Here is a 115,343-nt window from a genome sequence, read left to right on the forward strand (position 1 = left end):
TGGATATTCAGGTTTTCCTGATCGGCACTGGCAATCAACACCGCCGGTTGGCGAACGCTGTTCAGGCTCACGTTAGCCGGAGATTTCCAGACGCCGCGCGTGCTATCCGTACGGGCGTAGATCCCGGCAATCGAACTACTTGGAGCCAGGATCAGATTGATGCTGTCGATCAAACGGCGGATCGCGAAATAAGTAGCATTATCCTGGTGAAATAAGGATTTCGCCCTCAATTCAGCGGCTTTGGCATCCGCAGCCACCTGGGCCGCTACCGGATCGGCGATGCCTTCTTTTGCTTCCGCCATGGCGTCGGCGATCTCTATCTCGGTATAATTCAGCTGAATATCCGCGGCACCGCCCCCCAGGTCAATATTGACGACCACTTCACTTTCCCGGTATTCGTACCCCAGGGAAGTGATGAGATCGGGGAAATAGGCGGCTCCGTACTTGAGATTACCGGTACCGATATTGTCCCGGAAGGTTTTCGCCGCATCATTGATCGGATCGGTGCTGGCCGGGGCCGCCGGACGCACGTCACAGATGGTAAAGCGGTCCTGCAGATCGGCACATTGCTGCATAGCGTTCACGTACAGATTGTGGTATTGGGTAGCATCGGTCAGATTGTGGATGTCCGGGAAAAGAATAAGGGTTGGTTCGTCTTCCTTTCGCAGAACGGTGAGTCCGGCATTGAGCTCTTCAAAATCAACGCCCGGTGTCGCTTTGTACGCACCCGCAGATACGATGTAACAGGGGCCACCACCATTGGCGAAATACATGCGAAGTGCATAATACAGGCAGTAGACCGGCGTATTGGGAATGCTGATGGCCGTGGGCGGATTGGCGCCGTCCTTCATTTTAACGGTCGTCACCCCTCCGGATGTTTCGACCACAAAATCGGGCAGCGCTTTGGCCGGACCGCCAAAAATATCCTGGAACTCCACCAGGGATTTTATCCGGGTGGGACTGAGGGTTGGTCCCGATTGGGTATAACCGATAAATGCAGGAATAGCCGTTTCTACCTGGGCTACGGAAGGTGGTAATAAAGAGATCTCCTCTACATATACCCCTGGAGTCTTATAACTTGGCATAGGTGATGATTTTTATCCTGATGATGAATATTTAGGTTTTAATTTTTGACAAATAGATCTCCGAATAATACCGCCCCTCCTCATCCTCGTGCACCAGCAAACTACCTGGATTGGGTAACAGTACGGTTTCATCAATCTCGGTGGCCGGTTTATCGTGCTGGAAATATACCTGCGCGAGCGAGCGGCTCAACGGAACCGGTTCCTTCGTGATCAAGACCTTTTTACTGCCCGGATCCAGGAATTCGACATCGGCATTGCCGGCAGGATTCGGTGGATCCGATTGATTGAGTACATACTGCCAGTAGGTATGCCGGTTTTTGATCAATATTTTGAAAACCGGGAATTCGGTCTTATCGTCATTGTTGCGGCGCAGGCTTCCATTATTTTCCAGCAGGCGAAAATCTCCCATAGCTCCCTGCTGCCCGATCTGCAATACGCCAAACAGGGACGGATCGTAGAGCGTATCGTTCAGGTATACCTTAATCAGATCCTCGTAGCCGGAATCCGACTGTACCTCCAGAGTATAAAATCCCGTCGAAACGTCACGGAAATCCAGTAGCCACTGTTGGATCGCTTCTGCCTCATCAAAATTGATCGTTTTGACCGTGGTATTGTCCAGCTCTTTCAGCGTAAAACTTCCCTTTTTTATGGTCTTATTCTTCAGCGGACTGAATCGATAGGAAAAGCGCGATGGCAGCAATACCTGATCTTCCGTACTGCAGAACTGATGGGGCAGATTCTGGTTAAAAACGAACAGTCTCTGCCAGTGGATCCCGCCCACTCCCGTCGGATTGTTTTTGGTATCGATGGCCCTCTTGGCCATATAGATCGCCTGGTTGGTACGGGCAAGTTCGCCCATTTCGTAGGCGCGTTTATCGTTGTATCCCGGTAGCGGCCGGGCCAGAAAAGGTGCGGTCAGGTCGCCAAAAACATTCAGGTTGGAGAAAAAGTGAATACCCGGCACGTTCGGTCTCAATCGCTGATTGGAATAATTGAGCCAGTCCGGCTGGCGGGCCTTTAATCCGAATTCCAGCATGCTGCCCTCTTCTACCGGCACCTGCGGATGGTGTTCGAGGATGGCCCCGGCCGGCTGCTCCATTACCCGCTGCGCCACACTGATCCCGTAGGAATCTATCAGGAAGCGGGCTCTATGGCCCTTCAGCCAACGCCGGGTGGGCTCCGTGGGTAACACCTCCAACAGGTCTTCCAACTGGTAACCCGCAAAATTTGCGGGGTTAAAGTCCACCAGTCGGTCCGCCCGGTTAAGGAAGAAACCGTGCAGTAACTGTACCTGAAAAAGTCTTTTATAAGTTATCGCAAAACTCATGATCAGTTGATGCCGTTTAGGGATCCGCGAATATCTTCAATTGCCGTACCACTACCTTTAGTCTGCCGGTAGCGCACGGAGGCCAGTCTGGCTTTATACATGACAAAGGGTGCCTGTTTCCCGCCCAGAGAACCCCAGAGGTGATTGATCTGCTCAAAAGTCATGGTGTACAGGTCCAGAACCAGCCGCAAATTGCTGAGTTCTTCATCATCCGGATCTACCCCGTCGGCGAAATGGGTAGCATCCTTCAGGGTAAACTGATTGCGGTGTTGGAAAAAACTGACCACATGACCGAGACGCTTGATCGCATTGTCATAATTGGTTGGCCAACAGGCCGTAAAAAGCAGGTATAGATTGAGATTGACGGGTGGGTTTTCGTAGAGGATCTTATCGCCTTCCTGGTAGCGGGGAAGCTTGCGATTTTTCAGGGCACTCTCCTCTTCCACGTTGACCAGGGTAAGCACGACATTTCCGTGGAGTTTATCTCCATCTTCCGTATCCAATTGGGAAATGTTGCCGAGGATGACCTGATCATCGGTAGTATTATCATCCAGGGATTTAATGAATGCGTCCAGTTCTTCCCGCAACAGGGAAAGTGTAGCATGAATCATTAGGGCTGACTTTAGGTGCGCCGCAAGCATATTGTTACGGCTATAGTATTTTAGCCTCACCCGGCACCAAATTATCCGGATAAGTGGAAAATCAATTTTGTATGGCAGATACTTCAGGTATTTGCACCAAAGAGCATCAGAGATATCAGGAACGGCAAAGCCATGCCGGATAGGACACCTTTACTGTGCGTACAAGTACCAGAGGAAGCAACAAGAATTTTTTATAGGGCTACACGAAGTAGCAAAACGTAGGCTTAAATAACTTACTAAGCTAAGGCTGTTCGAAAAGGCAATTTAAATGGAGGATCGTTCTTCTATACGATAGTAACTAAAAAATGATGCGTAAAAAGGGTAGGAAGATTAAGTCTTCATGGTTTTAGGTTTTCGGGAGTTCGAGAATTTACTTTCAATAGGTATACGCTAAAATATAAATTTTATTTCATTTAAACGGAAAAAACTTTCAAAATATATCGGATTCCTCCCCTTCCGAAAATAACATTATTCTAACGCGCCCTAACCATTCCTTAACCAATAACTCTCCGTTTGTAAACGCTATATAAGTGCAAACAAAAAACATTCACACCATATATTCAGATACTATGCGCATTAGAAGCTTAGCATTATTTTTACTGGGTTTTTCTTTTATGTTCACGAGTTGTGAACTGGAAGATTTTCTGCCGGCCGATCAGGAAACTGCGGCCGAAGCGGAAGCGACTCCGGAGGGCATGTCCCAAATGCTTTCCCTGGTGAACGAATTGCGTAGCGAAGGCTGCCGTTGCGGCTCCAAATATATGCCGCCGGTAGCTCCGCTTAGCTGGGATGCCGATCTCGAACGGGCCGCGCTCCGTCACGCTTACGATATGAAAAGTAATGATTTCTTTGACCACACCGGCAGCGACGGTACGGATGTATCCGACCGGGTATCGGATGCCGGATATTCCTGGCAGGCCGTCGGTGAAAACATCGCCTGGGGTTACCGGGATATTCAATCGGTCTTCGCGGGCTGGCGGGACAGTCCCGGCCACTGCCGGAACATGATGAACGGCAATTTCCGCCAGATGGGCAGCGCCCGGGTCGGGAATTACTGGGTCCAGGCCTTCGCCCGCCCGCGGTCCAGTTGATGCGGCAATATGGAGATGCTGCCATACCGGATACTGTGAATTCTCATTAAAGTATCGTAGTATTGTAGCATCTAACTATTATCGTATCGATTCCGGATGGCAAAAGAACGGCAGAAAGCCTGGAAATACTGGTCAATTTTCATGAAGGGTGTCCTCCTTTTCGGAGTGGGTACCCTTATCGTTTTACTATTTCCCAACAATGTCAAGTTCAAGTACCAGTTCGAGCGGGGACAGCCCTGGCGCTACGAAGAACTGGTGGCGCCTTTCGACTTCCCCATTAAAAAAGCCGAGGAAGAGCTGGTAGCCGAACGGGACGAGCTTCTCCAGAATTTCTCGCCTTATTACGAACTGGATTACGGTATCGGAAAAACGGCCGTTCAGCAATTCAAAACGGAATTTCAGCAGCAGCTGCAACAATCGGAAACCCAGGAGCAGTTCCAGGATGTGACCCGTCGCCCGGATGCCTACCGGGAATTTGGCACCACACTGCTGAACAAACTTTTTAACGAAGGCATCGTCAAGATCCGGGAGGAAGATGAAGAGCGGGAGAAAGAGTTTGTCATTCAGATCGTAAAGGGAGGATTTACCGAGCGACAAACTCTGGAGCAGGTCATCCGGCCCGAAGATGCCCGGGATTTTCTGGGAGATACCCTCCCCTACAGCCAGTTATCCGAACCGGAATTTCTGTTTCCCATTCTGGAAAATACCATTCGACCGAATGTTTACTACAGCGATACGCTGACCCAGCGCTTCAAAGAAGATCTGCTGGCCGGCGTAGTTACTTCCCGCGGCCGCGTCAGTAAAGGAGAGCTGATCATCCCCAAAGGCGGGGTGGTTACCGATGAGATTTACCAAAAACTGCTTTCCTTCCGGGAACAATACGAAAAAGAGATCACCGAAAAGCAGTCCTCCCGCGGCGTGCTGATCGGTTACATTATTTTGACCTTTCTGCTGCTGAGCATTTTCGTGACCTATCTGCAAAACTTCGCACCGGAAGTGTTCAATAAGAACAAGCAACTGGTCTTCGTTGCTCTGTGGCTGGTCGCCTTTAGTTACCTGACCTTCCTGGTGGAAAAAAGCGGCGTACTGAGTCCTTATCTGATCCCATTCGGCATTGTGCCGATTGTGATCAAAGCCTTCTATACCGATCGGCTGGCGTTGTTTGTGCATCTGATCATCGTGCTCTTCGCCAGTTTCATCACATCCCAGGGGTACGAATTTACCTTCATTCAAATTTTGGTGGGGATCATTGTAGTATTGAGTAATATCGACACCCGCAACTGGTCGCGTTTCTTTTATTCCATGCTGTTCATTTTCCTGACGTATGCCCTTTCCTACGTCGGCCTGGAACTGATCCGGGACGGAAGCCTCCGGGACCTTAACCTTACTTTCTTCGCCTGGACCGGCCTGAACGTATTGTTGACTTTGCTGGCCTACCCGCTGATCCCGCTTTTCGAGCGCTTTTTCAGTTTCATTTCTCCGATCACCCTGATCGAGCTGTCCGATCTCAACCGGCCGCTTTTGCAAAAACTGGCAACCAAGGCCCCCGGTACCCTGCAACATTCTCTACAGGTAGCCAACCTGTCGGAAGCTGCCGCCCGGGAGATCGGAGCGGATCACCTGCTGGTTAAGGTGGCCGCGCTTTACCACGACATCGGTAAAACCCTTAAACCGGAATACTTCATTGAAAACCAATCGGGGCAGAACCCCCACGAAGATATTGACGATCTGACGAGTGCCAAAACCATCATTGAGCACGTTACCGAAGGTGTGAAGATCGCCCAGAAGGCGAAGTTGCCGGACATTCTGATCAATTTCATCAAGACCCACCACGGTACGACCAAGGTGGAATATTTCTACCGGAAACATCTGAAAGAACATCCGGATAGTACGGTAGACGAATCGGAATTCCGCTATCCGGGGCCCCTGCCGCGCACCAAGGAAGAAACCATCATGATGCTGGCCGATTCCATAGAAGCCGCCTGTAAAAGCCTGAAAGACCCGACAGAGAAGGAACTGATGGCTTTTATCGATAAGATCATCCAGCACAAGGCCACCCAGGGTCAACTGGATGATTCCGCTATGACCTTTAAGGAACTGGAGGCCTGCACCAAGGTTTTCAAAAAGATCATGCGCTCGGTCCACCATCTGCGCATCGAATATCCGGAAGAAGAAAAGCAGCAATAAGATGTTCTGGATTGTTCTCCAGGTAATGGTGATGCTGGGTTTTCCTTACCTCAGTTATCAATTGCAAAAATGGCCCGGCTGGCCGGAATGGCTGAGCCCAGTGGTGCTTTGCTACGCTATCGGAATCGCTATCAGCAATCTGAGCATTCTGCCCGTTCATACCGGGATCGCCGTGCAAACTTCGGAAGTCAGTATTCTACTGGCCCTGCCGCTTTTCCTTTTCTCCACTAATTTTAAAGCGGTGCGCCGACAGGCCAAAACCGTCCTGCTTTCCTTTATGCTCTGCGTGCTGAGCGGTATTTTACTCAATACGATAGCCTCCTTTTACTTCCGGTCCGAGATCCCGGAAAGCTGGAATATCGCCGGGATGCTTACCGGCATCTATACCGGTGGGACGCCGAATATGCAGGCCATCGGGCTGGCGCTGGGTGTGGATCAGAACACCATCATTCTCGTCAATGCGGCCGATGTGATCCTCGGTAGTGTGTTCCTGCTTTTTCTGATCACCGCTGGGGTACGGCTGACCGGCAAATGGTTGCGCCCTTATCCCCGGGAAAAGGAGGATGAGGCCGAGATCGTGGCCGATGACCTTCTGCGCAATCCGGTTTCGCCATTCGTTAAAGTAATGGGTGTACTGCTCTCCGTACTGGTGGTTGCCCTCTCGCTGGGGATCGTCTGGCTGATCAGCGGGCAACTGGATCAGGTAGCGCTGATCATTCTCGGTGTGACCAGCATCAGTCTGCTGTTTTCCTTTTCGGCGCAGGTCCGGCAGTTACCCGGCACTTACGCTTCCGGGGAATATTTGTTGCTCATTTTCTGTGTGGCGCTCGGATTACTGGCCGATTTCCGGGCCATCATGGACGGTGGACTGGAATTATTAAAGTTTTCTGCATTCACCTTGTTCGGTACGGCCCTGCTCCATGCTTTATCGGCTCGTTTTTTCCGCATTGACCGGGATACCTTTCTGTTCACACTCACTACAGCGCTCTACGGCCCGGCCTTCATCGGACAGATCGCAGCCGTGACGGGTAACCGCAGTCTGATCTTTGCGGGCATCAGCATGGGACTGCTCGGTTATGCCATCGGTAATTACCTCGGCATCAGTATGGCTTATCTTTTGGAATGGTGGATGGTTGGCTAGTGTTTTGGGAACCGACTACACCTCGATATCTTCTTCCGTGATGATCCGGCCGTTCAGGCAGCGAATGATCCGGGCGGGAAAATTCTCAATGATCCGGTAGTCGTGGGTAGCGAACAGGACGGCAGTATTATGCTTTTGGGCCAGTTGCCGGAGTAGCAGCAGAATATCATCGGAGGTTTCCGGGTCGAGGTTTCCGGTAGGCTCATCCGCCAGAATGATCTGCGGTTCGTTGAGCAGCGCCCGGGCGATCACTACGCGTTGCTGTTCCCCGCCGGAAAGTTTGTGCGGCATGGTGCGGTATTTTTCCTGCAGGCCTACCTGTTGCAACACCTCCCGGATCCGCTCTTTGATCTTACTTTCTTCTTTCCATCCCGTGGCTTCCAATACGAAGCGCAGGTTCTCCTGGACCGAACGGTCCGGTAAAAGATTGAAATCCTGGAAAACAATTCCCAGTTCCCGGCGTAATAATGGAATGGTCTTACGGTCTAAGCTACCGAGATCATACCCGGCGACTATACCCTTGCCTACTTTCAGGGGCAGGGCGCCGTACAGGGTTTTGAGCAGACTGGATTTGCCGCTGCCGGTCTTTCCGATAAGATAGGTAAATTCACCCCGGGAGATCTTGAGGTTCACCGCGTTTAACACCTGGTGCTTTTGCTGAAATATGCCTGCCTCGTTTAGCTGTACGATCAAATTACTCATTACCCAACAACATTTTACCGTTTTTTGACTATTGTCAAAGCCGCTCGACCGCTAAAGTAATTGTATTTTTGCAGCGTTTGCAACAATTTAGGCGTCTATTGTAGAGAAAGACCACTTAAAATAAAATAACATTATGAAAAAAGTCCATTTCATCGGTATCGCAATGATCGGTATTGCCATCTTCCTGCTCAGCCAGGTTGCGGGCGATATGAGTACCTACGCTACTTTCCACGATGCCGATCAGGCCGGAGAGAAAGTTAAGATCGCCGGGCAACTGGCCAAGGATAAGGAGATCGTCTACAATCCTGAAAAAGATCCCAACTATACCAGCTTCTACATGCGGGACTCCGAAGGAGAAGAGCGCAAGATCGTTCTGCTGGCGGCTAAACCGCAGGATTTCGAACTATCCGAACAACTCGTTCTGACCGGATCTATGGACGGCGATACTTTCGTCGCTACCGATATGCTGACCAAGTGCCCTTCCAAATATAAGGATGAGGAGATTTATATTAAGAGTGAGAAGAAGGGTTAGGGAGGTGCGAGGTGCGAGATGTCAGGTGCGAGGTGTCAGGTGTGAGGGGTCAGGTTGGTCTATCTACCTGAAACAAACATCAACACATTAACACTTCAGCACCTTAACACATAAATTGAGATTGGAATTGAGCCCAATTTGACAAAAAACAATAAATGGATACCATCCAATATGTAGGAGAGCATTTGTGGCCGGGAAGACTCGGGCATTTTGCCATTATTCTGAGTTTTGTAGCCGCTTTGCTGGCATCGCTGGCATATTTTTACGGCACCCAGCGTCGGGGCCTTCCGGAAGCGTCGCGCTGGAAAAATATTGGCCGGGCTGCTTTCGGCGTACACGGGATCAGTGTATTCGCCATCATCGGTCTGATCTTTTACGTAATGATCAACCGGTACTACGAATACCAGTACGCCCAGAGCCACGTTTCCGACGATCTTCCCTTTCGCTATATCTTTTCGGCTTTTTGGGAAGGCCAGGAAGGCAGTTTTCTGCTGTGGATGTTCTGGCATGTCGTATTGGGAGTCGTTTTGATCCTGACCTCCCGCAAGTGGGAGTCTCCGGTGCTATCGGTGCTATCGCTGGTTCAGGTATTCCTGATGTCCATGATCCTGGGGGTATACGTTGGCTTTGGAGATGAGGCCGCCCGGATCGGTAGCAACCCGATGATGTTGCTGCGGGATGTGATGGACGCCCCCATTTTTGCCAGTGCGGATTATACGGAACTGATCAGTGGTACGGGTCTGAACCCCTTGCTACAGAACTACTGGATGACCATCCACCCTCCTACCCTTTTCCTGGGGTTTGCCTCTACGGTGGTTCCTTTTTGCTTTGCCATAGCCGGACTTTGGACCAAAGACCACCGCGCCTGGTTAAAACCGGCAATGCACTGGTCGCTGTTCAGCGCCGCCATTTTGGGACTGGGTATCCTGATGGGAGCCGCCTGGGCTTACGAAGCCCTTACTTTCGGCGGTTACTGGGCCTGGGACCCCGTGGAAAACATGTCATTGGTACCCTGGCTGGTCATGGTTGCCGGTATCCACACCAATCTCATTGCCCGGTCTACGGGTTATTCTATTCGCAGTACTTATGCCTTTTACCTATTGTCCTTTGTACTGGTGCTCTATTCTTCCTTTATGACCCGTAGTGGCGTACTGGGAGAGACTTCCGCCCATGCATTTACGGAAATGGGACTGGAATGGCAACTCGTTGCACTCAATGTGGCATTCCTCGGCCTGGGAGCCGTGCTGCTGGCCATGCGCTACAAGAGTATCCCATCTCCGAAAAAAGAAGAAAGTACACCCTCCAAAGAGTTTTGGATCTTTATCGGTACGCTGGTACTGCTGTTCTCCGCTTTGCTGATCACCGGATCTACTTCGCTGCCGGTTTTCAATAAGATCTACCGCTTTTTCGATCCGTCGTTCAAAGGCTTTACGGTAACCGATCAACTGGAGCACCACAACAAATACCAATTGTGGATCGGGGTGTTCATCGGTATTCTTTCCGGTTTGGCGCAATACCTGCGATTTAAGGAATTCAACTGGGCTAAATACAAGAATAAGTACTGGAAACATCTGGGCATCGGCCTGGCCGCAGCGGTGGGAATTACCGCGCTGACCGCGCTTTGGGTTGAAGCCCGCGCCTGGCAGTATCTCCTGCTACTCTTTGCCGGCGTTTTTGCAGTAGTAACGAATGTAGACTACATCATTACCTTTCTGAAAGGCAATTTAAAGGCCGCAGGATCGGCCTTTTCCCACATCGGTTTCGGATTGCTGATCGTAGGGGTGCTGGCATCCGGATTGAACAAACAGTACATTTCGTCCAATCCCTACGTGATGACCGGCCTGATCGAAGGTGCCGAACAGGATGCCCACAAGCGCAATATCATCCTCTTCAAGGATATCCCGATGAGTATGTCCGGCTATAAGGTGGAATATACCAAGGATACCATCGACGGTTTTACCCGTACCTATACGGTAAACTTCCAGAAAATGGATGAATCCGGTGCCGTGAAAGAAAGCTTTCAGGTGCAGCCCAATGTATTGTACAATAATGAATTCACCAAGATAGCGGCGGTGAACCCCAGTACCCGTCGCTATTGGAACAAAGATATTTTCACCCACATCACGAGTCTGCCCGAATCCGAAATGGATGTAGAGGCGAGAAAAGCGATTGAAGACAACCTGAAGTACCAATCGGCAGATCTCACGCCCGGGCAGGTATACCAGTTCCAGGATACCGTAGCGGTGGAGGATCAGGATACTTTCAGCATTCGCTATTTCAACCTGTTGGTGGACGGGATTGACCGGAATCCAAGTCACCCGGATTATCATCCGGAGGAAGGAGATATGGCCATCGGTGCCCGGCTGCAGATCCAGCAACGCGGCGACGATACGGTATATACGGCTCTGCCCGTGATCGTACTGCGGGATCAGCTGCTCTATACGTATCCGGTGCAGATCAATGATCTGAGTACCAAGGTTAGATTAAGTGAATCCATCCTGGATGACCTCCTGATCCCCGAAGAATCTCTGGATTACCAGGAGTTTACCCTCAAACAGGGAGAAGTGGCTCAATTCGGAGATTACCGGATCACTTTTGCTCAGTTTAACCGGCAACCTTCCCATCCGAACTACGAACCGCAGTCGGAAGATATTGCGGTCGGCGCCACCGTACAGATACAGGATGCGGCCGGCAGTAATTATATCGCCCAGCCGATCTATCTGATCCGGGGCAACCGGCCGTTCAATGTCAAAGATCAGATCCCCGAAATTGGGTTCCACGTTCGTTTTGCATCTATCGATCCGGGAACCGAATCCATCAGTCTTTTGGTCGCCCAGAACCAGAATGCTACCAATACCGTGCCCGTGGAAATGGCTACTAATTCCGTACGTTCGGATTTCCTCGTACTGCAGGCCATTGAATTTCCAGGTATCAATCTCGTATGGTTTGGAAGTTTGCTGATGCTGGCGGGGATGGGCGTCAGTCTGTGGAATCGCAGAAAGGAATCCCGCAATACAGAGCCGGATGCTGCTTAAACAGGTCGTGCTCATCGGGGCCGGAAACGTTGCCTGGCGACTGGGATTGCGACTGCATGAACAAGGCATAAAAATAGCGCTGGTCTTTAGTCGTCGTATAGCAAACGCCCAGGCACTGGCCGGGGAGCTAAACTGCCCGGCCACTGACAGCCTGGATAAAATACCGGCACTGGATAACTGCCTTTATCTGCTGGCGATCAGCGATGATCATATTGCCACCGTAGCTGCCGGCTTAGGCCACCTGAACGGGCCCGGCCGGGTGCTGGCCCACACTTCGGGTGCGGTGAGTAGTCGGGTCATTGCCGGCGACTTCGATCAGACCGGTGTGTTTTATCCTTTGCAAACCCTGTCCCGGGATCGTCCGGTGAATTTTGAGCAGCTTCCGGTCTGCGTCTACTCTGCGGACCCAAAAGTGCAGGACGGCTTGCTCCAGCTAGCCTCCCGGATCACGCAACAGGCCCGGGTCATCGATGACGAGCAGAGGAAAAAACTGCACGTAGCCGCGGTATTCGTCAACAATTTCAGTAATCATTTATTCAGTGTCGGACAACAGATCGTCGAAGCGGAAGGACTGTCCTTCGACCTGCTTCGGCCGCTGATCGCCGAAACGGCCGCCAAGGTCATGGAGCAGGATCCGAAAGACATGCAGACCGGCCCGGCCCGGCGGGGAGATCAGCAGACCATTTTGGCCCACCTGCAGTATCTGCAAAAGTTTCCGGAATTACAGAACCTCTACCGGGTAATCAGTCATTCGCTGCAGCAGATGTACCATCTGAAGCCATAGGCCTAATTATGGGATCTAAAAACACTGAAACAGGACAAAAAGAAGATTTATGCGCATTATTGGCTATATCGAGCATCCGGAGCTGAAGATCACGATCTTTAAAATGGATACCCGGATATCGGTAAAATTTGAGAAGGGATATCTGGAACAGACTTTTAAGTTCAGGCAGGCGAACGGACTGGAGGGGGCAAAAGAAATACGTCAGCTGGTCGATGCTAAGTTTTTGGGCCAGGTTGAAGATCAATTTAGTCAGATGGAAGCGCTGCACGAAGCCGCGATAACCACCCATTTCCCACCGGAACCAGCTGACGAGTTTGATGATATTATCTAAGTCTCTGGTTGATTAGACGGCGATCGATCTGTTGCAGCTTATCGCGCCGGGCGTCCAGAATACTGGTCATATTTCGGATCTGTTCTTCTACGGTAGTGAGTTCACGATTCTTTTCGCGATTCTCTTTTTCGAGTTTAGTGATCTTATCCAGGTTATCGGAAATATCGTCGGACAGGTTCTTCCGACGGTCAATCAGATCTTCGAGTTCTTCTTCCGTTTCCTTAACCAAATTTTGGTAATGGTTAGGCAGGTAACTTCCGATGAACGCTTCTACGGTATTCTGTAAGCGCTGGAACTCTACGGGGTAATCATTTGCATTCAGGTAAATATCATGACCGAGTGATGCGAAGACGCACATTTCGGTCAGGTTTCCCTGTTCGACAACCCGGGTGTAGAGATTGATCCCCTTATCCGTAATCTCGGGAAAATTCACGCCTTCGGCTTTCAGCATATCTTTATTGGAAAGGAAGCCGATGCCTTTGAGGTCGATATCATAATTATCGTCCAGGTAATCGTGCCAGGCCTTTTTCACTTCCTTGGGAAGCGGGTCCATCTGTACCCGGATACAGGCCCGTGGCTCATCATTATGCATGAGCGTCCCCTCTTCGATCAGTAAGGTCTGGGCGGATAATTGGAAAGTGCTGAATACGATCAGGCAGATCGTAGTAAGTAGTAGATTTTGAATACGATATGGCATTTTTCTATTTACTTTTTAACAAGTAAATCCTCTGCCATGTTCGTTTTTGCGCCTACAGGTAATCCTCTCTTTTAATTCCCAGTTTACGCATTTTGGACATCAGCGTCCGGTCGTTGAGCTCCAGTAAACGGGCGGCACCTTTAGGACCGGTGACCCGCATATTGCACTTCTTGAGCGCTTCGAGAATATGTTCTTTCTGCATTTCCTCGAAACTGAGAAATCCTTTTTTGTCTTTGCCTTTACGGTGGCTTTCGCGCACCAGGTCGAAACTCGCTTTCAGGTTCAGCATACCATCCTTAGCGAGGATCATGGCCCGTTCTACCATGTTCTCCAGCTCCCGGATATTGCCCGGGAAATCGTATTTTTCCAGCTCGGCAATATCCGCCTGGGATATCTTATCGATCTTTTTCCCCATACGCTTACCGTATTTCTGGGTAAAGTGCTTGATCAGCAAAGGAATGTCTTCCTTTCTTTCCCGCAGCGGAGGATTGGCAATCGGGAAAACATTAAGTCGGTAGAACAGGTCTTCTCTGAACGTCCCTTTCTCCACCATTTCCTCCAGATTCCGGTTGGTGGCGGCCACGATGCGTACGTCAACGGTAAGCGTGTTCGTTCCGCCAAGGCGTTCGAACTCTCCCTCCTGCAATACCCGGAGCAGTTTAGCCTGGAGATCCAGCGGCAGTTCTCCGATCTCATCCAGGAAGATCGTTCCTTTGTCGGCCAGTTCAAAACGGCCCTTCTTTTGCTGGACCGCACCGGTAAATGCCCCTTTCTCGTGACCGAAGAGTTCGCTTTCGATAAGGTTTTCCGGAAGCGCCGCGCAATTCACTTTTATGAAGGGTCGATCCTCCCGGTCACTCAGGGAATAAATAGCCCGGGCCAGCAGTTCCTTTCCCGTACCGGTTTCTCCCTGGATCAGTACCGTGGCATTCGAATCAGCCACCTGAGCGATCTGCCCGAGTACATTCCGGTAATTTTTATTCTTGGTGATAATGTTATTGAAGTTGTAATTGGAATAGATCTCTTCCCGCAGCAGGACATTCTCATCCTTTAGCTTCAGGGACAATTCTTCGATCTTCCGCTTACGTTCAACTAGTTGCTGTTGGTTCTTTTTGCGTTCCTGAATATCGCGGACGATCATACAGGAATAGCGGTTCCCCTTAAAGTGCGCCGGGCTGATACTGATCTCCACGGGAATGGCTTTACCGCTCTTACTGCGGAATTCCGTCTCGAATTGCTCTGCACTTTCTTTAGCCAGTATCTTTTCCAGATTGATCCCGGGATAGATCTTGGTGATATCCTCTCCTTTCAATTCTCCTTTCCGATACCCCAGCTTGCTCCTGGCGGCTTCGTTCTTGTAGGCGATCTTCAGGTTTTCATCGATCCAGAAGATCATATCTCGGGCGGAATCGAGGGCATTCTGCGCGAGAAAGAGCTGTACATCCCGCTTTTTCTTTCGGCTCCAGTCCCGCATGTAGATGCAGATAAAGGCCTTGGTGCCGTACTGAATGTGATTGAAGGTGCAATAGATCGGCATGGGGCGATCATCTTTGGACCAGAGCTCCGCCTCCATTTCGAACTCTCGCAGTTCTTTGAGTCGCGCCCAGTTATCCACTTTTAATCCGCTCAGTTCATCATTTTCCAGGATGCTGAGGATGTTGAGCTGTGGAATATCCTCCTTGTCGTATTTCGTCTTTTTCCGAAAAGCTTCATTCGCATAGAAAACGGTGCCGTTGTATTGCACCCAGAGGATCATTTCGTGCGAATGTTCAATCGAGAACTGGGTGAGCTTTAACTGATCGTTTTCCTGTTCCTGGGCCGTAATGTCTTTGGAGAAAGCGCAATTGTACTCCACGCCCTCGTAGAGGAGATAATTATTCGAGGAAAGGACCGTAACAACCTCCCCGGACTTCGTGCGTAAGTTGAATTTTCCTTCAATATGTTTTTTAGCCCGTAATTTATCCCAGAAGATATCCCGGTTGCTGTTTTCCAAACCGGTAGTGATCTGGCTGGTCTTTAGTTCCAGCAGCTCCTTACGGGTGTATCCAAGGCGATCGCAGGTTGACTGATTAACGTAAGAGATGGTGCCGTCGTTTTTCACCCAAAAGACCAGATCACTGACGTGATCCAGGCTAAATTGAGAAAGGTAGCTTTCTTCTTCTGTATTGCTGTCCGCTTTGAAAGCCCGGCTGATGGTCCCGTACAGTTTGCTGGTAAAGTTATCCGTACGGAATGCCTTAGCGGAAATGTGCAGTCGTTCGAAACCATCATCAGCATGATTGAAGAGAACGATCGTTTCGAAACTTTCCCCCTCGCCAATGAGTTTACCCGCCAGTCCCTGTACTTTTTTAATGTCTTCAAAGGAGATGTGATCCGCAAAGGCTGCCTTCACTTCCTTAATGGGAAACGTATTTTGCTCGTAGGGCAGCCCCAGTAGATCTTTCAGCTCTCCGATCAGTAAAAGTTCCTGTCGGGTAAGGTCGAGTTCCCAGCTGCAGATATTCCCCGTCTCAGCGGTAGCGCGCAGCAGATGAAGGTACCGTTGGGAATCCAGCAGGAACTCAATATTGATCATGGCCCAGGTGCTCCCTCCGATTTCCTGATAGCGTGTAGTGGTTTTGACCGGTACCAAAGCACCTTCGGAGTGCATGTATTCAATATCTTCGACCAGCGATTCGCCGGACTGAATATTCTTCCAGAGTTTTTTCCAGCTGAGTAGAGTAAGGTGAGGATTAACGGTGAAGATGAGTGATTCTGACAAATCATCGGGCTGATAGCCAAGTTTCTGCAACAACGCATCGTTGGCCAGATGGATCTCACCGCTCTCATTTGCAAACAACACGCCATCCCTGAAGCCGTCGAAAGCGCCCTCAAGAACCTGCAATGCTGGATAAATTGCAAAAGAGATTGGCATCATGCCATCCACATTCAGTGATGATGAAAGATTCTTCAAATAAAATTATGATGTGGGACCCGGAACAAATCTAATTCTTTAGAATTAATTTTCCAACATTTCGCACAAGTACCACCGGTACGTATGGAGACTTAGATTAACTCGTCCATTTTAAGCTCATCAGAATCCTGTTCGTTCAGTAGAGTCGCGATCTCATCCGGACTCATATAGTACTTTTGAATCCGCTTCTTATAATGATCCGGAAGGGTAGATTGTTCAAGAATAAATGTTTTGGTGGCGAGCAGTGTATTTCCGAATCCGCGATCAATGGCGTAGATATCGGCCTGGCGTTCGGCACCGATCCGAAAGGTGGGCATGAGGAGGTATCCCAGGCCGAAACGGATCATCCCGAAAGCGCTGCGGTGCTGGTAATCGACGATGTGCCCCAGTTCGTGGGCAAACCAACCGACCAGGACCTCTTCGGGCAGATCGGGAATGGGTACGTGTTGTTCCAGTTCCGTGTGATTGCTGATATCGATCCGGTAGTGCCTTTTCTTACGGTTCCAGAAATCAAAATTGATCACCGGCTGGGCACGCATTGTTGTGTCGCTTACCGGCTTACGGCGGACAATGATGGGATGAGGGTCCAGTATCTTGTAGGGTGCATAGGCTTTTAAAAAAGCGTTTCGGACAAATTCCGACTTAATAGATTCAAATGTAATGTTGCTTGGGTGGGTCATATTATCTGTGTATAAAGAACAGTTCCCTTTTCGAACACGAGAAATTCAATTGGTGTTCTTAAGAAAAAAAAATCATGAAATCCAATCAACCCATATCGTCTGATACACTGCTCATTATGTTGTTAACGCTGATCTTTCCGATCATGCACCGGGCACAATCCTCCAGTGAAAGCGTATACAGTGACCAGGCTTTTGATCCGATACGGACAGAGGTGTGGTACGAAGATCCTTTTATTTGGGGAGCTGTTATTATTCTGGCGGGAATCGGCTTTTTCTGGCTGCGTCGCAGAAAGTAATGCAGCGCGAAACGCCCGATTAGATCTTAATGGTTCTGGAAGTGCTGAGCTGGTATTTATTATTGACCGGCTTGGTCTTATTCCGGGATACAAATTTATACATCACCTTAGCTCCCCGCTTACTCGATTTAGTGGGGAGCTTTTCTAATACCTTTTTGTATACTTTTCTTCTCTTTCGCATTTACGTTGCCGGACGCGTCCGGATATCATTGGGTGATGGATTATTTAGCTTTTTGCTGGCGGTAATTGTGGACAAAACTTTTCGGTGAGATCGGTTCTATCTCTTCCTTATCTTCCATTTCTTCTTCTGCCAGGTGTTCTTCGCTGGCGGCAGTTGCATTAGCTGATGGGTGTTCCGCAGCGGGATCTTCGGCTACGGTGTTTTCCTGATTGCTCTCCATGGCCTCTTCCGCTTTGTTTTGGGCCACAGCGGTCTGGTATATTTTAATGATGGATAGCAGGATACTGAAGTAACTCAGCCAGGTATTCTTTTCTACATTGTCCTTTACCTGTTCGGTTTCTTCTTTCTGATCTTTTCGGTCTTGTGCGGCTGTATCGTCCCGGTTTTTGTCAAAGAAAATGAATTTAATAGCCAGGGCCGCAACGGCACCAACTCCCAGCGGAAGTACTACCCGCTTAATAACATAACCGGTAGCATCATGACGCAGGGTACCAATGTGACTGGCGAACTCTCGTTTCGACAACTTTTTCTTGATCGCCAATTCCTTTTTGGCTATCCTTAAATCTTCCAAACTATGAATTCGTCTCATCTTCGTGTTGATCAAAAAATAAATGAATAACGGCTGTAACTATTTTGTCAGTAATCAGCGTTTTCCTAAAAAGATAAACAATAAAAAGCAGAGCTAAAAATATTCCGGAAACGATAAGAAAACCCAGGGCATTGGAGTTGAGGCGGGTGCCGATGTAGAATGCCAGGGCTATAGAAGCAAAAATGGCGACAAAGCCGCCAAGTGCAGTTAGTACCACACTGGTAATAACTGTTGAAGATGCTATGGAAATTTTTTCGGCTACCTCCAGTTTAACGGATTCTACTTCCTGGGAAATAAAGCCCTGGATATATCCAATGCTCTCCCCCACATCTTCCATTAAAACGTCGGTTTCCGTTTGTGGTTCCTGTCTATCCATTAGGTATTAGGTAAGATAATTGAAGTTGCTACGTAACGATACAGGAAAGACCTGCACTACAAAGGTAACAACTCGATCTAAAACAGTCTATGGATGCTGATCAAATATCAGCATCCATAGAAAGGGTTTTTTATAAAGGGTCATGATCAATTGGCGCGAGCCTCCAGGTTGTTAGCCTGCTTGTTTACTTTAGCTTTAGCCTTTTTCATACCTTTTTCGAGGCTGTTTTCTGCGCTTTCAATTGAAGCTTCGGCACTGTTGGCCGTGCTGGAAATGGCGTTTTTAGTGTAAGTTGTGAGTTCATTCAACAACTCCTGGCCTTTTTCGATAGCACTGGTCAATCCGCTTTGCGCCTGATTAATGGCACTATTTACACCGGTGGAAGCCTGATTGTACTTCTCTTTGGTGTAGGCGGTAGCCTGATTGGAATAAGTGTTGATTTGGTCGGTAGTATCGCGGCGTACTTTTTTACCTTGTTCGGTGTTCAACCAGTATCCCAAGGCTGCTCCGGCAATAATTCCCAAGCCAAATTTCCATCCGTTATTTGAACTGCGATCGCTCATAAAAAAAATGTTTTTTGATTAGTAAATATATCTAGGTGCGTGTTTTACTTTAACACCTTATCACCTATAAAACAGACAGGAAGGGGGTCGTGTTCGATCGCAGTTTGATTATTTAACAATGATCCTCATCACCCTATGGCTCCTGCTGAGCGAGCTTTTCCTTGGGCACAAAATCCATGGAAACGGAATTCATACAATAGCGCAAGCCGGTGGGCTGCGGCCCATCGTTGAATACGTGGCCGAGGTGGCCGTCACAGCGTGCGCACAATACCTCGGTTCGGCTCATCCCGTGACTGTTGTCCGTTTTTTCGGTAACATACTTGGCCTTTAGCGGTTGGTAAAAGCTCGGCCAGCCCGTACCGGATTTAAATTTGGTAGCTGAATCAAACAGCGGTAATCCACAACCGCGGCAGGTATAGATCCCGTCGGCCTTATTATCCCAGAGGTCTCCGGTAAAAGCCCGTTCCGTGCCGGCTTGCCGAAGCACCCGAAACTCAAGGTCGGAAAGTTCGGCCTGCCATTCGGATGCCGGTTTTTCGATTTTTTCAATGTCTCCTTCTGATGGTGGTGCGTACTGCTGATCCTCCATCGCTATTTTAGAGGAAGAGGAAGTTGTTTCTTCGCCAGAAGTCGTATTTTGTGCCCGGTTACAGGCCGCAAAGACAAACAAACAAAGACAAACAGAAAGCCAATATTTCATGTTTTGGATTTTAATGAGATAATGTGATTCCCCGGTAAAATACCATGGGGTTTCCATTCATTCTTATAAACAAGGAAGCGGATCATCTGTTTTGTCCGCCGGCCAAGCAATTTACATTTAGCGTGTATCTGGGAATGATCAATGCCGCTGCAAACGCCACTTTTTTGTTTTTCCCTGCAAAATGAGCCCTGGCTAAACGAAAATTGGCCGTTTTCATCGCAAGGAGAAGATCTCAAACACCTTTATACCTACGTTCACCCTAATAAACCACACATCATGAAAAAGTTAATTGTAATTCCGATTTTGCTGTTCTGCCTCTACGCGACTGCACAGGTGCGGTTCGGTCTCCGGCTCGGTCTGAGCACCTCACAGTTAGAAGCAGAGGACTTCAACATTCTTCAGAACGGTACCGAACGCTTCACCCTTGCACTGAAGGACGCGCAATACGGCATTCACGGTGGTGTTGTCATTCAGGCCGAAATGGGTAACTTTATTCTCCAGCCGGAGGTACTTTTCAATTCCAATTCCGCAAATTTCACACTGGATGATTTTCAGAATCCGGGAGAAGTAGCGCGGAAAGAAAAATACCAGTACCTGGATATTCCGGTGATGCTGGGTTACCGGCTAGGCTTCCTTCGACTGAACGCCGGACCGGTCGGACACATTTTCCTGAACAGTACCTCCAACATTACCGATGTGGACGGATTTGAAGAAGACTTTAAAAAACTCACACTCGGCTGGCAGGGCGGTCTCGGTCTGGACATCGGCCCCATTGCCGTGGATGTGCGCTACGAAGGCAATTTCAACAAATTCGGGGATCACATCAACTTCGGCGATCAGGAGTATTCCTTCAGCCAGTCGCCGGCACGTTTTATCGCCGCGGTGACTTATATGTTCGGTGACCGAAATTAAGCGGAATACAGACCGCCATCCGGGACCTTGGAAAGCAGCCGGGGAATAATTTCCGTTTTCTTTTCAAGGTCCCGTATCTTACCGTCCGGTTTTCAGGATCCCAATTTTTTATCAAACAACATTTTCCCATGCCCCGACCAACCCTTTTAAGCATCACTTACTCTTTAGTACAAAACAACGGCAAAGCGCGATGCCTTTAACCATCAGCATGACGGAAGCCGAACTGATTGACGGATGCCTGGCCCAGGATCGCCTCGCCCAAAAAACACTTTACGATCGCTACAGTCAAGCCATGTTTACGATTGCTTATCGTATTACCAATGATTACGAATTGGCTGCGGATGTATTGCAGGAGGGTTTTTTGAAGGTGTTTACGAATATGCACCAATTTAGGCGGGAATCGACTCTGGGAGCCTGGATCAAAACGATCGTGATCAGAACGGCCTTAAGTAAGATCAAGAAAAGGATCATTTTCGAACCTTTGGAGTCTTCTCATACCAGTGGCTGGGTAGACTGGGGAACCCGTCTGGATACGGAGTACCTCGAAAAAGCTATCCAGGGTTTACCGGAAGGCTATCGGGCCGTTTTTGTATTGATCGAAGTTGAAGGCTATTCACACAAGGAGGTGGCCAGTATGCTCAACATTTCCGTGGGCACTTCCAAGTCGCAATTGTTCTACGCCAAGAAGAAACTCCGTGAAGCATTAGCCAAATATTAAAAAGCGGAAGTGCTATGGAAGAGTATCTGGAAAAAAATAAAAGCATCCTGACCGAAGCGATTGCCCGGCTTCCCGTCCACCGGCCTCCTACCCTACTGTGGAAGGAGATCGAAGGGCAACTGGAACAACGGGATAATCAGCAGGCGGCACTGCGCAATTTGCCGCAGCACGCTGCACCGCCACAGGTTTGGGAGCAGATCGAACAACTACTGGACCAGCCGCAGGCACAGCCGGCGGTTTTCCGTGTATTGCGCGGGGCGCGTCCCTGGATCGCAGCCGCCACCCTATGCGGACTGGCATTGGGCACCTGGTGGTTCTTGGATACGGATGTACCGGCCAAAACGAGTATCGCTTACGCCGAGGAGCAACAGATCCGGGCGGAGTTTGCCGTCGACTGGGACGATGAAGCCGCCCAGATCGCCATGGTGCTGGAACAGGTGGAAACCTCTCCCGTTGCGGACCCACAGGCTGTGCAACGCCTGAAACTGGAATTTGACGAACTGACCGATGCCCGCACCGAAGTCGAGGATATGCTGAAACGCTACGGTGAAGATGAATCACTACTGAAAGAAGTAGCCCGTATTGAGAGAGAACGCTCCCAGGTGATCAAGGAACTGGCTACCTGGATATAAATTACGTAAGAAAAGATCAAAAAGGTTTTGTGAACCGTTTCAAACCCAACCGGAAAATGTCTTTAAAAATCGCTATGACCAAGTCGATGCTACTCATAGTGGGAATTTTATTTCAACTGCCCGTTTTTGCCCAGGTAACCGTACAGGTCATCACCAAAAAGATCGAGAAAACGTACAATTATCAGGACGGTTACGAGCTCAATATTGAAGGTGAAAAAGCCCAGGTCTCCATTGAATCCTGGGACCAGGATAAAATTTCCATTACGCTGGAGATCACGGCCAAACACCCGGATAAAGCCATTGCCGAACGGGATCTGGAAGCGATGCAGTATCTGACCCAAAAGGTTAAAAACAAAATATACCTCCGGAATTATCTGTCCCCAAAGGAAGGAGCTCCCGCACCGGAAGCCTCCTTTGAGGCCGTTTACTACGTGCGGGTACCACCGGCTTGTCCGGTCTACCTCAAGAATTACTTCGGAGTTGCCAATATCAGCAATCTGAACAATCGCTTTCGCTTTAACGGGGAGTTCAGCAAGATCGACCTGGAAAACATTAGCGGTAGTATTGATCTGCGCTCCCGTTTCGGAGATATCTTCGGAAACCATCTCGACGGGATCGTCAATATCTGGTCGCGGCGTTCAAATGTAACCCTGAACGATATCCGGGGTAGTTTCGATATTACGGCCCAGTACGGTACCCTGCGCATTTTTGCCGAGGACCGCCTGTTGAAACTCAATATCGATGCCGAAAAATCGGATGTGTACTTCTTTAATCCCAATCCGGAATTCTACGGCTACACCCTGACGGCTAATAACGGGAACGTCGTTTTCCCCGGAGAACTATCCTACGAAGAGGAGGATAACAAAGCCGACCAACGGAAGATCAAGTTTAAACCACCGAGAGAATATTTCGCTAATATTACCATTACCGTCACCATCGGGGATATTCACGTTGAGAAAGCTACCCAGCCGAAGATGTGATCCCGGCGAGGTGTTTCATCGGAAATTTTGTAGATGCGGGCTTTTGCTGTAAATTGGGTGGGACACCTTGTCAGTAAAAAAGCACCGGATGAAACACTTCGCTCTTCTCCTTTTTATTACCATTACTTCTTTCGTTTCCGTAAAGGCACAGGTTCCGAACTGGTCGGAAAACGTGGCCTGCATCATTTATAACAATTGCGCATCCTGCCATACCACTGGCGGAATTGCGCCCTTTCCCCTGCTTTCCTACGATGATGTCAAGTTGTACGCGGGGCTCATTAAGTCGGTCGTGTCCGAAGGGATCATGCCGCCCTGGCCACCCGATCCGGACTACCACCCGTTGGCCGACGAGCGGATCCTGACCGATGCCGAGATCCGGACTATCGTCGATTGGGTCGACGGCGGCACCCCGGCGGGAGATCTCCTGCTGGCCCCGGACCCTCCCGACAATCAGGGCGCAGAGGTCATCGCTGATCCGGATCTGGTCGTGCAGTTACCGGCCTATACTTCAAAAGCGGTAAATGGGGACGAATACCGGTGTTTCGTTTTCCCATCCGAACTGCTGGAAGATCGCTTCATTACTGGTTTTGAAGTAATCCCCGGCAACCGCAATATCGTTCACCACGTACTGGTATTCCAGGATCAAAGTGACCGGGCCCTACAGCTGGATGCCGGTGATCCGGCTCCGGGTTACCTCTGCTTCGGGGGAGTCGGCAGCAATTCTGCGGAAATGATCGGAGCCTGGGTACCCGGCCAGGGCGCCCAGTATCTGCCCCGGGATATGGGGATCCGGATCCCGGCCGGCAGCAATATCGTCGTGCAGCTCCATTACCCGGAAGGTAGCGCCGGCGAGGTGGATAACACCAAGATCAATTTTCAACTGAGTGATCGTTCCGATCTCCGGGAGGTCAATGTGGATTTTATCCTGAACCACTTTACTTCAATGGTGAACGGCCCCCTCTACATTCCGGCCAATACCGTAAAGACTTTCCGCCAGGAATTCAAAACGCCGGTGCCCGTCACGGTAATTGGCGTAGCGCCCCATATGCATCTGATCGGCCGGTCTATAAAGACCTGGGCGCAAAGGCCAGATGGCAGTATTATTCCTTTGATCGATATCCCGGAGTGGGATTTTGAATGGCAGGGATTTTATCGTTTCCAGGAACCGGTCACCATTCCTGCCGGCTCCTTCCTACGTTCCGAAGCAGTATACGACAATACCAGCGCCAATCCCCACAACCCCAATGATCCGCCACTGCCCGTTTCCGTCGGCGAAGCGACCACCGATGAAATGATGCTGGTGACCTTTACCTGGCTGTTTTATGATTTTGGGGATGAGCAACTGTCGCTGGAACCGGAGGTACCGGTAAATGGCTACAGCTGCAATGCGATCAGTACGGATACCAACGATCCCGCCGAGTGGCAATCGCTCACCTTATCCCCTAATCCAGCCCGGGAACAGATCCGTATCGAACTGGAAAATGAGTGGAACGGTTTGCTGGAATTATCCGTACGAAACACCTTCGGGCAGCTACTCAAAAGCCGGAGCCTGGAAAAATCCGGCACCCGTGCAAGCTGGAACCTGCAACTGGACGGACTGCCTCCGGGAGTTTACCTCCTTCAGCTCACCAATGGTAAAAAGAAAATAATAAAACGGATGGTGATTAATTAATTGGGAATGACCGGCCTTAGGAAGTGACCCGGCGGAAGTTCTCAAAGATCCATTCGATCAGTCGCTTGCGGTCCGTAACGATCTCTACCGTTCCGACCATTTCCTGACTGTTCTCGATCTGATATCCAGTATTGGTGATCAGCCCGTTGGGGAACTTTACTTCCAGCGGAATGCGATCGTCTACGGGGATCTTGCCCTTCCAGGCTACTTCTCCCGTCAGAGCACCGAATTCCTGGAAAGGATAGCTGTTCAGTTTAATGATCGCTTTCTGCCCCACTTCAACTTTTCCCGAACCGTAGGGGATCAGGCTCACACGGCCGATATTTTCCTTCGTGACCCGGGGCATGATCACCATGAGGTCTTCTTCCCGCTGCACGTAGGAATTATTCCGAACATTATCATTGGTGAGTAGAATCACTCCACTCGTAGGAGCTACGACCAGATTTTCGGCTTTCCAGGTATCGATGGCTTTCTGCAACTTGACGAATTCATCGATCAATCCCTTGGCCGCGGTATTTTCACTGGCACTGGTGCTGCGCTCCACGCCATTGATCTCTTTGCGGTACAGATCGATCATGTCCTGGTTGGTCTTGATCTCGGATTCGACGGCCTGGAGCTGGCGTTCTTTTTCCAGTTTATTTTCTTCGGCCTGTCTGACCTTATGGGAAGGCGTTAGATTTCGCTGGAGTAGGTTGTCCTGCCGCAGGTACTCCTGTTGGGCCAGGAGATACTGTCGTTCGAGCGTTTCCCGCTGTTTCTTGGCGTATTCGATATTTTTCTGGGCGATCCGGATCTTTTGCCGCAACTGACTGAGATCGAGTTGCTGTCCGTCTCTTGATTTTTCCAGGGTCAGTTCCTCCTGCTTTTTGAAGAACTGGTAAAGATTATCCCGCAAAGATCCCAGTAGCAGGTCTTTACCGAGATTAAACTGTAGCAGTTTTTCTTCCGTCGGTATCTCTATCGCATCTACAGCATTTTCCAATACCAGTACGTCGTCTACATTGGCGTTACTGTTGTAAACCAACAGGACCTTACCCGCAGCAACCGTATCTTCGTTCTGCACCAGCACCTGGGTGATCAGTGCGCCCTGGGGAGCTCGTAGCCTCCGGGCGGGATCGGAAGAAGTAACCCTTACTTCGGCGGTAACCACATCCGGGTATTTCACCCAGTATCCCATCCAGCCCATTAAGACGAAGAACACCAGCGCCATCAGGGTGCCCCAACGGGTGATCCACTTCGGCGGAGTGCCGAGTATTTCCTGTACTTCCTCGCTTCTAATTTCGATATCTTCCGCGTGCATGGCTGTTATTGATTAAATACTGATGAGGAAAAGGATAACCGAATTGATCGGAGATATAAGGTCAAAAAGATCAGGCGCCCAACTCCAGCTGGTTTCTCACCAACTGGTAATAAGCACCGCGTACATACGTGAGTTCTTCGTGCGTTCCCTGTTCTACGATCTCTCCTCCCTCGATCACGATGATATTATCGGCCTGCATGACCGTGTTCAGGCGGTGCGCTACGATCACGACGGTTTTCCCGTAGAAGTGTTCTTCCAAGTTTTCCATGATGATCATTTCGTTGTAGGCATCCAGGGTATTGGTGGATTCATCGAGGAACAGATAATCCGGATTCTTGTAGACCGCCCGGGCGATCAGGATACGCTGGCGCTGTCCCTGACTCAGCCCCAGACCTTCTTTGCCGATCTTGGTGTTGTAACCCAGTGGAAGCGATTCCACAAAGTTCTGTATATTGGCTACTTTCACGGCCTCCAGCAATTTCACTTTGTCTATAATGTCGTCGCCCAGAGCGATGTTTCGGGCAATGGAATCATTGAAGATGTAACCATCCTGGATCACCACGCCGCACTTATCCCGCCAGAGCCGGTTGTGAATGTTGCTCAGGTTGACATCTCCCAGGCGGACCGAACCTTCGCTGGGTTTGTAGTAATTGAGCAGTAATTTTACGAGCGTACTTTTACCACTACCACTCGTACCGACGATAGCCGTAGTCTTTCCTTTTGGGATCTCTACATTGATCTTGCGGAGTACGGTCGGAGAATTGGGACCGTCGTAGCGGAAATACACGTTCTCCATGATGAGATCCCCAAATTCGGGCAGGAGGGTGATCTTGTTCTCTACCTCCTCTTCATCATCCTTGGTATGGATCTCGTTCATCCGTTCGAGACTGATCCGGGCCTCCTGCAGGTTACTGATGAACTCCACGAACTGATTCAGTGGAGCATTCATCTGCCCGACCATGTACTGGATCGCCACCAGCATACCGATCGTCATTTGTCCATCCAGCACCGCCTTGGCGATCACAAAAATGATGAGCAGGTTTTTGGAATCGTTGATCAGTACAGCGCCGGAACGCTGAAGTTGTTCAATGCGCAGGGACTGCATCCCCGTACGGAACAGGCGCGCCTGAATGCGTTCCCAGGCCCAGCGCTTCTGCTTCTCTGCATTGTGCAGTTTGATATCCTGCATGCCGTTGATCAGCTCCATAAGGTTGCCCTGGTTCTCTACGGACTGGTCAAAGCGTTTGTAATCCAGATCTCTCCGGCGTTGTTGCAGGATCACTACCCAGGCCAGATGCAATAAAGTAGCCGCCCAGAATATAAAAAATACCGTCTTGCTCCAGAACAATAATACAATGGAGAAAGCGATAAAATTGACAAAGGAAAATACCGACACCAGCGTGGTGGAGGTCAGGAACCGCTGTATCCGCTCGTGGTCGGCGATGCGCTGCAGCAGGTCTCCCGTGAGCCGGGTATCGAAAAAGCGGATCGGCAGCTTGGTCAGTTTCACCAGAAAATCCGAGATCAGGCTGATATTGACCCGCACGCCGACGTGCAGCAATATATACGACCGAAACAGTTCTATGGCTGCCTGCGTAACAAACAGGATCAGCAAGGCCGTAACGATCAATCCTAAGAAAGTGACGTCCACATTACCAATACCGACATCCACCACGGACTTGAAAAAGAAGGGAAGAATGATCTGGATCACACTGCCCAGAAACAACCCGAGAAACAACTGACCGATCAGACCGCGATACCGCTTAAAATAACTGAGTACGTATTTCCAGCTGGACTTATTGATCTTTTCACCGTCACGCTCGAAAAACTCGGGCGTGGTTTCCAGCAAAAGCAATACGCCCATACCCTCTCCGTCCTCGGAGTGGCTGAGCCAGTTGGATAAAAATTCTTCGCGGGTCAGTTTGAATTTGCCGGCGGCAGGATCGGCGATCCATACGTGGGTGTTACTTACCCGGTAGATCACCACAAAATGTTCCTGGCTCCAGAAGGCGATAGCAGGCAAAGGGATATCGGACTTCAGGCGGTCGAAAGTAGTTTTCACCGCCAGCGACTGCAGACCGATCTGCTCGGCTGCATCACTAATTCCCAAAAGATCTACCCCCTGTTTGCCAATATGAGTCAGCTCCCGCAGATACTCCAGCGAGTAAAAGCGACCGTAATGCCGGGCAACCATCCTAAGACAGGTGGCTCCACAATCCATGGCATCCAACTGCTGGTAGAAGGGAAAGCTTTTGCGCATAAATGTCCCTGCTGTCTGCAAAAAAAGAAAATTTGGTGAAAGTCAGTTTAAATAAAACGACTGGTAATCACTTTATTGTATATGCAAATTTATACTTCTGACTGAAAATTAGGGAATTCTGAGCGAAAATTTCGCCCCTGACTGGGGTAAATGTATAATTTTGGGCGAATAGTTTCAACACATTCTTTACAATTAGACGTCAATTCCGTCTCAAAGTAACGTAGTTGTCAAGAAAACGAGTATGTTCAACACCTTTTTATCCCTGATCAATGTCGTTAACAGTCCGGATGAATCCGCTTTGTTACCGGCTTATCTGGAAGGGGTTTATCCAGTGCTGAAAGAACATTTCACCGATTATGAGATCATTCTCGTCAACAATCTGCCGGGACGACAACTGAACAAGGACCTGGAAAACCTGCCTCCCGCGATCAAGCAACATCTCTTTATTCTAAATCTTTCTTCTAAAACCAATAAGAATCACGCCTTCGTTGCGGGCCTGGACCGGGCGAACGGAGACTACACCATCATCTTCGAATTTGATTTTTATCAGCAGCCCGGGCTCATTCTCGACTTGTTCCGGAAGACCCAGGAACATTACGACATCGTTTACCTGCAGGCCGGCCGGCGGGTTACCAGGCCACAGTTCCGTTGGCTATACGGCATTTTCTACAGTATTCTGCGGCGCTATTCCAACCTCCGGATTGACGACAAAGCCCATAACACGCGGATCATTTCCCGCCGGGCCCTCAATTCGCTGCTGCGACTGCGGGAGAATTTGCGCTACATGAAGGCGATCTATTCCATCGTGGGCTACAATACTACTTCCATCCCCACCGACCAGCCGATCCAGGATGAAGACACCGGGTTCCGCGAGCGCTTCGGCGCTTCCCTGGTTGCCATCAGTTCCTTTACCACGTTTCTGAGTTCGGTGCTACTCTGGATCTTCATCATATCCCTGCTGTTCCTGATCGTAGTGATCATCAATGCGCTTAAGGTCAAGTTCGCCGGATTCGATCTGCTGGGTAATCCGCAGGAAGCCGTCACGGGTTGGACATTCCTGGTGGTACTGATGTCGATCTTTTTCGCCATCACCTGCCTCAATCTCTACATCATGTCCATTTATCTGGCCAATATTTACCACGAGATCAAAAAACGGCCGTTGTATATCATCGAATCGGTCCAGCGACTCTGACCGCTTATATTTCCCGCTGCACCAGGGTGTTGCCCAGTTGTTTGACAAACTCCTGCATGAAAGGCGGTTGATCCGCATGCTTCATCCGGGTGGAATACCAGGTCCGTTTTACTTTCCGGGCCAGCGGTAAGGCGATCAATTCGCCCCGCTCTACGTAGGGCCGTATCGCCCACTCCGCCAGGATCGCCGCTCCCATCTGGGCCTTGGTCATTTCGATCACCGCTTCCGTCAGTTTCAGACGGAGGATGTTAGACGGCCAGGTGCCGGACGCCTTAAAGAATTCGTTGAGGATGATACTATCCTGATCCGGCACATCGTACATGATGAGCGTTTCTTTTTCGAAATCCCGGGCCCGGATCTGTTTCCTTTCTATCCAGGGATGATCGGGTGCAACTACCGCCATCAATTCATCATCGAAAAGAGATTGGAACTCGAGGTGGGCATTGTCCGGCCGGTCGCTGACAAACACCAGGTCCACCTTGCCGTCCAGCAGATAATCGAAAGCATTATAGGTAGCTTCCGGAATAACCTCTATTCTAACGTTGGGGAATTTATCTTTAAAGGTCCTTAATACCGGCGACAACCAGTGGTAGCAGGTGTAACAGCCCGTGGTGAGGCGCAGCGTGCCGGCGTCCTCCCGGCTCATGTGTTCGATATCACATTTTACTTTGACCAGTTCGGTCAGTACATTTTCAGCGGTTTCCAGAAAACGTTCTCCGGCCTGGGTCAGCACCATTTTCTTCTTGGCGCGAATGAATAGCTGAGCGCCGAGTTCTTCTTCCAGTTCCTTCAGCTGATGACTGAGGGCGGACTGCGAAAGAAAAAGCTGCTCGGCCGCTCTGGTCAGACTGCCCGTAGCCGCCACGCTTTCCACCAGCCTTAGATGACGAACTTCCATCTATTAATTTTATTCATGAACCTGGCAAAATCATTTCATTTTACTCATACAAATATTTGCTTTATTTTTGGATCATGCAAGGGTTAACCGGGGAAATACCCGCAACCCATTCCAAAACCAATACGCAGCTGAAAGTCAGCAGACTTTCTATTTCGATTAAACACCAAAAACATGGTTGAAGAACAATTGGATCAACTGAAGTACCCGATCGGCCACTTTAAGTTCCCCGGCGGATACGACGAAGCTACCCGCAGCAAATTGAAAAAGAGCATCGGCGAACTACCCGCCAAACTCCGGGCGGCGACCGAAAACCTGAGCGAAGAACAACTCAACCTCCACTATCGTCCCGGTGGCTGGACGATCCGGCAGGTTGTACATCATGTAGCGGATAGTCACCTGAACAGCATCATCCGTTTTAAACTGGCGCTGACGGAAGATACTCCGTCCATTAAGCCCTACGACGAGGCAGCCTGGGCCGAATTGCGGGACACGGCGGTTACGCCGATCGAAGTCTCGCTGAAATTACTGGAAGCGCTCCACACCCGGTGGATCAACTTGCTGGATGGATTTTCTGAAAAGGAATGGCAAAAAAAGGCCTATCATCCGGAAAGGAAAGCAGAAATGGCTCTGGAGGAATTTTTAGGTTTGTACGCCTGGCACGGAGAGCACCATCTGGCCCATGTAAATCAGGCCCTAAAGTAACAGCGATGACTATCGCATTGATCTACATATGAAGAATTAAGATCTCTCTTTTTTAATTATCACCCGACTGTTAGGGGCGAATCGTACCGGATTCGCCCTTTTTGTTTTTTCTATACCCTCAAAATTATCAGGCGGCAATTTTCATCGCCACTTCGCGGCATTCCTCGGCACATTTCCGGCAGGATTCGGCACATTTCTGACAGTGCTCGTGGTCGTGGGCAGCACATTGCTCGGCACACCATTCGCAGATCTCTGCGCACAGTTCGCAATATTGAGCGGAGTATTTACTTCCCCGCGCCAGGGCCTTGGCGCAAAGGTCACAGATATCAAGACATTCGCGGCAGCAGTGCGGACAATCATTATGGCTGTTTTTACCGATCATTTTTTCCAGGCAATATTCGCAATCGGTCATACATTTCAGACAGGCGTCAATACATTCTTGGTAGTTCATAGTGGATGTTTTTTTGTCATTTGAACCGGCTGAAAAGGATACGTGTTCGTCGGGCCGGAATAATCCCGCCAAAATTGTCTGGTGATTAAATGAATTTGGGCGAACATGCATCTAACAAAGTGGTTTAATTGTTAGATTTACTGTAGGCGATCACCCTCTATCACACATGTTAACTTGAACGTAAAAAAAATTTTAAGAAGGATTGTCCGAATAGTCCTTTGGCTATTCCTTACCATCGGAGCCATCATTCTCCTTCTGGCTGGATTGTTGCAGTTACCGGCTGTACAGGATCGCCTGACCGATCAATTGGAAAAATCCTTATCCTCCCAACTCAACACTGAATTAAGCATCGGTCGTGTAGGTCTGGACTTTCCCAAGTTTTTCACCATTGAAGAAGTTTATCTGGAGACTCCGGCGGGAGATTCCCTTTTTACCCTCGGCAAACTGGGGGTAGACATTGATATGATCCAGCTTTTTCGCAAGCAGGTAGTGATCCAGAAGGTAAAAGTGGAAGATGTTTTTGCTAAAATCATGATCACCGACAGCACCTCCAATATTCAGTTCCTGCTCGATGCCTTTGTAACCACCGATACCTCTACCGGCCCGGCCACGCCGACCGACCCCGTTGACACCACCGCTACCAACTGGGCGATCAATTTTCCCAATACCTCACTTAGCCTCCAACGCGCTGACATTTATTACCAGGATGATCCCACCGGCATACTGCTGGACGGGCAACTGGAAACATTTGAGTTATCCACGGATAATGTAAATCTCGAAGATCAGATCTTTGACATCGATAAAGCCCGCTTGATCGGCGGGAATATTCTACTCGAAATGAAAACCAGGGAGAGCACCGTGGACAGTACTGCCACTCCGCCCCCTACCCTGCCGATACAACTGACCAGTCGATCCCTTACCGTGGAAAATACTGTTTTTCGCATGCGATCGGAACCAATCGATCTACTGGTGCAGCTTCCCGAGACCCAATTGGAAATGGCCCAACTGCTGATCCAGGATTCGATCCGCTTCGAAGCGGCCGGTTTTTCCGTAGTCAACGGAAGGTACGCCATGGATCTGCCGGCTCCCGAACTGGCCCGTGGCTTTGATCCCAACCACATGGATCTGCAGCAGATCAATATCGAGGCCAATGCCATTCAGTATACCCTGGATTCGGTACTGGCTCAGATCGATCTGGCCCAGGCGGTCGATAAAAGTGGCCTGACCCTCGAAAAACTGAGCGGGCACGTCCGCTACCAACCCGACCTGTTGAACATCCAGGATCTGGAATTGGCTACCCAACGATCGACCATCGATATTCCCTCTTTTCAAATTCTGTATAATTTTCAGGAAGCTTTCGATCCGACATCACCTCTGGTGGTTAACAGCCTGGCCGAAGCCAATCTCGCCGTAGGTGATCTGCTGTTCTTCCTGCCTCAGTTGGATACGGTGGACCTGCTACGGCAAAACGCCGGTCAACACATAAAATTGCAACTCCACGCGGAGGGCGATCAGCAATTGCTGCGGGTGGACCGGATCCTGCTCGATGGTCCGGGCCTTCGCCTGCGGGGTGCCGCAACTGTGCGCCAGATACTCGATGTGGATGCCCTTACCGGCAATTTTCAAATTGAAGAACTGTCCGCCATTCCCGAAGGCATAATTCCGCTTTTACCAGATAGTTTATTACCCGCCTATATCGACTGGCCGCAGTATCTGCGCATCAGCGGTAATCTGCGCTACGCCTCGGACGATGCTAATTTCAATCTGCGGGCTCTGGAACAAAGGGACAGCAGCCCGATAAACAGTGTACTGGCCATTAGTGGTCAGGTACAGAATATCCAGCAATATCCGTCCAGCAGTGTGGATGTAACCATCGACACGCTGCGGGCCACGCGTTATTCCGCTTTAGCCTATTTACCCGAAAACAGCATTCCCGCGGGCTATAATTTGCCGAACTTCCTCAAGGGGACCGGCACCATTAAAGGTCCGATCAATGATCTCGTAGTTGATCTGGTGTTGCTTACGGAATCAGAGAGGACGCAGGTCAACGTAAACGGCCAGGTCCGGCAGGTTCTGAATGCAGACAGCCTATACCTTGATCTGAATATTCCGCTGATCCTGGTGGATATTCCCGAGTTACGGGAAATATTGCCGGATAGCACCCTGCCATCCGACCTGAATTTCCCGGATTTCCGGATCACGAATGGTGCGCTGGACGGTACGTTGGAGGATCTGAATTTTAATCTGCCGATCAGCACGATCAACGGTGAGGGAATCATTGCCGGGCACTACGCTCCGGAAGACTACAATATCGGCGCGGAGGTCAATGGATTCCGGCCGGAGAAGCTCTACCAGGGTGCCCGGGCGGACAGCCTGGCCCTGCTCGATCTCGATCCCTTACGCATGGAATTGAAAAGTTCGGGACAGCTCGAGCCCGAGTTGGTGGCTGACCTCAATCTCACGATCTACGAAGGCAGCAAAGGTGCCCTGCTCAATCTGGAAGGAACTGCCAGGAGGGATACTTTTTCCGGAGAGATGACTTTTAGCCACGCCGACCTGCAGGGATCCGCCACCACCACTTATATTCAAAAAGATTCCCTACAGGAAATAGAAGGCTCCCTGCGCATCAAGCGGGCCGATCTGGAGCGCTGGCGACTGAGTGATCGTCCGCTGTATCTGTCGGGAAGTAGCAAGTTCAGCACCAAAGGACTGCAACTGGATAACCTCTCGGCGCGACTGTCCATGAACGATATCTTATTGCGCTCGGATACTTCCTCCGCTTTTGTGGATACGCTTTCCGCCTACGCGGAAATGCACGACGGCAATAACGAAATTGAAGTGTTTTCCGATCTGCTGAATTTTTCCCTGGAAGGGAGTTTCCGCCCGGCGCTGGTGTTCGGCGAGATCACCCGCTTTATTCAGGCGTACTGGCAGGAAGAAATAGTTCAGCCCGATCCGGTGGTTTACGGAAATTACATGAATGCCTATCTGGAAATACGGAACCCCCGGCCGCTGACCTCCGGAGTGATCCCCGGATTGCGCCGCCTCTCCCCCATGTCCGCCAATTTTATATACCGCGAAAGAGCGCCGGAACTGTTATTTACCGCCAGTTTGCCGTTATTGAACTATGCCGGTATTAAAATGGATAGCCTGGAGATTGATACCCGGGGAAGTCAGGGAGAGATCCAATACCGGGCCGACTGGAAAAATATCAACCTGTTCAATCAGGTGATCCTGGGCAGGACGCAGATTAAAGGGCAGAATACGGCAGAAGCCATGGAGGCTAATTTCCTGGTCTACAACGAAGCGGGCACGCCCCGTCACCATATTCAGCTGGAAATTGATCCGGAAGAAGATTCACTCCTCGTTCGGCTGGGGCCGGAACAACTCATCGACAATACCACCTGGACGATCCCCGGCAATAACCTGTTGCTCCTATCCGGGAGGAATATCCGCGCCAACAACTGGACGCTCAGTCACAACGGTCAGAGTATATCCCTGAAGACACCCAATTCACGGGAATTACTAGCGGAATTGAACGCTATCAACCTGGCTCCTTTCAGTAGGCTTATTCGTTCGGAGGAAGAAATTATTGTCGGAGTAATGGATGGTACTGTTGAAGTAAAAGACCCACTGGGGGAATTGCGATTTGATGCACAACTGGATGTCAAAGACTTATCTGTATACAGCAAACTGTGGGGAGATCTTTCCGTTGATGTCGCCAATCAAAACGCGCAGACCTACCGGGTCAATGTTCAGCTTGCAGAAGCTACCAATGAAGTCTCCATTGCCGGTACCATAGTGCCCGACGGGGCTGTGGACCTGCAGATTGATATCGGCAAACTCCAACTGGAAGCGGTCGAACCCCTGTCTCTCGGATATCTCAGCAACGCTCAGGGGCATTTGGCCGGAAATGTAACTATCGGAGGAACTTTTTCCCAACCCAGTTATCAGGGAGAATTGCGTTTTGTGGATGCTGCCATTGATGTGGCCTTATTACAGACCCGTTTCCAGATCGAGAACGAAGCCATCCGCTTTAGCGGACAGACGATCACCATCGACAACCTGACATTTTATGATCCGCAGAACAATGAAGCTACCCTGAGCGGTTCGGTATACGCCGAATCCCTGGCCAATTACCGGTTTAACCTTTCGGCCCGGGCGCGGGACTTTCTGGTGATGAACACCAACAAAGAAGACAATGAATTGTACTACGGTTACCTGAAAGCGGATGCCGACATAGAGATCAACGGCGATATTTACCAACCCCGGCTCGAGGTCACCGCATCGCCCAAAGAGGGATCGAACCTGACCTACAATCTGATCCAGAATACAGTGCCCCAGGCAGAATCTCGCCGAGGGGTAGTTCGCTTCGTGGAACAATACGAATGGCAACAGACCATCGTGGCCGACAGCCTGGAACAACTGGGATCCGGCGAATCCCGCGGATTCGATCTGATCACCAACCTGAATGTCAATCCCGGCCTTAACTTCACGGTAGTCATTGACCCAGTCACCGGTGACCAATTTACCGGCAGGGGCGCCGGAGATATCGTTTTCCATCAGTATCCGGACGGAAGAATGGAAATGACCGGGCGTATCGAGATGGTAGAAGGTCTTTATGATTTCACCTACCAGGGCCTGATCAGTCGCCAGTTTTCCGTTGAAACGGGAAGTTCCATCACCTGGCAGGGCGATCCGATGAATCCCAGTCTGGATCTGACGATTTCGAGTTTCATCCAGGCTTCCCCTTACCCGTTGGTGAATGAGTTTGGCACTGCGACTGCCTCCAATCTGCGGCGCCAGCAGACTTTTGCCGTGCGGATGTATCTGGACGGTACGCTGGAAGAGATGCAGGTGAATACCGACATCATCTATCCGGAGGATATTTCCGGAAATTCCGGGCTGCCGGCCATCGAACAGTCCCTGACCCGACTGCGGACGGACCAGAGCCAGCTGAATACCCAGGCCTTCGGCTTGCTGCTCTTCAAAGGATTTGTCAATTTCGGCGACAGTGGTGCCGCGCCGGGTGGCGGGATCGATAACAGTGTCCAATCCGGGCTCGATAACGTTCTGAGTCAGCAGCTCAACAACCTGGCCAATCGCTACATCAACTTTGTTGAACTGGATTTTGGGCTCGAAAGCTTCAACACCGCCCAGGGCGGACGGCAGCGTGACCTGCGGCTGAGTCTGAGAAAACGACTGTTCAACGATCGACTGATCATCAGCATTGACGGTGTGACCCAAACGGGCGAAACCGATGAGAATAATACCCTACCCCAAACTTATCTGGATAACCTAACCGCTGAATTTCTGCTTTCCAAGAATGGGGGCCTGCGGCTGAAGGTGTTCAGCGACCGTGAACTCGACCAATTCACCACGGGCGATGTGGTCCGCATCGGGGGACGGCTGGCCTTTAGTAAGGATTTTGATCGCTTTTTCTGGTCCAGCGACAAGAAACCGGCTAAAGATCCTCCCAATGATAAGTCGGCTCCGGAAGACGGATCCCGGGACGGGGAACAAAAAATCCAGATCGAAAAAGAGTGAATTTGAAAATCCTACCCTACATATTATGCGGTCTGTTCACATTAATGCTACTGCAAGCCTGCTCGGTCAGTAAGCATCTACCCGATGGACAAAAGCTCTACACCGGGGCCAAGCTTACGATCGAGAAGCCCGATACGCTGGTCGCTACCGATCTGCAGGCCGAATTGGATGCAGCCATCATTCCCGAGCCGAATGCCCGGCTATTCCGCTTTCCCTGGAAGGTCTGGTTTTACCTGAAATTTAAGACCGATAAACAAAAAGGATTCAAACACTGGTTGAGCACCACCATCGGAGAGCCTCCCGTACTGTACGATCCGGCGCAGGTGGACCAGGTGATCCGACTGTTGGAAAACCGGGCGCAGAATATGGGCCATTTCCGGGCCCGGGCGGACGCCAATGTAAAAGAGGGACCGAAAAAAGTGAGCATTGATTACGGTATCCGGGTCGGTCGCGCCTACCGGATCGACAGCATGCAAACTCAGATCCGGGATACGGCGCTGGCCCATCACATTGCTACCCTGCAACCGGAATCACTGATCCAGTCCGGGGCCATTTTCTCGCTGGACGACCTGAAAGCAGAGCGCCAAAGGATCGAAAATGCCCTGAGGCAAGCCGGATATTACTATTTCACGGCCGGCAACCTGGAATACTTTGCAGATACGGTCGGTTTCCGCAATGAAAAAAGCGTCAATCTGCTGCTTAAACTCAAAAATGATCTTCCCCCCGAAAATCTGAAACCGCAGCTGATACAAGAGATCAACATGTACCCCAATTACCAACTGAGTGGCAGCCGTAGCAGGCAGATCGATTCTACTCAAATCGAGGGACTTACGATCTATTGCAATGATTGTCCGCTGCGGCTGAGTTCTCTCACCGAAGCGATGGTCGTAGAACCGGGAACCTTCTACGAGCCTTCCCGGCACCGCAAAACCCTCGAACGCCTGAGTAACCTGAATACGTTCAAATACATCAACCTAAACTACGAACCGGTACCGGGATCGGACAGTCTGCTGATCCTCAACGCCTATCTGAGCCCACGGGCCCGGAGGACCATAAAAGGAGAGGTTGGTGTTTCTTACAATACGGGCCAGTATTTCGGTCCGGAACTGAGCGTACAGTACATCAACCGAAACTTATTTAAAGGAGCAGAGTATCTGACGCTCGACGGCCGCTATTCGTACAACACGTTTCTGGGTGCAGAGGAAGATGCGATCATTCCGGACTGGACCAAGATCAGTTTCGGCGCTACCGTATCCATTCCCCGTTTCTGGCTCCCCAACCGGGAAAGGCTCAGTAAAAATCTACAATACGCCAATACGAGGATCCGACTCAGTCTGGACAACGAAAGCCTTGGATTTCGCCTGGCCAATCTCGCCACGCAGATCGATGATCTGGGACTGACCTCGCTACAGGAAAAGCTGGAAGTCGACTCGAGTTTTACGCCTCCCGTACAACTCTCCAATTACCAGCTGAAATACGGTTACAACTGGCAACGGATACCGACCATCCAGCACGAGATCAATCCTTTGGTCTTCCGTCTCCAAACGGTGGGCGTCGATGATTCCGAATTGCTGAGATTATTCCGCGCATTCAGCGTAGGTGAGCAATCGAGCCTGGTGCGCCTGGAAAGGATGCAATTGTTCAGCCCGGATTATACCTTCCTTTACGATTCCCGCAAGGGAGAACTCAAAGAGCGAAACCTTTTCTATCGACAAAGACTGGCCTTCAATATAAACCGGGTTACGCCTCTGAATAACGACGGGGGGGCTGAATCCGAAACGAGTTCCTTCCTGCAGTGGGAAACTGATCTGCATTATTACTTCAACCTGGGAAATCGCCGGCAGCTGGCCAGCCGACTTCGACTCTACACCGGTTACCCGATCACCAAAACGGCTACAATCCCCTATTTTGACCTGTATACGGTAGGGGGAGCCAATTCTCTGCGCGGCTTTCCACCCCGGGGAGTAGGGCCCGGGACCATAGCTCCCGACCGGAGGGAAGATTTCACGATCTTCACCGGTTACGGCAACGTGTTACTGGAGGTCAATCTGGAGTTTCGCCAACGCTTTGGCCCCTATCTCGAGCTGGCTCCGTTTATAGACGCCGGCAACGTCTGGCAATACCGTACCCAGTCCGATGTAGAGAAGGCCGAGTTCAGCCTGAAAACTTTCGCCAGCGAACTTGCGGTGGATGCCGGATTAGGCTTCCGGTACGATCTTGAATTTCTGATTATTCGAACGGATTTCGCCTGGCCGGTTACCAAACCGTGGCTGGAACCGGGAGAACGGCTGGTCATTGATCAATTCTTTAGCGGCGGCGGCTGGTGGTGGGACAACCTCAATTTCGTGCTGGCTTTCGGTTATCCATTTTAGGAAATGTTCTTAAAGGTTAAAAATTCCTACCGCTTGGCTTTTAATCTTAATTTTGCGGCAATTCCAAAATATAAATCGAAGTTGAATGGAAAGTCCGAAGGCTCCGGAAAACGAGGGAGAAAGACGAAAGGCTCTGGAGGAATACGATATAATGGACAGCTTACCGGAGGAGGATTACGACAATATTACCCGCATAGCTTCCCAGATCTGTAACACCCCGATTTCGCTGATCACGCTGATCGATGAAAACCGGCAGTGGTTTAAATCCAAGTACGGTCTGGATGTAAACCAGACTCCGCGGGAATTTTCTTTCTGTGCCCACGGTATGCTCAATCCCAAACAGCCTTTTATCGTTCGTAATTCTCTGGAAGATCCCCGGTTTAAGGACAATCCTCTGGTAACTTCCGATCCCCATGTAGAGTTCTATGCCGGCATCTCTCTGGTCACTCCGGAAGGCTTTGCGCTGGGATCTTTATGTGTGATCGATGACCACCCCCGCGACATTTCCGAGCAGCAGGTGGAAGCGCTGAGAGCGCTGGCCAGTCAGGTGGTCAAGCTCCTGGAATTGCGCAAGCTCAATTTCAAACTCAAACGGACCGAAGCCCAGCTGAAAGCGTCGAACGAGAACCTGAATGAATTTGCCAATCTGGTTGCCCACGACATTAAAACACCGCTCAACAATATGAAAATGCTGTCGGACATCCTCCTAGCGGATCCCAGCCTGCAGGTGGGTGAGGATGGACAGCTGTGCCTGAACATGTTGGGACGCTCCGCCCAGCAGGCGGTCGATTTTGTAAACGGCGTACTCAGCTATTCCAAATCCACGAATTTCCTGCTGGAAAATAAAGAGAAGATCGATCTCCAGATCTTTTTAGGAGAGATCATTCAGCGGGCCGGCGGGCCGAGCCATATCAGCTTCCAACTGCCCGATGTATCCATTTCCGTTTTCACTTCTAAGATCGCCCTGTATCAGATCCTCTCCAACCTGATCGGGAACGCCATTAAATACAACGATAAATCGCACGGTGTGATCCGGATCGAAGCCCGGCAGGAACAGGACATCTATTACTTTCAGGTCCAGGACAACGGCCGGGGTATTCCGACCGACCGGGTGAAAGGGGTATTCAATCTCTTTTACCGGGTAGATCCGCAGGATGAGCAGAGTAGCAATAGTTCGGGCATCGGATTAGCGATCGTTAAAAAACTAATTGAACAGCTCGGCGGTAAGATTACCGTCAGTTCCGTTCCGGGAGAAGGCACCAGCTTTAATTTCCATCTGAAAAAATAAGGATGGTCACCGCGATCATTCCGGCGGATCTTCCGTCATAGCGATCACGGTTAACACTGCGTACATATTGAACGATTCGGTAAAGGCCCGGGAGTTCTCCAGGCCGATATACTGGGTGCCGCGGCAGAGACTGGGGTCGTCAATGATCATACCCGAGGCCGGGACATTTCTCCGGGAATATTCTCCGTAAAAGAAGTAGGCTCCTCCCGCCACCATGAATTTTTCCGTATCCGATTTATTCTTCAAGAGATAAACCGAGCAGACACCGTCTCCCGGATATACCGGCTGCGGATCTTTCTTTCGGAATTTTCGCTTGGTAAGGAGGTCCGGAAAGACCTGATATATGGAGGGATTCCTCCTCACCGATGCTGCTTTTTGCGGGCTTTTGGTAGCCGTCACGGTATAAAACCAACGCACGGTATTTTCCGGCAACTCGATCTCTAAAGTGGTACTTGGGGTACAGCTGATCACACCCAGGCAGTAGGTCTGGTTTAAAACTTCGACGGTTTTGCTTTGAGCATGCCCGTTTACCGTAAAAAACACCAGGGATAGTAAAATGGAAAGCGCCTTCATGTCACGTATTTAGTACCTGCCTAAATTAGGTAAAGTGGGTCAGAGTGCAAATTCCCTGGATCTTTTAAGACCATTTTAACCCTTAAGCACCACTTTTTTAAGTACTTAGCTCGGCTTCGTACCGGAAGTCCGGTGATCCCCAAAAAAATAGATAATGTGAACCCAACACGACCAACGGAAAATCGACTCATCTCAAACCTGAATTACCGGTCAGTTCATTTACCCCCCAAAATCTACAGCTCATAATTCGGCCGCAGCATCTCGGCGTGCTCTCCGTACCAGTCGCTGATGATCTTGATCACATCCGCGGGATCGTCCACGATCGGCAAGAGGTCGAGATCCTGGGGACTGATGTTGCTTTCCTGTTCCAGCATGACTTCCGTGATCCATTCTTTCATGCCGTTCCAGAAGGAGGATCCGACCAGAATGATGGGCACTTTGGTGATCTTTCCGGTCTGCACCAGGGTGAGTACTTCGAATAATTCGTCCATCGTACCGAATCCGCCCGGCAGGGCAACAAAAGCCTGAGCGTACTTGACGAACATTACTTTACGAACGAAGAAGTAGCGGAAATTCAGATTGTTGTCCGGGTCGATAAAAGCATTATGACTTTGTTCGAAGGGCAGATTAATGTTGAGGCCTACCGACTTGCCACCGGTCAGAAAAGCGCCTTTATTGCCGGCTTCCATGATACCGGGGCCGCCACCGGTGATAACGCCGTATCCTTCTACGGTGAGTAAACGGGCAATCTCAACGGCGGTTTTATAGTAAGGATGATCCGGCTTGGTTCGGGCCGAACCGAAGATAGAAACACAGGGTCCCTGGGAATTGAGGGTTTCAAAACCCTCCACAAATTCGGAGATCACTTTAAACATGGTCCAGGAATTCTCTCCCTTAAGGGCTTTCCCCCAGGTCTTCATGGGGTACTTTCCCCCTACATTTACACCATTATCTTTTTTCATAGTCCATCAGTTTATTCCGGCCGGAGCCGGAAGATCGTCGGTAGTTTGCTGGTTCTTATTGGTAATTTTTGGTCAAAACTTATTCGGGCAAAGGCTTTTACTACCGTCTACAGCAGCGAAAAGCCCGCCGATGGTAACGACGGGCTTTCCCCTTTTGTTTGTCCGCAATGGGCTATTTAGGTCTTTTTTAGCTAAAAATCAAATAATTCGTCCATTTAAAGGGCCTCAGGATACCAAATTGGTGTATTCCCGATAGGCCTTCTCCACGTAGGCTTTCAGCTCCTCCACGTTCTCAAATCGCCTGAACAACTCCTGCAGTTCCGCGCCGCGTTTGGCCGATGCCGGCAGCACGTATTGCTCCACATCTTCCTGCTCTACCGTTTCTCCACTCAGGATGATGAGGCGTTCTACCACATTGCGCAGTTCGCGGATATTTCCGGTCCAGTTGACCTGTTGCAGGCCCTGCAGCGCCGTTTCGGAAAATTTGCGGGCCGGCAGACCGTATTCCTCACATATCTGCTGATTGAAATGGTCGATAAGCAGGGGGATGTCATCGCGGCGGTCGTTGAGCGCCGGCACTTTGATGATGATCACCGCCAGTCGGTGGTAAAGGTCTTCCCGAAACCGACCGGCGGTGATTTCCTGGCGCAGATCCTTGTTGGTGGCCGCGATCACCCGTACATCCACGTTGATCTCTTTGTCCCCACCAACGCGGGTGATCCGGCTTTCCTGGAGCGCCCGCAGCACCTTGGCCTGCGCCGAGAGGCTCATATCGCCGATCTCATCCAGAAACAGGGTACCTCCGTTGGCCTGTTCAAATTTGCCGATCCGTTGTTTGACGGCAGAAGTAAAAGAGCCCTTTTCGTGACCGAACAGTTCACTTTCGATCAATTCGCTCGGGATGGCGGCACAGTTGACCTCCACGAGGGTTTGTTCCCGCCGTGGGCTGTTCTCATGGATCCAGCGGGCTACGAGTTCCTTACCGGTCCCGTTGGCGCCGTTTACCAGCACGCGGGCGTCTGTCGGTCCTACCCTTTCGATCGTTTCCTTGATCTTTTGGATGCCTTCGGATTCGCCGATGATCTCCTGGACCTTCGAACGGGCAACCTTGCGTTTGAGGACTTTCGCTTCGGTGATCAGGTTGGATTTATCCAGTGCATTCCGGATCGTGATGAGCAGGCGGTTCAGATCGGGCGGCTTCGAAATGAAATCAAAAGCGCCTTTTTTCACCGCCTCTACCGCCGTATCGATATTGGCGTGACCGGAGATCATGACTACGGGAGTTTCCGGAGCAATTTCCTGTATCCGTTCCAGGGTATCCATACCGTCCATCTTCGGCATTTTGATGTCCAGCAGCAGCACATCGTATTTGTTTTGCTTTAGCTTAACCAGACAGTCCATACCGTTGACGGCCTCTTCCACTTCATACTTTTCAAACTCGAGTATGTCCCTTAAAATTCTACGGATGCTTTGCTCATCGTCGACTATGAGTACTTTTGACATTCCTACGGTTTTTGTTCTAATGCCCCGCCGTGGCGGGTCAGTAGTTTGTAAATTTGTTAGTCATCAGGAAGCGCCTAACTTTTCTATATACGGAAGAAGAAAATAGATTGTTACACTGGTCGGGCAACGGATATCACCACTTTACGCTATCAGGTCCAGCTGCCGGATATTAGACCATCAACTCCCGCAGAGCCATCCAGGCCATCAGGCCCGTACTTACCTCCAGGCAATCTTCATCCACATTGAAGGTATTCGTATGAATGGGGGAAGTAATACCTTTGGCGGCATTTCCGGTGCCCAGCCGGTAAAAACAGGCCGGCATTTCCTGCGAGTAATAAGCAAAATCCTCTCCGGTCATCCGGATCGGCAGATCCACCACGTTTTCGGCCCCCAGATATTCTTCGGCGTACTGCCGGGCCGATGCCGTCAATTTCTCATCATTTACAAGATACGGATAACCGCCGAGAATTTCCAATTCTGCCCGGGCGCCCATGCTTTCGGCAATACCCTCCGCCATTTTCTTCATCCGCTGGTGAGCGTCGGCCCGCCAGGGCTCGTCCATCGTACGGAAAGTACCCTTTAGGGAAACGGAATTGGGAATGACATTATTAGTCCCTCCTTCCGAAGCGATGTACCCAAAAGTAAGTACAGAAGGGATGGTCGGATCCCCCTGACGGCTCACCAGTTGCTGGAGTGCGGTCAGGATCTGGGCGGTAATGGTGATCGGATCGATACATTCCTGCGGAATGGCTCCGTGCCCTCCTTTACCGTACACCGTTAGGAATAACTCATCTGTGGAGGCCATGTATTTGCCGGGACGCATCCCGATCTTGCCCACCTGCAGCGGCGGATGAACGTGCTGGCCAAAAATTCCCGTTGGGCGGGGATTTTCCAGAGCGCCCTCTTTGATCATGATGGAAGCTCCGCCCGGCGCTTTTTCCTCAGCCGGCTGGAACAGTAATTTGACCGTTCCTTCGAACTCTCCCCGGAGGCTTTGCAAAATGCGGGCCGACCCCAGCAGAGAGGAGGTGTGCACATCGTGCCCACAGGCGTGCATGACGCCGTCGTTCTGGGACCGGTACGATACCTCATTGGCTTCCAGAATGGGCAAAGCGTCGATATCTCCGCGTAAGGCCACCACTTTTTTGTCGGGATTTTTTCCTTTTATCAAACCAACGACTCCATTTTCGGCAATGCCGTGTTGGTGTTCAATCTGATATTCTTTGAGTTTGGCGGCGATATAGCGCCCGGTCTCCACTTCCTGGTAGGAAAGTTCCGGATGTTGGTGCAGGTGACGACGGATCGCGATGGTATCCTGATGGTAGGTTTTGGCTAGTTGTTTGATCTTGTCTTTAAGCATGGTATGGTATTCGATACGCAGTACCGGATATCGATGGCCGGCACCGTAAAAACGCAAATATACATGCTTTCCCGGATCGGACCGGCTGCCAAATGATCAAATTCCGGTCATTTATTCGGGTAGAGAACAGCACACCAAAATCCTCTGACAACAGGGGATCAGACACAACGTATTTTACAAGAAAAATAAAAAAAAATAGCTTTCATGACATTTTCCGAATTTCAGGACAGCCTGCAAAACGATCAGCCGCCCGCTGGCTTATCCGACGCTCTACGCGCCCTTTGGTACGCGGGTAAGGACGATTGGGATCGCTCCCACGATGTTGCCCAGGATATCCACACACCCGACGGTTCCTGGATACATGCCTATCTGCACCGTTGGGAAGGTGACGACTGGAATGCCAATTACTGGTACCGGCGCGCCGGGCGCACCATGCCCAAAACCAGCCTGAAAGAGGAATGGAAGCAAATTACCGAAACGATCTTATCCATCTGAACAAAGGCCTTCGGGGAGATATGGAAATACGGCGGGCATCCGGTCCTAAATGATCGGATGCCCGCCCGTAGATCTCGGGGGGCTACTCGTCCTTAATCGTACGCGCCGGGTTCAGGATAGCCACCCGGTACGTCTGATAGCCCACCGTCAGGAAGGCAAAACTAAAGAGCAATACCGCAGCCAGGATCAGGCTCAGCCAGGGGAAGCTGATGCGGTAGTGATAATTATTCAGCCATTCGTTCATGCCCACGAAGATCAGCGGCATGCCGATCACCACCGCCAGCAGGATCAGCCAGAGGTAATCTTTGAAGAACAGTACGATAATACTGCTGACCGAAGCACCGAGTACCTTGCGAACACCAACTTCTTTGGTCCGCTGGTTAGACAAAAAAGCTGCCAGTCCAAACAGCCCTAAGGTAGCCACGATAATGGCCAGGATAGAGAAGTTAGCAAATAGCTGGCCAAAACGTTTTTCTTCAATGTACAACTGTTCAAAACGCTGGTCCAGGAATTCGTAGCTGAGGGGTGCGTTCGGGAAGAAACGGTCCCAGGTGCCTTCCAGTTGAGCCAGCGTGGAGCCGATAGTTTCGTCCGATAGTTTCAATACCATGCTCCGGGTAAGCGGACTGTAAAAGAACACCGTCGGTTCTACCTGATTTTTTAGGGTGGTCCGGTTGAAGTTATTGATCACCCCGACGATCGGGAACTGGGTATTGTCTTCGTTCCGGCCAAACTGCAGCTTTTGGTTGATCACCGACTCCGGATCGCTTATTCCCAGCAGGCCGAGGAGGGCCTCATTAACGATGATGCCGTTGGTATCGGCAGCGATTTCCCGGTCAAAATTGCGTCCGGCTTCCAGCTCGATCGACAGGGCGTCGAGCAGTCGGTCGTCCATCCGGTTGATATATACGGTGGCTTCTACCCGATCCGTATTACCCACGATCCGCACGCCGCCGCTGCTGGAACTGATATTGGAACTTCCCCCACCGGGCAGGCTGGAAATACCGGCCAGGCTTTCCACCCCATCCAATCGCAACAGTTCATTGGAAAAGGCTTCGTACTTGCTCGCGAACTCCGCCTCCCGATCCGAATCGAAAGATGGATTTTTGATCCCGATGGTCTGATCGATCTGCATGCCCAGGTCTTTACCGGTCATGTAATTGATCTGCTGGTAGATGATCATGGTACCGGCGATCAGGATCAGCGAGGCTGTAAATTGCATCACCACCAGCGCTTTCCGCAAAAACACCCCTCGTTTGGAATGGCTAAACCGACCGCGCAGAATACCGATGGGTTTAAAAGAGGACAGCAAAACCGCCGGATAAGCTCCCGCCAGAAAAGTGCCAAGCAGGAAAAAACCGCCCAGCTTCAGCAGGAAATCCTGATTCCCCCAGATGGTAGCCAGAATCTCCTTGCCGACCAGATCATTGAAATAGGGCAGCAGGATCTTGGCCAGTAAAACGGCTGCTATGGCACCCAGAAAGTTGATCAACAGGGATTCGGTCAAAAACTGGCCGATCAGTTGTTTTTTGCGGGCGCCGACTACCTTTCGTAATCCCACTTCCTTAGCCCGTTCCAAAGCCCGGGCAGTGGAGAGATTAGTATAGTTTACCCAGGCAATGATGAGAATGAATAAAGAAATGATACTCAAAAAACCTACGGCCTTCGCACTACCGTGCACTTCCGGCTCAAAGGTAAAGTCCGAATGGAGGTGAATGCTTTCTACCGGCTGCAGGTTGAAAACCAGTTTGGATTCCTCTCCCAGGTATTTCCGGCTGAGCGCGGGTAGACGTTCGTTCAGAGCCGCCAGATCGGCCTGCTTATCCAAGAGCAGATAAGTGTAATAATTGTAGCCGTTCCAGCCGTCCTGCTGGATCTGTTCCTGTACGCTCTTCAGCGAAAAAAGCATATCGAACTTGTAGTGCGTATTCTCCGGCGTATCTTCCAGGAGGCCTACCACTTCAAGTTCGGTATTGGAGCCGGTCAGCATTTCCATACTCTGGCCAATGGGATCCTCCGAACCGAAGTATTTTTCGGCCATGCTTTGGGTCAGGACAATAGTGTTCGGCTTGCTGAGCAGGTCTTCGGCATTCCCGGAAACCAACGGATAGTGGAAGAGCCGCAGGAAACTGGAATCAACGGCCAGCAGTCCTTTTTCCTCCACCACTTCCGCTCCCTTGCGAAAAACCACCGAATTGGTTTTCAGCGTGGTCGTATAACTGAGTACTTCCGGAAGGTCATTCATTAGGGCGGCACCGGAAGGCGCAAAGGACATCGCGTCCCTTACCTGAATTTTTCCGTCAACAATATTGTCCGTGGTTAAGCGATAGATCTGATCGGAATTGGTGTGGAATTTATCGTAACTTTTTTCAAAGCCGATATACTGATCGATCAGCAGAAAAGCGGCGAGGCCGATGGCCAGGCCCAACACATGGATGAGGGTATACCATTTGTGTTTGAGTAGGTTGCGTACGCCTACTTTCAGATAGTTTTTTAACATGTCGGGTGATTTCGGTTGAAATAATTCCTAAAGTAAAAATTATTCAGGAAGATAAAAAGGCATCAAAGCGAAACCACCCGATTCAATGCTGAAAATAGAAGAAACGCAGGGGGAACCTATTCGGAACTGAAGGTACCGACCATGATCCCGGTGAACTTACTGAAGGTCCGGCGTTCTTCCGGATCCAGGCTTTTGGGCGTGCCCACACCGACCACGACTTTGTTGCCTTTGTCGCGGGTGTAGTAAAAGATCAGCGGCTCATTGATCACTCTGCCATTGTTGTAGGATTCCACCACGTGGTGCTGACCGCCGAATGCCGCATGAAAACTGATCCGGGTAATTTCGCCCTGACGGTTGTATTCCACTTTGGTGCCGTCCAGGTCGACCCCGGTTTTCTCCAGTCGTAAAAAAATGGTATTCACGTCCTTTTCGGAAAGTTCACCGGAAATTTTCATGTAGATGCTCTGTCCCGGCTCGAGGTCGAGTACCATATCCGAATCGGAAACGTTGACCTGTACTTCCTGTCCGCTGACAGTCGACTGAAAGGCCAGCAGGAGCAATAAAGTGAGTGGAAGGAAAGAAAAATAGTTAAGTAAAAACAGTCGGGAAGATCTCTTGCGATTCATCATTACAATACGGGTTTTTATATGTGAATAATTAAAGTGATTAACCGACCGGACCATTGCGTCCGGTACACTTATTTTTAGCAGATCCAGCTGGTAATTTTTCCGATCGTTGCCGGCGCTGAGCACCGCACGATCGGCGATAAATTCCAGATTCAGTTTTACCTGCCTTTTCAGTTGCCAGGCTAATGGATGGAACCAGAGCACTGCCGTAAAAACCTCCATAAACAGGATATCCAGGGTGTGCCACTCCCGCACGTGCACCTGCTCGTGCTGCAGGATGTGGTGGAGTTCCTGATCCGAATGCCCGCCAGGGTGCACCACCACATACCGGAAAAAGGCCAGTGGTGGGATCGATAAGGGCACCCGGATCAACGTGAACGGACCGAAGCGCTCGGGGGTTCCGCTTTTGATCAACCGGCGCAGGTTATTCAATTCCAGGCCGGTGCGGAACAGATACCAGAGCAATCCCAGGCAATAAATACCGGCGAGGAGCAGGCCCACTCTCCCTCTGGCCTTCCCAGCCGGCTTTTCCACAACGATCGCCTCTTCCGCAGCTTGTGCAGTAGTGGTTGCCGCAACGTCCTGCGGGAGACCGATCTCGGACCATCCGGAGCTGAATTCGACCGGAAATTTCACGTCCCAGTTAGCGGGAAATTCTATTAGCGGAAGCGTCAACGATACAAACGCGATCGCCAGCAATACGCCCCGGTTGATCTGGTAGAAAGTCGATTTCCGGAGCAAAAGCCAGAAAAAACCGTAGAGCAAAGCCAGGCAAAGGCTGATCTTTAACAGTAGGGTGATCATTATTTATTCTGATTTTCTTCTCCTTTTTCGATCATATCAATGATCTCCTGGAGTTCGTCCTTGGTGATCTTATCTTCTTTGGCAAAGAAGGCAACCACATTTTTGAAGGAATTGCCGAATAGCCGGGCCATTTTCGGACTGAGCTGGCTTTTGGTGTATGCCTCTTTGGAGATTATGGGATAAAAGCGGAAAACCGATCCGAAATCTTCGTGATCCAGATATCCTTTGTTCTCCAGCTTTCGGATCACGGTTGCGATGGTATTAATGTGCGGTTTGGGATCCGGGAACTGCGCCCTCACCTCTTTTACAAAGGCCTGCTTGAGTTCCCAGATGATCATCATGATCTCTTCTTCCCGGTCAGTAAGTTTTTCCATGGTTTCAGATTGTGGTACAAGTATAAAACTATTTTTATAGTTCTGCCAACTATTTTTATAGTTTAAAATATTTTTTCTGCTCTAGCCAACAAATTATATATCTTTGCGGCCTCAAAAATTACGCTATGGCTTTACAGTGTGGAATTGTCGGCTTGCCCAATGTTGGAAAATCAACCCTTTTCAATGCCTTGACCTCGGCCAAGGCCCTGGCCGCTAATTATCCTTTTGCAACGAAAGACCCCAATGTGGGCGTCATCACGGTACCGGATCCCCGACTGAATAAACTGGAAGAACTGGTCAATCCCCAGCGGGTGGTACCTACCACCATTGAGATCGTGGACATTGCCGGTCTGATCAAGGGAGCCAGCCAGGGCGAAGGTCTCGGAAACCAGTTCCTAGCCAACATCCGCGAGGTAGATGCCATCATTCACGTTGTTCGCTGCTTTGTGGATGACAATGTCGTGCACGTGGACGGTAGCGTCGACCCGGTACGCGATAAGGAGATCATCGATACCGAACTCATCCTGAAGGATCTGGATACGGTTGAAAAGCGACTGGAAAAGCTCAAGAAGCAGGCCAAAAGCGCCGATAAGGAAGCACTGCGGAACGTCGAAACCGCACAGAAAATAAAAGCCCACCTGGAAAGCGGCGCGCCCGCCCGTAGCGCTCAGCTCGAAGAGGACGAAATTGCCCTCTACAAGGATATGTTGCTGCTGACGGCTAAACCGATCCTCTACGTTTGCAATGTGGACGAAGACTCAGTACACGAAGGCAACGAACTGACCGAAGCTTTTAAATCGGCTGTGGCCGACGAAAACGCGGAAGTGATCTACATCAGTGCCGGTATCGAAGCGGATATCGCCGAACTGGAGACCATGGAAGAACGCCTGGAATTCCTGCAGGATATGGGCCTCGAAGAACCGGGTGTGAACCGCCTGATCCGCGCCGCTTATTCCCTGCTCAACCTGATCACCTATTTCACCGCCGGTGAAAAAGAGGTCCGCGCCTGGACGATCCGTCGGGGTTTCAAAGCGCCCCAGGCCGCCGGTGTGATCCACTCCGATTTTGAAAAAGGCTTTATCCGCGCCGAGACCATCAGATACAACGACTTTGTTTCGCTGGGCTCCGAACAGGCGGTAAAAGAAGCGGGAAAAATGAGTGTGGAAGGTAAAGAATACGTCGTGCAGGACGGAGACGTAATGCACTTCCGCTTCAACGTGTAAGCGATTTGCGTTTCATTTGATCTTTTAAGTTGGGTGTTGTTGTCAAGTCGGTTGGAGGCCGGATCTTCCCGGTCTGGTTATTGGCAAATTTTGTATATTTGACAGGCAAGCGGATAAACTCCGATGCACTAATTTACCGACTGTTTATTTTACGACTTAAAACACACCCGACATGTTAAACTTGACTATTCCCATTCCCAATCTTCCCGGAAAACAGGACATCGAAATTGAAATGAAAATGAACGGCCACCGGCAAAAACTCCGGTACCGGGTAGAGGTCATCGACTGGACCGAATGCCTGGTCTCCGAGGACGGTGACCGGGTTGACTGCATCCGGGAGCTCATCAATGAATACGATCAGGACTGGATGATCTACCACATCGGTGCCCCCGGCGAGGACTATGTGCCGCTGACGTTCATTCACAAAGAAGACTGGGCTGCGCAACACCGCTGGCTCTGGGGCGAAATGACCGTGTGATTAAGCCGGTCATTGAACTGGCTCCTGATCCACGAAAAATTACGGTATCAGGGGCTGTATTTGTTCAGCGCAATAAGTAATCTAGAATTCACCGCAAAGACGCCAAGTCGCTAAGTTTTTATGATTTTTGCCTCCGGCAAAATCACAAATCTTTGCGCCCTCTACTGCGAAGGCTGCTCTCGGTATGGGCCCATTTGGGATTGACTTTGAAAAATTTGCGAATGCAAAGTTTTTCAAAGAAAGTTGCCATAAATCTTTGCGGCTTAGCGTCTTTGCGGTGATAAATACGCTGAACAAATACTGCAAACGCTGCCTCGCTTCTTTGAGCTCATTAACTATCCGCACGATAAGTCAGACCAATCTTCTCCCGCATACTATCCAGCAGCTGGATCAGATCCAGACTAAAGGACAGCGGCAGGGCCTCGCTTTCTTTTTTCCCTTCCGCCAAACAACTCATCACTTCTTCCGCCTCGTAGGCATAACCGATACAGGGATAATCAAAAAATACATCCTGTGGTCTTTCCCCCGGCAGCAGTAAGCTCATGCTCGTCGGTTCGTGCCAGCGCGAATGGATATGGATCACGCCTTCGCTACCGTAGATAAAGGCTTCCGTTTTGGTATCCGCGCGAATGGTGGAATGTATCTGGGCCATCTTCCCACCTTCGTAGGTAAATATTGCCGCCATCTCTTCATCGATACCGGTAGGACCGATCACGCCGTGCGCCAGTATCTCCTGCGGTTTTCCCAATAACAGCAGGGACAGGAAGGTGGGATAGATCCCGATATCCAGCAGAGAGCCGCCCCCCAGTTCTTTGTTGTAGAGCCGGCCTTCCAGATTTCGTTCGGCCTTGAATCCGAAATCGGCTTTAACCGACTGGACTTCGCCGATCTTTCCTTCAGCGATCCATTTCAGCGCCTGCCGGGTGGTGGGTAAGAACCGGGTCCAGATGGCTTCCATCAAAAAGGTGTTGGAGCGACGGGCGGCCGCGATCATCTGTTCCACCTCTCCCGTATTCATGGCGAAAGGTTTTTCACAGAGTACGGGAATGCCTTTATCCAGGCACAAGATGGAAGCAGCGGCGTGGCCGGGGTGCCGCGTGGCTATGTAGACGGCATCCAGTTCCGGGCAATCCAGGATTTCTTCGTAGGTGCCGTAGGCGTACGGAGCACTATATTCATCCGCAAAAGTCTGGGCCCGGCCCTGATCGCGGGAGGCCACGGCAGACAAGCGGGCATTTTTGATGGTCTTGAGATCGGAGGCAAATTTGCGGGCAATTCTCCCCGCACCAATTATTCCCCAGTTGAAGGTTTCGGACATGATCGAAATTTTAAATTCTGATCGTAAACTTAATCGTCCCGTTCGGGAATTTCAAATATATCCGTCAATTCACCGCATTTTACCGGGGCTTTCCGGCCATCCACAGCAATTTAGGGGCAGTTCACAGCAATCAAAATGGGGACGGAGCAAATTGCTTGTATAAACAACAATTAACCTTTATTTTGCCCGGATTACATCATAAACTTTAAACATGACAAGAAATGAACAAAAAGCTTAGCATCATTTTATCTCTTGCGCTGGTCTTTTTCTTGTTTCAAAGTTCTGTAAGCAGTGCCAAAGATCCGATGCCTGCTAAATTCAAGTACACCAAGAAGGTAGATGAGCTGATCCACAGCAAATGCTACGGCTGCCACAGCGCCGAAGGTCGCTCTGACAAAGCTAAAAAAGCACTGATGTGGGATGATATCCCCAAAATGACGGGTGCCGACCAGGCTCACATCTTGGAAGAGATCCTGGATGTAACGGAAGAGCGCTCCATGCCGCCCAAGGGAATGGTGGAACGCAAGCCGGAATTAAAACTAACCGACAAAGAAGTAGCCACTTTCCAAAAGTGGGCAAAAAAAATGTCCAAGCGAGTGAGCAAGTAATTGCTAAGCCGCTGCTGGTCAAACTTAGAGTGAATTTGGGATTTTTTCTTTACGGCGAAAACAGTCAATTTTATTGTTAATACTTTAGTTATTTTGAAGTGCATACCTGAGAGGTACGGACTGAAAAATAGCTAAAGTATTAACAATAAAGTGGCGTTTGCAGCCCGATTAATAATTCCCAACCTCACTCTTTAAGCCTTTTGGAGTTTTGTACGAAACCCAAAAGGCTTTTTTATTATATTACATTTTAGGCTAACTTTGTACACCAATATCGGGATTCCTTTCGTTGTCTGATATATTAGATGAATTCCCTTATTTTTTTGATACAAGTCGCTAAGTTATTTCCATGAAAACCAACTTATCCTTCCTTATTTTACTGATATCTACCATATGCCTTTTTCTTAACCAGGATGTGCAGGCACAACGCATCGGCAAATACAAAGACCGGATCGATGAATATCGCCGGGAAAACTGGCCGCCGGAGCGCAACTACTCCCGGATCTCCCTGGGATACGCCCTGCAGCGGATCTTTAAGAAACATACGGACTATTGTGGGTTTACCATTTCGGACAATAAGCGCGACTATGTGCCCGGCGACCTGAGCAAATTTCTCGGCCGGCGGGACCTCCGTACGAAAGTAGAAACGGCCAACATCCGCGGCGGCGGGATGTTGTACTATATCTTCAATCCGGACGACATCGAAAAACCTTTCGATGAGATCAATTTCATGTCCACCCGGGTCTTCCAATCCAGCTCGGTCAGTGATCCCTTTGAAATGAATCCGGATGAAAATTTCGACTCTTTTATTCTGACCAAGAACTGTTCGGGTTACCTAAAGGCATTTCTGGATGCGGGTATCGAGCCGCCCTATTTCGCCTTTAAGAAAGCGCTGGAAACGGACGGCAAACGGGAATCGACCGTTGTGGCTCTTTCCGGCTCCTTTATTTCTCCGATGAAAACCCTGCTGGAGGCCAATGACTGGCGCACCACCGAGGCTATGATGAATCTCTGGCAGTTCTACCGGAATAATGCTGGTATGATCAACCAGGCCTATTATCTCCGCGAATTTGAAGGCGTCATGGTGAAACATCTGTCTACTGCCGAAGACAACTTCAAGATCGAAGCCGAAGTAGGGATGAATGTCAACCTGCCCCTGGCCGCCAAGATCAAAGGCAATGTGGGCGTAGGCCGGACCAATTCCACGGCTTTTTCCGGAACGGACTGGGAAACCATCATCTACGCTGACTTTGCCGGACGTTATACCAAGCAAAGCCTGTTTAGCCGCCTCCCCTCTCCTACCGACATCAAACATTATTTCCAGGCCATCAAGCCGACCTTCCAGCAGGCAAGGGATTTTCCGTTGATGACCGAAGGAGCCGAACACACCCACTATCTGACGGTGGAAGGCGTTCCGCCCAATATGACCAACAATTTCTGGGTACTGGATGACGTCCTGTCGGGAGTATACGATGGGCAACCGACCCTTACCGCCGAACCATTCCAGGATGAAGACGGTACCTTTGGCTGCCGCTTTATTGTTCGCGGCCGTCCCCTGTCCAGCAACTTTTCCGGTCCGCTGGCCTACCGCCCCGGTAAGCTCGGGGTTGCATATACCATCCGAAGCCGTTATCCCGTAGGCGGCGAATACATCAGCATCAAGGTCAACGAAGAGATCCAGACCAGCGCGCACCCCATTGCGATTCTCTCCCAGGGTGAATTCGACCTGAAAAAGCGGGAAGACCGTCGTTTCGCCTTCCAGTGGAAATTCGTTATCAATCTGGAAGATGAAGCCAATCCGGTTGACCTGAACCTAAAGCCGTTCATCAATAACCTCGTTGCCCGCCGGAGTGATTCCAAAGTGGACATTCTGCTGACCGGAGTCGAGCCGGACCCACAGCGCCGACGGTATTACGTAACCGTAGAAAGTCTGGATACCTATCCGCTGGAAAAAATTGACGATACCAACATGGTCAATTACAACCTGTCGATGGACGTCCATTTACAGAGCAAGCGATCGGCGGCAAGGTCCATCCGACCGGTAAAAGGTATACTTTCCTTCCCGTCCATCAAACCGGATCCGGCCCCGAAACAGGAAGCCAAAGCCGGAGAACCGATCAGCATTCCACTGGCTCCGACCATTGAATCCGGTAAAACCCTGGATCCGAATCATCCGATCCTGATCCCCAATCCGAACGGCAAGCAGGAAGGCGGAAATTAATTCTCAATTCTAACTGGCCTTTAAGGGGTAAAGCGTGCTCAGTTTATCGGCAATTATGCTTATAATTGGCCCCGGTTAACTATTGTATTAACCCACATCATCGACTACTTTCTAGGCTTATGAAATGTACCATTATCGGCGGTGGGATCATCGGACTGAGTTCCGCTCATTATCTCCGTCAATCCGGTTGGGAGGTTACCGTTATTGACCGTTCCGATTTCCAAAACAACTGTTCTTACGGCAATGCGGGCTATGTGTGTCCCAGCCATTTTATCCCGCTGGCCTCTCCGGGCATCATCAGCCAGGGATTGCGCTGGATGCTGGACAAAAACAGTCCTTTTTACATCCAGCCCCGGATCGACTGGGGACTGATCAACTGGGGGCTCAAATTCATGGCCAAGGCCAATTCCGAACACGTTGCCTACGCCGCCGAACCCCTCCGGGATATTGCGCTGCTCAGTCAACAGCTTTACGAAGACCTGGCCCGGTCGCCCCGTTTTGAATTTGGGTACGACCACCGGGGACTGATGGAATACACCCAGACGCCGGAAGGCCTCGATCACGCCAAACACACCGTAGAAAAAGCGTTGGAACTGGGACTAGAGGCCGAATTCATGGACGAGGCGGAAGCCCAGAGCCTGGAACCTCATCTCAGGATGAACGTCAACGGCGGTATTAAATTCAAATGCGATGCCCACCTCTATCCCAATCAGCTGATGCATAGTCTGTTAGCCAATCTGGAAGAAGATGGAGTGAATTTACGTCCCAACGAGAATTTCAAAAGCATCGAAAAACAAGGCGATCAGATCCGATCCGTCCGGACGGATAAAGCAAGTTACGATACCGACCTGGTGGTACTGGCCACCGGTTCCTGGAGCCGGGAAGTGGGTAAACTCATGGGCCTGAATATACCGCTGGTCGGCGGTCGGGGCTATTCCATCACCCTGGAAGACAGCCCTTACCGAATGAACTTCCCCAGCATCCTATCCGAAGGGAAAGTTGCGATCACTCCTCTGGACCAGCGCCATATTCGTTTTGGCGGCACCATGGAGATCACGGGTACCGGCGCTCCGCCGCAACCCTCCCGGGTACAGGGTATTCTCAATTCCGTACGGAAATTCATCCCGGATTGGGAGATCCCCATGCCGAAAATGGAAGAGGTCTGGTACGGGTACCGGCCCTGTTCTGCCGACGGACTGCCCTATATCGACCGGGTGCCGCAGTGGCAAAACTGTATTGTCGCCACCGGTCATTCCATGCTGGGTATCAGTCTGGGAGCAGGTACGGGCAAGCTGGTCAGCGAACTGGCCAACGAACAGGCAACCAGCATTCCGGTAGAGGCTTACCGCCTGGCTCGATTCTAATCGATCCTTCCCGTGCACGGATAATGAATATTTAGGTCTAAATTTACAGCATGCTCATCCCGGTAAATTTAGGTAGGTCTTTCTGGGCCGTCTTTCTGCTCTGGCTTGGTGTATTGCTCCGTCCGGAAGGAATTGCCGCCCAGGAGGTCCGTGAATTCATGGATCTCCAGATCCATACGACCATGCACATCCCCTACTGGTTTTTTGGAGATGGGCTGGAATATTTTGACCCCGAAGATCCACCCAAGCTAAAGAATAAGCATCGCTTCAAAAATGTCAATTACGCCAATTTCCTGGAGGATAATCCCGGCGCCCGTATCTTTGTAAACGGCACGATCCTGCCAGAACTTATCGCTTCCAAAAAACGCGCCCGGCGACTCACCCTGGAACAGATCCGGTACGTCAACGATTTTGCGGATGCCCATCCCGATAAATTCGTCGTGGCGCGCACCCCGGAAAAAGTCAGGCGTTACGTTCACGAAACAGACAAAACCATTTTCATTCACTCCATCGAGGGCGCCAAGCGATTGATCAACAGTGCAGAGGATGCCCGCTTTTGGGCGGATCAGGGAGTTGCATTTGTCACTTTGCTCCATCTGGTAGATACGGAACACGGAGCCTCCGGCATCAAGCCGGGCTTTCTCGGCGGTGTGATCAACTTTAAGGGCACCTTTAAAAAACTGTTCGGAGCAGCAAAAAAGCGCGGGCTAAAGGAAAAGGGCAAACAAGCTATCCGCTGGCTCGCCGATGCGGGTATCATGATCGACATTACCCACATGTCCGAGCTGACCCGCCGGGATGCCCTGGATTTTATGGAAGCGGAAAATATACCACCCATCGCTACCCACGATCTTTTTCGGCCCATTCAGCAGCACGCCCGCGGACTGAGCCGGGAGGATATCCGTCGCATTTACCAGCAGGGCGGTTTCATTGCGTTGCCACTCAGCGGGGAAGTGTTGGAGCCCTACCGCCCCGAAGCACCCTATCAACAAATGCTCGAGCAATTGGACAGGCACTGTACCGGCTCCATTGATGAATTTAAATTTACTTACCAGGCGGTCAAATCCTTCCTGGAGAACGAGCTGGTTCTATCGAATTACCAGGAGCCTTTTTCGGATCTGCCGGAGGCCCAAAAAGTTGATTGGGCCATCGGATTTCAGAGCGATTTTAACGGCTGGCTGAGTCATAGTCGGCCCCGTTACGGGGAACGCGGTTGTTACGAAGGGCGCCCCTACCCCTTGCAACAGTTGGAGGTTCAGGGGCTGGTCCATCCCGGATTGCTGGGAGAACACTGGGAGGTCCTGCGGGCAGAAGAAGTCGATCTGGAGCCTATACGCAGGGCGTCCGAAAAATTCCTGCAATTGTGGCAGCATTTTATGGATCATAGACAGCAAAATTGATCCGACTGAATGGATACCGGATCTCCGACGGTATCACCTTTTTCTGATCTCCTGAATCTTAATGAGGTTCCCAAAATCCTGACAGGGTCCGGTTAAGGGTTCGTATCGAAGGTCCACCGCCAGCGGGAAATTGGGTTCCGGATCAATTTCAAAGGTGTCGGGTAACTGAAATGCGCGAACGGTATCCTGATCCACTTTTATAAACCACCCACCGCAACAGGCACAAAGGGTATAATCTCTTCCGATCAGGCTCGCTTCCTGCCATTCTTCATCAGCAGTAGCACTTTTCTCTTTCTGACAACCTATAATCATTACGGCGGCAGCGAACCCCAGATAAAGCAGTAGTCTGTTCATAAGCATTTTTCAAAGGAAGACTGCCAGGAGCAGGATATGGGTTGGGTACCAGACTAGCGCAATAAGGTAACCGATCCCTGGATAATAGAGACATTCCCCTGTAGATCGACCACTTCCGTAAAATAGAGGTAGATCCCGGAAGCTGCCGGACGTCCTCCGGGCCAATTGCCGTCCCAGCCTGTATCATTCCGCCCCTCAAATACCTGACTCCCCCAGCGGTCAAAGATTCGTACCGAAAGTACTTCCGAGATCTCCGGCCCCGGGAATAGGGAAAAATGATCATTGACACCGTCGCTGTTCGGGCTGAATATGGAAGGAATAAAGATGAGCTCTTCGCTGGCCACGGTGATGAGGATACTGTCGCTCACCGTACATCCATTAACGTCCGTAGCGGTAGCCACATACCGGGTGGTGCGATCCGGCCGGATGGTCGTAGCAAAAGCGGTCGGATCAGCGACGGCCGTCTCGGGAGACCACACGACCGTGACCGGATTAAAATTGGTGATCGGATCGATGCGGACGCCCTGCCCCGGCTGCACCTGAATATCGAAGCCAAGATCCAGCATGAGATCATTGCCGTTACTGCCTACCGGAACCACCATCTCCACGGTTGTCTGACAGTTTTCCTGATCTTCAAATACCAGATTGTAATTTCCCGGTACCAGATCGGTCAGCAGGTAGGGGAAGTTATCCAGAACGCGGGGATCACCGGAGGGATCCAGTCGGACCGAATACGGTGGGGTTCCTCCGCTCACATCATTAATCTGAATACCCCAGTTCGAATCGCAGCTCAGGGATTCCATCAATTCGAGATCAACTTCCAGCGATCCGGGTTCCGGTAACTCGAGGGATGAAGTAGCGGTACATCCGGCTTCATCGGTCACCGTAAGTTGGTAGAGACCGGCGGATAAATCAAATAATTCATTTCCACTCAGGCCGGCAGGATCCCAGACATAACTGACCATCCCCTGCTGACCGTTTACCGACGCAATAATCGATCCCGATCCCGGATCACTGCACACCGGGGCTACGCCTTCCAGTTCTACATTTATGCCACAATCCGGCCCCATGATCTCAAAAGTGCAATCCTGGGTACATCCCGCGGCATCTGTGAGCTGTGCCCGGTAGGTCCCGGCAACATTCAGGCCACTTATGGTGATCGGTGCGGAGCCATCACCGGAAACACTGCCGCTGATGCCGCTTTCGCTCGTCCAGGTAATGGTATAGGGTGGAGCACCGCCGGTGGCAGTAAAAACCACGCTTCCGTCGGGTGCATCGGCACCGGGTTCGCAGGTCAGTGTCGGCGGAGCCGATGACACCACCAGATCCGCTCCTGATTCAAAATTGGAGTATACCGGGCAGGAATCAATGTCTTCCACCCGTATTAGGTGGTAAGACACACTCGTGTCCACCGGCACCGGCACCTGAGCTCCGGAATTTACCGCCGTCAGTCGAAAAGTATCCATACCGTCCGTATAGTCCAGCGTAAAGGGGCCGCCGGAAACCGGCAGAAAAAAGGTAAGCGTGTCGGTGTAAGCGCCACAGGACTGGCAGATGGTACATTCCAGATACATTCCACTCGGACCGATGGCCAGCGTGGCCGGTGGGTCCTGATAAGCCGGGCAATCATCGTAGGCCGTCCAGTTAAGCGGATCGGATATGCGCGCGATCCACTCCATCTGGGTAGCCTGGGTCTCCGGTCCGGTATAACTGGTGAAACTGGTCACACCACTGGTAGGTGCCATATTAAAACACGACATTACTTCCGGATGCAGGGCCGAATTCTGGGAATCGCCCAAAAAGCCGTTCCAGGTACTTTTGGAATTAAACCCGAAGAGGACGTTCCCTCCGGTATAGGTGGCATCCTGGTCGCCGTTGCAGCACCCGAATACGGTACCGTTGTCCCAGGTACCGCCCTGCATGAAGTAGATCTGATCACCGCTGTCGTTAAAATTCAGGGCGTTGGTCCCCAGCACCAGGAAATCCCATTCGCCATCCGGGCTGACCGCCTGATAATCCGCCTGGGTGGGCGGAAACTCAAAGGTGATCACCGTACCCGCCGGGATGGTGCCTCCCCCGCGTACGGCCCGGACAAAGCCTTCGGTATTGCCCCACAGTCCGGGCTTTTCCCGTTCCCAGCCGTTATCCGTGATATCGATGACCGTACCGTTGGTAATATCCTTGAAACACACAAAGCTGACCCGGTCCCGACCCAGGAACTGCCCACTGCCGTCGGGCGTACAGTTTCCCAGATCACCGCCGGTGTTTGAGGCCAGGCCTACTACCGCCAGATCACCGGGTTGCAAGATAGTCTGGGCGGAAAGCATGGATGCAATTGCCAGGAAAAGAATAAGGGAGGGTAAACGTTTGATCATTGCCTTGGGCTTAGGATTTCCATTTCAACGGTAAAAGAAATAATTCTAGTTTATTTCCGGGCTTATCTCTGTATTAAATTTAATTTAAGAACGGCTGATACCGGACCGGATGTCGGGGTATTTCGGGCTCCTTTTTCGCTATTAGTCAATCAATTACCAGGAGTCCGGCCAGCTGGAAGGTTTATGATCTTTCATTTCCCTAAAAAGAAGCGCTCCAATAAGACAAAATATTGATCCCCTTTGGTATTTTGACGACCGGCCGGCGACGGAACGGCCGCTTGTTACAAGCCCTTAAAGTATCCAGATGAAGAACCATTTTCAGCAACTGTTATCAAACATCTCCAGCTTTTTTATCCGGCGTTTCGGACTTGCGGAAAAAGGCAGTTCCAGGCAGGACGTCCATGACCTGGAAGTAGAGCTCCGCCACGAACTGCTGGATTTCTTCTATCTGCTCATCGGTATTCTTTCCGCCTCCTTCGGCCTGGAAGCGTTCCTGATTCCCAGCTCTTTTATAGACGGTGGCGTAACGGGCATTTCCCTGATGGTACAGGAGCTGACGGGCATTTCCCTCTCTATTTTACTGGTGATCATCAATCTGCCGTTCCTGATCCTGGCTTTTTCGGCCATCAGCCGTCGTTTTGCCATTAAGAGTATCCTGGGAATTGCCCTGCTGGCATTGGCCGTGCATTTCATTCCCTTTCCGGTGGTCACTACCGATAAGATCCTCGTGGCCGCTTTCGGCGGTCTGTTTCTGGGGCTGGGAATCGGCATGGCGATCCGGGGTGGCGCCATCATTGACGGTACGGAGGTACTGGCTATTTACATCAGCCGGAAAACCAGTATGACCGTTGGGAATGTCATTTTAATTTTCAATATTATCATATTCCTGACTGCGGCCTATGTTTTTTCTACGGAGATCGCCCTGTATGCTATTCTCACTTATTACGCTGCCTCCAAAACCGTGGATTTTGTGATCGACGGCGTAGAAGAATATACCGGTGTGACCATCATTTCCGGCGAAAGTGAAGCCATCCGCGAAGCGATCCTGGAAAATCTCGGGCGGGGTTGTACGATCTTCAAGGGACAAAAGGGGTTTTCCCAGAAGGGAGATGCGAGCGGGGAAACCAATATCGTTTATACGGTGATCACCCGTCTGGAGATATCCAAACTCAAAACCGAAATTGACAAGATCGATCCGGAAGCTTTCCTGATCATGACTTCGGTGAAGGATACGCGGGGCGGAATGATCAAAAAGAAACCGATCAGTAAGATTAAATAAGTATAGAAATTATGTTTGACAAACAGGCGCTCCGACTTAAAATGGAAACACTGCGGGAACAACTCAATCCAGGACAAAAGGCTCGACTGGATGCCCTCATCTGCCGGGAATTGCAGCAGCTGGTAGAGGAAAGAAAATTCACGTCCGTGCATACCTTTTTACCCATGGGTACGGAAGTGGACCTTTACCCCTTTATCTCCTACTTACTGGCTATGGAAATCCCGGTATTCTGTCCAAAAACCTTACCCAAACGCCAGTTGGAGCACTTACGGCTACACTCGCTGGAACGCCTGGAGGCCGGCCTTTTCGGTACCCGGCATCCGGAAGCCAGTCCGGATAAATTGGATGCCTATGATCTGATCATCGTGCCGGGTCTGGCTTTCGACCAGCACAATCACCGGCTTGGCTACGGAGGCGGCTATTACGATATCTTTCTTGGTGAACAGCCCGGAGCGTATAAGGTAGGTGTAGGTTATCCGTTCCAGCTCATTCAGGATCTGCCGCTCGAAGCCCACGACATTCCGTTGGATAAGGTCATTTGCTGACCAGACTTGCCCGGAAAACGCCCTATTCTTCAATCAGATCGTTCAGAAGGACGAATTCCCATTCCAGACGAAGCTGCTCCGGATAGTGCCGGAAGATCAATACCTGATCCGGATCAAAATTGGTGACGTACTCCGGTGCGTTCTCCCGTTTGAGGCTATTATTGATCCCGGATCCCAGCAGCCAGATGCCGTCGTCCGTGCGGTATTCAAACGACTTGACCCGCATGCCGACATCGCCACCCACCAGAATTACCTTTACACCCCGCTGCTGGGCGGCCACCAGTTTTGGATAGATCAACGTAGAGAACTGGTCCTCCAGATCGCAGGAAACCGCCATCATGCCCGGATCGATATTGAAAGCCTCCTGTAAACTATCCGGCTTTTTATCCTTCAGCAGACTGTGGTGGTGCAGGATCAACAGATGCGAGGACTGTTCAATGGTATCCAGCACGGATAGCATCATTTGCATCTGCTCACTTTTGAGATCGCAATCTTCGGGAGGCGGTTCGGAAGGCCAAAACCAGAAGAGATTGGTGTTTAAGACCATCAGGGTAATATCGCTGCCCAGGGGTTCGGTATAAAATGTGGGTTTACCGGTCCGGTCGGTGATCTGCTCAACATTGCCGTACATGACATCGTGGTTACCCAGCGTCCATTGTACGTGATCATTGGAAAAGTCGAATACACTGTCCAGATAGCTGACCGTTCCCGGCTTTTCGGTCAGCCGGCTACAAACGTCACCGCCCAACCAAACCTGCGTGTATTCGGTATAATCGATGCGTTCCAGTCGCGGGTCCAGGCGGTAACCGTCGTTCCAGTCGTAAGGATGCCCCAAAAACAAATAACGATAGCTTAACGCTACCTCTTCCTTGCCACAGGATGCGAGCAATATGATCAGGGTGATCAATAATGACCCTCTGGAGCCGTATTTCAGCATTTTATGGTCTATCTTCATCATCCCTGCAGATCAATCCAGCGACCACCCTCGGCAACGGACTGACGGATCGCTTCCACGATCCGGATATCCCTCAGGCCTTCTTCCCCGGGCACCATCAGGTCCTGTCCGTTGATGATGGCCAGGCAGTCATCATCCATTTGTCGGGCCTGCTGATTCCCGGCTTCGAAAGCGATGGGGCCGTTACTGCTTTCCCCGCTAATGCCATTGTAGGCGGAAAAGGGATCCACCCGATACCAGCCATTGTCCGCATTTACCTGCAGGTAGTTCATACCGACGCCCAGACTTGTATGGAGGTTGGCCAGTGCACCACCTGGGAACTGTAGTTGAAAAGAAGTGAATTCGTCCACCTCGCTAAAGACATCGGGCCGGCGGGTATATTGTTGGGCGGCAACTGCGACCGGCTCCTCCCCCATGGCGTAGCGAGCCGCCTGCAGGGAATAAACGCCCATATCCATCATGGCTCCGCCGCCGTAAGACTTTTTGTTTTTCCAGTGATCTCCCGGATTATCCCAGCGCCAACCCGCTCCGGCGGTGATCATCCGGATCGGGCCGAAAGTATTTTCTTCCGCAAAACGCATCAGTTGCTGCGTGTGGGGCTCGTGTTGCATCCGGTATCCGATGGCCAGTTTAACGCCATTGTTTTTACAGGCGTCGATCATTTCCCGGCAATCCGCTGCCGTAACGGCCATTGGTTTTTCGCAGAACACGTGTTTCCCGGCTTTCGCTCCCCGGATCGTGTACTCCTTATGCATGGAATTGGGCAATACGATGTAAACCACATCGATGTCCGGATTATCCTTGATCTGGTCAAATGTCTCGTAGCTGTAGACATTTTTCTCCGGGATCTGGTACTGTTCCTGCCACTTCCGGGCCTTGTCCGGCGATCCCGTCACGATCCCGGCCAGGTAGGCATGTTGGGTTTCCTGCAGGGCCGGGGCCAGAAGATCCGTACTGTAGTATCCGAGGCCGACCAGGGCAATTCCCAATTTGTCTTTCTTTTGGGTATTCCGGCAGGCGCTGGTTACGGGCAGGCTCAGGGCCAGGGCCCCGGCTGCCATTCCGGAAGTATATAGGAAGGTTCTGCGGTCCGTTGTTCGTTTGGAGTCCATAATGGTAATAAATGGTTTTGGATAGTATACCAATTGACTTGCTGGCTAAACCGGTCAGCTCACGTGTTTGATCTGATCATCTTCCAGGATCGGTTTCCGTTGGTAGCGCAGGAAAAGCTGGGCCGTAGCCAGTACATCTTTTTCGCAATACAGCGCGATGCGCTCCAGATCATCTTCCTCCCAGAATACCCGGCCCACTTCGCTGCCGTCGATATCGTCTTTAGGAGAAGGGAAACCCAGTACCGCCGCCAGGAGTTTCAGGGAAGTATAGCTTTTGTAATCACCGAATTTCCAGAGTTCCATGGTATCCAGGAGATGTTTCGTTTCCCAGGGCTTTTTGCCGTACAGGTCCAGGGTAAACGGCAGGGCCAACTGATTGACGACCATCCGGCGGCAGATATAGGGAATATCGAACTCCTTAATATTATGGCCGCACAGGAAATAGACGTTGGGGTTGCCGTAGTATTCATCTACTACTTTGGCAAACTCCTCCAGGAGTAGTTTTTCATTACGATCCGCAAAGGATTTCAGCCGAATGGCCAGTCGTTTGTCAGCTTTATCCCGTCGGACGATCCCGACGCTGATACATACGATCTTACCGAATTCAGCATATATGCCGGCTTTCTCCGGGAAGAGCGCCGCGGCCGTTTCGGCATCGATCTCTTCGTCGTACTGGCGCAGAATAGATCGGCATTTCAGACGCCATAACGCCTGCATGGGTTCCGAAAGTTCTTCGTAAGTAGCTACACCGGAAACGGTTTCAATATCCAGAAAAAGCACCTTGCCTACATCAATTTGTTCTATCATAATAGCTGGTGGAATTTGGCTAAAAATACTATTGGAAAAATATAAGGAGGTCGTTCTATACAATTTTTTTTAAAAGTATGACGTTTTTAGGTCATCATTTGCAAACACGCTTATTTGTTAACCAACTTTTTTTTATTATGGCAACCACAAGTTCAAGTCCAAGCCCGAATCCTTCATACCAATCTTCAGGTGGCGACTCCAACAACAAAGTACCTTACATTGTTGCGATCGTTCTCCTGGCTTTGGCTACCGTTGGATTAGGGATATTCTCCTTCTCAAAAAGTAGCGAGAATGAACAGGTTTCTGCTATGTACGATGAGTCAGAGCAGTTGAAAGCGGAACTTGAAAAGCAGTACTACGAAGCACTTTCCGAACTGGAAGAGCTGCGGGGTAGTAATGACGAAATGAATGCTTTGATCGAACAACAGAAAGTTGAACTGAAAGATCAAAAAGACAAGATTACCGGTCTGTTGAAAGACAGCCGTAACCTGGGTGCTGCCCGTAAGGAGCTGAACGCTCTGAGAGCACAAGCTGAAGGTTACATCGCTGAGATCAACCAGTTGCGCGAGCAAAACGAGGTGTTGACTTCCGAGAACACTCAATTGTCTGAAAACAATCAGCAATTGAACATGAGCCTGGAAGAGCAACAAATGGCTAATGCTGAACTATCTTCAGAAAGAGCCGTACTCGTTAGCGAAAAAGAACAACTGGAAGAAGTTCGCCAACAACTGTCCCGCAAAGTTAACATCGCTTCCGTGATCAAAGTCGACGGAATCGAAGTTACCGGTCTGAAGACCAAAAAAAGCGGTAGAGATGTGAAGCGTTCTAATGCTGACAACATCGACAAGCTGCAGGTGTGCTTCAACACCACTTCCAACGACGTTGCTGAAGATGGTACCGAAGTATTCTTTGTACGCATTATCAATCCATTAGGTGAAACGCTGGCCATCGAAGAAATGGGTTCAGGTGTAATGACCAACAATGCCAATCAGGAGCAGGTATTGTACACCCAGGCTAAAGAGATGGACTATTCCGGCGAAGCTGGTAATCTTTGCACACTGTGGACTCCTAACCAACCGCTGCAGGAAGGTAGCTACGAGTTGGAGATCTACAACAAAGGTTATCTGGCTGGAACGACCAGTTTCCGCCTTAAGTAATTGTCAGGTGATTTTAAAGGAAGGAACTTTCAGATTTTCTGTTAGTTAAAAAAACACAGCCGGAGATGCGCTCGCATCTCCGGCTTTTTTTTGCCAGTCTGCTCTGGTTTTAGAGAAGTGTTTTGAACTTTAATTATCGTTTCCAGTTATTGAAGTTGTTTACCTTTGTGTTATAATTTCCAACATGGCCGAAGAGAAAAAAGATCAAAAGCACGAATCGTTTATCAATCCGATCGATCCCGATAAGATCACGGAAAATCCGCATTCCCTCCCTTACGCGCATACGGTAGGCGGAGCGGTCATCAAACCCGAAGATCGCGGTAAGATCAAGGGCCGTGCCATGGCCGCCATGTACGAGCAGACCGACATGCACCTCGGGCAGATCCGGGAGCAGATAGAGTTGCTGGCGCGGCAGGCTAAAAATATTCAACACCGGGTCCAGATTTCGGAGGAGATCTACCGGGCCGAGTTGAATTTTGAGCCCATCATTGCCAAGGTCTATTACCTGTACCGCCGTTCCAATGGCAAATCCGTCGTTTCCATGGTGAGCCCACCGGAATGGGGGAAGAATCCGCCCTTCCAGTTCATTGCCACCGTCCAGCTTCTGTCCGATCATACCTGGGAAGTGCTGGAGATCGTGGACGACATTTACACACCGGAATAGATATTTGCCCGATCCGCATCGGATCTTTCACTTTTGCAATTCTGCTACATGAAGTCAATACAAGTTTTTTGCGGTTCCAGTACCGGATTAAATCCGATCTACGCCCAGATTGCCGGGCAAACCGGGACTATGCTGGCCGAACGCGGTATTCGTCTGGTTTACGGAGCCGGCAGTGTAGGCTTGATGGGGATCATGGCCGATGCCGCGCTGGCCGCGGGTGGCCAGGTGACGGGAGTGATCCCGCATTTTTTACGGGATATGGAAGTTTGCCACGAAGGACTTACGGAACTGGTGCTGACGGATTCCATGCATGACCGCAAGGTGGAGATGCTCCGCCTGAGCGATGCCGCCATTGCGCTGCCGGGCGGATTCGGAACGCTGGATGAGATCTTTGAAGTGATCACCCTGGTGCAGTTGCAGCAGACCTTCCAACCGATCGGGTTTCTGAATGTGAACGGGTTCTACGACCCGATGATCGCCCATTGCCACAAAATGCACGAAGAGGGTTTTGTGCGAAAGATGCACCTGGATATGATCCATTTTGCGGCGGATCTGGAAGAATTACTGGAAAAAATGAGCGTATCGGCGCCCATTACCGCCAAAAAATGGTGGAAATAAACCAGGGTGATTTCCCGCTCAAAAGCATAATTAATCAGGCGTTGATAAACCCAGCGGGAATACCTATCTTTGCAGCCAAATTAGACCATTCAAATTTGCAAATAATTATAACTGATGTCAAATACTGTAACCGAAAAGAATTATAAGGTAAAAGATATTGCCTTAGCTGATTGGGGACGCAAGGAGATCGAACTTGCTGAAGCTGAAATGCCGGGTCTGATGGCCCTGCGGGAAACCTACGGTCCCCAGCAACCGCTGAAAGGTGCCCGGATCGCCGGTTGTTTGCACATGACCATCCAGACGGCCGTTCTGATCGAGACCCTGCAGGCGCTGGGAGCCGAAGTGAGCTGGTCTTCCTGCAATATTTTCTCTACCCAGGACCACGCCGCTGCCGCCATCGCTGCTGCCGGTGTTCCCGTTTACGCCTGGAAAGGTATGAACGAAGAGGAATTCTGGTGGGCGATCGAACAGACCCTCTACGCATTCGAAGGCGGTAAACCGCTGAATATGATCCTGGATGATGGCGGTGACCTCACCAATATCGTACTGGATAAACACCCCGAACTGGTAGATGGTATTCGGGGCCTGAGTGAAGAAACCACTACCGGCGTTCACCGCCTGTACGAGCGGATGAAAAAAGGCACCCTGCCGATGCCCGCTATCAACGTTAACGATTCGGTCACCAAGTCTAAGTTTGACAACAAATACGGTTGCCGGGAAAGCTGTGTGGATGCTATCCGCCGGGCTACGGATGTGATGCTGGCCGGTAAAGTGGCCGTTGTCGCCGGATACGGTGATGTAGGTAAAGGTTCAGCTGCTTCCCTGCGTGGTGCCGGATGCCGCGTGATCGTTACGGAGATCGACCCGATCTGCGCCCTGCAGGCAGCCATGGACGGATTCCAGGTACTGAAAATGTCGAATGCCGCACCGCAGGCCGATATCGTGGTAACTGCTACCGGTAATAAGGACATTATTTCCGAAGAGCATTTCCGCCGGATGAAGGATAAAGCCATTGTCTGCAACATCGGCCACTTCGATAATGAGATCGATATGGCCTGGTTGAACGGCACTTACGGTGACAGCAAAGTAGTTGTGAAACCGCAGGTGGATAAATATACCATCGACGGTAAAGATGTGATCATTCTGGCCGAAGGCCGTTTGGTTAACCTCGGCTGTGCTACCGGTCATCCTTCTTTCGTGATGTCCAACTCCTTCACTAATCAGGTGTTGGCCCAGATCGAACTCTGGAAAAATCACGATCAGTACGAAAACAAAGTATACATGCTGCCGAAGCACCTGGATGAGCAGGTGGCCCGCTTCCATCTCGAAAAAGTGGGAGCCGAACTGGAAGAACTTTCCGAAGACCAGGCGGAATACATCGGTGTTGAACAGCAAGGTCCGTTCAAGCCGGATTACTACCGCTACTAAGGAATATAAAGGAACGGGCCATTGGGCCTTCCTCCAAAAAAGAAACCCGAAGCCTTGCGGCTTCGGGTTATTGTTTTTTAGCCGGCCTGCTCGCGCAAGCCGTCTTCTCGTATTTGGTTTATACGCCGGCTGATACCGTTAATTTGCCAGATCCGCTCCGGGTTGATCCGGTAACTACTGCCCATAGCGGCAGATTCGTGTACCACACATCCCGTTTCACAGAGTGAATCCAGTTGCATTTCCAGTTTAGCCGGTGATACACCGGTTTGTAAGTAAAGTTCTGCTAGAGAAGTTGTTTCCTTTTTCCGAATGTGCTCCAGAATGGGAATATTTTCCTCGTTGCAAAGGGTTTCGAGCACCTTTAGTGCTCTGGTGAGCCGCGTCCGACTCGTACGTGTAATAGTGTTCCATGTGTCCATAGGAAATGGATTTAAAAAGTAGTTAATGAATATGCATCTTATACAAGTGTTGGGACAGATAAATATCGCCATTACCCGTACGGGGCAATGCCATAGTGCTCATTTCCTATTTTGTAAATAAGTCAAAATTGCCTTAGACCAGGTATTAGTGGTCAAGGACTTTCCAGATTTGTAATGTAGGAACCTCTAATTTTGATAGCCTCTCAAAAGGGATTACGAATAGGGAGGGATGAGTGGGAGGAGATTCAATTGATTTTGTGGGAATACTATATTTGTTACGGCTTTTCATTTTTTAGGTTACACATAGCATAAGTTTTTTTCATCTGTTTGAAAGGGCTACTTGAAGTATTAATACGTATGACGTTAGATATCAGAAAGATAAAAGGCTAATTTTTTTCAACTTTTTTTAGAAAAAAAATTAAAAAAAATGCAGAAATCTACCCCAAAACTTACTTTTTAAGCACGATCGGCGGCTCTGGATAGCACAAAATCAAACAAAAAACGCCCTCCCTGGCGGGAAGGCGTTATACGTAACAATCGTCTGTATAGGGGGAACAATTGTCAACACATTTACACTGTATCTTAGAACTTAACCCCCAAACTCAGGGTCAGCATATTGTTTTTTCCGTCCACTCCTTTAAAGAAATTAGCCTGTCCGATCTCATAATTCAGGTCGGCGGTCAGGAACAGTACATCCACTCCGACGCCCAGGTTATAGCCCCAGGTGAGGCGGTTCAGGTCTTCTATACTCAGGCTGTAAGATTCGGTTTCCTTGACCCCCGTTACAAAGGTCGGCACAAAACCACCTTCCGCGCGGATACCCAGAAACTTATTGTTACCGGTAAGATTGAAGCCGATATTAATCGGTGTTTTCACACTCTGGATCGTCGTTTCATCCTTCCACATGTCGAGATCCGGATTTTCAAAATCACGCATCAGACGGGCCGTATTGCTGTAGTAGTGAGCACCCGGGTTCAGATAAATAAAGCCTTCACCGATCCGAAAGTCGACACCGGCATTCCAACCGGCTTTGGCCTCCGTTCTCAGGTCGCCGATCTTGGCGTCAAGGGCCGATACGTTTACCCCGACTTGCGGGTTCACCTTCAACTGAGCCTGCGCTTGCCAGCTCACCAAAAATATCATACAGGTAGTTAATACAACTGTTAAGCGTTTCATCTTCCTAATTTTTTATCCGGCATGCGATGCATCCGGCGGTTTGTAAAATCGAGTGATCTTTGTGATGTAATACAAGCCTAAAACGTCCGCTATCCAGGAAATATGTGTGAAGAAAATATGAAACTGTGTTAAGGAAAGAATAAAGACCTACCCTACACGGTATGAGCGGTAGCCTACGGTACACTTACTAACTTCTAACGCTGTAGATAATAGAAAAGGAATTGGTGGAGCGATCGGCGGCAAAGCACCAATCCTTCAGGGTGACGTCCTTATTATAGTCCATGGTTTTACGGCTCAGGAGCCTTTAAAAGCTTCCTGCATCAATCACCATCCAACAATCGCGCTCTTTCCCTTATGCCACGTCCGGTTCTTCCTCATCAACCGGAGTCTGATCCAGAAACCAGACGATCAGAAACCCGATAATGACCAGAACGATCACGCCCAGCACCATCGGCTCGCCGTCGTAAGCAGCCGGTAAAACACTCTTCTCCAGAAAAGGCACCTCTTCACCGTGACTATCGATCCGGTATTCGATCACATTGCGCCAGGGCCAGATCTTATTCAGAGAGCCCACCATAAAACCGGTAAGAATAGCCATGGTCAGACTACGGTGGTGCTTAAACGCCCACGAAAGGAAGCGGGAAAATGTAGCCAGACCGATCAGAGCTCCCACGGCGAATACCCCCAGGATCTTCAGGCTGGCGCTATCAAAGGTTGTCAAAGCCGTCTTCACCGCGGGAATGATCACCGTGTACATGCCCATCAACAGGAGGATGAAGCTACCGGAAATACCGGGCAGGATGAGGGCGGATATCGCGATCATACCACAGATTAGGATGAACCAGAGAGAATCGATCCCCTGGGCGGGAGCAGCTACGGTAATGTAGTACGCCAGGGCTGCGGCTGCAACCAGACCGGATATCTCTACTACCGTCCATCGGCCCACCCGCTTGCCGATGTACCAGACCGAGGCCAGGATCAATCCGAAGAAAAAGGCCCACAGCAGTTGCGGATGACTTTCGAGTAATCTGGTGACGATAAAAACCCCGGTAACCAGACCGAAGGCCATTCCGGGTAATAATACGGCCAGGAACGGACCATTTGCCTTTTCCCAGACGGCGCTGAGACCTCCCTGGCGGAACGCTTTGAAGAGATCCGGTCCGAGAATGCTTTTGATGGTATCCAGTAATTCTTCGTAAATACCGGTGATGAATGCCAGGGTTCCACCCGATACGCCGGGGATCACTTCAGCCAGGCCCATGGCGGCACCTTTCAAAAAAAGTAAAAGTCTGTTCCTCATGGGCGCTAAAATAGTTTTTTTCGGTAAAGAAGCTATTGGGTAGTCTAATTTAAAATAAATGCGATCGGGGAACTGCTGACAGTAGACAATGTCCCGGAGATAAAAGCCCAGCCCTCACCGGGAGACTACAAAAATTATTACTCGTGAACCCGGCTTTTGACCCTGGGGTCCGGGGGCGGGATGATCTCATCGAGGGGAATTTCCGATCCAAGTTTACTGAGGTCCGGTTGCCCGGCATTTACCCAGGCGGTAAACCAGGAGCTGCCGATCGCGCGGATAGAGGCGCGCATCCGTTCTTCCACCATACCGTCCATCGCCTCGTGGTAGGCTCTGGAGTAGGCTTCGCATTGCGTACGGATGGTGGCGTCAAGCCGGTCCTCATAACAGAACTGCTGATCGCGGGGGAATTGTTCGCTCAGACGTCTTTCAATTTGCAGCACACTGTCTACCAGCACGTGGCTGGCCAGTACGGTTTCCCAGAATACTTCGTCCGGGCGTTCCCAGTATTCGGCCGGGCCCACGAAAAAATCGTAGTTCTTATCGGCAAACAATTCCGGCAGCCGGCTTTCCCAAAATGCATGGATACCGGGCTGTCCGGTCAACTGGCCGTTGTAGTTTTCGGTAGTATGCAGCGGCACGTGGGCGTCTCCGATATAATGTCCCATTTCCGCCGAGAGCCGCAAGATACGCCGGAGGTCTTTCTGTTGGAAAGCCCGGGTCAGGTCAAACTGCATTTTCTCCAGATGGTACGGCAGGATACCGTACTCCGAGAAGTGTTCTTCGGCAAAGGCCGACTGACAATCGATCTCCCGCCCGAACAGCGTGCTTAGGTCAGCACAGGTGACCGTCCATTCGTCCGCGTAAAACTGAGGAAGGATCTTTTCCAGGAAAAATTGCCGGTATTGTTTGGTGGGAACCGCGTAGGTATTGCTCTCCGAATGATCCCGAAAGGTCAGATATTCGAGATCCCGGGAAAAGGTGTCCAGCCCAAAAGATAAAGTATCGCCCCCGCCATTGAGTACATATATAGTTGTATGGCGGATCAGGGCATCCGTCCAGTTTCGCGGGACCTTTTCAAACGGATAGACATCCCAGTGATCGATATCAATATAGTGGCGGACCGCCTCGTGTTTGGTCGCGTAGCGGCGTTTATCGGGATCGACCGCGTGCTCGGTGATGTATTCCAGGTGCTTTTTGTAAAAGCGACTCATTTCCGGCGGCAGGGTAAATACCGCCATCCGGTTGATCCGGCGGTGGCCGAAAAAACCCCACCGGGGTGCAGTGGCCGAAACAGAAATGCAGATAAGCAGAAAGAAAAGCAGCCTGCGGTATGTAAATAGATGGTTCAGACCAGATAGTATTTAAACGTTGAGATTCGGAGATGCCGGTCAGACCCGAGCGACCTCCTCATCTCAACGTCCGGAAGGATCATTTATTTTTCAGGGCCAGCACCGGTGTATCGGCGTGATAGGCCATCTGTTTGGTCTTGCTGTAGTGAAACAACTCCTGCAGGAAATTCCTCTGGTGGGTCACCATCGCCAGCAGGTCAACATGGTTGGCCTCCATGTATTTGGTGAGTTCTTCGTTGATATCGGTGCCGTCCAGTACGTGAAACTCCATGTTGTCGTATTCACTGAATATCCCGGCAAAGGTTTCCATCTTTCGGGTATACGCTTCGGTATGGGCCAGATCCACATTCAGACAGTGAATATGGGGTTTGAAGGGGGCAAACATTTTATTCAGTAAGTGCAGCGTCAACTGTTCTTCCTCCGAAAAAGTAGTGGTGAAAGCGATCTGATCGATCTTGCCGTCGAAAGTACTCTTTTCCGGAATAGTCAGTACCGGGCAGGGAGCATTTTCCATCACCTCACCGGCGGTACTGCCCATAAAGATCTCTTTCAATCCGCGGGCACCGGTCGTACCCATTACGATCAGGTCGATGGCATCATTCACGGCCACTTCCAGGATGGCCGACTCGGGGTCTCCCTGTTTGAGCACGTGTTGCATGATGATATGGTCGAATCCGTGCGCCCGGGCGGTATCCACCAGTGGAGGAATGGCATCGCGGTAACTCTCGAATTCGTAGAGGTCCATATTATCGTAAAAATTGCGAAGCGACGGCGTCAGTTCCATATCGCTCACCTGCGGCATTTCGTAGGCGTGCAGGGTGGTGATCTCCGCGCCAAATTTATCCGCCAGATGCAGGGCATAGATGAATGCCTGTTGGGCAGCATCGGAAAAATCGGTAGGAAAGAGTATTTTATTCATTGATCTGCTATTTGACTCGAAAAGGTAAGGATAAATTTAAGTTTCTCCGCCCATTTCGGCTACGGCTTGTACCAAACTTAAATTTCAGTTTACATCTTCCTGGTTAATAAATTCGGTTTTCTTGCAGCAGGTCCGGATGACACAGATCACCATCCGCTGTGATTCGGATCAGTGCATGCCGTCCGTTACCGGCCTATCTTAGTGCCATTATTAAACAACAGTAGTAAACAACAGTTTGGTTATATATCATAGTCTATTGGGTGTTCAATTGTTTGCAGGTGGTTGAATTAGGTTGAACCAAGATAAAAAACCACCTAGCGGCCGCTCCGAGTCATCGGGGCGGCCTTTTTTTTGGTCTGCTGAGATTCTCCATTCGTAGAAAATTAATTTCAATACGGGCCTGAACGCGCCAAGTTCCGTAATTTTATAAGGAAATCATTCGGACTTTCGGCACTGCACGTCCAGCCGGCGGCCCGAGGATTTAATGATAGCGAGAGAAAATCTACCAACACCAAATATTCTTAACCAAAAAATGCACTTATGAGGCAGAGTTTCACCTTATTGTTATTGACTCTTTTTCTAATGTCCGGTACAAACCTGGATGCCCAGAAAGCATCTTACTTCAGTCCGGACGACATCGAAATCCCCTATCAGAAATTTGTACTGAACAACGGTTTGACCCTTATCGTCCACGAAGACCACAAAGCGCCGATTGCGGCGGTCAACGTCTGGTACCACGTGGGATCGAAAAATGAAAAACCCGGGAAAAGTGGTTTTGCCCACCTGTTTGAACACCTGATGTTCAACGGTAGTGAAAATTACGATGATGATTATTTCCAGGCACTGGAACGGATCGGCGGTACGGACCTGAACGGTACCACCAACAACGACCGGACCAATTATTTCCAAAACGTTCCGCTGGCCGCACTGGACCAGGTGCTCTTCCTGGAAAGCGACCGGATGGGCCACCTGTTGGGCGCTATCGACCAGGAAGTACTGGACGAACAGCGTGGAGTGGTACAAAATGAGAAACGCCAGGGAGAGAACAATCCCTACGGCAAACAGTGGGATCTGATCACGAAGGCCATGTTCCCCGCCGGTCACCCCTATTCCTGGACGGTGATCGGAGAAATGGAGGATCTGAACGCGGCTTCGCTCGAAGATGTACACGAATGGTTTAAGACCTACTACGGACCGGCCAACGCCGTCATTGCGATCGCCGGTGATGTGGATGCGGAAGATATTTACAAAAGAGCGGTCAAATACTTTGGTGATATTCCGGCCGGACCGGCTCTGGTTCGCCCGGAAGTAAATATCCCTATCCGCACCCAGGAGACCCGACAAAGCTACCAGGATCGCGTTCCGGAAGCCCGGATCAATTTTGTCTGGAATACGCCGGAATGGGGATCCAAAGAGGCCGTACTGCTCAATCTTGCGTCGAGTGTCCTGTCCAGCGGTAAAAACTCCCGTTTTTACAAGCGACTCGTTTACGACGATCAGATCGCCAGCTCCGCTAATGCTTTTACCTGGGAAAAGGAGATCGCGAGTAATTTCATCGTACAGGCCAACGTGAAACCCGGGAAGACCGTAGAAGAAGTAGAAGCTGCCCTGAACGAAGAACTGGATAAGTTCCTGAAAGATGGTCCGACCCAACAGGAACTGGACCGGGTAAAATCACAGTATTTTGCCGGTTTCATTAAAGGCATCGAGCGGATCGGTGGCTTTGGTGGTAAATCCGACATCCTCGCTCAACACGAAGTGTACGGCGGTAGTGCAGACTACTACAAGGACATCCTCCAAATGGTAGCGGATGCCAAACCGGCCGATGTGCAAATGGCCGCCAAAAAATGGCTGAGCGCCGGACGCCATACTCTGATCTGTACGCCTTTCCCCGAATTCAGCACCATCGCATCGGATATCGATCGCAGCAAGGGACTGCCGGAAATGGGAGCTCCCGCGACGGTTAAATTCCCAGACCTGGAACGCACTACCCTGAGTAACGGCATGGAAGTGGTGCTGGCCAAACGCCCGGGCATTCCGACGGTAGTGATGCGCATGATGTTCGATGCGGGTTATGCATCCGATCAGTTTTCCAAAGCAGGCACGGCTTCGCTTGCGATGGATATGATGGATGAAGGCACTAAAAATAAGAGCGCTCTGGAGATCAACGAAGAACTTCAGACCCTCGGCGCCGGTCTGGCCGCCTATTCGGACCTCGACGCTTCCTACGTCAATCTGAACACCCTCAAACCTACACTGGAACCCAGTCTGGATATGATGGCCGATGTGATCCTGCGCCCCTCTTTCCCACAAGAAGATTTCGACCGGCTGAAAAATCAGACGATGGTCCAGATCCAGCGGGAAAAATCCCAGCCGGTGCAGATGGCCATCCGGGTAATGCCTAAGTTCCTTTACGGTGAAGGACACGCCTACAGCCAGCCGTTGACCGGATCGGGTTACGAAAGCACTGTACAATCCATGACGCGGGACGATATGGTTAAGTTCCACGATACCTGGATCCGCCCGAACAACGCCACGCTGATGGTGGTGGGCGACCTGGATATGGCCGAACTCAAGCCCATGCTGGAAAAACGGTTCGGAGACTGGAAGAAAGGCAAAACGCCTAAGAAAAACATCGCTGAGGTAAAAGAAAGCAATAAGGGTAAACTGTACCTGATGGATCGTCCCGAAAGTCAGCAATCCGTGATCATCGGCGGTTACCTGATCGATCCGTACGGCAAGGTGGATGAAATTGCCCGGGAAACGGCAGTTAATGTGCTGGGTGGTGAGTTCACGGCCCGGGTAAACATGAACCTGCGGGAAGACAAGCACTGGGCCTACGGTGCCTATACTTTCGTCCAACAGGCAAAAGGGCAACGCCCGATGCTGGCCTACGCTCCGGTACAGACAGATAAGACCAAGGAATCCGTGCAGGAGATCATCAAAGAATTTGAGATGTTCGTGGGAGACAAACCGGTTACGGAGGAGGAATTCACCAAGACTACCGGCAACGCCATTCTCGCACTGCCCGGTCAGTGGGAAACCAATAATGCCGTGATGAGTTCCCTGAATAATCAGCTCAAATACGACCTGAATGATGATTATTACCAGACCTACGGAGACAAGGTCCGCAACCTGGAGCTTTCCGACGTTCGTTCGCTGAGTAAAAAGATCGTTCGGCCCGATGATATGGCCTACTTCGTGGTAGGCGATAAAGAAAAGATCCTGCCCGCGCTGAAAGAGCTCGGTCTGGAGATCGTACTGGTTGATGCCGACGGAAATCCGATCCCGGAATCCAAAGCAAAACCATAAGGATTTAGCATTGTTGAGCGACCGGAGTTTTCCGGTCGCTCAGCAAATTTTGCTTCTACCCTTCCTCCGTATCCGTCAGGATAAATCCACTTCCGTATACATTATTGATCTTGATCAGGGGATCTTTGGCCAGGTATTTTCGCAGGCGGGAAATGAACACATCCATACTGCGCCGGGTAAAATAATCATTGGTATTCCAAAGGGTATTCAGTACCTGCCGCCGCGACAGTAACTTGCCTTTATTTTCACAAAGGAGTCGCAACAACTGGGCCTCTCTTTCCGTCAGGATCTGCTCCTCCTCATCCAGCACCAGTTTCTGATTGCTGAAATCGAAATGGTAGGCGCCTACTTCGTACGATTGTTTCTGCGGACTGGTATTGCCCTTGCTTCTCCGCAGGATCGCTTTGATGCGGGCCAGCAATTCTTCCTCGTCTACCGGCTTGACAATGTAATCATCCGCCCCGAGATTAAAACCTTTCAATTTGTCGACTTTCAGCGCCTTGGCGGTGAGGAAAATGATCGGCACCCCCGCTTCGATCGCGCGCAGTTCGCCAGCCAGGGTAAATCCATCCATTTCGGGCATCATCACATCCAGAATACAGAGATCGTAGGCTCTTTTTTTAAAAGCCTTCAGCCCGGCTTTACCGTCCCGGGCCAGTTCCACCCCAAAATCCTTCATTTCAAGGTATTCCTTAAGAATGTATCCGAGGGTTTCATTGTCTTCTACGAGCAGAATGTTATTCATGACAGATCAATATGGGTGAAGAGAGATGTGGCGCTGGCCGTTTATTTGCAATGGAATATTTGGTACTGTAAACCAGGATATTGTCGTTTAATTGTAGAGAGTAGATGGTAAAGCGTAGAGAGACTGTAACCGTTAAAATCAGGGATCTTGCTCCATTTTAACGATAGGTAATCCCTATGCCCTTTACTTTATACCCGCTACCTAAGTTGCAACTTAGGTTATTTATAATCACCGGGAATGGGCAGAGACACTTCAAACCGGCTTCCTTCTCCGGCTTTACTAAAGACTTTGATTTGTCCCCGGTGCGCCTTTACGATCTGACGCACATAGTTCAGCCCCAGACCAAAGCCTTTCACCTGATGTAAATTGCCGGAAGGCACCCGGTAAAACTTCTCAAAGATCTTTTGCTGCTGGTCGGTCGCAATCCCAATGCCCCGGTCCAAAACACTCACCACCAGCCAGTCTTCCTCATCGCGGGTACTGATCTCTATGAACGGTTCGTCGGTCTGGTATTTTAGCGCATTGTCCAAGAGGTTCTGGATCACATTGCGAAAATGGACCGGGTCCACTTCCACCCAATCGTTAATAGCCTTAAGCTCGGGTTGCAGCTTTCCGCCCCGGGCCTGTACCTGGGGACCAAAGGAACTTAAAAGCTCCCCGATCAGATTATGCAGGGACAGGCGCTGCTTTTCCATCTGGTAATTTCGTCCTTCCAGTGAGGCCAGTTCCAGCACCCGTTCTACGTGGCCTTTGATCACTTCGTTTTCCTTTTCGATCAAAGTAGCGTATTCCTCAACCTTTTCGTTCTGCCCCTTGCCAACCGCAGTTTTCAGCATCCGGCTCAGCATTCCGATGGAAAATACCGGTGTCTTCAACTCGTGGGTCAGGTTATTGATAAAATCATTCTTTATAATGTCCAGTTTCCGCTGATGATCGAGGTAGTAGATCAATAGCCCCAGGCAGATCGCGAGGAACAGGATAAAAATGACCGTAGGGATAATCAGATAAGCCAGACGGCCCACCAGATAATTTAGCGTATTTTGAATGTGCAGCCGGAAGTAGGGCCGGCAATTACAGGCCCGCATCGCCAGTCCACCGATCGGACGCTGGTAACTTACCTGCGTATCGTTTTCGGACAGAAAATCCTCAGTAGCTACAAATACATGTTTTTCATCCTCATCCGTCAGCGCAAAAGCATAATCCATCCGCAGGCTGTCCGCTCCCAGGAATTCCCGGATCAGGAAATGCAGCGAATCCCGTAAACGATCCGGCAGGATCAACTCGGGACTGGCCAACGGATTTCTTTCGGTCACCAGCATACGAATGGTCATTTCCCGCACATTGTTCTCCCGCACCAGTTTGAGATACATTTCATCCAACAGGTGCTCCATTCGCTGATCCAGCCGTGCCCGCTCCAACAACAGTCCCGCCCGGAGGTAACTGTATTGCACAAATACCAAACCGAGCAACGAAATGATCACGATACCGACTATAATCCAGTTCCTCACCGCTTGAAATTAGCTATTTTCTATTCTCCCGACCAAAGCTTAACCTTCGTTTACGGGTATTAACTTTTTGTTGGGATATCGATACCCCGGTATTTTAGGAAGTTGGGATCTTGGGTGTAATGACAAGAAATAGACTGATCCTCCTGATGCCCCATCTGCCAAACATCCTAATGGTTTATGCCGCCACCATCCAACTTCCGGAAATCCTCGAAATTCCCCATGCGCAAGGATAATTCCGGATGGTAGTACGGATCGCCCGCCTGGATAAAGTTCCGCCATTTTTTCCGAAAAAACCGGATTTCTCTTTTGGCGCGTTTCCTTTTTTCCCCGGTATCCTCGGCCCCGCGACTGATAGATTCGTAATGATAAAGCTTAACGAAAGGGGTGTAGACGATCCGGTACCCGGCCTCATGGATCTTCAGGCACAGGTCTACATCGTTAAAAGCGACCGGTAGCTGCTGCTCATCAAAGCCCCCCACGGATTCAAAAACGGAAGTTCTAAGCATCAGGCAGGCAGCCGTACAGGCGCTTACATTCTGTACTTTATTCGCCCGGCCGTTGTATCCGCCAAAATGGTCGGGATAGTGTTTGTGCGTATGTCCGGCGATCCCTCCGATACCCGTAACGATACCGGCGTGCTGTACGGTATGATCCGGATAGAGTAATTTGGCACCGACGGCCCCCACCCTTTCGTCCGCGAAGTAACTTAACATCCGGGTGATCCATCCACTGGTGATCACTTTGACATCATTGTTCAGCAATAGCAGGAATTCCCCTTTGGCCTGTTGGGCTGCCCAGTTATTAAGCTGGGAGAAGTTGAAAGGATGATCCCGGCGAAACCATCGCACCTGGGGAGAAGTTTGTTGCAGTGTTTCCAGAAATTGATAGGTTTTCGCTTCCCGGCTGTTATTACTGATCAGCAGCAATTCGTATTCCGGATATCTGGTGCGGGAGAAAATACTTTGAATACATTGCTCCAACAAATCCAGTTGATCCTTAAAAGGAATAATGATACTTACTTTGGGAGTTCCCTGCACCGGCTGCAGCACCTCGCTGCTGCCCGGAACCAGTCCGGGATTCAACTGAATACCCCGTTTGGCAAAGTGCTCCGTCCGCACCTGGATCTCCGCTGCCTCTTTCCGGGTATAATGAACCAGCCCTTGCTCCGTACGGTGCAAACGAATCCCCGGCAGACGGGCAAAACGGTCGGTGATCTCCATTGTCCGTAGTAGAAAGTGGTAACCTCCCGAACGCAGATCCAGCGCTGAGAACCAATTGAGTTGTTTTGCGAGCCGGAAGCTAACGCAAAAATTGGGACCGATGTAATTATCAGCGGCAAGGTATTCCGGGCTGAAGGCCGGTTTGAAACTTGGGCTATGGAAGTTGCCATCCGGATCCAATAAATCTTCGTCGAAGTAGATAATATCGGTCTCCGGGTGCTTGCTTAAAAAGTGTTGCAGCGCCAATAACAGCTTAGGTGGCAATACCGTATCCTGGGCGTGCAGTAGCAGATATGCTGCTCCATCTGCCTTAAATTGCTCTGGGTTAAATATGCTTGCACCACTTCCCGAAGATGCCCATTGGTGCGTAAATAACCGAATATTGCTGCTATCGGGAGAATTGGCAGCCAACTCAGGTTCCGCTTCATCGTAGGCAAAGAAACGGCCGATTGGTAGCTCCACCTGGTGCCCTTTACGATCGGTGAGCCCCAGTTGCAGATCACTAAAGATCCCATTGAAGGGCAATTGGAAAAGAAACCCCTGCTGCTCGAAATCAGAAAATTCCGAAAAAAAGGCCGATAATTCCGGTTTGAAAAAAGTATCTGCTTTTGCAGTCAATAGAAGATCGCCGACAGATAATTCCGGTAGCTCAATCTCGTTTCGAGCCAAAACCCATACGATCACTTTCAGGATACCAGCCTCTTTACGGCAGTCCAGTAAATAGACTTTCAGGTCTTCATCGTGCTGTAGGAACTTATCGGTGTAGGCGGATTGCCCACGTCCACGCCGAAGCATTTTGAGAAAGTTTTCCCAAATGAGGCCGGGCGGTTCCTTCCTGATCGCTTTGAAAAGGATCCTGAAGTTGTGAAGTTTGAATAGCTGCCGAATATTCATATGGTCCGGGATCAGAGCATAAAGTCGTCTTCTGGTGTAAAATCGTCTTCTACCACCCGGGTATTTGTCAGGCTGTCGTGCCACCCGGTCGGGGCGCCGAACAGGAAAGAAAAAGGATCAAAGGGGATCAGTCGGGCCAGGGTGCGCTTCACTACGGTCAGCAGGTCCGGCTTCGATCCATCCATCATGACCACTTTTGTTTTAGTAATGGATTTTCCCGGTGTTTTTCCGAAAAGATATTCCGTCCCCGTCCAGTAGAGGAATACCAACAGAAAAGATAGCGGCACGATGACCCGCCGGGAGTTCATCATGTTCTCGTCGAGGATTCCGATGCCCTCCAGTAAAGCCAGCACGGCCCCCTGGAATAAAAATGCAAACAGGAGATCCAGCATCAGATTGGAAAAGCGCTGATTTTTACTGGCCATGTAGTCTGCGAGGTAGGTGGCCTCATTCGTCTTGTAGTTATCGGTAGGTTGTTGCTTCATCTTTTGGATTTAATTCAGCCGGAAAGTAATTATTTTTTTGCAGTAATCAATTGGTGGGCGGTATATCCGACACCGCTTTTATTAGTCAGCGCGAAGTTGGCAGATTTTTCAATCAGCCTTTCGGGCAGGTACTCCTTTAGCATAACCTTTTGTAACACCAGGGAATTTATAACGTCTAGGGGCCTGATCTACCAGGAAATGTATCCATCGTTTGTATACCAAATTGCACAAATCATTATTCAGGCAAAGGTGCAGCGCACCGTCCTGGCTCCAACATAGAACGGGAGGGATTTTTCCAGGTGCAGCGCACCGTCCTGATCATTTCCCATATCTATCGATCAGGTCGCTACGCTATAGCTCTAGGTGTGTTCAGATCAAGGGGAAGAAAATAATAGGGTGCGCTGCACCTGTAATTTGAAATGTTTTACAATTTGGATTAATTGGGGTTTTAACGCTTCACCCCATCTTTATTGATGATCGGCGGATCCAGATACCGTTGGAAGAATGTGTACATCCGGATCAGTTCGGGGCCGGTTTGGGGAAGCGAATGACCTGTGCCGTAATCCACCATCGTGGAAACGGGTACGCCCAGAGATTCCAGTTGCGCCTGAAAATGCAAAACCTGATCCCGGTAATAGGGCTGATCATCCGTATTGTAGAAAAACAAAACGGGCGCAGTTGCTGCCGATTCGACCAGATAAGCCGCTCCCATGCGCTCCCAAATCTCGGGGTGCTCCTCCAGCGATCCCCACACCCACGGACAGCGGGTTTCCAAATTAGAATCGCCATCCCCGGTAACGGCATAAATGCGGGTAAAGTCAAACACGCCCGGACCGAGCGCAGCGGCCTGTACCTCATCCGACACCTTCTGGTAAAAACCGGCATTTTCAAACTCAGGCACTTCCCGGTCACCGATCGCCATGGAACCGGCATCCGAACCCCGGGAGAATCCATAGATCCCGATTTTACCGGAAAGTCCCAGGGAAGTCCCGAGCGAACGCAGGGTACGTACAGCCGACTTTACCTTTTGCGCAGCATCCGGATTGGTCTGATAGGATTTGTAAGCATCATTGGGCCCATCGATTGGTTTGCCCTTGCCCCAGGGACAATACTTCGGGTGGTCGGCAATCGCCCAGGCCATGCCGGCGGCGGGCGCCCCCTCCAGAAACGAATCGTTGAATCCAGCGAGGGTATACCCCAGGTTCAGTCGCTGGTTCCGGTTAGCATCGGTAAACTGCTTGCTGGCGGCATCGTAGGTAGCGTAACTGTTGCTGTAAGAAAAGGATAAAATGGTCGGGACCGGCTGTACCGGATTGGCCGGATAAATGATATCCATGCGCAAAGAATCACCGATTAGGTATTCGGCGGGAGTATTGTAGACGGTTGGATCATCCTGAAAATAGGGCACGTTGCGGGCAATCCGATAACCTTCGAAAAGCACGTAAGTCTGATAATGCGAGCTGTTTTGCAAACCGCAAAAGTCACCCGCAGCAACCGCATCATTGATCGCTATGATGTCCCGATTGATATTGGGAGTAATCGCGGCCGGATGGTGCGCATAATCCAGCTCGATTACCCGGTATCCCTGAGCAATGAGCCAGGCAACATCCGTGGCATTGCTATTGCCGCCGATCTTTTTAAAACCCAGATGCTTGAGGTAAACGACGGTCAGGTACTTGCCGGCAACATCGCGGAGCGGTTCCGGGGATTCGGTAACGATAAATTCTAGCGGCCGGCCGATCGCCTGACTGGGCCAGGTCCCGTTCTTTGCCCCAGCGGTCGCAGAGGTAACAAGCGTAAAGAATGTCCAAACCGTCACTATTTTTCTCAGCATCATAGAATCTATACCATTAATAATGCGTGTGATTGGCTACCCTCGCTTGCAGATAGTCCGGCGTCTTTGGCCGCTGCCCATTCGGGGCAGGCGCATTTTTATAGCCGTAAACCCGCAGCAAATCCCGTTGCAGGGTGATCACCTCTTCTGCCGGCCCTCCCATAAAATCGAACATGTGATAAACCGGCTCGCCAAAGTACAATTTTCCAGTACCGTTTTCGAGTAAGCGAAACTTAAACCAAAATAAAGCCTCCTTACCGTCGCCACGCCAATCCCCTTTGATAAAAACCGGGTTTCCATTCAGTGGATTGGCCGGCCATTTTCGGATCAGTTTGCCTTTCGGATCGAACCAGTGCACCTGCGACCAGAGGTAAGGAATGCCAAAGCGGCGATTTCCGTAAGTCCGGGCACCCACCGCAATCTGGGGCCCGGGGACATCCTGCAGGAAATTTCCGATCTCCAGTTGCTGGGCGTGTTCGGAAACATTTTGCCACTTTAATTTTCCACTCATCGCCCCGTAGGCAAATACACCGATCTCACTGTGGGCGGAGACCATATCTAATTTTCCGTCCTGATCAAGATCGGCAAATCGATAACTATCGGCATGATCATGGTGATCGAAAAACAGATCAAAGGCGTTCCAGATCTCGGTACCGTCACCATCCAGCACCAGCGTGCCCACCACGACTTCATCCGTGCCATCCTGATCCAGGTCTATCGGGTACAAGTAATGGCCCAAATGGTCTTTCTTTTTATTTTCTACATGTTGCCAGACTTCCCGTAATTCCGGATCGTAGGCCGTCACGGAGATCTTTCCACCCATATCCGTGAACGCGAGAATATGCCGAGGATAGCCGGGCGTCAGCCGGCCGATGGCCAGGCGAAAATTATTGTATTCGTGGGGGTAAGCTTCCGTCGGCCACGGACATCGTCGGATGATCGCTCCCGTACGGCCGTCGGCTACGGTTAGCCATTCTCCTTCGTCATCCTGTCGCCAGTGGATCACTTCCGAGTCGCCGTCCTGGTCCAGATCCCATACTAATCCCGGGGCCTCGAAGGAACGGCGCTTTTCCTCTCCTTTTTCCGGAGCCGTATAGGACCAAAGGGCCTGACCGCTAAAATCAAAGGCCTGGGCCGAATAATCCCGACTGAGTACCAGCAGATCCGTTTGTCCATCTCCGGTAAGATCCCCAAATTTCACACAGCTGGAAGGCGGGATCCGGTATTCACGTAAGAGGGTGACTTCCTCGTCCAGTTCCCGGGCTTTCAGATCATCCAGGGTGAATTCCGGGTCCTGACTGAGCACCAATACATCCAAAATGGGGTTATTCTCGATGCGCATCACTCTCAGGTTGACCGTCCCGGCCGCCAGCTCAAAAGTGCCGGCCTGCACGTACCGAAGGGAGTCATTTCCGAGATCATCCGGGATCACCTGCTCTCCGATGGCTACCCGAATGGTACTGCCCGGACGGCCGTGACTGCGTGCGTACAGATAATAGGTGCCCGTTACGGGTATCTCCACCCGTTTCAGATAATTGGATCGGGTGGTCATCAGCAGTCCGGTATTATTGAATAACCAGGGGACTTCCAGTTGGGAAGCATCGATAATGCGGTGTCCACTGGGGATCTCATCCAGCAGATCGGAGGCATCGATTACGATAGTGACTGCGTCGGACTGGGCGGTACTTTGACCAGGAATAATAATTCCTAGTAGCAGTAGGAACAGGTATAACGGAAATAAAGGGTGTTGCAGGTTTTTCATGATATTTTGCTAAAGGTTTGACCAGGATGAAGCAGGTGTACTAAAATTAGGACTATCCGCTGAATCCATTCCACCGGTCTTTACGCTACCGGGAGGTCTTGGATTGGAGGACTAAATTGTTATTTTTAAGAACTTTTCATTTTCCAGTATGATAGCCGCTTCCGAGCGGCAGTTTTTCTAAATCTTCCAGTATTCGAAACATGCATCATTATTCTCTTTCTTATTACGTAAGCGGCCTGCTCCTTCCCTTAATGTTGCTTTCCAGCGGCATGATGTTTACCGCCTGTGATAATTCCGAAGATCAGGAGGAACGGGCGGCAGAGCTGGCCGAATTGCGGTCCGTTTATCAATCGTATCAGGAAGAACTCGCCGGCAAAGAAGCCGAACTGGAGACGACCGAATCGGAAGAGCAAAGAGCAGCCTTGGAGTCAGAGATACTGGTGCTGAAAGATCGGATGCGCCTGGTCCGTTCGAGAATGGATGAATTAGGTGGAACTCCGGAAACGCCTACTGCAGCTCCACCTCCGGATGTCGGCCACTTTTACTTCGACAGTTTACAAAATGATCTGAAGCAGTTGCCCACCTGGGCGCAGAGCAGCGCGCACGGCGGCATCGGTGCGACCTCTTTTATTGTGGAGGTGAAAGTCCGGTTTCGGCAGTCCCAAGAGGCTAACTGCCCGTGGGAAGCAACGCTGACCACCTTCAATGTCCACGTATTCGCCAGCAGCAATATGAAAACCAGTTCGGTACTGGGTCTTTCTACCGGTATCCACGAACTGGTCCACGTCCGGCAGATCAAAGAAGCCTGGGAAGCGGCAAAAGATGACTTTATCGGAAAATTCAGGATCTGTGGGAAAAATGAAGCAGAACTTCGTCAAAAGGTGAAAGGCCTCCTGACGGAATGGTTTGCACAGTTTAACGCCAATTACACCGGGAAACATTTTACGGCAGCTAATAAAGCGCGCTACGAACAGATCCTTGGTCCGGGTTACGAAAGCGAGCGCTCTCCCCGGGAATGGGAGGCCAGAGCTGAGCAAAAGGTTTTCCGCGACCGTTACGGGCAACAGTTAGCTCCCGCCGTTCAGGCCATTGAAGGGCTGGAAAAAAGCCTCCAATCCCCCGCCGCCAATAGAAAACTTTCTCCCAATTACCGGGAAACTCCGGGAGACCGGATCCACCTGTACATGGTTTTTGAAAACTAGAATGGGTAGAGTATAGATGAGCCCTGTTTGCCAATACGCAATTCGGTTACTTCATGGAAACAGCGCTCATCCCTTACTATTCTCTTATTCCTCCGGTCGTATTTGATCCCGGAACCAGGCGATGAGTTCCTCTACGCTACCAGACCGCTTCGGTTCGTGGATCCGTCCGGTCCGGCAGTCCACCATCAGCGGGAAAAGGCCGTGCAGTGGAAGCCGTTTGGTGCCTACCGTAGTCTGGAATTTGAAATAAAAACCTTCCGTAAATGCAACGGTCGCATCCCGGTTAACTGCTACCTCGACGGGCATCATTCCGTTCAGATAATTTGAAACAATGTTTTCGGCCTGGACTAAAGTTACCATAGCGGAGGAATTTTGAATTTGGCTTATTCTTCAATCGTGATGTTCAGGATCTCATCTCCCATACGAATGTCATTGACCACATCCTGGTCACTTTCATCCACGACTTTTCCGAAAACAGTGTGTTTTCCGTCTAGCCAGGGAGTGGGCTCGTGGGTAATGAAGAACTGACTGCCGTTCGTGCCGGGGCCGGCATTGGCCATGGAAAGAATACCGGCCGAATCGTGGCGCAGCGAAGGATCGAACTCGTCTTCAAAAGTGTAGCCGGGGCCTCCCCGGCCACTACCGTGGGGGCATCCGCCCTGCACCATGAAGTTGGGAATTACCCGGTGAAAGGTCAGGCCGTCGTAATAGCCCTTTCTGGCTAACTCCAGAAAATTGGTTACGGTTTTGGGCGTTTTCGGCCCGAATAAGGTTAAGTTGATATCCCCTTTGTTGGTGTGTATGCAGATCTTTACGTCATCATCGTAAGTGGTTTCCTGCATGACCATCTGGATCTCAGCGGGATCGATTTTGTCTAGTGCGGACATATTTATTTAGATTTGAGGGGTAAATATAAATTAATTTTTAGTAGTGCCGACTTCCACTCGGTGAAGTATGCCGACTGAAAGTCGGCATTACGAGGGGGAGTTCTGGGAAATTGGAAATGAGATCGTCGTTATGACTGATGACCAGCGGTGTCGATGAGTATTTGGGTCATGATAAGGGTAGCGGACACATATATATCGCCGAAGGTACAAACTTCGGCAAGCGGTGTAATTTTCAGTATCGCCGACTTCCAGTCGGCGAGGTTTAACGACTGAATGTCGGCGTAACATGTCAGAATCCTGCTAAAATTGGATAAGGGATCGTCGTTATAAACAATGACCAACGGGCATTATTAAAGGAGCATATTATAACAATCAACCAATTGAATAATCTATGGCTATTGTTGACTTTAAGAAAAACGCAGTCGTTCTAAAGATAATTGACGAAAGACGATTAAGCGTTCAAATTGAGGAAAAAATTTTAATAGCTACAATATCATCCCGAGTTAAAAGTGGTCAGAAAGAAATTGAAGTTGGAGACAATATTGTTGTTATAACAAATCCATTTGATTTAGAAAGAGTCCGTGTGCATAAGGACACTTGGATAGATTTGAAGACCTAATAATTTGAAGTGTTCCCACCCGCTACCCGTAGCTTTCCTTTCACCGAGCTTTCGAATCAAAACTGGGAACCTGATCGCTCGGAGGCGTTTGTAACGCCGACACTATATCCAACCGCCAAAGCAAGATCAAATCTAATAAAATTTGGAGGGTAAGTGTGTAGAGCCGACTTCCCGTCGGCAGAATACACCGACTGAAAGCCAGAGGTACGCCTCTATGAATTCCCGTAATTTTTCCCCATCTCGGTTTTCTGTGACCTCTTTTTGCAAAAAATTATGGAATTTCCCGCTGATTACGTCTTTATATCGTCCGTCGAGATCTATGGAAGCAGCAAAGACAGGGCTCATAGTTGCCCCTGCAATCTCGAAGGATAAATCCCCCTATTCGAATTAAAACTGTATAACTTAAAAACCCATTTCTATGAAAAAGAGATCAACCTGGATGATACTGGGCCTCTTGTGTAGCCTCCAAGTGCTTTGGGCACAACCAAAATTAAGTGTAGAAGGAAACGGACTCTTCACCAGTCCCGCCAGCACCAACGTCGATATCCAGAATACCGACGATAATACCAATGCGCTGGTCCGTTTTGGCGACAACGGCGCCTCGGCCGTATCGCTTGGATTCAACGGCAATCAGGATGTTTTTAAAATTTCCACAGCCGCCACGCTGGGAGCAGATGACTTCACCATGGGCCTTACCGGACTGATCGGTATCAACTCCCTGCCCGGCAACCACCGTTTTCTGATCAACCACAATTCAACCTCCGGTGTTGACGGATCCGCCCATTTGACGCTACAGGAAAATAATACCGGAGATTTTGCCCGACTTCGGTTTGGCAACCTGGGCAGCGACGGATTGTGGACCATTGCAACCCGCGCTACCGACGGCAGCTCCCGCATGAACTTTTTTTACAATGACGGCTCGAATTTCGGCAATGTCCTGTCGCTGGACGGTGATCTTTTCCGGGTGGGCATTAACAATACCGATCCGGAAGCTTACCTCCACATCAAGCAGAAAGATGCCGGCATCAGTGCTTTGATCCTGGAGAACGACGATCAGACCGGTGCTGAGAAATGGGGCATGCAGATTGGCAACACTAATCTGGACTATTTATTCGAAGGGGTAATTCGCGGCTCCTTCAGCAGTGCGACGGGTGCTTACACGGCATTTCCACCTCCCGCCGCTTTTAATGATCCTGCTGAGGAAAACCAGGAAGCAGTACTGGCAAAAGTACTGCAGCTCAATCCGGTAAGAGTGCCACAGGAAAAAAGCAAGGGGCACACGATTAGTCTCAATCCCCGGGAAGTGGAACAGGTCAACCCCGATTGGGTAGTGCGTTCAGAAGATGGCGAACAGATCGGTATCAACTACCAGCAATTCGTGGCGCTGGCCATCAAATCGGTACAGGAACAACAACAGCTGATCGAAAAACAGGAAGCGGAGATCGCTGCCCTCGCCGCTGAGGAAGCTGCTTTCGAAACCAGACTGGCTGAACTGGAAGCCAAATTGGCCCAATCCACCGGGAGCGCGCCCCCTACCCTGCCGGAAGCACCAGTCACCACACCGGCCAGTCCGCTGGATTTCCAATTGAGTCAAAATCGTCCTAACCCTTTCCGGGAAGAGACCACCATCGAATTTAAACTTCCGGAAGCTACCGTGAATGCGCAGATCCAACTTTCTGACATTAATGGAAAAATAGTGAGAAAATTCAATCTGAGTAAAAATCAGACTCAACTAAATATTAAGGCCAAAGATCTGGAAAACGGTACTTATTTCTACTCCCTGATCATTGACGGGGAAATAGCCGGATCCCAAAAGATGATCCTGCAGAAATAATGACCCCAATTTCCAACACTAAAAATTTAGCCTTATGAAAATGCAAATTACCTTGATATGTTTCGGACTCTTGCTCTTAGCGGCATCCGGCCGAGCTCAAACTCCGATGGTCATCGAGGGCAATGGTCTGTTCCAGGGAACCAACAGTACCAATCTCGATATTTTTTCCACCGATGACAATACGAATTCCCTAATGCGATTCGGGGATAATAGCACGAATAAAGTATCCTTCGGCTACAATGGCAATAACGATTACTTTAACATTTCAACTGCCGCCACCCTGGGAGCGGATGATCTGACCCTCTCCCTCACCGGCCGTATCGGTATCAACAGTGCCCCCAGCGATCACCGGATGCTGATCAACCAAAATTCAACTTCCGGCCTGGACGGAGATGCCCAACTCTATCTGCAGGAAAACAATACCGGAGACCAGGCCAGACTCCGCTTTACCAATGACGGAGACGATGGCTACTGGGAAGTAGGTGCAGCGGCCATTTCCGGCGCCTACCAAATGGATTTCTTTTATACCGACGGCCTAAACGATGCGACCTTGCTTTCCTTAGACGGGACCGCCGAATCCGTCGGTATCCACCAGACGATCCCGGAGGGCTACCTCCACCTCAAACAGCAATTTGCCGGTGCGGATGCCCTGGCCTTCGTCAACGACAATAATGCCAACAAATGGAGCATGCGGATCGGTGATGAAGACATCCTGATCTACTTCAACGGCGACATCCGGGGTGGATTTGACGTATCTACGGGTAACTATAATAATTTTCCGCCCGCTCCGGCTCTGGCCACAGCCAGTAAAATGGATGATGCCGTTCTGGGTAAAGTCATGCTACTGGAACCAAGAGTCGGAAGCGCCCAGAAATCGCATTCAGCCGCACTCGGTTTCAATCCACAGCAGGTAGGCAAAATCAACGCAGACTGGGTCGTCCCCTCGGAAGACGGCACTCAACTCGGCGTAGATTATCTGCAGATGGCGGTGCTGGCGGTGAAGACGATCCAGGAGCAGCAGGCGGTAATTGAGGCGCAACAGTTGCAAATCCGGGAAATCCAGGAAAGAAGAGCAGCCCAATTAGAGCGATTGGAAAACATTGCCCGGCTGCTGGATCGTTAATTTAACTTTCAAAGAAGAATACCGGGTGCCATGATTTCCCTCCTGGTGCCTCTTCAATAAGGTATTATTGGCAGGAGCTTACCGTTAGATCCCTATTGATCTGTCCGTGAGCTCTTGCCGTTTTACAACTTATTTGCTCCCTTCTTAAAGCTTATATAGCAATAGTTTTCTACCTTTACTTTTACCAAATTTTGAATTTATTTCCAGGAGATTGACTGGTTCTCAAAAGCGTGTTCATCCAGTAAATACTTTCCCCGGTATCGAAAGAAAATCCAGCTGAAAATATTGACACTTTCTACTGTTCAATGATTAAGAGTACGTTACGGGATAATTTTCCTTTTTGATACCCGGCATTTTTTGTTGAATAATCCTCAAATGAACGTTGTTTTGACAAAACAGGAGTTAAAAGAATTTTTAAAAGATTTTAAAAATATCATAGTTAGCGGGCCTCAGCGCAGCGGCACCACATTTGCAGGATTCGCCATCTCGGAATTGCTCGGTTTACCCTACTATACAGAAGAAGCGTTTGGCGTTCACAACGAAAGCCGATTTTTTGACCTTACCAAGACTAGCGACAAAAAAGTTATCCAGTGTCCGGCCTTATCCCATGTACTGGATAAAATTGAGTCAAAGGAAGAGACTATTGTAGTATGGATGGTGCGACCGGTGGAAGATATCATTCGGTCGGAAAATCGAATCAACTGGCAGGAGGAAGGCCGGGAAAAGGCCAAGTATGTCAGTAGGCTCAATGCATTCTTTCGCAAGGAAGAACTACAGGGTATTCATTTTCGGCAACCTATTTCCAGCATAAAATATCAATTCTGGGAGGAGTATCAAAAGCTGCAGATCCCCCATTTTATTGAGATACAGTATGCCGAGCTTTCTACTATTTTTTCCGACTCCTGGATTGATGCCCAGAACCGGAAAGAATTCAACTCCCGGCAAATAAATCAAGTAGCAGACCCCGCTTTCCTGAGTCAAAGGCTCTTTCTTTGTCAGCTATTTATCGATTACGGAGACGGGTACAACGAGAATTTTTCCTATCTCAGTACCGTACACACCGGAAACAATAAGGTAAGCTTTGAAATTCCTACGGTGCCTGGCAAAAAAGTCCAGTCCATACGGTTTGATCCGGCCAATGAGCCCGTCATTATTGAGATTCAATCGATTGTTATCTCTCCGGATCATCAGGCATTGCATTCTCGGGCGGAAAATGGTCAGTTTAGCTTCCAAAACCGCTACTATTTTAATCATAATGATCCTCAGCTAGTTATTCAGATCCCCGAAGGACTGGAAATCTCAGGAGGTCAGGTGACCATTAATCTGGTGGTGGAAGCTATTGGAGCAGACGCTCTTCAACAGCTCTATGTCGATCATACCCAAAAGCTCAGAGAGGAAGGCAGCGCTGAGAATACGGAGTTGGCAACCCAGATCCAGGCCTATAAAAATGCGCATGAAACTTCGCTCGCAACCCTTCAGGAAAAGGAGGCCATCCAGCAGAAGTTACAAGCTTATATCGATCATTTGCAGATCGCTCATTCTACAGAACAACTCTCCAGTGCGCAAAAGCACCAGGGTGAGTTGGGACGTAAGGATCAAGAGATCGAGGAGCTGAAAAACACAAATTTATCCCTGGAGGAAGGGAACCGTGATTTAAATGATCGGATCGCCGAAGAGAAAAATTTACGTCAGCAGGAGGCAGCAACAAGCAGTGAGCTGCGAGCAAGATTAACCGAGCTTGAAGCGGAAAACGACCGGATTCAAAGTGAGTTATCCCAGGAAAACCGGGAAAAAGAAGCTCTAACCGCACAGATCAGTGAAAAATCCACCTTGATATCGAGTCTGGAACAAAAAATCGACGAGATAAACATCTTGCATGCCCAACTGCAGGAAACGGCTAAACAACGGACCGAACAAAGTCATGCATTTCAGCAGCAAGCCGAGGTTTCCCGGCAAAGGCTGCAAAATTTGACAGACCATGCGGATCGCCTGGAAAGTGAAAACCATAACCTGCGAAATTCGTTAAGTTTCAAGGCCGGTTGGTTGCTGACCGCACCTTTTCGCTGGATCTATGAAATCTTCAGAGGAAATAGAATTGGTCTCTGGTTTAACCTGCTATTAGTAGCGATCCGTAAACCTTTTACACTCATCTCCAAACTGCGGTGGGAACACTTTCGCATTCTCAGCCAGGCTATAAGAAAGGAAAGCCCCGCTCAGATCATTCACAATTTCCAAAAATTCCTTACCGGCGCGCCCTCTCAGACAGCAAACAATACATTACCCTCCCCGCAATCCCAGCAGGCTCTGCCCGCCGCCGAAAAGGAAAAACCGGTCTCCTTGCAGGTAACTCCCGCCTCGCTTCCGGTGCCGGTGGATGCATCTCCCAGCATCATCCGGGATATTACGAAGTTTCAAAACCCTGGGCCGGAATTTCTACCCAGGCTGGAAAAAGAATTGAACCTCGATCCGGATCCACTCCTGAAACTGATCGCATTTTACCTGCCTCAATTTCACACCATTCCCGAAAATGACAAGTTTTGGGGTAAGGGATTCACCGAGTGGACCAATGTAACCAAGGGGGTGCCTCGCTTTTCGGGTCACTATCAGCCTAGACTGCCGGCTGATTTTGGTTTTTACAGCCTATCTAGTCGGGAAACCATTGCCCGTCAGGTAGAGTTAGCGAAAAAAGCTGGCTTATTTGGATTTTGTTTTCATTACTATTGGTTTTCCGGTACCCGCCTATTGGAAAAGCCTTTGGACCTGTTTATTGAAGATCAATCCATTGATTTCAATTTTTGCCTTTGCTGGGCCAACGAAAACTGGACCAAACGTTGGGACGGCATGGATCAGGAGGTCATTATCAAACAGGATTTCACAGCCGAAGACACGGTAGCGTTCATCGAAGACCTGAAACCTTACTTAAGAGATAAGAGATATATTTATCTGAACGGACGCCCGTTGATCATCATTTACCGGCCTCAACTGATCCCCGATATTAAAAAAACCGCAGCTACCTGGCGAATGAATCTGATTGAAGCGGGTATCGGTAATCCGATACTCTGCGCTGCCCAGGCGTTTGGGCTCCACGATCCGGAAGAAGTCGGATTTGATGTGGTTGTGGAGTTTCCGCCCCATAAACTGGCCTTTGACAAAAAGAATCGGAGAGACGAATATTACATCTACGATGAAAACTACCAGGGTGTAATCATCAATTACGAGGATATTGTCGCTGCCTCCATGAGCGAAACGACGCACCCCTATCCTTTGTTCCGGGGGCTTTTCCCTTCCTGGGATAACGAAGCCAGGAAAAAGGGAAAAGGTGCCACTTACCACGGTTCCAGCCCGGAACAATTTGAGCAGTGGCTTCAATTTGTCTCCGAATACGCGCTCGCCAATCCAGTACAGGATAACAGTCTGGTTTTCATCAATGCCTGGAATGAGTGGGCGGAAGGAGCCTACCTGGAACCCGACCAGTATTTTGGGTATCAATATCTGCACAGGGTACAGTCCGTATCGGAACGATTCAACTTTCGAAAACATAAGGTTATTGTCGTTTCCCACGATGCCCATCTGCACGGTGCCCAACTCAATGTACTGGCAAAAGCTAAAACGCTCAAGCGGCAGTTTGGTCTGGAAATAACTATTCTTCTACTCGATACCGGAGCCCTTGAACCCGAATTTGAGCGAGTTGCGCGAACTTATAATATCCGGGATTATGTGCAGGCTGACCGGACCGGTTTGCTTCATCTTTTGAAAAAACTAAAAAGGGAAGGCTACGATTACGCCATTGTAAATACCACCGTTGCGAATAATATTTTGCCGGAACTGGACGCCGCTGGTATTCAAAGCTTGTCACTTATTCACGAACTGCCCAACCTCATCAAGGAATATCGTCTGGAAGATGAAGTTCGGTTTGTGGCAGAAAAAGCCGACCATATTTTCTTTTCCACCAAAACGGTGGAACGCGGGTTCCGAGGGTTCCAGCCGCAGATCAGCGGCAGGGTCAACATCAGGCCCCAGGGTATTTATGCCTTTGATTTGTACGCGGTGGACACCATACCGGCAGGAGCCCTCCGAAAACAGTTGGATCTGGGCCCGGAAGATATCGTGATCGCAAGTCTGGGATTTGCCGATATGCGAAAAGGTATAGACCTCTTCGTGCAGGTTGCCGATTTTGTCAGTCGACGCAATCAAAACTGCCATTTCGTTTGGATCGGTAATATTCACGGGGTACTCGATCCCTGGATCCGGCACGATATTGAAAAACTGCCCTACCGGGAGAATATCCACCTGGTCCCTTTCCACGATAAGATCAGTGAATACATAAAAGATATTGACATTTTTGTCCTTACTGCCCGTGAGGACCCCTTCCCCAGTGTTGTTCTGGAATCATTGGCAATGGGCGCTCCGGGGATAGTTTTTGCCGGGAGTGGAGGAATTGTGGAACTTAATGATCAGTTCCCGGACCTCCTGACCATTGTCCCTTATCTGGATACAGAAGCCATGGGAAAAGCAGTGCTTAATCTGGCAGACCATCCGGAACAAAGACTACAACTCGCCAATTATGGTAAAAAGGTCATGGCCGATCATTTCAGCTACGATGACTATTGCTTTTTCCTGGCGCAACAATTTGATCCCAGCCTGAAAAAAGTATCGGTCATTGTCCCTAATTACAATTATGCCCATACCCTGGAAGACCGGCTCCGATCCATCTGGTATCAGGAATATCCGGTCTTTGAGGTGATCGTACTCGACGATTGCAGCACGGATAACAGTCTGGAAAAGATCCGGGAACTGGCAGAAAAGTACCAGCGAAAGATCCGGATCATCGAAAACGAGACTAATTCGGGCTCTCCCTTTTTACAATGGCAAAAAGGAGCAAATGAAGCCAGAGGGGACCTGGTCTGGATCGCAGAGGCGGATGACCTGGCCGAACCCGGGTTTTTATCAGCTCTGGTACCGCTGTTTGCCAATGAGGAACTTGGACTGGCCTACAGCCAATCCAAACAAATAGACGAAAACGGCAACCATCTCGCCGGAGATTATCTGTACTATACGGATGATATAGATCCGCAGAAATGGAGACAGGACTACGTTATTGAAGGCCCCCGGGAAATACTGGAGGGCCTGGCCGTTAAAAATACTATTCTGAATGTCAGTGCAGTTGTCTGGCGCCTGGACCTGCTCAGAGAACTAATGGCGGAGCACCTGGATGAGCTGCGCGAGTTTAAGGTAGCCGGAGACTGGTTCCTGTATATCAAAGCACTGGAGCGGGCTCAACTTGGATTCTGTGCCCAATCGCTGAACGTCCATCGCCGGCATTCTTCCAGTGTTACCCATAAACTGAATGTGGACCGACACCTGGAGGAGATACGCCTGATCCAGGAAATGGTGAAATCCCAAGAGCAATTTCCCGATAAGCTGGCGGATATTCAGAACGATTATTATTCTTCGGTAGAAACCGCTTTAAGGAACTAACGATTTCAGGACCTGCCTGCAGAGATCCTCACGCGGAATAGTTCAAAACGTATTGTTTCTACCGGATTTGACGAATTTAATAAGTGTACCAAGCAGATCAATGAAAAAGTTATTCCTGCATATCGGATATGGCAAATGTGGTACGACGGCTATCCAAAAATTCGCGTATAACAACTTTAAGCACAATAGCCGGATCTATCTTCCCGAAACCGGATGGTGGAAGCAAGGTGAAGGGCACCATCATCTTGCAGCTAATCTGAATTACGAAGTCAGGGAGGAGGACCTGAGCGAGAAATGGGAAATGGCAGCGAATGAACTAGTTGACTCGGGCGCTGAGATCGGATTTATTTCCTCCGAGCAGTTCTGCTTCCTGAGACCAGCCCAGGTAAAAGTAATCCACAGGGTACTCACCCGATATGATTGGGAGATCAAGATCATTTTCTTTGTGCGATCCCAATTGGACCTGGCTCTTTCATCCTACATGCAAAAACTTAAGCACACCAGTTTTCGGGAACTTGGCAGTTTTGAAAAATTCTTTTCGCTGCACAAAAACTCTTTCGATTTTCAGCACCGGATCGCTGTGTGGGAGGAATTATTCGGGCTCGAAAACTTAATCGTCAGGCTGTATGACAAAGCACTGGTTGAAAATGTGATCGACCAATTGAATGAGATCCTGGAGGTCGATATCGAGCCGGCGCCGGTGGCAGAACCGGCTAGTCCGCGTGCTAATTTTTCCATTATCCCGGAATGTATAGAGCTCATTAAATTTTACGATGAAAATACGCCCGATTCCTCCGCCAAAAGACCGGAGTTTATCAGTAAACTGATCACCCTTTCCCAAAAAATGGCCAGGTGCTCTGCTGGAATTAAACTGTTTGCCAAGGAAGAACTTCAAATCATTGACCACTTCAGGGGGATCAATGAAGATTTTGGTAATAAGTTCTTATCCGAATCCGAGCGCAGGGCGCTGAATCAGAAGTTCACCCGATAAATAGAAGCCATCCGGTTGCTTTAGGGCTCCAGCATTTGGTAACCAAAGTAGGTTAACAGTTCCTGTTGCTTTTCAAAGATCCCGTTAATCGCATGGATGTCCTCCCGGCTAAGGTTCTCAAGTTTAGCCTGATTGAGGTTCTTTATTTTCATCTTCTCCTGTTTTTGAAAATTATGAGCGGAGAATGATCGGTTGATATCTATATCCTTTAGTTCGGGAATATGGCTGGCCAGCAGGGCTACGGCTCGTTCGGGCTCCGTAGTGAGCATTTCGTAGGAGATGACAATGGCATTTTCCAGATGCTCTTTATTGTCCCGTTGGTGTCTCAAGCTTTTCAGCGCAAAGTTTGCTGCATTTTGCGGAGTCACTTTATTTCGCCGCATCAGACTTTCACAGTGCGCATAGGGGTTTCGATAAAATATGATGAAGAAAGCCGGATCAAAAACCTTACTGATCGATTCGGCCCGCACCAGATTTGGGGGGCTTTTTTCCAGGAGAACCGGATAGGTCAGATCCCAGTATTTCATCCATTCCCTTTTGATCTTCTTCCAGTCGAAATCATGCGAAGCGTTCCAGCGGTCTTGGTGATCAAACATAATGGCCCGAACCGTGGGCAGGGTCTGACCTTCCCGGGATCCATAGGCATTGTTTACGGAAACCGCACGGGATGTAGAGATCAGTTCATTGAGGAGTGTAGACCCGCAATAAGGAGGAGATAGAATAAATAGAAACTTGTGTTCTGACCTGGAAGACAAAAAGCTCCTGAGCTTATTATGGAATACGGTGGGAGCATAATTTTTGTAAGCTGGGAATAGCAGCCGGGCGAGTTTCTCCTTTAGGGTAGAATCGGACATTTTCCTAAACTTTTAATTATCTGCCATCTCTTTAAAGGTCCGGTCGAAAAGCACTAAAGGTATAAAAAACATCTGGCCATCAATCCGTAGACTAATGGCCAGATGTATTTTTTATGATCGAATCACTTTACAGTGATTTGATAATTTCCGGAATTATTTTTCCAGTTGTTCTTTCAATGCTTTGTTTTCCTTCTCAAGGTCGGAAAGCCGCTTGTTCATTTCGATCATGTGCAAGGTAAGCTCTTCGACTTTTTCCATCAGGCTGATAGACAGTTCACCCAGTTTAACCAGACCTCTGTTGTTGTCTACATCTTCCTGATTCTGAATATTAGGCAGGTAACCGTGTTCGTTGATGTGATTCTCGATCTCTTCGAGGCTCAGCATTTCGTATTCCGGCTTGAATACGTAATCCGCAACGTCCGCTTTAACCTGGATTTCTTCACTTTCCATGTTACCGTTTACGGACAGCGTACTCTGAGGAACTGAAGTATTTACTCCCAGTCTTCCCTGAGCGTCGAATACCATACTTTTGCCATTCGTTTGAAAACCGATTCTACCGGCCACGTTACTAATGAAATTCAGCTGACCACTTCCTCCGTTGAATTCGAAGGCTCCCTGTTGAACGCCGGCAGCATTATCAAATACAAAAGATCCGACGTTTGCCTGCATTCTGAATTGAGCTGCACCACCACTGGTCTCTCTCAGACGGAAACCGGTAAAACCACTGGCTCTGGTAAATTCTGCGTTGTTGGCACCGGAGCTTGACCCCACTACCCCACCGGGGACGAGGAAGGACTGTGCATAACTGGTCTCTGTAAAGCTAAATTGTGCAATGAGTACTGCTGCAACGATGAGTAGAATACGATTTTTCATTCTTATTTTGGATTTATAGTTTTAGATTTACCTTATTAGCTGACAAGCTACACGCTTTTGTCACCACTTCACAGAAAAAAATTATTTTTTTTTATCCACGGTGACAAAATCCGTCCGAAATGCAGCTAACTAAATGATTATGAAAGCGAGTCCTTTACGTGAAAAACCACAGGATACTTATACTGATGCTCAGGTGATCAACGCTATCCTGAATCACAGGACCGCTAATCATCTGATATTGAAGTGGTTTTTCAACCGGGCCCGGGAGTATGCTTTAGGATATCTGCAGAAAAGCTATACTCAGTTGGATCCGGAAGAATGGGATGTGATCTTTGCCAATACCAATTTGAAGATCGTCTCCAGATTCCGCAAGGGACTGAACCTGGGAGAAGCAGCCACCCTGAGGACCTATTATACAAGTGTTGCAAAATTTGCCGCGCTTGATTTTGTCCGAAGCCGAAAAGCAGACAGCGATTTCCAGGAAGTTGTGGAAGATCAGGTCATAGTAGTGCCTACCGTACAGGAAAACCTGGAGCAATCGGAACGGCTGCAAAGTATTCGGGCCTGGCTGGTCAAAGTCCTCGCCAATGAAGGGCAAGTGGAAGTCCTCCTTTTGCATGCAAAGGGATTTTCCTACCAGGAAATGCTGGATAATACCACTTATAATAGTGAGGGAGCCTGCCGGAACGCTCTAATGAAAGGTAAAAAGAAGATAAGCGAATATCTTCTGCAGTATCCGGTTGAGGCCCGCAAATTGAGAGCACTTTTGGAAGATAGATAATACTGTTTGTTATGCAATACTTCGAATGGATCGAAAAATATAAGGAAGGAAAATTGTCCGCTGCCGACCGGCTTGCCTTTGAGCAGGAAGTCGAGGAGAACGGACAGTTACGGGCCGAGCTCGAAGCAGTCGGTCTTACCGAATCCTTACTGGCCGCAGTGGCCGGCTCGCCGGATGTTGCGCCTTCTTCCCCAACGACCGGCCGGGTAAATTATCAAAAAATTTACACCATAACCATCGCGCTGATATTGGCGGCAGTGGCCATATTTGCCTGGCAATACCGCTCTCCGGAACTAGAGCAGCTTGAGGAAACCATAGTTCCCATGCCCATTCTGCCCGTACCTGACGATTCAGAATCTATTCCAAAAACGCTCGCCCCTAAGGAGGATGACCATAAAAATGTCAAGCGTCCTGTAGCAGCAGCCGATATCGTTCCTAAAGAGCCTGTAAAAGAGAACAATCAAGCCATCTCCCGGCCAATTTCCGCTCCACAGCAAGCAACACCGAAATTGGCAGAAGCTACCGTTAAGGAAAATCCAATTGAGATCCAGGATCCGGCGTCGAAAGAGATTTCCACCGCTCCGGCCCAGGAAAAAATCGCGGTTTATACCGTAAGTGCTGTAATTGATACGGCATTGGCTCAGGCTTCGGATATAGCGCTCACAGCCACGGAAAAAATTGTGCTCAAGCCGGGTTTTCACGCAAAAGCAGGTACTACTTTTAAGGCGAGAGTTAATAACGGGCCGCTTTTTGAAAAGAAAGGAGCTCCCAACTAAGGCATCGTTTTGTTCCAAATTAGTTTCGTTTACCAAACCTTTTCCTGCTTATATTGACGAAACATGAGTCATCCTGAATTTTTTTAGGACTCAAAAATGACCTCGTAGAGGTTAAACATTCGTAGAAAAATAGCAGAATTCCTGGTTTCGACCTCAGCGAGGTCGCACAACATGGAGCAATGTGGTAAATGTGCGACCTCCCTGAGGTCGGAAAACGCTTATCCAGGCTAAATTCTACGAATATTCGACCTCTCTGAGGTCATACATCGCCTTTTATAAAATCCGGGGTGATTCATATTTTATCAAGCAAAAAAAGTCTATCTATACCGTTTTGAATCGAAGTGTTTAGATGCATGTAGAACTATATGAGTTTTGAATCGACAAATGAGGAGTCTGCAAAGAATTCTCTTGAACACAAAGTTGAGGCCGACGCGAAAAAGATCCAGGAGCTTGAAAAACAATTGATCAGTTCCCAGATAAACGCCCGAAGAGCCCAGGAGAATTTATACAAAGCCTACCAGGATCTGCAATCCCGGGAAAGAACTATCCAGGAAATTAAAGATTCGCTCAGCTTTCGAATAGGCTGGATGATCACCGCTCCCTTACGTTGGATCTACGATAAAATCAAAGGAGAAGCAGCTAATAGCCCTGCCAATCGTATTTCAGCCAGTCATCCGGTTAATCATCCTGCTGCTGTTTCCGAAGAACATTTCTTCCAATCGCTTTCGCAAGTAAAACAGTACGATCTCGCGCAAAAATTGGATTTTGCCAATCAGAGCAAACAGTATTTCGGCAGTGCCTCTGAATTCAACCGCGCTCCAATCCTGCTTTTTGTCACGCCCAATGTACCTGCCTATGATCTTTCGAGTGGAGACAAACGTCTGTTCCGGATTCTGAAACTCTTGTCCGAAAGTGCAACGGTTTATCTTTTCACTTTGGGAGAAAATCCCAGGAAGTACGTAGCGGCCCTGGAAAAAAACAATATCAAAGTAATCATTGATGAGGACCTTCACAACCTGAGGAAATCCATTCCCCAGGCAGATGCGGTGATCTTTTGTTGGTACTACACGCTTTTCGATAATTTTGAACTCACCAAGATTTTCCCCGAAGCGAAGATAATCGTGGATTCCGTAGATGTACATTGGTTGCGGGAACTGCGATCTTTGGAAGATGGGAATACACTGACCCGGGAAAGAGCCGATCTGAATAAAGAAAAGGAAATACTGGCCTATAGAGCAGCCAACCAGGTCTGGGCCGTTACGGCACAGGATGGTGCGGAAATCCTTTCGGAGATCCCCGACATCGAAGTTGCAATCGTCTCCAATGTGCACCGGATGGACGAGCAGGTGTACTCAGACGATCCGACGAATACCATTCTGTTCTTTGGAGGTTATCAACACGAACCTAACCTGAAGGCTGTGCAAATACTGGCCGAGCAGATTTTCCCGATCATCCAGTCGGAAATCAGTAATGCTAAACTTTTAATCGCCGGTTCGAAAGCCCCTCCGGAAGTCACTGCGCTCGGAAAAAGGCCGGGGATCGAATTTGTAGGTTTCGTGAAAGAAGAGGAGATCCCGGAAATTTACCGCAAAAGTCAACTAACGATTATTCCCCTGCTCGCAGGGGCCGGTATCAAAGGAAAGATCTGCGAAGCGGTTGCCTACGGGTTAACTGTGATCACGAATGAGATCGGCAATGAAGGTATTGAGTTCATCCATTTGGAGGAAGGCTTCATTGTTTCCAGTCCGCAGGAAATGGCCCGCTATGCCATTCGGGCTTTGCAGGGCGAATATGATCTGAAAGCAATGAATGAGCGGGCACGCCGGAAACTCAGTCAACTGGTATCTCCGGAGATTGTGCAGGCCAACGCCCTCCAGGCGATCTTTCCCGCTATTTCGATCTGTATCGTGACCTGGAACCGAAGAGATCTGCTGGAGCAGTGTTTAAATTCTATCTTGCAACATACCTCCTATCCGAATTTTCGCATCCTGGTCCACTCTAACGGCTGTACCGACGGCACCCGGGAATATCTCCGGGAACTCGCCGCTCAGGATACGAGAGTAGAACCGATCCTTTCCGATACCAACGAAGTTTTTGTGCGCCCCAATAACCGGATGATGGAGCAGTACCCGGAATCCGACGTGGTTTTGCTGAATAATGACGTGGAAGTCAGTCCGGGTTGGTTAATGGGATTATACCGCGCCGCATACCTGTCGGACGAAATCGGAGTAAGCGGCTCAAAGATCCTGTACCCGGACGGTACGCTGCAGGAATTTGGATCCGAACTTTACGCCAACGGCACGGGCCGGAATATCGGTAAGTTCGGAGACCCTACCCTGCCTGAATTCAATCAGTTGACCCAGTGCGGTTATGTTTCCGGTTGTGCGATGTACATAAAACGTTCTACTATTGAAAAGATCGGTACCTTTGACGACCAATTTCATCCGTGCTATTGCGAAGACAGCGATTATTGTTATACTGCCAGAGAGCACGGATTAGCCACGGTCGTAACGCCCGACAGCGTGGTCTATCACTTCGAAGGCGCCACATCGGGTACGGATACCAGCAGTGGTTTCAAAGCCTACCAGACGGCCAACATGGAGAAGTTTTTGGAAAAGCACCGCAATAAACCCAATGGGATCGATTGGGACAGTACTAATTGAGTTAGCTAATATGATTAAAAGCCAGATATCGAATATTCTTACCAAATTGCCGGAAAACAATCGCCTGGAAAGGATTTGGTTGTTGGCTAAAATGGATTTCAAAAGGCGGTACTACGGCTCCTTCCTTGGGTTGATCTGGGCTTTTATCAATCCACTGGGTCGATTTTTTATCTATTACTTTGTCTTTACTTATCTGATTGGTTCTAAAACGCCAAACTTTGCACTTTTCCTGTTTCTCGGACTTATCTTCTGGATCTACTTTTCAGAATCAGCTTTCCGTGGGCTCAATATTATACAGACCAGGTCTTTTATTCTCGAGAATATACAGATCAACAAGATCGATATTTACTTTGCCTCTTTGTTAAGCAGTACCATCGGTTTTGCCTTTAACTTTACGGTCTACTTTGTGGCCAGCATATTTTTTGGGGTGGATATCAATTTCACCGTGGTGCTTTTCCCGTTGCTGTTTATTAATATGGCTATCTTCATTCTGGGTACGATGATCATGCTATCGGTCATCCATATCTTTATCAGGGATATCATTCATATCTGGAATCTTTTTGTACTTATGCTGATGTGGTTCAGCGGCGTTTTTTTCCAGATCGACAACAACAGCGCAGATTGGAAAGAAGCAGCCCTGGCCTACCTTACGCCCGTCTGCGGCATCATTAAAAACACCAGGGCTGTCCTGATCTACGGGGAGGGGTTCGATCTCAATCTTTTTATCTATGACTACGTCTACGCCCTGATATTTTTCTTTATCGCACTGTATTTTCTCAATCGCTCCTATGGTATGGCCCTGGAGAAGCAATAGCAAGTTGCCATGAAAAGTAAAACGGAAGTACATAAGGACCAGGTCCCGGCGGTTAATTGGAAAGAACGGGAAACCGTCATTAAGCTGGAGAACGTCTCCAAAACGTTTTCCATTATTGATGGGGCTCCGACCATGGCCGGTCAGCTTTCTGCCTTTTTTTCCAAGAAATCCCACCGGAAGATCGAGGCTCTGAAAAATATCAACCTGGAGATTAAAAAAGGCGAGTTTTTCGGGATCATCGGTCATAACGGCTCCGGCAAATCCACGCTCTTGCGTTTAATGGCCGGTACCTATCAACCCAATCCCGGAGGCAAGGTTTACCGTAAGGGGAATTTTATGCGGCTGTCTTTAGGCATTGGATTCGATACCGAACTTACTGCCCACGAAAATATTTTCCTGAATGCCTCCATCCTTGGACTGAGTATGAAACAGATCCGGGAGCGTCACGATTTGATCCTCCATATGGCCGGCCTGGAAGAGTACAAGCATACCAAGGTCAAGTTTTTTTCAACCGGAATGATCTCCCGACTTAAATTCGCTATTGCCGTACACGCCGAGGCGGAGATCTTTTTCATGGATGAGTTTTTCGGAGGGGTCGGCGATCTTCAGTTTAAGCAGTTGTCGGAAAGTATCTTCAAAGAATCGATCGTTAAAGGCCGGACCATCATACACGTCAGTCACACTTTGCCCACCATCCGGGAGCACTGCCAGCGTGTTTTGCTGCTCCATCGGGGCGAGATGGTTGCTCTGGGTACGCCGGATGAGGTCATCCCGCAGTACCGGAAATTAATGAAACAGTAATCGTCGTTTATGCATTTCATCGGGTTGAAAACACGCTTCCGGGTCAGATCACTGTGGCTCAAATATGTTGAACGGGCCAGGTACCGTCCGGAGCGCCCCATTTTTTTCATCCATATTCCCAAAACCGCCGGTACATCATTCCGGAATATGCTTTTTCGTCTTATCGATCAGGAAGTTTCTTTTCCAAGTCTGCAAGATCTTGGAAAAAACGATGGAAATTATCTGACTTTTGAAGAGGTTCGGGAGATCCTGCCGCTGGAACAGCGCAAGATCCTTTTTCTGACCGGGCATTTTCCCTTTGCGGCCGGGGAACTTCTTGCCGCCCCGGTTGAATACTACGTTTTTTTACGAGATCCGATAGACAGAACTATTTCCAACCTATTACATTTTCAAAGAAATTATCCCGAAAATAAAGATAGGAGCCTGCTCGAGGTTTTTGAAAAACACCGCGGGCATCTCCAAAACCTGCAGACCAGATTCCTGTCAGTTTCCACGCTCGACCAGATGGAAGCATTCTACCAGCCGGACATGATTTCCAAAAAACACCTGGACCTTGCTAAAGCTAATCTGGAAAAATGTACATTTGTCGGCCTGACCGAAAGATTTTCCGATTCGCTTCTAATGGCGGAACAACTGCTGGGAGCAAAACTCGGCTCCCAACTGAAAAGGAATGTAGCTCCAATTTCGGCGAAACAACAACTTGATCCTCTGCTGGTAGAACAGATCCAACCGTATTTAGAACTGGATCAGGAACTGTACCATTTCGCACTTCAACTATTTGAAAAACGTAAATTGCTCATCCTGAACAAGTAATGAAAGTCGCCATTATCCTGGTCAACTGGAACCAGTCTAAAATTACGATCCGATGCGTTGAATCTCTGTTGCAAAATACCCGGGATGAGTCCACCTTTTCCTTTCAGATCATAATTGTCGACAATAATTCCCAAAGCAGATCTATCCATATTCTGGAGCAATATCTCGAAGATGGGCAGGTTGAACATCAGGTCTATCTGATAAAGAACTCCCGTAATGCCGGTTTTGCCGGTGGCAATAATGTGGGCATCCGCTATGCATTGGATCATTGCCAACCTGATTACATCTGGTTGCTGAATAACGATATTATTGTTCAGGACCAGGCTCTTAACAAGCTCGTAGCCGCTGCCCGAAAGTATCCGATCCCACTCGTCTGGGGTAGCACTATATTCGAGGTTTTTCCGGAACTCCACTTTCATTGCGCGGGCGGTTTCAGTTATAACCCCTTGTTCTCCATACCCCGACCAATATCTTTCTCCCAAGACCGTCGTTTCCCCACCGGACTTTTTCATCCGTTGCCGCAGATGGATTATCCCGCCGGTGCTTCTATGTTTATTCGAGCCGATACCTTCCGCGAATACGGAATGATGAATGAGATCTATTTTCTGTACTACGAAGAACTGGATTTTGTTTATCAGATCGGGGGCAAATCCCATCTCGCCTGGTGCCCGGACAGTGTTTTGCACCACCAGTCCGGCAAAAGTACCGGAAGTAAAAATCCCAATAAGGGCAAAGGTTCCTGGGTGGGTCACTACTACGGGAATCTCAGCGCACTTAAATTCACCTGGATCCATCATCCGCTCTATTTCCCGGTGGTTTTCTTTTTCCGGCTGTTTACCAAAAGTTTTATTTTCATTAAAAATCGGGATTTTCGAAGTTTTCAACCGCTGAGCCAGGCCTACCGGGACTTTTTCAGGTGGCTGTTTTTCAGTGAATCGCCCTATTCCCAATAACCGTCATTTCCGGCCATAAGACCGGCTTCCAAATTCTGAGATTTTAATTTTCCGATCTATCTTCGCCCCATGCCACCACCAATTCCCATCATCATCCTCAACTGGAACGGCCTGGAAGACACCCGGGAGTGCCTGGCATCCCTGGAAGAACAATCCTATTCAAACTATCGGGTTTATCTGATTGACAACGGTTCGGAGGAAGCTGAAGTCGCAGAACTAAAAAGACACTATTCCGATAATCCCCGCATTGTCCTGCGATTCAACGACCAGAATCTGGGATTTACCCGTGGCAACAATCAGGTTCTACGGGAAATACTGACTGAGCACCCTGAATTACCACAAGTGGTACTGCTCAACAACGATACGACTTTGGACCGGCAGTGGCTGGCCACCCTGATCCGGACCGCCGGGGATCATCCCGGTCAAATGGTCACCAGCAAAATGATCAACTACTTTGACCGGGAGCGGATGGATAATGCCGGCCACCAGTTGCTGAATACCCTGGAAGTGCTTCCAATCGGAAATGAGGATTCGGTCCAGGATCATACTACGGTCAGGGAGAATGTAGGTCCCTGCGCCGGTGCCGCCTTATATCCCACGGAGATGCTCCGGGAGATCGGAACGTTTGACGAACACTTCACCAATGGCTACGAGGACGTGGAGTTAGGTTTACGCGGCATCGTTTGTGGTTATCGCTCCGTTTACGCCCCGGAGGCCGTAGTATACCATAAGGTCAGTCGTTCCGTCAATAAGATCCGGGATTTTGAATATACCCTCAATATCCAAAAACACATCTATTACATCATCGCCAAACTCATTCCGGCGGGAGCCTTTTGGGTCTGTTTTCCCTTTTTACTTTTCCGTACGCTGGCCGGTCTGGCGGTCAATACGTTGTTCTTTCGAAAGAAGTATTTAAGGATCCAGTTACAGGCACTCCGCTGGGTTTTTATGGATGGACGTCACCTGCTCCGATCTACCCGCAGACAATTTTTTGCGCAACATCGCGTGATCTCCAGTCTGGAAATGATCAGGAAAATGGATTTTTTCCTAAAAAAGGACCTGCAGCGATTCTACAAGTATCTCATTCGGGGAGAAAAAATGGTTTTTGAAAAATATGACTGAAAGGGCGGATCAAACAACCGGGAACCAGATCGCAGGTAGAGAATTGCGCCGCGATGTCTTTCTCCCATTTTTGGCAAGTCGTCTGGTCCTGATCCTGTTCGGTTATCTGGCCCAGGTGTTTCCCTATTACTTCAACTATCCGACGGATAAAAAAAATCTGGAGATCGGCTGGGAATTCATTTCCTGGAAATGGATCGACTTTTGGGGTCGCTGGGACACCGCCTGGTATCTGAACATCATTGATTACGGTTACGTATTCCAGGGAGATCCGGCGATGGTTAAAAGCAATATTGCCTTTTATCCTTTATATCCCTATGTGGTAAAAACACTGGCTCATCTGCTACCGATTGCTCCGGGCCACCCAGCCTACCTCATCATCGGTCTGGTTATCGCCAACCTCGCGGCACTGACGGCCTTATCCCTGATCTATAAGTTAGCGCTGCATTATATCCGGGACCGCAAGTCTGCGAAGTACACCATCTGGCTGATGCTCGCCTTTCCCAGCGGGTTCATCCTTTCCTGCTTTTACACCGAATCCATGTTTCTGTGTCTGGCAGCAGCGAGCCTATGGTTCGGCAGCCGGCAAAAGTGGGCATTCGCCTGCCTGTGCATTATGTTTGCGGCGATAACGCGTCCGATAGGTCTGGGGCTTGGCGCCCCGTTGGCATACCTGTATATGGAGGCAAGGAACTGGGATTTTCGTAAGATCCGTCCGGACGTACTCTGGTTCCTGATCACCCCGCTCTTGTATATCGGTTTTCTGTACCACATCGAACTGATATCAGGTGATTTCCTAACCACTTTCCAGGTCCAGCAAGCCTGGGACCGGCATTTTTCCATGCCCTGGAAAACCCTGATCAATCCCTACGGCTGGAACCTTTACCATACCCCCATTCAGCAACTGATCACCCTCATCGTTTTCTACGGGGTCTATCTCGCCTTTCGTCACCTGCCCAGTAAGGCGTTGCCGTTGATGGTAATAGTGATCCTTCTGCCTATCTTTTTTACCGGTCGGCTCTCGTCCTGCATCCGCTATTATCTGATGGCCTTTCCGGTATTTATGGCCTACGCTGTGTGGTTACAAAAAGATCAATACCGATGGACTTTGCTGATTGCGGCGGGACTGTTGCAATTGGTCTACTTCATGGGCTGGGCCCGCTTCTACTGGATCATGTAAGGGACCGGTATAATTCCAGGTAAGCCTCAACGGTAGTTTCCAACTCAAATCTTACGAGAGTTTTTTCCTGCCACGCTCCACGGTAGGCAGCCGTCATTGCCTTCGCCAGGTCATCCACGCTGAGCGACTCCATTTCGATATATTTCCCACCGACCACTTCCGGCAGTGCCGCCTGACCGGAGGAAATGATCGGAGTACCGAGGGCCACCGTTTCCACCGCCGCGAAACAAAAACCTTCACTGTAGGAAGGGATCACCACGCAATCCGATTGAACAATTGCCTTTTTCAGATCGTGAAAAGAGAGATGATGCCGAAGCACCACGTAGTCCTCCAATCCATTTTGTTGGATAGCGCCTTGCAGCCAATCCAGAAATTCCGCCGGTTCCTGGGGTACGATCAATTGCAAGCGACTGTCCGGTAGCGATTGACGGATCTGAGCAGCCGCTTCTATCAGTAGGTCCAATCCTTTGGAGATACCCAGTCTGCCAAAGTAGGTAAAGGTGAATTTCGGTTCATTTTCGGAAGGGAGTTCCGGGCGCTCGAATTCCTGATAGTCGATCCCGTTATAGATCGTTTCTATCCGTTTTTCCGACACGCCCTCTTCCAAAAGGCGACGGGCCGTGCTGTGCGAAACGGCCACAAAACGATCGAAGGGAAGTTTAAGCAATAGTTGTTCGAACAGATAATGGGCGATCTTGCCGATACGCCCCATAAACGGCAGCCGGAACCACAATTTCCCCCAGGCTTCGTGAAAGGTGACCACTATTTTTTTGCGGCGTAAAAAAGCGATCAGAAACGCCGGCAGGGCGGCGTTGTAGGAGGTTGTCTGTACCAGATCACAGGTACCGATATGCCGCCAAACCGGCCGGAGCGCCTGCAGCGTGAAAAGGTAGCGATTGGAAACCGGTATGCGAATGATCCGCAAGCCCGGCAGAGATTCGTCGAGCGGGTCATCCGGGTGCAACTGGGAAGTGACCACCGTACATTCGTGATTGGCGGCGACGAGTCTTTCGATCAATATTTTAAAGAGGGTCTCTACGCCACCAATATTCGGGTAGTAATTTTCCAGCACAAAAAGGATCTTCATTCTTCATCTTTTTGGGGATTCCCCTTGGCAATTTCCCGGACCAGTTCCGTGATCTGTCGTTCCAGACGATCCACCGTTGAAGACAAAGAGAAAATGAGGAAAAACAGGATACCGAGACCGATGAAGATAATGGCGTTGACGTTATCCTTGATCCCCAGTATTCTGGCCAATTTCTGGGAAACTTCATTAGGCACCAGAGCAAAAATAGCCAGGCATAACCAAAAGGTGGACCAGATCACGAGGCCTCGGAAAGTCCGGCGGTTGGCCCGGTACTGCATTACGGTCCGGGCGATAAAAAAAAGTGAAACAAGCGGTACCAGCCACTGGTAAATTTCAAATTGAAAATTCATGCTCCCCGTTTTTGAGGCTGAAGTTTAAAAACAGCCCAAAATAAGGATTATCTCCATCCCCGGCTAAACTGATGTGGAATATATTTAATATCTTAGCCCTCCTGTAAATCGCTGAAAATGTTCCTCATTCCAACCATCCTGTTGATAGAAAAAAGTATATAATGTTTGATAAGATCATGAGGATCATCGGGATCAGCTTTGCTGCGTTCTGGATGATCTTTACTTTTCTGGAATATTGGCAATATCACGAGGAAGCGCGCCGGGCTCTTGATTTTTTCCAGTACTCCGAACTGGTGCTCGTGCTCCTTCCGGTGGGCGCTCTGCTGGTTTTTCTATTTCACCGTTTTCGTGGACAAAAATGGATGGACTATACCAGTAGCGGCCTGGGATTAACGGTAATTTCCCTGCTGCTTTCCCTGGTCCTTATCAACGGTTTTTTCTACGAGAATTTAGGTTCCTTTTTGAGTATTACGGAAAATACCACCTTTCTGGGAACCCTCCTCGGAGTTGCCGGCGGCGTTTATTTCATCGTTCTGGTCGTCTACGCCAACGGTAGAGCGCTCCGGCAGATCTTCGCTCCCGATCTCAGCTTATCGGCCCCGGGCCTGGTCTTTGTCGCCCTGGGTATTATTGCCCTGGTTACATTGTTGTTCATTCTGGGTATCTTCGGTGGCCTCTTTGGATTTATACTTTGGCCCCTGCTACTGTTTACGCTTTTTCTATCCTGGCGTTCTGCCTGGCATTTCATTCAGATCAGCCTACTCCGTCCGATCGGTATTTTTAAAGACCTGAATATTTTGGGGCTGAGTATTTACTACTTATTGGGCCTGTTCGTACTTATGAATTTTATCCAGGTTGCCCGTCCCTACCCCACCGGTTTCGATGCGATGACCTTTTATGTAAACCTGTCCTCTCTTATTCGGGATTACCACGGCCTGGTGCAGGGGCACGGCGCTTACAACTGGTCCTTATTTATGGCATTGGGACTGCTCCTGTACAGTAAGATCTCCATCACACTTTCCTTGTCTTTTCTAGGTAGCCTCCTGAGTCTGTTTGCCCTTTACAATTTGGGGCGGAAATGGCTGGATGGCAATTACAGCCTGCTGGTGCTTTTCATCTTTTACACCATTCCCATGATCTCCTGGCTTTCCTACCGCGACATGAAAGTGGATATGGGATTGCTGTTCTATTCGCTGCTGATCGTTAGCGTGCTGGTAGAATGGTTACGTCCGGCTCCAGCACCCCCGAAACGGGAAGTGCCCCTGAAAGCTGTGAAAAAAATCAAAAACAAAAAGGTAAGTAAAAACAGTTCACCGCCCGGTGCCGGTTTCCGCAAGTGGCTGGAGCCGTACCTGCCGGCCATTTTCCGGGAACATCCGCATCTGGTCCTGATCGGTATCCTGACCGGTTTTGCGCTCGGTATCAAACTTTCCGCACTGATCATTTTGCTGGCCCTTATCCCGGCTATTGCCTATGCAAAAGGGAACTGGATGGCCTTTGGTGCAACTACCAGTTTGAGTATGGCCTTCGTATTGATCGCCAGACTCGATAGCCAGGCGGCATTGCGACCGCTACATCTCTGGGCCGATCAGTTGCAATGGCTGCTCCTGTTGATCGGACTGGGCCTAAGCGTTTATCTTTTCCTCAAGCACAAAGCAATATTTCTTCGCATTCTCCGGATGGCAATGGTTTGTGCGGTGCTCAGCGGCCTCTTTCTGAGTCCCTGGCTGATAAAAAATGTGGTTGAAAGCAGGAGCTTAAGTGTTTCGGGCCTGACCAACGGAAAAACCGCCAGCCCAAGTCCGGGCATCCAGGAAATTAAAGAGATCTATCAAAATCAGCAGAATGGGAACTAGATATTTTCAACCTAAAAGGACGAAGTTAAGCCTGCTGATCGTATTGCTTTTGCTATCGATGGTGGGGACGATCAATAACGCCTACGCCCAGGGATCAGCCAATAACGATGCTCCCCGGAATACCAGTGTGCAGGAAGACATCAATGAGTTTCTGGGCTACGAAGACCTGCTTTTTGTTCGCTATGTTTCCCTGCCCTACGACACGATCATGAATACCAACATGGCGGCCTATTTCGTGGATCTGGGTTTTTTGATGCTCATTTTCCTGCCGCTTATCTACCTCATTTCCGATCGGATCAACTGGCTGAATCGCCTCGGCTTTATCCTCCTTTGTACCCTGTTCCTGCTCTTATCCGTACCCTCTGCGTACCTTAATAAAGAACAGCTCTCCGTGGAAAATGCCGTTGCCGCTCTGGAAACCGAAAGCTCGGCGTATACCTTTTCCGACGCCCCACTAGTGACCCTGGCCTACCAGTTAAAAAAACCATTTATCAATTTATATACGGGGCTCTACGAAACGCTCAGTGCTATTTCGGGGCCGAGAGACGGCATCACCTATGTAGCACTGTTTTTGTTCCTGGTATTATTTCTCGTTTTGCTGGACCAAAGGATCAGGCACCACGATGTAGCTACGAGGACCAGCATTCATTTTCTGGTATTATACGTTTTTTTATGGCTACTCCTCTCCTCGGGCATTACCTGGTACGGTTTATTGATGATCCCGCTCCTCTTCCTGTTTGTGGTGATCGGAATGACCACATCCACCGGTCTGCCACCGCTCACCAGGAAGATCCTGACAGGACTGTTGCTCGGAGCCTCCGGGATCTGGGCCCTGGTTGCCTTCGCCTATCGCTTTGCCAATTACGATACAATCAGTCCGGATAAAGCTAAGTACACTTACATGGCGGCGATGGCCGAGTATCAGGTGGGGCGAAAAGACGAAAACAACGTTTTTGACCGTACCTTCCCCCAGTATCGAACCGCTCTTGAGTACATTAACCTGGAGGACCGGAGCTACATTTACCGGGTGGGTACGCTGATGCCCTTTTTTGTGAGTAAAAATGACCGGCGGGTCGTGTCGGACAATTTTCTGGATTTCTTTCGGAATCTCAATCAGGAGTTTCCCAATAAACAGGAACTGGCCCGGGCCCTGGGCGCCTATGGTTTCCGCTATATCATCGTCGACCTGAACCTCGCCGCCAATGACCATACCCAGGAAGGGAGTTTGCGTAATAAATTTGAGCAGTTCCGGAGCTTCCTGTACCAAAACCCCCAGCTACAACTGATCGCTACCGACCGTATCCTGCGGGCCGCTGACGGATCATTGAGACTGGCCGTTTTTCCGGAAGCCAATATGACCGTCGAAAACCGGGGTTGGTTTGCCGTTTATCAGATACTCTGACCAAAATCGAATGGCCCCCATTCCAAATTGATGGGCCGCTTTAACAGTT

General features: G+C 49.8%; 94 protein-coding genes (1 of these 94 only partly in view). 49 read left to right on the forward strand and 45 right to left on the reverse strand.

Annotation, left to right across the window (positions count from 1 at the left end; all coding sequences use genetic code 11):
• The 3 genes in view from CRP01_RS12390 to CRP01_RS12400 are tightly spaced (at most 31 nt apart) and all read right to left on the reverse strand, a layout consistent with a single transcriptional unit that may run on beyond the window.
• Positions 1–1,085: the 5' portion of a phage tail sheath family protein gene (locus CRP01_RS12390; RefSeq protein WP_099150351.1), read on the reverse strand. It extends 424 nt beyond the left edge of the window; 1,085 of the gene's 1,509 nt are visible here — the first part of the coding sequence; it begins with the start codon at positions 1,083–1,085; the stop codon falls past the left edge of the window.
• A gap of 31 nt (positions 1,086–1,116) precedes the next feature.
• Complete coding sequence (locus CRP01_RS12395) at positions 1,117–2,412, reverse strand: hypothetical protein (protein ID WP_099150352.1); 1,296 nt, start codon at positions 2,410–2,412, stop codon at positions 1,117–1,119.
• 2 nt (positions 2,413–2,414) lie between these two features.
• Entirely contained in the window at positions 2,415–3,023 is a 609-nt protein-coding gene (locus tag CRP01_RS12400; RefSeq protein WP_170110342.1) for a DUF4255 domain-containing protein, read from the reverse strand.
• A gap of 599 nt (positions 3,024–3,622) precedes the next feature.
• On the opposite strand from CRP01_RS12400, the gene CRP01_RS12405 reads away from it, so the two are divergent.
• The 3 genes from CRP01_RS12405 to CRP01_RS12415 all read left to right on the forward strand — a co-directional run bounded on the left by CRP01_RS12405 (position 3,623) and on the right by CRP01_RS12415 (position 7,472).
• A complete protein-coding gene (locus CRP01_RS12405) occupies positions 3,623–4,144 on the forward strand; it encodes a CAP domain-containing protein (protein WP_099150354.1) in 522 nt (173 codons plus the stop codon).
• Positions 4,145–4,285: 141 nt separating this feature from the next.
• A complete protein-coding gene (locus CRP01_RS12410) occupies positions 4,286–6,331 on the forward strand; it encodes an HD family phosphohydrolase (protein ID WP_170110343.1) in 2,046 nt (681 codons plus the stop codon).
• Position 6,332: 1 nt separating this feature from the next.
• Positions 6,333–7,472, forward strand: coding sequence for a DUF819 family protein (locus CRP01_RS12415; protein ID WP_099150356.1), 1,140 nt, complete (start codon positions 6,333–6,335; stop codon positions 7,470–7,472).
• 15 nt (positions 7,473–7,487) lie between these two features.
• On the opposite strand, the gene CRP01_RS12420 is transcribed toward CRP01_RS12415, so the two are convergent.
• Positions 7,488–8,174 (reverse strand): cell division ATP-binding protein FtsE, encoded by a 687-nt coding sequence (locus tag CRP01_RS12420; protein WP_099150357.1) that lies wholly within the window; start codon positions 8,172–8,174, stop codon positions 7,488–7,490.
• A gap of 133 nt (positions 8,175–8,307) precedes the next feature.
• Between CRP01_RS12420 and CRP01_RS12425 the strand changes: the two genes are divergently transcribed.
• The 4 genes from CRP01_RS12425 to CRP01_RS12440 all read left to right on the forward strand — a co-directional run bounded on the left by CRP01_RS12425 (position 8,308) and on the right by CRP01_RS12440 (position 12,856).
• Complete coding sequence (locus tag CRP01_RS12425) at positions 8,308–8,706, forward strand: cytochrome c maturation protein CcmE domain-containing protein (protein WP_099150358.1); 399 nt, start codon at positions 8,308–8,310, stop codon at positions 8,704–8,706.
• A 155-nt stretch (positions 8,707–8,861) separates the two neighbouring features.
• Positions 8,862–11,741 (forward strand): cytochrome c biogenesis protein CcsA, encoded by a 2,880-nt coding sequence (gene ccsA / locus CRP01_RS12430; protein WP_099150359.1) that lies wholly within the window; start codon positions 8,862–8,864, stop codon positions 11,739–11,741.
• Positions 11,731–12,525: a Rossmann-like and DUF2520 domain-containing protein gene (locus CRP01_RS12435; RefSeq protein ID WP_099150360.1), complete on the forward strand. Its 795-nt coding sequence runs from the start codon at positions 11,731–11,733 to the stop codon at positions 12,523–12,525. The genes ccsA and CRP01_RS12435 overlap by 11 nt, the downstream gene beginning before the upstream one ends.
• 49 nt (positions 12,526–12,574) lie before the next feature.
• Positions 12,575–12,856 (forward strand): hypothetical protein, encoded by a 282-nt coding sequence (locus tag CRP01_RS12440; protein ID WP_099150361.1) that lies wholly within the window; start codon positions 12,575–12,577, stop codon positions 12,854–12,856.
• Here CRP01_RS12440 and CRP01_RS12445 read toward each other — a convergent pair.
• The 3 genes from CRP01_RS12445 to CRP01_RS12455 all read right to left on the reverse strand — a co-directional run bounded on the left by CRP01_RS12445 (position 12,849) and on the right by CRP01_RS12455 (position 17,186).
• Positions 12,849–13,553, reverse strand: coding sequence for a coiled-coil domain-containing protein (locus CRP01_RS12445; RefSeq protein WP_099150362.1), 705 nt, complete (start codon positions 13,551–13,553; stop codon positions 12,849–12,851). The two genes, CRP01_RS12440 and CRP01_RS12445, sit on opposite strands and share 8 nt — an antisense overlap.
• Positions 13,554–13,605: 52 nt before the next feature.
• Positions 13,606–16,437, reverse strand: a complete 2,832-nt coding sequence (locus tag CRP01_RS43305) for a sigma 54-interacting transcriptional regulator (protein WP_170110344.1) — start codon at positions 16,435–16,437, stop codon at positions 13,606–13,608.
• Positions 16,438–16,598: 161 nt separating this feature from the next.
• Positions 16,599–17,186 (reverse strand): hypothetical protein, encoded by a 588-nt coding sequence (locus tag CRP01_RS12455; protein WP_099150364.1) that lies wholly within the window; start codon positions 17,184–17,186, stop codon positions 16,599–16,601.
• 74 nt (positions 17,187–17,260) lie between these two features.
• Here CRP01_RS12455 and CRP01_RS12460 point away from each other — a divergent pair, with 74 nt between their 5' ends.
• On the forward strand, positions 17,261–17,482 hold the full coding sequence (locus CRP01_RS12460) for a hypothetical protein (RefSeq protein ID WP_099150365.1): 222 nt from the start codon (positions 17,261–17,263) through the stop codon (positions 17,480–17,482).
• A 221-nt stretch (positions 17,483–17,703) separates the two neighbouring features.
• On the opposite strand, the gene CRP01_RS12465 is transcribed toward CRP01_RS12460, so the two are convergent.
• The 4 genes from CRP01_RS12465 to msrB all read right to left on the reverse strand — a co-directional run bounded on the left by CRP01_RS12465 (position 17,704) and on the right by msrB (position 19,891).
• On the reverse strand, positions 17,704–18,186 hold the full coding sequence (locus tag CRP01_RS12465; protein ID WP_143473366.1) for a hypothetical protein: 483 nt from the start codon (positions 18,184–18,186) through the stop codon (positions 17,704–17,706).
• Between the two features lie 49 nt (positions 18,187–18,235).
• Positions 18,236–18,628, reverse strand: coding sequence for a phage holin family protein (locus CRP01_RS12470; protein ID WP_099150367.1), 393 nt, complete (start codon positions 18,626–18,628; stop codon positions 18,236–18,238).
• 146 nt (positions 18,629–18,774) lie between these two features.
• Positions 18,775–19,191, reverse strand: a complete 417-nt coding sequence (locus tag CRP01_RS12475) for a YtxH domain-containing protein (protein ID WP_099150368.1) — start codon at positions 19,189–19,191, stop codon at positions 18,775–18,777.
• 133 nt (positions 19,192–19,324) lie between these two features.
• Positions 19,325–19,891: a peptide-methionine (R)-S-oxide reductase MsrB gene (msrB, locus tag CRP01_RS12480; protein ID WP_222845724.1), complete on the reverse strand. Its 567-nt coding sequence runs from the start codon at positions 19,889–19,891 to the stop codon at positions 19,325–19,327.
• A 276-nt stretch (positions 19,892–20,167) separates the two neighbouring features.
• Between msrB and CRP01_RS12485 the strand changes: the two genes are divergently transcribed.
• The 5 genes from CRP01_RS12485 (at position 20,168) to CRP01_RS12505 (ending at position 24,805) form a co-directional block, all read left to right on the forward strand.
• Positions 20,168–20,803 carry a porin family protein gene (locus tag CRP01_RS12485; protein ID WP_170110345.1) on the forward strand — a complete coding sequence of 212 codons (636 nt, stop codon included), beginning with the start codon at positions 20,168–20,170 and terminating at the stop codon, positions 20,801–20,803.
• A gap of 190 nt (positions 20,804–20,993) precedes the next feature.
• Positions 20,994–21,521: an RNA polymerase sigma factor gene (locus CRP01_RS12490; RefSeq protein ID WP_099150371.1), complete on the forward strand. Its 528-nt coding sequence runs from the start codon at positions 20,994–20,996 to the stop codon at positions 21,519–21,521.
• A gap of 14 nt (positions 21,522–21,535) precedes the next feature.
• Entirely contained in the window at positions 21,536–22,153 is a 618-nt protein-coding gene (locus CRP01_RS12495) for a hypothetical protein (RefSeq protein WP_099150372.1), read from the forward strand.
• Between the two features lie 56 nt (positions 22,154–22,209).
• A complete protein-coding gene (locus CRP01_RS12500) occupies positions 22,210–23,133 on the forward strand; it encodes a hypothetical protein (RefSeq protein ID WP_143473367.1) in 924 nt (307 codons plus the stop codon).
• 88 nt (positions 23,134–23,221) lie between these two features.
• A complete protein-coding gene (locus CRP01_RS12505) occupies positions 23,222–24,805 on the forward strand; it encodes a T9SS type A sorting domain-containing protein (protein ID WP_099150374.1) in 1,584 nt (527 codons plus the stop codon).
• Between the two features lie 16 nt (positions 24,806–24,821).
• Here CRP01_RS12505 and CRP01_RS12510 read toward each other — a convergent pair whose 3' ends face one another.
• Both CRP01_RS12510 and CRP01_RS12515 read right to left on the reverse strand, forming a co-directional pair.
• Positions 24,822–26,105 carry a putative HlyD family type I secretion protein gene (locus CRP01_RS12510; RefSeq protein WP_099150375.1) on the reverse strand — a complete coding sequence of 428 codons (1,284 nt, stop codon included), beginning with the start codon at positions 26,103–26,105 and terminating at the stop codon, positions 24,822–24,824.
• A gap of 70 nt (positions 26,106–26,175) precedes the next feature.
• Entirely contained in the window at positions 26,176–28,365 is a 2,190-nt protein-coding gene (locus CRP01_RS12515; RefSeq protein ID WP_099150376.1) for a peptidase domain-containing ABC transporter, read from the reverse strand.
• Between the two features lie 241 nt (positions 28,366–28,606).
• Between CRP01_RS12515 and CRP01_RS12520 the strand changes: the two genes are divergently transcribed.
• Positions 28,607–29,557: a glycosyltransferase gene (locus tag CRP01_RS12520; RefSeq protein WP_099150377.1), complete on the forward strand. Its 951-nt coding sequence runs from the start codon at positions 28,607–28,609 to the stop codon at positions 29,555–29,557.
• A 4-nt stretch (positions 29,558–29,561) separates the two neighbouring features.
• On the opposite strand, the gene CRP01_RS12525 is transcribed toward CRP01_RS12520, so the two are convergent.
• The gene (locus tag CRP01_RS12525; RefSeq protein WP_099150378.1) at positions 29,562–30,455 is read right to left on the reverse strand and encodes a LysR family transcriptional regulator; all 894 of its coding nucleotides are present in this window, start codon (positions 30,453–30,455) and stop codon (positions 29,562–29,564) included.
• A 171-nt stretch (positions 30,456–30,626) separates the two neighbouring features.
• Between CRP01_RS12525 and CRP01_RS12530 the strand changes: the two genes are divergently transcribed.
• Positions 30,627–31,157, forward strand: a complete 531-nt coding sequence (locus CRP01_RS12530) for a YfiT family bacillithiol transferase (RefSeq protein ID WP_099150379.1) — start codon at positions 30,627–30,629, stop codon at positions 31,155–31,157.
• Positions 31,158–31,284: 127 nt separating this feature from the next.
• On the opposite strand, the gene CRP01_RS12535 is transcribed toward CRP01_RS12530, so the two are convergent.
• Positions 31,285–31,608 carry a four-helix bundle copper-binding protein gene (locus CRP01_RS12535; RefSeq protein ID WP_099150380.1) on the reverse strand — a complete coding sequence of 108 codons (324 nt, stop codon included), beginning with the start codon at positions 31,606–31,608 and terminating at the stop codon, positions 31,285–31,287.
• A gap of 174 nt (positions 31,609–31,782) precedes the next feature.
• On the opposite strand from CRP01_RS12535, the gene CRP01_RS12540 reads away from it, so the two are divergent.
• The 3 genes from CRP01_RS12540 to CRP01_RS12550 all read left to right on the forward strand — a co-directional run bounded on the left by CRP01_RS12540 (position 31,783) and on the right by CRP01_RS12550 (position 40,815).
• Positions 31,783–37,155 carry a translocation/assembly module TamB domain-containing protein gene (locus CRP01_RS12540; protein ID WP_143473368.1) on the forward strand — a complete coding sequence of 1,791 codons (5,373 nt, stop codon included), beginning with the start codon at positions 31,783–31,785 and terminating at the stop codon, positions 37,153–37,155.
• Between the two features lie 2 nt (positions 37,156–37,157).
• Positions 37,158–39,527 carry a BamA/TamA family outer membrane protein gene (locus tag CRP01_RS12545; RefSeq protein WP_099150382.1) on the forward strand — a complete coding sequence of 790 codons (2,370 nt, stop codon included), beginning with the start codon at positions 37,158–37,160 and terminating at the stop codon, positions 39,525–39,527.
• 85 nt (positions 39,528–39,612) lie between these two features.
• Positions 39,613–40,815, forward strand: a complete 1,203-nt coding sequence (locus CRP01_RS12550) for a sensor histidine kinase (protein WP_099150383.1) — start codon at positions 39,613–39,615, stop codon at positions 40,813–40,815.
• A gap of 15 nt (positions 40,816–40,830) precedes the next feature.
• Here the strand turns inward: CRP01_RS12550 and CRP01_RS12555 are convergent, their stop codons facing one another.
• The 4 genes from CRP01_RS12555 to CRP01_RS12570 all read right to left on the reverse strand — a co-directional run bounded on the left by CRP01_RS12555 (position 40,831) and on the right by CRP01_RS12570 (position 45,213).
• The gene (locus CRP01_RS12555) at positions 40,831–41,388 is read right to left on the reverse strand and encodes a hypothetical protein (protein ID WP_099150384.1); all 558 of its coding nucleotides are present in this window, start codon (positions 41,386–41,388) and stop codon (positions 40,831–40,833) included.
• 233 nt (positions 41,389–41,621) lie between these two features.
• On the reverse strand, positions 41,622–42,350 hold the full coding sequence (locus CRP01_RS12560; RefSeq protein WP_099150385.1) for an LOG family protein: 729 nt from the start codon (positions 42,348–42,350) through the stop codon (positions 41,622–41,624).
• 225 nt (positions 42,351–42,575) lie between these two features.
• Positions 42,576–43,853, reverse strand: coding sequence for a sigma-54-dependent transcriptional regulator (locus CRP01_RS12565; RefSeq protein WP_099150386.1), 1,278 nt, complete (start codon positions 43,851–43,853; stop codon positions 42,576–42,578).
• Positions 43,854–44,022: 169 nt separating this feature from the next.
• A complete protein-coding gene (locus CRP01_RS12570) occupies positions 44,023–45,213 on the reverse strand; it encodes a M20 metallopeptidase family protein (RefSeq protein WP_099150479.1) in 1,191 nt (396 codons plus the stop codon).
• Between the two features lie 204 nt (positions 45,214–45,417).
• Between CRP01_RS12570 and CRP01_RS12575 the strand changes: the two genes are divergently transcribed.
• Positions 45,418–45,708, forward strand: a complete 291-nt coding sequence (locus CRP01_RS12575; protein WP_099150387.1) for a hypothetical protein — start codon at positions 45,418–45,420, stop codon at positions 45,706–45,708.
• Between the two features lie 82 nt (positions 45,709–45,790).
• Here the strand turns inward: CRP01_RS12575 and CRP01_RS12580 are convergent, their stop codons facing one another.
• From CRP01_RS12580 to CRP01_RS12590, 3 genes are all read right to left on the reverse strand, one after another.
• Positions 45,791–48,208 (reverse strand): ABC transporter permease, encoded by a 2,418-nt coding sequence (locus CRP01_RS12580; RefSeq protein ID WP_099150388.1) that lies wholly within the window; start codon positions 48,206–48,208, stop codon positions 45,791–45,793.
• Between the two features lie 116 nt (positions 48,209–48,324).
• Complete coding sequence (locus CRP01_RS12585; protein ID WP_099150389.1) at positions 48,325–49,638, reverse strand: M56 family metallopeptidase; 1,314 nt, start codon at positions 49,636–49,638, stop codon at positions 48,325–48,327.
• Positions 49,638–50,012, reverse strand: a complete 375-nt coding sequence (locus CRP01_RS12590) for a BlaI/MecI/CopY family transcriptional regulator (protein WP_099150390.1) — start codon at positions 50,010–50,012, stop codon at positions 49,638–49,640. The genes CRP01_RS12585 and CRP01_RS12590 overlap by 1 nt, the downstream gene beginning before the upstream one ends.
• Before the next feature lie 125 nt (positions 50,013–50,137).
• Between CRP01_RS12590 and ychF the strand changes: the two genes are divergently transcribed.
• Together ychF and CRP01_RS12600 are read left to right on the forward strand one after the other, a co-directional pair.
• Positions 50,138–51,235 (forward strand): redox-regulated ATPase YchF, encoded by a 1,098-nt coding sequence (ychF, locus tag CRP01_RS12595; RefSeq protein ID WP_099150391.1) that lies wholly within the window; start codon positions 50,138–50,140, stop codon positions 51,233–51,235.
• A 172-nt stretch (positions 51,236–51,407) separates the two neighbouring features.
• Complete coding sequence (locus CRP01_RS12600) at positions 51,408–51,713, forward strand: hypothetical protein (RefSeq protein ID WP_099150392.1); 306 nt, start codon at positions 51,408–51,410, stop codon at positions 51,711–51,713.
• Between the two features lie 331 nt (positions 51,714–52,044).
• On the opposite strand, the gene CRP01_RS12610 is transcribed toward CRP01_RS12600, so the two are convergent.
• The gene (locus CRP01_RS12610) at positions 52,045–53,031 is read right to left on the reverse strand and encodes a Gfo/Idh/MocA family protein (protein ID WP_099150394.1); all 987 of its coding nucleotides are present in this window, start codon (positions 53,029–53,031) and stop codon (positions 52,045–52,047) included.
• Positions 53,032–53,252: 221 nt separating this feature from the next.
• On the opposite strand from CRP01_RS12610, the gene CRP01_RS12615 reads away from it, so the two are divergent.
• The 4 genes from CRP01_RS12615 (at position 53,253) to CRP01_RS12630 (ending at position 58,621) form a co-directional block, all read left to right on the forward strand.
• Positions 53,253–53,639: a hypothetical protein gene (locus CRP01_RS12615; protein ID WP_099150395.1), complete on the forward strand. Its 387-nt coding sequence runs from the start codon at positions 53,253–53,255 to the stop codon at positions 53,637–53,639.
• Between the two features lie 346 nt (positions 53,640–53,985).
• Entirely contained in the window at positions 53,986–55,857 is a 1,872-nt protein-coding gene (locus CRP01_RS12620; protein WP_099150396.1) for a hypothetical protein, read from the forward strand.
• 119 nt (positions 55,858–55,976) lie between these two features.
• On the forward strand, positions 55,977–57,221 hold the full coding sequence (locus CRP01_RS12625) for an NAD(P)/FAD-dependent oxidoreductase (protein WP_099150397.1): 1,245 nt from the start codon (positions 55,977–55,979) through the stop codon (positions 57,219–57,221).
• A 50-nt stretch (positions 57,222–57,271) separates the two neighbouring features.
• Positions 57,272–58,621, forward strand: coding sequence for a membrane dipeptidase (locus CRP01_RS12630; RefSeq protein ID WP_099150398.1), 1,350 nt, complete (start codon positions 57,272–57,274; stop codon positions 58,619–58,621).
• A 33-nt stretch (positions 58,622–58,654) separates the two neighbouring features.
• Here CRP01_RS12630 and CRP01_RS12635 read toward each other — a convergent pair whose 3' ends face one another.
• Both CRP01_RS12635 and CRP01_RS12640 read right to left on the reverse strand, forming a co-directional pair.
• Entirely contained in the window at positions 58,655–58,975 is a 321-nt protein-coding gene (locus tag CRP01_RS12635) for a hypothetical protein (RefSeq protein ID WP_143473369.1), read from the reverse strand.
• Between the two features lie 53 nt (positions 58,976–59,028).
• Complete coding sequence (locus CRP01_RS12640) at positions 59,029–61,350, reverse strand: T9SS type B sorting domain-containing protein (protein WP_099150400.1); 2,322 nt, start codon at positions 61,348–61,350, stop codon at positions 59,029–59,031.
• 304 nt (positions 61,351–61,654) lie between these two features.
• Between CRP01_RS12640 and CRP01_RS12645 the strand changes: the two genes are divergently transcribed.
• Both CRP01_RS12645 and CRP01_RS12650 read left to right on the forward strand, forming a co-directional pair.
• Positions 61,655–62,629, forward strand: coding sequence for a YitT family protein (locus CRP01_RS12645; RefSeq protein ID WP_099150401.1), 975 nt, complete (start codon positions 61,655–61,657; stop codon positions 62,627–62,629).
• A gap of 11 nt (positions 62,630–62,640) precedes the next feature.
• Complete coding sequence (locus CRP01_RS12650) at positions 62,641–63,174, forward strand: 5-formyltetrahydrofolate cyclo-ligase (RefSeq protein WP_099150402.1); 534 nt, start codon at positions 62,641–62,643, stop codon at positions 63,172–63,174.
• Between the two features lie 22 nt (positions 63,175–63,196).
• Here the strand turns inward: CRP01_RS12650 and CRP01_RS12655 are convergent, their stop codons facing one another.
• From CRP01_RS12655 to CRP01_RS12665, 3 genes are read right to left on the reverse strand one after another with little or no spacing between them, the layout of a single operon-like run.
• Positions 63,197–64,132, reverse strand: coding sequence for a hypothetical protein (locus CRP01_RS12655; RefSeq protein ID WP_143473370.1), 936 nt, complete (start codon positions 64,130–64,132; stop codon positions 63,197–63,199).
• Positions 64,129–65,241: a Gfo/Idh/MocA family protein gene (locus tag CRP01_RS12660; RefSeq protein WP_099150404.1), complete on the reverse strand. Its 1,113-nt coding sequence runs from the start codon at positions 65,239–65,241 to the stop codon at positions 64,129–64,131. Before CRP01_RS12660 ends, CRP01_RS12655 begins: the two co-directional genes overlap by 4 nt.
• Positions 65,242–65,295: 54 nt before the next feature.
• On the reverse strand, positions 65,296–66,048 hold the full coding sequence (locus tag CRP01_RS12665) for a 3'-5' exonuclease (protein WP_099150405.1): 753 nt from the start codon (positions 66,046–66,048) through the stop codon (positions 65,296–65,298).
• Positions 66,049–66,356: 308 nt separating this feature from the next.
• Here CRP01_RS12665 and CRP01_RS12670 point away from each other — a divergent pair, with 308 nt between their 5' ends.
• The 4 genes from CRP01_RS12670 (at position 66,357) to ahcY (ending at position 69,915) form a co-directional block, all read left to right on the forward strand.
• Positions 66,357–67,205 (forward strand): hypothetical protein, encoded by an 849-nt coding sequence (locus tag CRP01_RS12670; protein WP_099150406.1) that lies wholly within the window; start codon positions 66,357–66,359, stop codon positions 67,203–67,205.
• Positions 67,206–67,389: 184 nt separating this feature from the next.
• The gene (locus tag CRP01_RS12675; RefSeq protein WP_099150407.1) at positions 67,390–67,869 is read left to right on the forward strand and encodes a DUF2452 domain-containing protein; all 480 of its coding nucleotides are present in this window, start codon (positions 67,390–67,392) and stop codon (positions 67,867–67,869) included.
• A 48-nt stretch (positions 67,870–67,917) separates the two neighbouring features.
• The gene (locus tag CRP01_RS12680; protein ID WP_099150408.1) at positions 67,918–68,487 is read left to right on the forward strand and encodes an LOG family protein; all 570 of its coding nucleotides are present in this window, start codon (positions 67,918–67,920) and stop codon (positions 68,485–68,487) included.
• 114 nt (positions 68,488–68,601) lie between these two features.
• Positions 68,602–69,915: an adenosylhomocysteinase gene (ahcY, locus tag CRP01_RS12685; RefSeq protein ID WP_099150409.1), complete on the forward strand. Its 1,314-nt coding sequence runs from the start codon at positions 68,602–68,604 to the stop codon at positions 69,913–69,915.
• A gap of 77 nt (positions 69,916–69,992) precedes the next feature.
• Here the strand turns inward: ahcY and CRP01_RS12690 are convergent, their stop codons facing one another.
• The 5 genes from CRP01_RS12690 to CRP01_RS12710 form a co-directional block, all read right to left on the reverse strand.
• On the reverse strand, positions 69,993–70,334 hold the full coding sequence (locus CRP01_RS12690) for a hypothetical protein (RefSeq protein ID WP_143473371.1): 342 nt from the start codon (positions 70,332–70,334) through the stop codon (positions 69,993–69,995).
• 582 nt (positions 70,335–70,916) lie between these two features.
• Complete coding sequence (locus tag CRP01_RS12695; protein ID WP_099150411.1) at positions 70,917–71,510, reverse strand: outer membrane beta-barrel protein; 594 nt, start codon at positions 71,508–71,510, stop codon at positions 70,917–70,919.
• Positions 71,511–71,862: 352 nt separating this feature from the next.
• Complete coding sequence (locus CRP01_RS12700; RefSeq protein ID WP_185154557.1) at positions 71,863–72,810, reverse strand: DUF368 domain-containing protein; 948 nt, start codon at positions 72,808–72,810, stop codon at positions 71,863–71,865.
• 137 nt (positions 72,811–72,947) lie between these two features.
• Positions 72,948–74,048 (reverse strand): zinc dependent phospholipase C family protein, encoded by a 1,101-nt coding sequence (locus tag CRP01_RS42750; protein ID WP_185154558.1) that lies wholly within the window; start codon positions 74,046–74,048, stop codon positions 72,948–72,950.
• Positions 74,049–74,238: 190 nt separating this feature from the next.
• Entirely contained in the window at positions 74,239–75,078 is an 840-nt protein-coding gene (locus CRP01_RS12710) for a universal stress protein (protein ID WP_099150413.1), read from the reverse strand.
• 540 nt (positions 75,079–75,618) lie between these two features.
• Here CRP01_RS12710 and CRP01_RS12715 point away from each other — a divergent pair.
• Complete coding sequence (locus CRP01_RS12715) at positions 75,619–78,390, forward strand: M16 family metallopeptidase (RefSeq protein WP_099150414.1); 2,772 nt, start codon at positions 75,619–75,621, stop codon at positions 78,388–78,390.
• Positions 78,391–78,445: 55 nt separating this feature from the next.
• On the opposite strand, the gene CRP01_RS12720 is transcribed toward CRP01_RS12715, so the two are convergent.
• The 6 genes from CRP01_RS12720 to CRP01_RS12745 form a co-directional block, all read right to left on the reverse strand.
• On the reverse strand, positions 78,446–79,135 hold the full coding sequence (locus CRP01_RS12720) for a response regulator transcription factor (protein WP_099150415.1): 690 nt from the start codon (positions 79,133–79,135) through the stop codon (positions 78,446–78,448).
• 218 nt (positions 79,136–79,353) lie between these two features.
• The gene (locus CRP01_RS12725; protein WP_099150416.1) at positions 79,354–80,643 is read right to left on the reverse strand and encodes a sensor histidine kinase; all 1,290 of its coding nucleotides are present in this window, start codon (positions 80,641–80,643) and stop codon (positions 79,354–79,356) included.
• 167 nt (positions 80,644–80,810) lie between these two features.
• Positions 80,811–82,658, reverse strand: a complete 1,848-nt coding sequence (locus CRP01_RS12730; RefSeq protein WP_170110346.1) for a glycosyltransferase family 2 protein — start codon at positions 82,656–82,658, stop codon at positions 80,811–80,813.
• A gap of 110 nt (positions 82,659–82,768) precedes the next feature.
• The gene (locus CRP01_RS12735) at positions 82,769–83,242 is read right to left on the reverse strand and encodes an RDD family protein (RefSeq protein WP_099150418.1); all 474 of its coding nucleotides are present in this window, start codon (positions 83,240–83,242) and stop codon (positions 82,769–82,771) included.
• A 448-nt stretch (positions 83,243–83,690) separates the two neighbouring features.
• Positions 83,691–85,079 (reverse strand): alpha/beta hydrolase family protein, encoded by a 1,389-nt coding sequence (locus CRP01_RS12740; RefSeq protein WP_099150419.1) that lies wholly within the window; start codon positions 85,077–85,079, stop codon positions 83,691–83,693.
• Between the two features lie 13 nt (positions 85,080–85,092).
• Positions 85,093–86,838 (reverse strand): hypothetical protein, encoded by a 1,746-nt coding sequence (locus CRP01_RS12745; protein WP_099150420.1) that lies wholly within the window; start codon positions 86,836–86,838, stop codon positions 85,093–85,095.
• Positions 86,839–87,038: 200 nt separating this feature from the next.
• On the opposite strand from CRP01_RS12745, the gene CRP01_RS12750 reads away from it, so the two are divergent.
• The gene (locus CRP01_RS12750) at positions 87,039–88,040 is read left to right on the forward strand and encodes a hypothetical protein (RefSeq protein WP_099150421.1); all 1,002 of its coding nucleotides are present in this window, start codon (positions 87,039–87,041) and stop codon (positions 88,038–88,040) included.
• A gap of 84 nt (positions 88,041–88,124) precedes the next feature.
• Here CRP01_RS12750 and CRP01_RS12755 read toward each other — a convergent pair whose 3' ends face one another.
• Positions 88,125–88,400: a hypothetical protein gene (locus tag CRP01_RS12755; RefSeq protein ID WP_099150422.1), complete on the reverse strand. Its 276-nt coding sequence runs from the start codon at positions 88,398–88,400 to the stop codon at positions 88,125–88,127.
• Between the two features lie 23 nt (positions 88,401–88,423).
• The gene (locus CRP01_RS12760; RefSeq protein ID WP_099150480.1) at positions 88,424–88,882 is read right to left on the reverse strand and encodes a peptidylprolyl isomerase; all 459 of its coding nucleotides are present in this window, start codon (positions 88,880–88,882) and stop codon (positions 88,424–88,426) included.
• Between the two features lie 436 nt (positions 88,883–89,318).
• On the opposite strand from CRP01_RS12760, the gene CRP01_RS12770 reads away from it, so the two are divergent.
• The 5 genes from CRP01_RS12770 to CRP01_RS12790 all read left to right on the forward strand — a co-directional run bounded on the left by CRP01_RS12770 (position 89,319) and on the right by CRP01_RS12790 (position 98,972).
• On the forward strand, positions 89,319–89,546 hold the full coding sequence (locus CRP01_RS12770) for a hypothetical protein (RefSeq protein WP_099150424.1): 228 nt from the start codon (positions 89,319–89,321) through the stop codon (positions 89,544–89,546).
• Between the two features lie 418 nt (positions 89,547–89,964).
• The gene (locus tag CRP01_RS12775) at positions 89,965–91,380 is read left to right on the forward strand and encodes a T9SS type A sorting domain-containing protein (RefSeq protein ID WP_099150425.1); all 1,416 of its coding nucleotides are present in this window, start codon (positions 89,965–89,967) and stop codon (positions 91,378–91,380) included.
• Positions 91,381–91,414: 34 nt separating this feature from the next.
• The gene (locus CRP01_RS12780) at positions 91,415–92,503 is read left to right on the forward strand and encodes a hypothetical protein (RefSeq protein ID WP_143473372.1); all 1,089 of its coding nucleotides are present in this window, start codon (positions 91,415–91,417) and stop codon (positions 92,501–92,503) included.
• A gap of 375 nt (positions 92,504–92,878) precedes the next feature.
• Positions 92,879–97,981: a glycoside hydrolase family 99-like domain-containing protein gene (locus tag CRP01_RS12785; protein ID WP_099150427.1), complete on the forward strand. Its 5,103-nt coding sequence runs from the start codon at positions 92,879–92,881 to the stop codon at positions 97,979–97,981.
• 100 nt (positions 97,982–98,081) lie between these two features.
• A complete protein-coding gene (locus CRP01_RS12790; RefSeq protein ID WP_099150428.1) occupies positions 98,082–98,972 on the forward strand; it encodes a sulfotransferase domain-containing protein in 891 nt (296 codons plus the stop codon).
• A 20-nt stretch (positions 98,973–98,992) separates the two neighbouring features.
• On the opposite strand, the gene CRP01_RS12795 is transcribed toward CRP01_RS12790, so the two are convergent.
• Together CRP01_RS12795 and CRP01_RS12800 are read right to left on the reverse strand one after the other, a co-directional pair.
• Positions 98,993–99,826 carry a sulfotransferase gene (locus tag CRP01_RS12795; RefSeq protein ID WP_099150429.1) on the reverse strand — a complete coding sequence of 278 codons (834 nt, stop codon included), beginning with the start codon at positions 99,824–99,826 and terminating at the stop codon, positions 98,993–98,995.
• Positions 99,827–99,979: 153 nt separating this feature from the next.
• On the reverse strand, positions 99,980–100,699 hold the full coding sequence (locus CRP01_RS12800) for a hypothetical protein (RefSeq protein WP_099150430.1): 720 nt from the start codon (positions 100,697–100,699) through the stop codon (positions 99,980–99,982).
• Positions 100,700–100,838: 139 nt separating this feature from the next.
• Here CRP01_RS12800 and CRP01_RS12805 point away from each other — a divergent pair, with 139 nt between their 5' ends.
• The 9 genes from CRP01_RS12805 to CRP01_RS12845 all read left to right on the forward strand — a co-directional run bounded on the left by CRP01_RS12805 (position 100,839) and on the right by CRP01_RS12845 (position 110,599).
• On the forward strand, positions 100,839–101,480 hold the full coding sequence (locus tag CRP01_RS12805) for a sigma-70 RNA polymerase sigma factor region 4 domain-containing protein (protein WP_143473373.1): 642 nt from the start codon (positions 100,839–100,841) through the stop codon (positions 101,478–101,480).
• A gap of 11 nt (positions 101,481–101,491) precedes the next feature.
• Positions 101,492–102,256: a 3-coathanger stack domain-containing protein gene (locus tag CRP01_RS12810; RefSeq protein WP_099150432.1), complete on the forward strand. Its 765-nt coding sequence runs from the start codon at positions 101,492–101,494 to the stop codon at positions 102,254–102,256.
• Between the two features lie 365 nt (positions 102,257–102,621).
• Complete coding sequence (locus CRP01_RS12815) at positions 102,622–104,919, forward strand: glycosyltransferase (RefSeq protein WP_099150433.1); 2,298 nt, start codon at positions 102,622–102,624, stop codon at positions 104,917–104,919.
• A 10-nt stretch (positions 104,920–104,929) separates the two neighbouring features.
• Positions 104,930–105,733 carry an ABC transporter permease gene (locus tag CRP01_RS12820; protein ID WP_170110347.1) on the forward strand — a complete coding sequence of 268 codons (804 nt, stop codon included), beginning with the start codon at positions 104,930–104,932 and terminating at the stop codon, positions 105,731–105,733.
• Between the two features lie 9 nt (positions 105,734–105,742).
• A complete protein-coding gene (locus CRP01_RS12825) occupies positions 105,743–106,534 on the forward strand; it encodes an ABC transporter ATP-binding protein (RefSeq protein ID WP_099150435.1) in 792 nt (263 codons plus the stop codon).
• Between the two features lie 9 nt (positions 106,535–106,543).
• Positions 106,544–107,347 (forward strand): sulfotransferase family 2 domain-containing protein, encoded by an 804-nt coding sequence (locus CRP01_RS12830; protein ID WP_099150436.1) that lies wholly within the window; start codon positions 106,544–106,546, stop codon positions 107,345–107,347.
• On the forward strand, positions 107,347–108,300 hold the full coding sequence (locus CRP01_RS12835) for a glycosyltransferase family 2 protein (protein WP_099150437.1): 954 nt from the start codon (positions 107,347–107,349) through the stop codon (positions 108,298–108,300). Before CRP01_RS12830 ends, CRP01_RS12835 begins: the two co-directional genes overlap by 1 nt.
• 69 nt (positions 108,301–108,369) lie before the next feature.
• Positions 108,370–109,422 (forward strand): glycosyltransferase family 2 protein, encoded by a 1,053-nt coding sequence (locus CRP01_RS12840; protein ID WP_099150438.1) that lies wholly within the window; start codon positions 108,370–108,372, stop codon positions 109,420–109,422.
• The gene (locus CRP01_RS12845; RefSeq protein WP_099150439.1) at positions 109,415–110,599 is read left to right on the forward strand and encodes a hypothetical protein; all 1,185 of its coding nucleotides are present in this window, start codon (positions 109,415–109,417) and stop codon (positions 110,597–110,599) included. Before CRP01_RS12840 ends, CRP01_RS12845 begins: the two co-directional genes overlap by 8 nt.
• Here the strand turns inward: CRP01_RS12845 and CRP01_RS12850 are convergent.
• Positions 110,592–111,686 carry a glycosyltransferase family 4 protein gene (locus CRP01_RS12850; protein WP_099150440.1) on the reverse strand — a complete coding sequence of 365 codons (1,095 nt, stop codon included), beginning with the start codon at positions 111,684–111,686 and terminating at the stop codon, positions 110,592–110,594. The two genes, CRP01_RS12845 and CRP01_RS12850, sit on opposite strands and share 8 nt — an antisense overlap.
• Complete coding sequence (locus tag CRP01_RS12855) at positions 111,683–112,036, reverse strand: DUF2304 domain-containing protein (protein WP_099150441.1); 354 nt, start codon at positions 112,034–112,036, stop codon at positions 111,683–111,685. Before CRP01_RS12855 ends, CRP01_RS12850 begins: the two co-directional genes overlap by 4 nt.
• Before the next feature lie 161 nt (positions 112,037–112,197).
• Here CRP01_RS12855 and CRP01_RS12860 point away from each other — a divergent pair, with 161 nt between their 5' ends.
• Together CRP01_RS12860 and CRP01_RS12865 are read left to right on the forward strand one after the other, a co-directional pair.
• A complete protein-coding gene (locus tag CRP01_RS12860) occupies positions 112,198–113,892 on the forward strand; it encodes a hypothetical protein (RefSeq protein WP_099150442.1) in 1,695 nt (564 codons plus the stop codon).
• Positions 113,882–115,294, forward strand: coding sequence for a hypothetical protein (locus CRP01_RS12865; RefSeq protein ID WP_099150443.1), 1,413 nt, complete (start codon positions 113,882–113,884; stop codon positions 115,292–115,294). The genes CRP01_RS12860 and CRP01_RS12865 overlap by 11 nt, the downstream gene beginning before the upstream one ends.
• The last annotated feature ends 49 nt before the right edge of the window (positions 115,295–115,343 follow it).

Origin of the sequence: Flavilitoribacter nigricans DSM 23189 = NBRC 102662 (assembly GCF_002646595.1) — a bacterium.
Classification (GTDB): Bacteria; Bacteroidota; Bacteroidia; order Chitinophagales; family Saprospiraceae; genus Flavilitoribacter; species Flavilitoribacter nigricans.

What these genes read in the sequence shown, in the direction of transcription:
- msrB (WP_222845724.1), bottom strand. Translation starts at nt 19,891, where the DNA reads ATGAAATATTGGCTTTCTGTTTGTCTTTGTTTGTTTGTCTTTGCGGCC.
- CRP01_RS12585 (WP_099150389.1), bottom strand. Translation starts at nt 49,638, where the DNA reads ATGATCACCCTACTGTTAAAGATCAGCCTTTGCCTGGCTTTGCTCTAC.
- CRP01_RS12750 (WP_099150421.1), top strand. Translation starts at nt 87,039, where the DNA reads ATGCATCATTATTCTCTTTCTTATTACGTAAGCGGCCTGCTCCTTCCC.
- CRP01_RS12460 (WP_099150365.1), top strand. Translation starts at nt 17,261, where the DNA reads ATGAAATCCAATCAACCCATATCGTCTGATACACTGCTCATTATGTTG.
- CRP01_RS12700 (WP_185154557.1), bottom strand. Translation starts at nt 72,810, where the DNA reads ATGAGGAACAGACTTTTACTTTTTTTGAAAGGTGCCGCCATGGGCCTG.
- CRP01_RS12615 (WP_099150395.1), top strand. Translation starts at nt 53,253, where the DNA reads ATGAACAAAAAGCTTAGCATCATTTTATCTCTTGCGCTGGTCTTTTTC.
- CRP01_RS12830 (WP_099150436.1), top strand. Translation starts at nt 106,544, where the DNA reads ATGCATTTCATCGGGTTGAAAACACGCTTCCGGGTCAGATCACTGTGG.
- CRP01_RS12575 (WP_099150387.1), top strand. Translation starts at nt 45,418, where the DNA reads ATGACATTTTCCGAATTTCAGGACAGCCTGCAAAACGATCAGCCGCCC.
- CRP01_RS12820 (WP_170110347.1), top strand. Translation starts at nt 104,930, where the DNA reads ATGATTAAAAGCCAGATATCGAATATTCTTACCAAATTGCCGGAAAAC.
- CRP01_RS12805 (WP_143473373.1), top strand. Translation starts at nt 100,839, where the DNA reads ATGAAAGCGAGTCCTTTACGTGAAAAACCACAGGATACTTATACTGAT.
- CRP01_RS12550 (WP_099150383.1), top strand. Translation starts at nt 39,613, where the DNA reads ATGGAAAGTCCGAAGGCTCCGGAAAACGAGGGAGAAAGACGAAAGGCT.
- CRP01_RS12590 (WP_099150390.1), bottom strand. Translation starts at nt 50,012, where the DNA reads ATGGAAAAACTTACTGACCGGGAAGAAGAGATCATGATGATCATCTGG.
- CRP01_RS12475 (WP_099150368.1), bottom strand. Translation starts at nt 19,191, where the DNA reads ATGAGCGATCGCAGTTCAAATAACGGATGGAAATTTGGCTTGGGAATT.
- CRP01_RS12755 (WP_099150422.1), bottom strand. Translation starts at nt 88,400, where the DNA reads ATGGTAACTTTAGTCCAGGCCGAAAACATTGTTTCAAATTATCTGAAC.
- CRP01_RS12710 (WP_099150413.1), bottom strand. Translation starts at nt 75,078, where the DNA reads ATGAATAAAATACTCTTTCCTACCGATTTTTCCGATGCTGCCCAACAG.
- CRP01_RS42750 (WP_185154558.1), bottom strand. Translation starts at nt 74,048, where the DNA reads ATGGCGGTATTTACCCTGCCGCCGGAAATGAGTCGCTTTTACAAAAAG.
- CRP01_RS12650 (WP_099150402.1), top strand. Translation starts at nt 62,641, where the DNA reads ATGTTTGACAAACAGGCGCTCCGACTTAAAATGGAAACACTGCGGGAA.
- CRP01_RS12690 (WP_143473371.1), bottom strand. Translation starts at nt 70,334, where the DNA reads ATGGACACATGGAACACTATTACACGTACGAGTCGGACGCGGCTCACC.
- CRP01_RS12500 (WP_143473367.1), top strand. Translation starts at nt 22,210, where the DNA reads ATGTCTTTAAAAATCGCTATGACCAAGTCGATGCTACTCATAGTGGGA.
- CRP01_RS12640 (WP_099150400.1), bottom strand. Translation starts at nt 61,350, where the DNA reads ATGATCAAACGTTTACCCTCCCTTATTCTTTTCCTGGCAATTGCATCC.
- CRP01_RS12490 (WP_099150371.1), top strand. Translation starts at nt 20,994, where the DNA reads ATGCCTTTAACCATCAGCATGACGGAAGCCGAACTGATTGACGGATGC.
- CRP01_RS12560 (WP_099150385.1), bottom strand. Translation starts at nt 42,350, where the DNA reads ATGAAAAAAGATAATGGTGTAAATGTAGGGGGAAAGTACCCCATGAAG.
- CRP01_RS12445 (WP_099150362.1), bottom strand. Translation starts at nt 13,553, where the DNA reads ATGCCATATCGTATTCAAAATCTACTACTTACTACGATCTGCCTGATC.
- CRP01_RS12530 (WP_099150379.1), top strand. Translation starts at nt 30,627, where the DNA reads ATGGTTGAAGAACAATTGGATCAACTGAAGTACCCGATCGGCCACTTT.
- CRP01_RS12565 (WP_099150386.1), bottom strand. Translation starts at nt 43,853, where the DNA reads ATGTCAAAAGTACTCATAGTCGACGATGAGCAAAGCATCCGTAGAATT.
- CRP01_RS12655 (WP_143473370.1), bottom strand. Translation starts at nt 64,132, where the DNA reads ATGATGAAGATAGACCATAAAATGCTGAAATACGGCTCCAGAGGGTCA.
- CRP01_RS12620 (WP_099150396.1), top strand. Translation starts at nt 53,986, where the DNA reads ATGAAAACCAACTTATCCTTCCTTATTTTACTGATATCTACCATATGC.
- CRP01_RS12515 (WP_099150376.1), bottom strand. Translation starts at nt 28,365, where the DNA reads ATGCGCAAAAGCTTTCCCTTCTACCAGCAGTTGGATGCCATGGATTGT.
- CRP01_RS12860 (WP_099150442.1), top strand. Translation starts at nt 112,198, where the DNA reads ATGTTTGATAAGATCATGAGGATCATCGGGATCAGCTTTGCTGCGTTC.
- CRP01_RS12790 (WP_099150428.1), top strand. Translation starts at nt 98,082, where the DNA reads ATGAAAAAGTTATTCCTGCATATCGGATATGGCAAATGTGGTACGACG.
- CRP01_RS12425 (WP_099150358.1), top strand. Translation starts at nt 8,308, where the DNA reads ATGAAAAAAGTCCATTTCATCGGTATCGCAATGATCGGTATTGCCATC.
- CRP01_RS12470 (WP_099150367.1), bottom strand. Translation starts at nt 18,628, where the DNA reads ATGGATAGACAGGAACCACAAACGGAAACCGACGTTTTAATGGAAGAT.
- CRP01_RS12435 (WP_099150360.1), top strand. Translation starts at nt 11,731, where the DNA reads ATGCTGCTTAAACAGGTCGTGCTCATCGGGGCCGGAAACGTTGCCTGG.
- CRP01_RS12865 (WP_099150443.1), top strand. Translation starts at nt 113,882, where the DNA reads ATGGGAACTAGATATTTTCAACCTAAAAGGACGAAGTTAAGCCTGCTG.
- CRP01_RS12400 (WP_170110342.1), bottom strand. Translation starts at nt 3,023, where the DNA reads ATGATTCATGCTACACTTTCCCTGTTGCGGGAAGAACTGGACGCATTC.
- CRP01_RS12850 (WP_099150440.1), bottom strand. Translation starts at nt 111,686, where the DNA reads ATGAAGATCCTTTTTGTGCTGGAAAATTACTACCCGAATATTGGTGGC.
- CRP01_RS12855 (WP_099150441.1), bottom strand. Translation starts at nt 112,036, where the DNA reads ATGAATTTTCAATTTGAAATTTACCAGTGGCTGGTACCGCTTGTTTCA.
- CRP01_RS12815 (WP_099150433.1), top strand. Translation starts at nt 102,622, where the DNA reads ATGAGTTTTGAATCGACAAATGAGGAGTCTGCAAAGAATTCTCTTGAA.
- CRP01_RS12720 (WP_099150415.1), bottom strand. Translation starts at nt 79,135, where the DNA reads ATGAATAACATTCTGCTCGTAGAAGACAATGAAACCCTCGGATACATT.
- CRP01_RS12625 (WP_099150397.1), top strand. Translation starts at nt 55,977, where the DNA reads ATGAAATGTACCATTATCGGCGGTGGGATCATCGGACTGAGTTCCGCT.
- CRP01_RS12730 (WP_170110346.1), bottom strand. Translation starts at nt 82,658, where the DNA reads ATGCTTCGGCGTGGACGTGGGCAATCCGCCTACACCGATAAGTTCCTA.
- CRP01_RS12665 (WP_099150405.1), bottom strand. Translation starts at nt 66,048, where the DNA reads ATGATAGAACAAATTGATGTAGGCAAGGTGCTTTTTCTGGATATTGAA.
- CRP01_RS12840 (WP_099150438.1), top strand. Translation starts at nt 108,370, where the DNA reads ATGCCACCACCAATTCCCATCATCATCCTCAACTGGAACGGCCTGGAA.
- CRP01_RS12825 (WP_099150435.1), top strand. Translation starts at nt 105,743, where the DNA reads ATGAAAAGTAAAACGGAAGTACATAAGGACCAGGTCCCGGCGGTTAAT.
- CRP01_RS12555 (WP_099150384.1), bottom strand. Translation starts at nt 41,388, where the DNA reads ATGAAGGCGCTTTCCATTTTACTATCCCTGGTGTTTTTTACGGTAAAC.
- CRP01_RS12670 (WP_099150406.1), top strand. Translation starts at nt 66,357, where the DNA reads ATGTACGATGAGTCAGAGCAGTTGAAAGCGGAACTTGAAAAGCAGTAC.
- CRP01_RS12835 (WP_099150437.1), top strand. Translation starts at nt 107,347, where the DNA reads ATGAAAGTCGCCATTATCCTGGTCAACTGGAACCAGTCTAAAATTACG.
- CRP01_RS12410 (WP_170110343.1), top strand. Translation starts at nt 4,286, where the DNA reads ATGAAGGGTGTCCTCCTTTTCGGAGTGGGTACCCTTATCGTTTTACTA.
- CRP01_RS12810 (WP_099150432.1), top strand. Translation starts at nt 101,492, where the DNA reads ATGCAATACTTCGAATGGATCGAAAAATATAAGGAAGGAAAATTGTCC.
- CRP01_RS12695 (WP_099150411.1), bottom strand. Translation starts at nt 71,510, where the DNA reads ATGAAACGCTTAACAGTTGTATTAACTACCTGTATGATATTTTTGGTG.
- CRP01_RS12785 (WP_099150427.1), top strand. Translation starts at nt 92,879, where the DNA reads ATGAACGTTGTTTTGACAAAACAGGAGTTAAAAGAATTTTTAAAAGAT.
- ccsA (WP_099150359.1), top strand. Translation starts at nt 8,862, where the DNA reads ATGGATACCATCCAATATGTAGGAGAGCATTTGTGGCCGGGAAGACTC.
- CRP01_RS12570 (WP_099150479.1), bottom strand. Translation starts at nt 45,213, where the DNA reads ATGCTTAAAGACAAGATCAAACAACTAGCCAAAACCTACCATCAGGAT.
- CRP01_RS12395 (WP_099150352.1), bottom strand. Translation starts at nt 2,412, where the DNA reads ATGAGTTTTGCGATAACTTATAAAAGACTTTTTCAGGTACAGTTACTG.
- CRP01_RS12405 (WP_099150354.1), top strand. Translation starts at nt 3,623, where the DNA reads ATGCGCATTAGAAGCTTAGCATTATTTTTACTGGGTTTTTCTTTTATG.
- CRP01_RS12760 (WP_099150480.1), bottom strand. Translation starts at nt 88,882, where the DNA reads ATGCAGGAAACCACTTACGATGATGACGTAAAGATCTGCATACACACC.
- ychF (WP_099150391.1), top strand. Translation starts at nt 50,138, where the DNA reads ATGGCTTTACAGTGTGGAATTGTCGGCTTGCCCAATGTTGGAAAATCA.
- CRP01_RS12510 (WP_099150375.1), bottom strand. Translation starts at nt 26,105, where the DNA reads ATGCACGCGGAAGATATCGAAATTAGAAGCGAGGAAGTACAGGAAATA.
- CRP01_RS12440 (WP_099150361.1), top strand. Translation starts at nt 12,575, where the DNA reads ATGCGCATTATTGGCTATATCGAGCATCCGGAGCTGAAGATCACGATC.
- CRP01_RS12770 (WP_099150424.1), top strand. Translation starts at nt 89,319, where the DNA reads ATGGCTATTGTTGACTTTAAGAAAAACGCAGTCGTTCTAAAGATAATT.
- CRP01_RS12420 (WP_099150357.1), bottom strand. Translation starts at nt 8,174, where the DNA reads ATGAGTAATTTGATCGTACAGCTAAACGAGGCAGGCATATTTCAGCAA.
- CRP01_RS12485 (WP_170110345.1), top strand. Translation starts at nt 20,168, where the DNA reads ATGAAAAAGTTAATTGTAATTCCGATTTTGCTGTTCTGCCTCTACGCG.
- CRP01_RS12775 (WP_099150425.1), top strand. Translation starts at nt 89,965, where the DNA reads ATGAAAAAGAGATCAACCTGGATGATACTGGGCCTCTTGTGTAGCCTC.
- CRP01_RS12715 (WP_099150414.1), top strand. Translation starts at nt 75,619, where the DNA reads ATGAGGCAGAGTTTCACCTTATTGTTATTGACTCTTTTTCTAATGTCC.
- CRP01_RS12745 (WP_099150420.1), bottom strand. Translation starts at nt 86,838, where the DNA reads ATGAAAAACCTGCAACACCCTTTATTTCCGTTATACCTGTTCCTACTG.
- CRP01_RS12845 (WP_099150439.1), top strand. Translation starts at nt 109,415, where the DNA reads ATGACTGAAAGGGCGGATCAAACAACCGGGAACCAGATCGCAGGTAGA.
- CRP01_RS12645 (WP_099150401.1), top strand. Translation starts at nt 61,655, where the DNA reads ATGAAGAACCATTTTCAGCAACTGTTATCAAACATCTCCAGCTTTTTT.
- CRP01_RS12635 (WP_143473369.1), bottom strand. Translation starts at nt 58,975, where the DNA reads ATGAACAGACTACTGCTTTATCTGGGGTTCGCTGCCGCCGTAATGATT.
- CRP01_RS12520 (WP_099150377.1), top strand. Translation starts at nt 28,607, where the DNA reads ATGTTCAACACCTTTTTATCCCTGATCAATGTCGTTAACAGTCCGGAT.
- CRP01_RS12495 (WP_099150372.1), top strand. Translation starts at nt 21,536, where the DNA reads ATGGAAGAGTATCTGGAAAAAAATAAAAGCATCCTGACCGAAGCGATT.
- CRP01_RS12455 (WP_099150364.1), bottom strand. Translation starts at nt 17,186, where the DNA reads ATGACCCACCCAAGCAACATTACATTTGAATCTATTAAGTCGGAATTT.
- CRP01_RS12600 (WP_099150392.1), top strand. Translation starts at nt 51,408, where the DNA reads ATGTTAAACTTGACTATTCCCATTCCCAATCTTCCCGGAAAACAGGAC.
- CRP01_RS12505 (WP_099150374.1), top strand. Translation starts at nt 23,222, where the DNA reads ATGAAACACTTCGCTCTTCTCCTTTTTATTACCATTACTTCTTTCGTT.
- CRP01_RS12610 (WP_099150394.1), bottom strand. Translation starts at nt 53,031, where the DNA reads ATGTCCGAAACCTTCAACTGGGGAATAATTGGTGCGGGGAGAATTGCC.
- CRP01_RS12525 (WP_099150378.1), bottom strand. Translation starts at nt 30,455, where the DNA reads ATGGAAGTTCGTCATCTAAGGCTGGTGGAAAGCGTGGCGGCTACGGGC.
- CRP01_RS12675 (WP_099150407.1), top strand. Translation starts at nt 67,390, where the DNA reads ATGGCCGAAGAGAAAAAAGATCAAAAGCACGAATCGTTTATCAATCCG.
- CRP01_RS12415 (WP_099150356.1), top strand. Translation starts at nt 6,333, where the DNA reads ATGTTCTGGATTGTTCTCCAGGTAATGGTGATGCTGGGTTTTCCTTAC.
- CRP01_RS12535 (WP_099150380.1), bottom strand. Translation starts at nt 31,608, where the DNA reads ATGAACTACCAAGAATGTATTGACGCCTGTCTGAAATGTATGACCGAT.
- ahcY (WP_099150409.1), top strand. Translation starts at nt 68,602, where the DNA reads ATGTCAAATACTGTAACCGAAAAGAATTATAAGGTAAAAGATATTGCC.
- CRP01_RS12800 (WP_099150430.1), bottom strand. Translation starts at nt 100,699, where the DNA reads ATGAAAAATCGTATTCTACTCATCGTTGCAGCAGTACTCATTGCACAA.
- CRP01_RS12780 (WP_143473372.1), top strand. Translation starts at nt 91,415, where the DNA reads ATGAAAATGCAAATTACCTTGATATGTTTCGGACTCTTGCTCTTAGCG.
- CRP01_RS12795 (WP_099150429.1), bottom strand. Translation starts at nt 99,826, where the DNA reads ATGTCCGATTCTACCCTAAAGGAGAAACTCGCCCGGCTGCTATTCCCA.
- CRP01_RS12580 (WP_099150388.1), bottom strand. Translation starts at nt 48,208, where the DNA reads ATGTTAAAAAACTATCTGAAAGTAGGCGTACGCAACCTACTCAAACAC.
- CRP01_RS12740 (WP_099150419.1), bottom strand. Translation starts at nt 85,079, where the DNA reads ATGATGCTGAGAAAAATAGTGACGGTTTGGACATTCTTTACGCTTGTT.
- CRP01_RS12735 (WP_099150418.1), bottom strand. Translation starts at nt 83,242, where the DNA reads ATGAAGCAACAACCTACCGATAACTACAAGACGAATGAGGCCACCTAC.
- CRP01_RS12660 (WP_099150404.1), bottom strand. Translation starts at nt 65,241, where the DNA reads ATGGACTCCAAACGAACAACGGACCGCAGAACCTTCCTATATACTTCC.
- CRP01_RS12630 (WP_099150398.1), top strand. Translation starts at nt 57,272, where the DNA reads ATGCTCATCCCGGTAAATTTAGGTAGGTCTTTCTGGGCCGTCTTTCTG.
- CRP01_RS12680 (WP_099150408.1), top strand. Translation starts at nt 67,918, where the DNA reads ATGAAGTCAATACAAGTTTTTTGCGGTTCCAGTACCGGATTAAATCCG.